We start from the raw sequence: 115,343 nt of genomic DNA, 5'->3' as shown, positions 1-115,343 counted from the left end.
TGCTGGCCGAATCTATGTCTACTTTATATGTGACAGGTGAAGAATCTTTGCAGCAGGTTGCGATGCGCGCCAAGCGTTTGGGCCTGCCAACTAACAAACTACGTACCCTGGCCGAAACAAACGTCGAAAGCATTTGCCAGCTGGCATTGCGTGAAAAGCCGGCCATTATGGTCATTGATTCAATTCAGGTGATGCACATGAGTGATGTGCAGTCCGCGCCGGGCAGTGTTTCTCAGGTGCGAGAAAGTGCCGCTTACCTGACCCGTTTTGCGAAGCAAAACCAGGTTGCCATTATTATGGTCGGCCACGTCACCAAAGATGGCTCACTGGCGGGGCCTAAGGTATTGGAGCACTGTATTGACTGCTCTATTTTGCTTGAAGGTAGCAGCGACAGTCGCTTCAGAACCTTGCGTGGTAATAAAAACCGTTTCGGTGCGGTCAATGAACTTGGGGTTTTTGCCATGACAGGGCAGGGCCTGAAAGAAGTGAGTAACCCCTCGGCGATTTTCCTCAACCGGGGTGAAGAGCAAACTCCCGGCTCTCTGGTCATGGTGATCTGGGAAGGCACCCGGCCACTGCTGGTGGAAGTTCAGGCGCTGGTGGACTACTCCCAATTGGCCAATCCACGGCGTGTTACTGTCGGTCTGGAGCAAAATCGTCTGGCCATGTTGCTTGCGGTGTTGCACCGCCACGGTGGTCTGCAGGTGGCGGATCAGGATGTGTTTGTCAACGTGGTTGGCGGCGTTAAAGTCTCTGAAACCAGTGCCGACTTAGCGTTGATCGCGGCTTTGGTGTCGAGCTTTAAAAACCATGCGCTGGAACGTCAGATGGTGGTATTTGGTGAAGTGGGCCTGGGCGGAGAGATCCGGCCGGTACCCAGTGGCCAGGAAAGACTGCGCGAAGCCGCGAAACATGGCTTCAAACGTGCTATCGTACCGATTGCGAATAAACCAAAGGACGCCATTGAGGGAATGGAGGTGGTCGCCGTTGCCAGCCTCAGTGATGCGCTCGAAGCCTTGTTTTAAAGGGAATCTATACAAATGAAAAAATCTACGATCATGCTGGCGTTAGGTGGTGTCATGTCAGCCGCTGTTGTTGGTGCACATCTATATGCAAATCAGCAGGCAGAATTGGCGGTGCAGCAGCAGATCGCGCAATTTGCAGAGCAATCTGAGCTGCTGATCGAGCACCAGGGCTCATCTTATAATCTGTTTACCAACACCGTTAAAGTTCAGTCTCTGGTGATCAAAGAAGCCACTGGGCAGCAGACGCTGCTCAACATTGGCGAGTTCAGCTTGCAGGGCTATGAAGCCGATAAAATCAGTGAGTTTACAGAGGTTAAGTTGACGAACGTCACACTCAGCCCGGTGCTGGCTGCAGAGCTTGAGCAGCAGGTCGCCACCCTGGCTGATACCAGCTATGCGCTGACCTCGTCTTTACGTTACAACCCGGACAACGGCAAGAGCCAGTTCAAATCATCTGTTGATGCGGCGGGAGTGGCAGGACTAACGTTTGATTTTGACCTGGGCAACAGCGCCGAGTTGATGGCCACTTCACTGGAGATGCAGCAGCAAGGTGGTGATTTGACGCTGGAGCAGGAATTACAGATGCAGAGCAAGCTCATTTCAGCGGTACAGACGCTACAGCCACAAAAGCTGACCTTTGCGATTGCCGGACAGCCCAAGCTGGATGCGCTGGTAACTGAGCTCCTTGCTAACAAAGGGCTGACCAAAGAGCAGTTTCAGCATATGCTGGCAATGCAACTTATGCAGGTGCCTGTCTCTGAGCAGGTCAAGCAGGGGCTTAGCGATTTTGCAACGGGTCTTAATAGCCTAGAGGTGAATGTTTCTGTCGATGAGGCAATGGATTTCAACACCTTTTCTCAGCAAGTTCAGATGCTGGCAGCCGATCCTGAGGGGCTGGAGAAGTTCCTCAATTTGAAGGTAACGGGTTCTTAACCTTAACCTCATAACGTAAAAAGCCACCTGACGGTGGCTTTTTTGTAACGCTCGAACACAGCTTAATTATTCAAAGCTAACATCAACTCACGATTACGTTCCAGCTTGGCCAGCATCTGCTGTGCCAGCGGCTTAAAGGTTGCCAGCTCTGCCGCAGGCAAAGGTTGCGACTTAGGCAGCTTGACGGTGCGTGGGTTGCGGTGCACTCCGTTAACTAAAAACTCATAGTGCAGGTGAGCACCTGTAACTCGGCCGGTCGCGCCGACAGTACCAATCTTCTGGCCCTGCTTGACCTTCTGGCCTTGTTTAACATGGCGTTTGTGCAGGTGCAGGTACTTCGTCACGTACTGGCTACCGTGCTGAATAAACACGTAATTACCATTGAGACGGTTATAGCCCGACTTGATCACTTTACCATTACCCGCTGATACTACAGGTGTACCGGTTCTGGCGGCATAATCTATTCCCCTGTGGGCAGACACACGACCGGTGACCGGGTGTAGGCGGCGTGGGTTAAAGTTAGAGCTGATATACTTAAAATCGACCGGTGCGCGCAGGAAGGCTTTCTTCATGCTGCGGCCTTCTGGAGTATAGAAGTCACCGTCAGAGTGGCGCACAGCTGTGTAACGCTCGCCCTGATTGATAAACTCAGCCGCGATGATCTTGCCTGTGCCTATCTCTTCACCGTCCACAAAATGTGATTCGTAGATAAGAGAAAACTGATCGCCCTTGCGAATATCGTTGGCAAAGTCGACATCCCAGCCAAAGATATGGGCAAAGTTCATGATCTGACGCTCAGACAGGCCCGCGGTAATACCAGCGGTCCAGAAGCTGGACTTGATCTCGCCACCGGCAGACTTTTCGACCGTCTCGATTTCTTTGCTCTCAATACGGGTGGCGTAGTTGCCTTCATCTGTGCGGCTGACCAGCAAAGTGTCGGTTTTAGACAACACATATTTGAGCTGCAGCAATTCACCTTGCGTATCACTGGCAAAACTCAGTACTTCACCAGGGTGGATCTTGGTGAGCTTGCGTGTCTCGGCGTTGGTGTTGACGAGTTTATGAAGTGTTTGTGCTGAATATCCGGCGCGTTTAAATATCACCGCCAGGCTGTCGCCATTGCGAACCTGGTGATCAACGAAGTCGTATTGGGGGGCTTCGGGCGCAAGTGGCTGTTCAACAGCAGCTGGCGCTTCGCTGAGCTCTGTCAGTTCAGGCTGTTGCTCACTGACATTCAAAGGGAGCTCGTAACGCTTGCCCACTTCGAGCGCGTCTTTGTCGTGATCTCGGGAGGCTGTTGCCTTCTCAGATGGGATGAGTGCAATAGCGACCATTGCTGACAGCAAGCCCAGGATCAGCAACTTGTGTTTTTTTGGGAGTTTGTGCACTGCATGTACCATAACGTGCCTTTTCCGCTGTCAAGAATTATTGCAAATAATAGTGCAGCATATACGTAATAATGCGCAAATACCAGTCTTTTATACATTTAAACTGCCCCGAATATAAGCTAAAATCGGGCGATTAACTGATTAAATTGTTGGAGTGAGGTTGGCGTGACAACTGTGGATATAGAAACGGCATTGGCAGAGATAAAGCGTGGTGCTGAAGAAATTCTGATTGAAGAAGATTTAAAGGAAAGGCTGAAGTCAGGTAAAAAATTGCGGATCAAGGCGGGTTTCGATCCAACAGCCCCGGATCTGCACTTGGGTCATACGGTCCTTATTAACAAGCTAAAAACTTTCCAAGACTTAGGTCACGAGGTTATTTTCCTGATCGGTGATTTCACCGGCATGATTGGCGACCCGACGGGTAAAAATGTCACTCGTAAACCACTCACCCGTGAAGACGTGTTAGCCAACGCTGAAACATATAAAGAGCAGGTATTTAAGATCCTGGATCCGGCCAAAACGACTGTCGCGTTCAATTCCGAGTGGATGGAAAAATTAGGCAGTGCGGGCATGATCAAGCTTGCAGCACGCCAAACGGTTGCGCGCATGCTAGAACGTGATGATTTCAAAAAGCGTTATGCCGGCGGCCAGTCAATTGCCATCCATGAATTCCTTTACCCACTGGTGCAGGGGTGGGACTCTGTGGCATTGCAAGCGGATGTCGAGCTCGGTGGTACCGATCAACGCTTTAACTTGTTGATGGGTAGGGAGTTACAAAAAGAAGAAGGGCAGAAGCCACAAACTGTGCTGATGATGCCGTTACTCGAAGGCACCGACGGCGTGCAGAAGATGTCTAAGTCACTGGGTAACTATATTGGTATCACAGACGCGCCAAACGATATGTTTGGTAAAGTGATGTCGATTTCAGACGAGTTGATGTGGCGTTATTACGAGCTGCTAAGTGCCAAGTCGCTGGAGGACATTGCCGGTCTTAAAGAAGAAGTAGCTGGCGGTCGTAACCCAAGAGACATCAAGATTGAATTTGCCAAAGAAATGATTGCGCGTTTCCACAGCGAAGCAGACGCAGAAGCTGCGCATCAGGACTTTATCAAGCGTTTTCAGAAAAATGCCCTGCCAGATGACATCCCTGAAGTGACCATCACTATTGAGGAACCAGCGACTTTCATTACCAATGTGTTGAAAGAGGCGGGTCTGGTTGCCAGTACCTCAGAAGCAATGCGCATGATTAAGCAAGGCGCGGTTAAACTCAATGGTGAAGAGAAAGTCACCGATTCTAAGCTGAGCGTTGAAAAAGGCTCAACTGCGATTTACCAGGTAGGTAAACGCAAGTTCGCTAAAATCAGCGTTGAGTGATCGGCTGCTTTAATCAAGTAAGCATAAACGTAAGGGGTGGCCATTTGGCCGCCCTTTTTAATGGCTGAGAATATTGACGGTAAGCCAGCACAAACACAGGGCGCACAGGAAAAACCAGCGCAAGGTTGCCAGCAGTCTGAGCATCAGGTCAATGGTCTCGGCTTCGGGTGGCGCGTCGCTGCCAATGCGCATATTGTCAAAGCGTTGCTGTTGATAAAAGCGAGGCCCCGCCAGCTGTGTATTGAGGTTAGCTGCGAACAGGCTCAGGATCCAGCCGGAGCCCGCGGGTCGGTAAAACTGACCATAATGTTTGAGATAGTGGAGAGTTTTACTCAGGTTTTGGGTCAGAGCCATTATGATGATTAAGCCTCTGACGGGCAGCCACTCCAATATACTCAAGCTTATTTGCAGAGGCTTGATAAATGACGCATCCGGTCGCATTTTGCTGCGCCAGGCATGGTCACAGAGCAGCATTAATTTATAACTCAGTGCCAGTAAAGGGCCGCCGATCAGATAAAACACAATGACCAGATAAAAATGCCGTATACCGCGCAGTGCCAGGCTATCCAGGCATGCCTTGCAAATGCCCATCACGGAAAGTTTCTCGACATCCCGGTTGACCATAGCGCCAAGTAACTGACGTGCTGCTGCTTTTTGTTGTTGTTTGAGTAAAACGGCAATACGCCTGGCACGGCGCTCGTGCTGAATATCAAGACACAGAAATAAGACAAGACCACCGAGCCACTGTGGATAGAAAGACAAATAACCGAGTGTGGCGAGCAGCAGCAGGATGACTAAAATGGGCAGCACAAATGCCAGGCTGCCGGATAGCCACTGGTAACTGCCAGGGGACTGAGGGCGATAAACCTTTTGAGCCAGGTTGGCAAACAGCAATGTCATCACTACATTGGGGTGATACAGACTGGATGTCCTGAAACCGATTGCGCTGAGCGTTGCCAGCAAAAAAATCAGCAAGCCCGTATGGGCTTGCAGTTGTTCAGCTAACACCTTAAAGCGAAACCTGATCCAGTTTTGCCAACAGGGCAGTCACCAGCTTAGAAGAATTCACCGAGGCGATTTCCAGGTAAGCTTCGAACGATTGCGGCGATTCTTTGCCGGCGATGTCTGATAACGAGCGGATCACAACAAACGGGGTATTCAGCACATGACAGGCCTGCGCGATGGCTGCACCTTCCATTTCAACGGCCAGCATCTGCGGGAAATCTTGACGTGTTTTGTCGATACGCGCCGGATCGCACATGAAAGAATCACCTGTACAAATTAAACCAACTTTAGTCTGAATGTCTGTCAGCTCACCGACACTTTGCTGAGCAGCATCGACTAAAGCCGGGTGTGCACTGAAACCTGCTGGCATTTGGGGAACCTGGCCCAGCTCATAACCAAACGCAGTAACGTCGACATCATGGTGTTTTACTTGTGATGAGATAACTACATCACCAACATTTAGTTCAGGGTCAAAACCACCGGCAGAGCCTGTATTAATTACACAATCTGGCGTGTAGTTATCGATAAGCAGCGTGGTGGCAACCGTTGCTGCTACTTTACCTATACCTGACTGAACTAACGTCACTTCATGACCACCCAGCTCGCCGTGGTAAAAGGTAAAGCCGCCTTTGGTTGCGGTTTGTGTGTTCTTCATTGCGCCACGCAGAATGGTGACTTCCTGCTCCATTGCGCCAATAATGCCTATTTTCATAATATTCTCTTATTTTTTAACTGTGTTGCTCATTATATATCAAAATGAGCTTTAGAAAATATGACGTTAGGCGAGTATGCGGTTTTGCTGTCAGCCTCTGGGGCCGACAGCGAATAGGGGGGATTAGATCTCTGCCAGCTGCGTAGAAGCGGCTTTGGCCTGAGAAGGTGACAGTACTGCAGGCTTGTAGTTACGATTACGCGGCTTGGCTTGTGGCTCCGGTTTCTTACCCAGCTTAAACAGAATGGCAGCGCGCACTTCTGCGCTCTTGTAGCCACTTTTCACTTTCATACGGATATGTGGGATCCCTGCCGACTCGAGCGCACCGCTGACAAACCAGTCTTTTTGTGCTTTGTGGCCATTTTTGTTGGCGTTGTTGACCAAGTCCACGGCAGCAACAATATTGAGCGTCTCTTTATCAACCAGCACGTAATCAAGCTGTTTGTTTTGTGCTTTGGTAATGGCTGAACGGCGTGCCTTTTTAGATAATCCAGGCTTGCACTCGATGATTTCAATGAGTTTAACCCGACTGACAACCTTAAACTTATCACCAACCGAGCGCTCCAATAGCTGTAAAAAGGAGGCTTCAACTGTGGTGAACACTGAATCCTTACGGTTAAACGGATAGGGATTACCGCCGGTATCCGTGTATTTTGAAATAACAATGGAAGCAATAACGACCAGCGCCAGAATAGATAATAATGTTAGTTCCATAAATCACTCCACGACAACAATTTGACTTTGAAATTATTAAGCAAAGAGTGTGCCTAAAGTGAGTGGAAGGAGGGAGATTATCAATTTTGCTCGGCGATCTGTACTTCGCCGAGCGGAGCTGAGAAAAGGCGGGACGCTGCTGGCTTAAGCGCGATAGCCGTCTTTCAGGCCTTTTACAGCATATGCAACTGCATCATGTGCATGTAAAGACTCATAGTGATTTATCTTTATATAGTAGTCCTGATAATTTTCTGCTTCAAACAAAGCTTTAAGCTTTCTTGCCGCATCTTCACAGAACATCAGGTTTTGTCCGTTAAGGCGGGCAAATTCTTGCTCGTCTTCGCGTTTAACTGCCGCCTGCACCGGCGTTTTTAGCTCATCTTCTACCAGATTTACCAGACCCAAAATGTCAAAGGCCTGACAGTTTTCATCTAGTTTGACTTTGATGTTAGTAACAGAGCGCTGCGAATGTGGCGTGGCTAAGATCCCTTCCGTGGTGCCCAGCCAGGCATGCACACTGGCATGGTCGAGTGACTGACCGGCAAACTTTTGCTCAAAGGCGTTTTGGATCAGCTGACGCGCCAGGGCAGCAGAGCAGGGGCAGGTCGATGAGTAAGTAACATCAACAGCCAGCTCCAGGCTAAACCGGCCGTCAGTAAGGCTGGCCGTAATGCTTACCGGGTAGTTTTTCCAACCCTGTTTGCCACTCAGTAGCGATGCACGACGCAGCGGCAACTCAAAATGAAAGGTCACTTTAGCACTGTGACTCAGCCCTTCGTGGCTGGTAATAAAGCTGTCTAATACCGAGCGAATTGCGCCTGGTGTGAGTGTTTGTTCACAAGATAAGGTATCGAGTGCCAAAAATAGCCGTGACATATGGATACCTTTGGCATCTTCCCTGTCTAGGCTGACAAATGCATCCGCTTTAGCGGTTACCGGGGTGTCATTGATGCCTTTGCTGGATAATAATAAAGGTAGCTCGATATTTCCCATTCCGACCCAGTCCAGCTTACCTTCTTGTAAGGCGTCCGCAGAATGTGCAATGTCAGGCATTGAAGTTGGCATTTGAACTCTCTTAATCACGACTATTAGGGTGGGGCATGTTACACCAAAATGTCACAACTTGCCGAGCGCGTTGGAAAATTTCTGGTAAAAAAATCGCCCAAGTGTGCAAAAATTCATACGCTGGGGTCGACTTTCTAAACACCTTCAAAAGGCAGAGAAATAGCGGGTTGCGGCGGTCATTCTGGTTTGTGCAATAGCGCTTGCGACTTTTGGTCACTCGCTTCTGCGTTTGGGTCAGGTATAATGTAAGGCGTTAACTGGGTGATTTTATTATGCTTGACTCTTCATTTGGGACCTGGGCCCGAATTTTATCTAATTTGATTAAGAATTACGGAGACCGCTGGGCAGGCGTGGTTGCCTATGCATTTGTGCTGGTGGTGTCTCTGGTGTTGGCGTGCATGTTTTACTATGTTGCGCTTGGCGAAGTCACGCTGGTCAATGTGTTGTCGGTGGTGATATTTGCCGCATTAACCTCGCCATTGCTGCTCTCCGTTGCCATCTATGCAATGCGTCAGCTGGATGCGTCAAAAGAGTATCTGGAATCTGCTACACAACAAGAAAAACTACTTAACCAGACACTCAAAGACAACATTAACCGGCTCAACAATGAGATAGATGAACGGAAAATGGCCTTGCATGCGAAGCATCGGGCGATTGCCGAACTACGCAAAGAAATAGCTGAGCGACGCAAAACTCAGCAAGAGCTGGCACAACAGAGCATGCTATTACGCAGTATTGTAGACTCCTCTCCGGATCTCTTTTACTACCGTGATGAGCGCGGGGTATTTGCCGGTTGTAATAAGAAGTTTGAACAAGTCATTGGCAAAACCAGTGAACAGCTAATTGGCCACACTGTGCAGGAAGTATTTGGTGAGCAAGACATTCCCAGAGTGTTGCAGACCGATGAGCAAGTGATAGAAACCCAACAGTCAATTAATGTCGACGTAGAATACCCGGTGGCAAACGAAAACTGCTGGTTTGAGATGCGCAAGCTGCCCTTCATTAACGATGATGGCGAATACATTGGTTTGCTGGCGTTCGGTCGTGATATTACCAGCCGTAAAGAAGCGGAGCAGGCGCTGGAAACAGCCTATAAAGACAAAGGGAAATTTATTGCCACTTTGAGCCACGAGCTGCGCACACCGCTCAATGGTATTGTCGGTTTGACGCGCATGCTGCTCGACACTGAGCTAACCAAGCAGCAGAAGAGCTGGTGTAACACAGTATTCTCCAGTGCTGAAACCCTGGGCAATATCTTTAACGACATTATCGATCTCGACAAGATAGATAGGGAGCAGCTGGATATCGCGACGGACAGTATTAATGTGTCGGACTTTATTAATGATGTGGTCAACTTTGCAGGGTTGATTGCGGAGCAAAAAGGTCTTGAGTTTAATATCAAGCGCACAGGCATGCTGGATATCTACGCCTTGCTGGACCCGACCCGACTGCGACAAGTACTTTGGAACCTAATCAACAACGCGGTGAAATTTACCCACAGAGGCGGCGTTACGCTGGAGTGTCGCCGTGAAAACCGCTCAGATGGCCCCTGGTTGTCTATCAGTGTTATCGATACGGGCGTTGGTATTCCCTCCGATCAGCAAGACCGTATTTTTGATATGTATTACAAAGCGCCTGATGCAAGTGGCAATAATGCCATCGGCTCGGGAATTGGTTTGGCGGTAACGAAAGCCCTGGTGCACGCCATGAAAGGCACGATTCATGTCAGCAGTATGCAAGGAGAGGGCAGTCGCTTTGATGTTGAGTTGCCGTTGGAGCTATGCACAGCCCCTAACGAGCAGAGCTATGCCGGTCGTAGCCTGTATATACTTTTGGTCGAAGACGTGCCGCTTAATGCCGAAATTGCCACTAACTTACTGGAGCAGCGCGGGCACGAAGTCGTGTGGGCTGAGACCGGTGAAGACGCCCTGTCGATGGTGGAAACGGAAGATGAATTGGATCTGATCCTGCTAGATATGCAGCTGCCGGATATTAATGGTGATGAAGTGGCAAGGCAGATCCGTGCCGACAGTCATTTTGATGAGCTGCCCATTGTTGCGCTGACAGCCAACGTGCGTAGTGCCGAGCAAGAGCTACAGGGGATCGATATTCAGGGCGCGCTGGCCAAACCCATCAATACGACTAAGCTGGATAAGATGCTTGCAGAGCTATTTGGTATTGAGACCAGTAAAGACAAGCAAGCCTCGCCTCAGTCTGAGCCGCTACAATTGAGTGAGCAAGAGCAAGCCCTGCTGGACGTTGAAACCATCACTGACTTTGTTTCATCCATGGGCATAGAGGCCTTCAAGCGCAGCTGTGATCTGTTTACCCGCCTTAACCCGACTTACTGCAACGAGCTTGATGAAGCAAACCAGAGTGATGATACCGAGACCTATGTGTCGGTGGCGCATAAGCTGAAAGGGGCCGCAGGCTCAGTCGGTTTGCAGAATGTACAGTTACATGCCAAAACGATGGAACTTGAAGGGGCTCAGGTGGAAACCGGGCAGCGTGCAGATTGGCTGGATGAGTTGGAAGTGAAAATAAGAGAAGGGCAGGCTGCCCTTCACTCATTAATTGCAAAACTCGCTGAAAACTCGTAACGCAAACTTATTGGCTATCGATCTTCCCGATGAAGCGGTAGCCTTCACCATGAATGGTGCTGATCAGTTCAGGAGTATTGTTGTCGGTTTCGAAGTGCTTACGAATACGACGAATAGTTACGTCTACTGTTCTATCGTTAGCACGTAGCTCACGACCAGTCATGTGCTTGATCAGTTGCTCACGGCTAAAGATACGACCAGGTGAGTCAAGCATCAGACGCAATGCACGGTATTCGCCTTTCGGCAAACGCTTTGCTTCACCCGTTGGTGAAGTCAGGCAGCGGCTATTTTCATCCAGTTCCCAACCGTTAAACGTAATGACACCATTGCTGTCAATACTTGACTCTTCCGGGCTTGAGCCGGTACGAGAGATCAGGTTGCGCACGCGGATGGTAAGCTCACGTGGATTGAAAGGCTTAGTAACATAGTCGTCGGCACCGATCTCAAGACCCAAAATACGGTCGACATCGTTGTCACGACCTGTTAGGAAAATCAGGCCGATGTTTTTCTTCTGGCGTAACTCACGAGCCAGGATAAGGCCATTTTTACCAGGCAGGTTAATATCCATGATCACACAGTTGACATCATCGTTCGATGTCAATTTTTCATGCATATCATCGCCATCAATGGCTTCAATTACCTTATAACCTTCGGCTTCAAATAAACTAACGAGGTTCAGTCGAGTTACGTCTTCATCCTCAACAATTAGAATGACTGGCGTTTGCATTATTAATTAACCTTTTCGGAATATTGTATTTACAAAAACTTCGGCGTTATATAATAAAACCGAATGTTAACGATTATAGGAGTATATTCAATTGTTAACAAGTAAAATCAGTTAGGATAAAACTTGGAGACGGCAAGCAACCGTGAAAGCACTTTAAAGTTGTGCTGAGTGACTTCTTGCTTGTTTATATAAAGCCTTATCTTACTCCCTTCCTGGACCAAGGACGCAATCCCACCCCCTTCCAAAAATTCGATACTTTCGCCCACAGTTACCATACTTAGGGCCATTGTATCGGTCCAAGCGGACAGTATATCATCTTCCAATGTTTCATCAATGTATGTGATATCACATCGTTGGGAAAGTTCCCGAAGTGACTCAGACTTTTTCACTTCGATTATTTCAATCGGCTTTAAACGTATTTTTAGGGTACGGTTACTATATAAAACAGCACCTGGTCCGCTTGTGATGTCATAAAAACAAAAACGAGTGGTTTTCTTATTTTTTTGCTCTGGAAAATCAATGAACTTTGCCATTTGATATAAAAAGGCTGAACGGATCTCTTCGGGCGATTTTGCGAAACAAAATGTAGGAAAAAACGCAAAAGAGCAAAAAATAAATAGGTACATATATCTCACTGCGAACCTCCTTTCAGAGGTAAGCTGATCACAAATTGCGTACCTGATTTATAATCTTCCTGCAGTGTGATACTGCCACCCAGCGCCTGAGTGACCAAGTTGTATACCAAATGCATGCCCAGACCACTACCACCTTCTCCCCGGCGAGTGGTAACAAATGGATCAAAGATACGCTTTTTGATGGCGTTTGGTACACCGACACCATTGTCACTGTACACAATCGTTAACTGCGATTCTTCGCGGTTCACTTTTATAGCAATTTCGTTATTTTCGTTGCTCATAAAGCCGTGTAACAGTGAATTTGAAAACAGTTGCTCAAACACCTGCTGCAGCAACCCTGATTTGCTTCTAATGGTAAGCTCTTGTGGACAGTCAATGTCAATCTGAGGTGACTTCATTTCCAGCTCTGTGCGCATCGCCCCCATGACTGCACTGAGCAATTTAGTGATGTTGACATCTGAATTGATCTCTATGTCCTGGCTGACCGCCACTTTCTTAAAGCTTGAGATCAGATCTGCGGCACGGTTGAGGTTTCGATAAATCAGATCCAGGTTTTCGATCCCTTCTTTGATAAAGCGCTCCAGCTGTTTTGAGGTCAGCGTTTTTTGCTGGAAGGCGACTTCGATATCACTGAGTTTATCGCGCAACAAGGTTGAGCCTGTTACACCCAGGCCTATGGGTGTATTAACTTCGTGTGCAACGCCTGCAACCATCTGGCCCAGTGAAGCCATTTTCTCATTTTCAACGATTTGATTTTGGTACTGATGCATGCGCTCGAGTGTATTGAGCAACTCCTGGTTTGCCTCTCTGAGCGCTATGGTGCGTTGATTGACCTTTTCTTCCAGGCTCTGGTTAAGCTGTTTGATCTCTTGTTTATCAGCCTGGTGGCGCTCAAGTTGATTTTGCGTGCGGGTAAGCATGATATTGAGGTTATTGGCGAGGATATTAATTTCTTCAATGTCACTTTTTTCCGCCCGGGTGGCGTAGTTGTGATTTTTCGACACGTCCTGCAACAGAACAGAGAGCGTTTCAATCGGGCTGGCAATGCGCTTTTGGATCCCCCGGGCAACAAACATCACCAGCACCAGCACAAACAGAGTTAACGCGATATCGACCAGGATTTTTCTGTTGATGTATTCAGCCAGATGCTCCAGACCACCGCGCAGATAAACATAGCCTTCTATATTACCTTCGTATTCAACGGGCAGGATCAGCTCTATGTAGTCCTCCGATATTTTCGGTGTTCTGAGTTCCTCTATCTGATTGACTTTGAGTGGAACCGGCGGAGTCTTGCTGGCGTTATAGCTGGTAAAGAAGACCGGCCGATTAGTCACATCATCGATCGCATAGATGTGAATGTTCTTGACCAGGTCGACTTTATCGAACGACTTGAGGCGCTTTTCTTCGGTTTTTCTGTCGTCGAAAATCAGCGTTACCTGAGCATTAAATGCAATGATCTCAGCGATCATCTCCAGCTTGTTGATGATCAGCTGCTTTTGTTTTTTAACGTCGAGATAGGTTGAAATTGAGATAGACAAGGACAAAGACAGCGCCGTTACTAGCATGACGGCACTGATCAGCACTTTTCTTATACTTGTTTTTGTTGCGTATTTACCCATTGGGAGACCACAAATCCCGCTTGCATGCTATTCACTCACTTTAGTTTAGCAGTATAGAACACAAAAAAGCTCACATTTTGCGAAACGATTCAGCGCTTTGCTGGCAGACTGTGAATTAAAGGAGGGTCAGAATGTTCTGAGTATGCCAATACAGCCAGCCCAACAGCCAAGTTGAGCTGGCCCGAGCTTAATTCAGTCGGGCCCGGTAAACGGCAAACTTGGTGTTTTTTACTTGGATATCGCAGTGCCCAAAACGCGCTTCAATCAGCGGAGGATACTTCAGGAAACTGTTTGCAACTATATGTAGTTGCGCACCTTTATTCATGTGAGCAGCCGCCCCTTGAATAAATCCTTCGGCAATGTCGTAGTCAGTTTTTATACCAGTATGAAAAGGCGGGTTACTGATAATGGCATCAAAGCGACCCTTTAGCTGTTTCAGCCCATCGCTTAGCACCAGCTCAGCCTTATGGCCGTTCAGGTTTAAGGTTTGCTCACAGGCATATAAAGCCAGAGCATTGACATCCAGGCAGCTGAAGCGAATTTTTGGAGACTGGTTCAATACAAAAGTGGCGATGATTCCGGCACCACAGCCAAAGTCGAGCATGCTGCCGTGGGCGGGCAACTCGAGATTTTCCAGCAGTAATTTGGTCCCGACATCCAGCTTACCATGATTAAATACCCCGGGGACGCTGACAGCCTCAAACTGCTGCCCGGCAACCGCGATGGTGAAGGTTTGCCGGTAGCTGGCAATATCAAAGTGGGCCTCAGGTTGCAGCTGGGCAAACTCATATAAAATACAATGCTTGGCACTGTCTAGTTTATAGTGTGCCTCGCATTTATCTTGCAGTTGCTTTTCTGCCGACTTAACGCCGCCTTTGTTTTCTCCAACCACCAGTAAGCGAGTTTTGTCAGAGCACAGCGCACGAATATTATCGAACATCATCTGCGCTTCGGGCTTAGACTTTGGGTAGTAATAAATGATCAGATCGACATCATTGAGCGCAGGCAGGCTGTGCGAAACATAGCTATTAATACCGGCAATTTTAGTCGCAGCCTGATGAGCGGCAAAATCATAGCTGAAGGCGCTAATGGTTGCCTGCACAGCCAACTGTTTTAGTTCAGATAAAAAGCCATCACGCTGGTGGTTGATCACCAAAATATGCTGGCCTGTCAGCTCTTCTTCGTTGCGCAGCAGCAATAAGCTGGGGTTGGTTAATTTTTGCATCTGAGGTCCACAAAAGACGGGGCAGGGCGCCCCGGTTGCAATGACAGGTTAGGCTGTACGTTCAAACATCAGATCCCATACACCATGACCGAGGCGGTGACCGCGCTGCTCAAATTTAGTCAGAGGGCGGAAATCCGGACGAGGTACATAGTCGCTGCTGTCAGACTGGTTAGCAAAACCAGGCGCTGACTGCATGACTTCCAGCATATGCTCTGCGTAGTTTTCCCAGTCTGTTGCCATATGGAAAACACCCCCGATACGCAACTTAGCGCGGAGCTTTTCAACAAATTCGGCCTGAACGATGCGGCGTTTATGGTGGCGTTTTTTGTGCCATGGATCCGGGAAAAACAGCTGAAGTTTTGCCAGGCTAGCGTCTGGGATACAATCTGCCAGCACTTCAACCGCATCATGCTCAAATACGCGCAGGTTAGTGACGCCCTGTTCGTCGGCTTCCATTAAACAGGCACCAACACCCGGACGGTGTACTTCAATACCAATAAAATTCTGGTCTGGCGTGTTTTTTGCCATTTCAACCAGAGATTTACCCATGCCAAAGCCAATTTCAACCACAACATCATTGTCGTTGCCGAACACCTCAGTAAAGTCCAGGCGACCCTGAGCGTGCTCCAGGCCCATCGTTGCCCAGCATTTCTCAATGGCGGCAGCTTGTCCTTTGGTCAGGCGGCCTTCACGTTTTACAAAGCTGCGTACTTTGCGAATGTACTTGCCTTCCTGCTCGGCTTGTTCCAGAGCGGTTTTACTCGATTCGTTCATGGTCTTCATCTTCGGTGTAAAAAATGGGCGCACATTATCGCTATTCGCAGCGCCAAGTACAAGAGCTTGACCTTTGAAAAAAGCTTCATACACTGGCGCGTGTATTAGCAAGTAAAAGCAGAGTCTCGCAATGACAGTAAATAATGAGCAAGCCCAGTGGTTTGCCAAGCAGGTTGTCGATTGGTATCAGTTACACGGACGTAAAACGCTGCCCTGGCAACTTGAAAAGACCCCTTATAAAGTTTGGGTGTCTGAAGTAATGTTACAGCAAACTCAGGTTGTGACTGTGATCCCGTATTTTGAGCGCTTTATGGCACGTTTCCCGACCATAATTGACCTGGCCGATGCACCCGAAGACGAAGTCTTGCATCACTGGACCGGCCTTGGCTATTACGCACGTGCGCGTAACTTACATAAAACTGCCAAAATTGTGCGCGATGAATATCAGGGCAAATTTCCGCAAACGTTAGAAGCCGTGATGGCGCTGCCTGGGATTGGCCGCTCTACGGCAGGGGCCGTGCTCTCTTTGTCTCTGGGTCAGCCTCACCCAATCCTGGATGGAAATGTAAAACGTGTGCTGGCGCGCTTTTTTATGGTGGAAGGCTGGTACGGCGTTAAAAAGGTCGAAAATGAATTGTGGGCACTTACAGATGCGCTGACACCAAAAGATCGTGTATCTGAATACAACCAGGCGATGATGGATTTAGGGGCGAGTCTGTGCAGTCGCAGTAACTTTGACTGCGAGGCTTGCCCTTTGGTCAGCCGCTGTCAGGCATATCAACAAGGCAGAGTGAAGGAATTTCCAAACTCTAAACCGAAAAAAGTTAAACCCAAAAAAGCCGCTTATCATTTAATCATTCGTGCGGATGATAAAGTACTGATGGAAAAGCGTCCCAGCAGTGGCATTTGGGGTGGCTTGTTTGGTTTCTTTGAGTTTAGTGAGTTGATAGAGCTTGAGACCTTTTTGGCGCAGCAGGGGGTTTCGGGCGCTCGGCAAACGCTGTCGCCATTTGTCCACATATTTACCCACTTTGAATTGACTATCACTCCGGTCGTTGTCGAACTAAGCGCGATCCCCGATTGTGTTCACGATAACCCTTTACTTTGGTACGCACTGGCACAGCCAGCAGAGGTAGGCTTAGCGGCACCAACTAAAAAGTTGGTTAAAGTCTTAAAGGCAATGGGGTAAACTTAATCACAACGAATTTAAAGAGGGTAAAGAGATGGCACGTACCGTATTTTGTCAAAAGTTACAAAAAGAAGCGCCCGGACTTGATTTTCAGCTGTATCCGGGAGAAGTTGGCGAACGCATCTTCAATAATATCAGTAAAGAGGCGTGGCAACAGTGGCAGCATAAGCAGACTATGCTGATCAACGAGAAGCACTTAAATATGATGGATCCTGAGCATCGTCAGCAGCTTGAAGAGCAAATGGTAGGTTTCTTGTTTGAAGGCAAAGATGTTGAGATTGAAGGTTACCGCCCAAAAGAAGGGTGATCACCCCAATTAAAAAAGGCTGCAGTTTGCAGCCTTTTTTAATGTCTGTATACAGCGTTAGTAACTGCGGTCAACCGCCAGCTTAGCCAGTGAGATCAGGGCCGTTTTGTACTCTGACTCGGGTAAGGTGCTAAGTTGCTCAATCGCTTTTTGTGACTCTTGACGGGCACGCTCCATTGTATGTTCCAGCGCTTGCGTCTGCTCAAGAGTTGCCAGGATGTCGGTCAGGTTATCAAGCCCGTTACCATTGGCGATAGCATCACGGATCTGCATGACCTGAGCTTCATTACCGTGGCGCATCGCGTAGATTAGCGGCAGGGTAGGCTTACCTTCGGCTAAATCATCACCAATATTTTTACCCAGTTGCTCCGCGTTGGCACTATAGTCGAGGACGTCATCGACCAACTGAAAGGCTGTGCCCAGGTGCATACCATAGAGTTTGAGGGCTTCTTTTGTTGCATCAGGCTTTTCCAAAACAACAGCTGGCAGCATAGTAGCGGCTTCAAATAGCTTGGCTGTTTTACTATATATTACCTGCATATAGCTTTGCTCTGTGGTGTCCGGGTCATTACAGTTCATCAGCTGTAACACCTCACCTTCAGCAATCACATTGGTTGCGTCGGCCAGGATCTGCATCACTTCCATATTTTCCAGCCCAACCATCAACTGAAAAGAGCGGGTATATATAAAGTCGCCAACCAAAACACTGGCGGCGTTACCAAACTCGGCATTAGCCGTAGGCTCACCACGACGTAAAGCTGATTCATCGACCACATCGTCATGCAACAAGGTGGCGGTGTGGATAAATTCGATGATAGTCGCCAGTGTAATGTGCTTATCGCCTTGGTAGCCCAGTGCTTTGGCAACCAAAAGTGCCAGCATAGGACGGATCCGTTTGCCGCCACTATTGACTATATATAAGCCAAGTTGATTAACCAGTGCGACGTCAGACTGCATTTGGTCGCTGATAAGTTGATTAACGGCAAGCATGTCTTGCTCAATCAATCTCTGGATCGCTTTGATATCCATAACGCTCCGAGCTAAAGCCTCATTCAGGGATGTTCGAGTCGCCAGTGTACATTAAAAATCACCACGACTCGATAACTTGCCGTGAGAGAGGTTAAAAAATCAGTGCTTTTGTTTGTTTTTTGTTCTTTAGGTCTGTTTGTGATCACAATTCCTGTGCGTAAAAAGCAAAAAAGAGCTTGGCTTATCACACCTTTTCGTTAGAATAAATGAAAATATTATTACGCCCTCAAGTTAGCTATTTTTTATTCATTTATTTGCGATCTAGGGCTTGCGCGAAGTAGCACATTAGCGTAAACTTCGCGCCCTATTGAAGAATATTAAGTTGCGTCGATTTGAGGGCGCACAGACGGAGTTAATTATGTACGCGGTTTTCCAAAGTGGTGGTAAACAGCACCGTGTGACTGAAGGTCAAACAATTCGTCTAGAGAAACTAGACGTTGAGACTGGTGCATCAATTGAATTTGATTCAGTACTTCTTGTAGCTGATGGTGAAAAAATCGAGATCGGTGCGCCGTTCGTAAACGGTGGTAAGATTACAGCTGAGGTTGTATCTCACGGTCGTGGCGAGAAAATTAAGATCGTTAAATTTAGACGTCGTAAGCATTCTCGCAAGCAGATGGGCCACCGTCAGTGGTTCACTGAAGTTAAAATCACTGGCATTAGCGCTTAATTTTTAGAGGTACAGAAAGATGGCACATAAGAAGGCAGCTGGTAGTACTCGTAACGGTCGCGATTCAGAAAGTAAACGCTTAGGTGTTAAGCGTTTCGGTGGCGAATCAGTACTTGCGGGTAACATCATTGTTCGTCAACGTGGTACTAAGTTCCACGCTGGTACTAACGCAGGTATCGGTAAAGACCACACAATCTTCGCAAAAGCAGACGGTAAAGTTGTTTTTGAGCAGAAAGGTCCTTTAAACCGTAAATACGTTAGCATCATTGCTGAGTAATCGGTAAAAAGAATACTGAAAAACCCCGCTTAGGCGGGGTTTTTTGTTTTTATAGAGCAGAGTCTGAATTTTGCTCTAACCTTATTCCTGTCAAATACGCGCCACAGACCGGTAGTTAGGCATTTGACCATGCTGATCAAGCCGCTATGAACTTGCTATAATAGCAGGTGCTGAACAACCAGTAAGAGAGTAACCATGAAGTTTGTCGATGAAGTAGAGATCCGCGCGGAAGCCGGAGACGGTGGAAGCGGTGTCGTTTCATTTCGCCGCGAAAAGTTTGTACCCGACGGTGGCCCGGATGGGGGCGACGGCGGAGACGGAGGTAGCGTCTATCTTGAAGCAGACGAAAACCTCAATACCCTGATTGACTACCAGTTTGAGCGTTTCCATCGTGCCGAGCGTGGCACTAATGGTCATGGCCGTAACATGACAGGTAAAAAAGGGACCGATCTGATCCTGAAAGTGCCGGAAGGGACACGCGTGACCGATGTCGATACGCAGGAGTGTCTGGGCGACTTGACTAAACATGGACAAAAACTACTGGTCGCTAAAGGCGGTTATCATGGCTTAGGTAATACGCGATTTAAATCGAGTACAAACCGCGCACCAAGACAGAAAACGCTGGGTACGCCTGGCGAAGTGCGAAACTTGAAGCTGGAGCTGATGTTGCTGGCCGATGTAGGTTTGCTAGGCTTGCCAAATGCAGGTAAATCAACCTTTATTCGCAGTGTATCGGCTGCCAAGCCCAAAGTGGCTGATTATCCATTCACGACTTTGGTGCCAAATTTGGGTGTAGTACGCCCTGAAGCGAACAAGTCGTTCGTGATTGCTGACATTCCAGGTTTGATTGAAGGCGCATCAGATGGTGCAGGTCTGGGGATCCGCTTCCTGAAGCACCTGGAACGTTGCCGTGTGTTGCTACACGTTGTCGATGTCATGCCTGTCGATGGAACAGACCCTGTTGATAATGCGTTCGCAATCATCAATGAGCTGCATCAGTACAGCCCTAAACTTGCCAACAAGCCACGTTGGTTGGTGCTGAACAAAATTGACTTGCTTGCAGAAGATGAGCTGGAAGAAGTATGTCAGCGCATTGCTGAAGAGCTGGATGCAGAGCATGTATATCGGATCTCTGCTGCGAATAAGTTCAATACTCAGCAGTTGTGCTACGACATTCAGGGGCTGCTGGATAGCATGCCACGCGATAAGTTCGAAGAGCAAGAACAGGAAGAAGTCGAGTTTAAGTGGGATACATACCACCGTCAGGCTACCCAGGATAACGATGATGACTGGGATGACTGGGATGACTGGGATGAAGATGACTACGACGTAGAAGTCGTTTACGAACGATAAGCGCAATCCGCATTAGAACTCACTGAAGCGGATTGGCATAAAAAGGGCCTTGGGCCCTTTTTTAGTATAAAAGTATGAGTGGAGTATGTTGTGATAATATCAATGATTGCTGCAATGGCAAATGGACGTATCATTGGCGATGATAACGCCATGCCCTGGCATTTACCGGCCGACTTGAAACATTTTAAAGCAGTTACCTTGAATAAACCTGTGATTATGGGGCGTAAAACATTTGAATCGATAGGTCGCCCGCTCCCCGGCAGGCGCAATATTGTGATCAGCCGCAACCCAGATTACAGCGCCGAGGGTATTGAAGTAGTTTCATCTCCACACGAGGCTTTGGTTTTGGTGGACGGATGTGAAGAAGTTATGATCATTGGAGGTGGAAATATTTATGAACAGTTTCTACCTTTAAGTAACAGGCTCTATTTAACATACATAGACTTGGATGTTTCAGGCGACACGCGCTTTCCGGACCATACTCAGGTGGGAGAATGGCACCAGGTTGCGTGCGAAGCTTTTGAAGCAGATGAGAAAAATTTGTATAGTTATAAGTTCGTAACTCTAAATAAAGGAATATAACTTTGTTGCTAACAATTGTATTGGTTGATACAATATTGAGCGTTTGTTCTTACGAAAAAAGTACTAGGTGATTGGTGATGAAAGTAATTCCTTTAGTTATTGGTGTGAGTCTTGGCGTTTCTGCGTTAACAGTAAGTTTTGCGAGCAAAGCGAACGATCAGTTAGCAGTGTCTTTGTGTGAGTACATTGCGGCTGACGATAAAAGACGTATCCGTAGTACACTAAAGAGCTCTCGGGTTAAAATCCGTAACGTATACGACTCAGTGCAATGTAATGGCAACAACATGCTGCGTCATGCCATCGCGAGTAATGCGGTAGATGCAGGTGAATTTATCGTCAAAAGTTTGCCTAAAAGTGCACTAGCAGACGGTGCTGATATTGCTTGGGCCGAGAGCAACGGTCACGGTGGTTCTGCTTTGATTGCAGCTATCAAGAAACGTGCTGGCCTTTAAGAGCGCATACAGACCTTAGCATCTGACAGCAATAAAATATTTCCAGAAATGCCCGACACCTTGTGTGTGCGGGCATTTTTTATTTATGTCTTTGTACGAAAGGCATGTTACTTAACTTGCACTGGCAGCTTATTCTATTAAAATAGTCTGCCACGTGAATATTCATATGGTGAGAAAATATTCCACCATCTCAATGTAATAATGGATGAACTATGAAAGCTGTAATACCCGTCGCTGGACTTGGTACGCGCATGTTACCTATGACAAAGGCTATTCCCAAGGAGATGCTGCCTTTGGTCGATAAACCTCTTATTCAGTATATAGTGAAAGAGTGTGCAGCTGCGGGCATTTCCGAAATCGTCTTAGTCACTCATTCGTCAAAAAATGCCATTGAAAACCACTTTGACACCAGTTTTGAGCTGGAAGCAACGCTGGAAATGCGCGTTAAGCGCACACTGCTTGAAGAAGTTCGCTCAATCTGTCCGGATGGCGTTACTATCATGCATGTAAGACAGGGTGAAGCGAAGGGGTTAGGCCACGCTGTTATGTGTGCTAAGCCCATAGTTGGTGATGATGACTTTGTGGTGGTTTTACCTGACGTGATCCTGGACGAGTATACGGCGGATCAGAGCAAGGAAAACCTGGCAGCTATGGTTCATCGATTTTCTGAGACTAAGCTTAGTCAGATCATGCTGGAACCCGTGCCACAGGAAGACGTCAATAAGTACGGTATTGCAGATATCCAGGGAGTAGAACTCAAGCCTGGTGAAAGTGCGCCAATCAAGCATATGGTTGAAAAGCCTCCGGTTGACCAGGCACCTTCCAACCTGGCAGTGGTGGGTCGTTATGTCTTGTCACGTAATATTTGGCCACTCCTGGAGCGCACACCGCTTGGAGCCGGTGGTGAGATCCAACTGACCGACGCAATTGATATGCTGATGGAGAGTGAAACTGTTGAAGCATTCCACATGAGTGGCCGAGCGCATGACTGCGGCGATAAGCTGGGTTATCTGAAGGCCATCGTTGAGTATGCGATGCGCGACGAGAAGCTTGGCAATGAGTTTAGTGAGTTTGTGAAGTCACTGTAGTGATGCTCACCATCTAGGTATAAACAGCCCGGCATGATGTCGGGCTTTTTTATGGCCATGATTTTTACAGCAACAGATCCGTGGGCAAATTACTAATATGGGCAAAGGTTATGCCTAGTGTCCATGACGCTCCGTAAAGCGCTGCCAGTGGATGTTGGGGTTAATGACCCTGACCTGAGTGAGGATCTGTTTGAGCTGGTGTGACTGGGGCTGAGTGAGAACCTGGCCATCATTCTTTAGCCCTAGCAAATATAGCATGGCGGCCTTGTTGCCTTGCTGGATAGCCGAGATATGGATCTGCTGTTCAAAGTTCAGCCTCAGGCTGCTGATAGCAGTTTTCATGCCTTGCTGGTCGACATTGGGCAGACCACACTTTTGTAAGTAACCCAGTCGTTCACCTTCTCCGGAAAACCAGATCCTGACTTTTTCACTGAAACGGCCTGATTTAGCGGGTAAATCAAACATCAGCCGGCTGTGGCCTTGTTGTTCTACAAAGTGCAGATAGTCCTGTAATCCAGCGTGCCATAGTGCAGGGTGAATGGGCACAAAGCGGGCCTGTAACTTACCATGAGTATGGAAGGTAAAACCGTGAACCTGCTCTTGTTTGCTGATATCTGAAAGCGTTAAATTGCCAATCTCGTCACTGTAGGCACCGGTGTAATATGCCAGCACGGGCAACCAAAAATGCCAGTGCTTCGGCTGTTCACGCTTTTGTTTTTCATCACCATAAATGTAGCCGTTAAACAGGGTGTACAGCTCCATATTGGAAAATGCGCGTCGGCCTAAATGAGATTTCATAAGATAGCGCTATACCTTGTGCCTAAATAGTTCACACAATTCAAAGGATTACTAAGAATGAGTAAAGATAAGTTTATCGGCTTTTAGCAATAAGCAAAAGCCTAATATCAATGTAGTAGCCAGATACTACCTACTTAGCTGCGACTACGCGTATGATCGGCCAGGTAGGTTAAGCAGGTGATCCGCAACAAAGAGGCAAGGTTTTTTACTTCGCCCTGACGTTCAAGTACTTCCTGATACAGAGTTGAGACAAATTCAGCTACGCTGAGCTGCTCTGCGGTTGCTATCTCCTGTAGCAGGTCCCAGATCTGGCGCTCCAGTGCCAGGCTGGTTACGGCCCCCTGGATACGCATCGAGCGGCGTATCACCTCATAGCTGGCTGGATTGGCCGAGGCATATAATTCACACATAAGAGGACTCCTTGATGGCAAAACTCATTCACAGCATGGTTAGGGTAATGGACTTGCAAAAATCCCTGACATTTTATCACGATGTATTAGCGTTGGGCGAGCGCAGGCGTATTGAGTTTGATGATTTTAGCCTGGTCTACCTGGGTAACCAGGAGGCTGACTTTGAACTGGAATTGACCTGGAACCATGGCACTGAGCAGCCCTATGAGCTAGGTAACGGCTATGGTCATATTGCTGTGGTGGTAGATGAGTTAGCGCCAGTGCATGCAAAGGCACTGGCACTGGGTTATCAGCCCAAAGAAATTAAGTCGTTTTACAACGGCGATACGCTGGTAGCACGCTTTTTCTTTATTGCCGATCCCGACGGCTATCAGATTGAAGTCATTGAACGCTCAGAGATGTTTAAATAAGCCATGGCTAATCCGTGACTAAGCCATGGCAAATTCACTGCGGTTGGGCAGCCAGCGCTGGATCAGCGGCTCAACTGCCTGAGGATGCTGTTGCAGCAGAGTGAAGGCAAGACTGCGCACCTGAGGCAGTAGTACTTTGTCGCGGCTCAGATCGGCAATCTTCAGCTCGGCCAGGCCGGTCTGGCGAGTGCCCAGTACTTCACCTGGGCCACGGATCTCCAGATCCCGTTCGGCAATAACAAAGCCATCATTACTGTCGCGCAGCACGCCCAGCCGTTTTTGTGCCGTTGCTGACAAAGGCGCATGATAAAGCAGCAGGCAATGCGACGCGATGTCGCCACGGCCAACCCGGCCACGCAACTGGTGTAGCTGTGCCAGGCCCAGGCGTTCCGGGTTTTCTATAATGATCAGGCTGGCATTGGGCACATCGACGCCTACCTCTATGACAGTCGTTGCAACCAGTACATGACTTTGCGCCTGCTTAAAGTCCTGCATGATCTGCTGTTTTTCCTGCGCTTTCATACGGCCATGAACTAGGGCTATATTCAGCTCCGGCAGGGCTTTGGTGAGCTGCTCTGCGGTGTCTTCGGCTGCCTGACATTGCAAGGCTTCTGATTCATCAACCAAAGTACAGACCCAGTACACCTGTCGCTGTTGCTCAATACAGGCGCGTCGTACTCGCTCAATCACTTCTTCGCGGCGGGTATCCGGAACTGCAACGGTTGTGATAGGAGTGCGCCCTGGTGGCAGCTCATCGATCACCGAGGTTTCCAGATCGGCATAGGCAGTCATGGCCAGTGTCCGTGGGATTGGCGTGGCCGTCATAACCAGCTGATGCGGATAGCAGTCGTTAAACTTGCCCTTTTCACGCAAGGACAGGCGCTGATGAACGCCAAAGCGGTGTTGTTCATCAATGATGATCAGGGCCAGATTGCTAAACTGCACCTGCTCCTGAAACAGCGCATGGGTCCCCACGACCATTTGCGCCTGACCTGAGCTGATGCGCTCCAGTACTCGCTCGCGCTCTTTCCCTTTGGTTTTTCCTGCCAGCCAGACCACTTCAATACCCAGTGTCGCAAACCAGTTCTGGAAATTAATGTTGTGCTGCTCGGATAAAATTTCCGTTGGTGCCATCAATGCCACCTGGTAGCCCTTGGCAATGGCGGTCAGCGCACTGAGTGCTGCGACCAGGGTTTTACCTGAGCCAACATCACCCTGTACCAGACGCATCATAGGGTAGGGCTGTTGTAAGTCGCCTTTGATCTCGGCTACCACCCGGCTTTGGGCCGCGGTAGGCTTAAAGGGCAGCTGAGCCAGAAATTCGGTTTCTAACAGATTATTGGGCGGCAGTGATACCGCCTTGACGGCCTGGCCTTGCTGCCTGAGTTGCAGCAGGCTAAGGTTTTGTGCCAGTAATTCTTCAAACGCCAGGCGTTGTTGTGCCGGGTGTTGTCCCAACTCCAGCTGGTCCAGTGCTACGTTCTGAGGTGGCTGGTGGAGCGTCAGCAGGGCCTCTTTTAAGCTCAGCTGATTGGGGCGGAACTGCTGCGGCAAATGATCGTCAATGTCGTATTTGTGCAGCAAAGCAACGGCCTGCTCGGCAATGGCACGAATGCTCAGTTGTTTAAGCCCTTCCGTGGTCGGGTAAACCGGCGTGAGGGTATCGGCACCTTGCGATGTATCACTCAGTTCATCGCGAATACTGTATTCTGGGTGGGCCATTTCCAGGCCGACCCGGCCACGGCGCACTTCACCAAAACAGCGCATGATTTTACCGCTTTGCATGGCGTTTTTTTGCGCTGCACTGAAGTTGAAAAAGCGCAGGGTAATACGGCCGGTGCCATCGTTTATCTGGCACACCAGCATACGGCGTTTGCCGAAGGTGATATTAGCCTGCTCAATTTCGCCCTCCACACTTACATGAAGGTGTGGCATCAGCTCGGCGATACGATAAGTTCTGGCTCTGTCTTCATAGCGCAATGGCAGGTGAAACAACATGTCCTGCACACTGCGGATTCCCAATTTGGCCAGCCGCTCTGCGGCCTTAGGGCCGACTCCCTTGAGGTCGGTGATGGCGTACTGGGCTAAATTGGGGTGCGACATAATTATCCTTTTTGACTGAACTTCAGTGTGTTCCAGAAAGCCTCGTCGGCAACGATCTCCCCAACTTCATCCAGTGCCGGGTAGGGCAGGCCTTTTTCTACGCAGCGATTGGCAATGATTGGGTGACAGCCTTCAAACAATAACTTATGTTTGATTGCCGGGTCGAGCATATCGTTGCGCTGATACAGCCCTGCCTCTTCACGCTGGCGCTGTGCTTCATATAAGATCAAGGCCGCAGCCACCGAGACATTTAATGACTGTACCATACCAGCCATTGGGATCACGATATGCTGATCGGCATGTTCCAGTGCCCGGTCTGAGATCCCTAAACGTTCCTGTCCAACAATGACGGCGGTTGGCTTAGTATAATCAATCTCGCGAAAATCTACGGCGGTATCACTGAGGTTAGTCGCTAGCAGTTGAATACCCGGGTTTTGCGCACGGATTGCGGCAACGGCCTGATCTATGTCGTCGTGCATATGGGTTTCTACCCAGTTTTTGCTGCCACCTGAGGTGTTATTGGTCAGGCGTCTTTGTTCCTGCGGCCATACCGCATGCACATGATGGCAGCCGACCGCATCGGCTGTACGCACTATGGCCGACAGATTATGGTGTTTGTGGACTTCGTCCAGGCACACGGTTAAATCAGTCTGGCGTTGATCCAAAATGCGCTTCACGCGCTGAAAACGGTTTTCTTCCATCAATTACAGCTCTTAACTACAAAATTGCCGCGATTATAACAAAAAGCGCCTCCCTAAGGCATTACTTCACGCATGATTGGTGCCTGCAAGGAGATTAGGGTCTCGGTTGACTGAATTGCTTCTATGGTTTGGATCTTGTTGATCAGCACATCCTGAAGGTGATCGATAGAGCGCGCCATCACTTTGATAAAAATGCTGTAATTGCCTGTGGTGTAATAAGCTTCAACGACTTCTTCAAACCCTTCCAGTTGTTCAATAGTAGCGGGGTAATCCCGCGCATGTTTGAGGTTTACGCCGATAAAACAGCAGACATCATAGCCTAGCTGTTTGGCATCTATGCTGACCCGGGTGCCGACGATAATACCGGCTTGTTTCATCTTCTCGACCCGCACATGAATGGTCCCTGCACTGACGGCAAAGCGTTTGGCCAGTTCAGCATAGGGAGTTCTGGCATTGTCCATTAAGGCATGAAGGATAGAACGGTCGAGATTATCGATTTGATAATTTTCCATGGATATTTTGCACGCTAATTATTGATTCAATAATTATTAAAGCGAATTTTTAACGAAAAAAATAGTGTAAAGGTGTTTTTGTTATGGAGTATTGAATCTTTGCTCGTTTTTGTTGAGGATAGATTTAACGCAGCAAGCCTGCACCGTTATTCAACACCATTGGGAATGAGGAAACCGATATGTTGCAACAGTATCTGCAAACACAACAGCAAATAGCCCGTGCAAAAGCACTTTTTTCACAACAACTGACTGACAAGCTAGGTCTGATTGAAGTCCAGGCACCTATCCTGGCAAAAGTAGGAGACGGGATCCAGGATAACCTCAGCGGCACCGAAAAAGCCGTTAAGGTGAAGGTGAAAACGTTGAGTGACAGCGACTTTGAGGTCGTGCATTCACTGGCAAAGTGGAAGCGTAAAACACTTGGCGATTATGGCTTTGGCGCAGGGCAGGGGCTCTATACGCATATGAAAGCGTTACGCCCGGACGAAGACAAGCTGTCGCCCATCCACTCTGTGTACGTTGATCAGTGGGACTGGGAGCAGGTGATCTGTGCGCAGTCAGAGCGCTCTTTGGATAAACTCAAAGAAACGGTTCAAACTCTGTACGGCGCTATTCGTGAAACCGAGCAGCAACTGGCCTCTGAGTACGGGTTGACTCCGTTTTTGCCGCAGCACATCACCTTTGTACACAGTGAAGAGCTGCGTCGCATGTATCCGGATTTTACGCCCAAACAAAGAGAAAAAGCGATTGCTCAGGAGTATGGTGCGGTATTTCTGATTGGGATTGGCGGCGAGCTGGGTGATGGCAAAATCCATGACGTCAGAGCGCCGGACTACGATGACTGGTCGACGCCCACATGCGATCAGTACCAGGGCCTCAACGGTGATATTCTGGTCTGGAACCCGGTTCTTGAAGATGCGTTTGAAATTTCGTCCATGGGGATCCGGGTGTGTCCGGACAGTCTGCAGCGTCAGCTGAGCCTGACTCAGGATGAGCAAAGACTGGAGCAGGACTGGCATCAGAGCCTGCTGGCGGGAGCGTTGCCACAAACCATTGGCGGCGGCATTGGCCAGTCTCGTCTGGTGATGCTGTTACTGCAAAAACAACATATTGGTCAGGTCCAGGTTGGTGTGTGGCCTGAGCACATTAAAACTGAAGTTTCTGGGTTACTTTAGACGCGATGGCGACACACGGTAAGGGAGCCCGGTTGGGCTCCCTTACATCTTAAATTCAATCTCGATTTTGCCTTCAATCAGTCTGGCACTGCACGGGGGGTAGCTGCGGGTGGTTTTATACACTTTGTCGAAAATATGGATCTCGACGCCCGAGTGCAAAGAGGTATTGACGACCAGCTGGGTGTTATCGAGCAAGTCGTGCAGGGTATGATCTAGTTCCGACAGCTGATGTTCCAGTGCCTCGGCCTGTTTGCAGTAATGTTGTTGTGTCGCGCCGATTTTTGCCAGCAAGGTTTTTTTCTTTTCGGCATCTTTTACATGGTCGGCTTTTTCGACCGCCTTTTGCAGGTTATTGATCTGCTCATCGGTCTGGCTCAGCTCTTTGAGACACAGATCGGTGCGTTCAGTGATCTCCATGCCACTGCGTGCCAGGTAAATCGCCATGGTTGCACCTGAGCTGCTGCCAACTTCGCCCGCCACCAGCATCTTAGCATCAAAAATAGTGCCGCCAATGAGCTTACCTTTGGGCGATTCATCCAGACCAACCTGCAACAGGTTACGTGCTTTGATATCACAGTGATTACTTTGCTTTTGGATAAAGACATTCTGACCTTCGAGGTAGGTGTACTGACCGTGGGTGATCTGAACATCGCCTTTGGCTATCAGGCGACAGGTCAGCCCCTGATCGTCGTTGCTGTGATCCAAATGGCCAATCACACCACCGCGCACTTCGATGTTGCCATCCGAAATGAGTTCGCCCGATTCTACGGTGCCCATTACAGTGATATCGCCATGGGCTTTTATTTTCATGCCCGGATCGACATTGCGGGTAACCAGCACACTGCCGCTAAATTCAATATGGCCACTGCGCACATTAACATCAGCAATGGTAAAGATATCATCTACCCGCATGCCATTGGGAATATCGGACGGGCAGCCCGCAATGGTCGAGACCAGCTGCAACGGGTTGGTCGGGGAGATCTCGGTGCCTTCACCGGCCATCAGCTGAAAGCTGTCTCCGGGCTTAGGGGCTATACTGTCTCCGGTAACGGTAAAACCTTCTTTACCTGGGGTTGCCGGCCTTTGCGTAACCAACAAGGTGCCGGGCGCAACGCTTGCCAGAGCGCCAAAGTCGCGCATATCGACTGTGCCGTCTTCACGCAATTTAGGTTGTTTCAGGCGTTCTTTCAATGTTTGTACATGCGGCATGAGCTTGGCCGGGGTGCCATTTTCAGGTGGCCGCCCTTGGGCGACAATACCGGTGACTTCACTACCCGGCGGGGATTCCAGCTGCTGCTTGAGCAAGTTTTCCAGGTAGACTTGTTTATAGCCTCGGGTGACGCCCACCTTAACGATGGCGCGTTTGGCATCTTCAAGGCTGATCATCTTGCCACCCTGAGCTGTGGTAAGTCTGGCGATGGCCTGCATTTTGTCTTCGCTGAGTGCCACTTCTATGTGTGCATCTTTTTGTTGCCCCACAATCAGCTGCGCAGCGGGGGTATCTTGCTTAAAGTAAGCTGCAATGGACTCGTGATCGATTGCGCAGTCAGCATAAGGTGAGCGCTCGAGTGCTTCAACCACAAACGCTGCACTGGGGGGCGACGCGGAAGCGACGTCCATCAATATATTGCCATTTTTTGCGAGTTTAAACACAGGCTTATCCTTATTGCTTATCACTTACTACGATGCCAAATACCTCAAATTGCCAAAAAGTGCGGCCATTTCAGAGTCGCACAACGCGCTCTGCATATCACCAGATTGCTAAATTAATAGTATGCGGTCAAGTGTTTAAGATCAAAGTTAAGATGATGAAATTTCGGCGCTCTGATAAGCAAAAGCCCGCATAAAGCGGGCTTGGTAGTTGTATAACCTGGGTACGGGTATTAATTGGTTGAAGGCAGCTCCATGATGCCGTCAATCTCAATTTGTACGCCCTTAGGCAGCTCTTTAACACCTATGGCAGCACGCGCCGGGTAAGGCGTTTTAAAGTGCTGGCTCATGATTTCATTCACAGTGGCAAAGTTGCTCAGATCGGTCAGGAAGATGTTTACCTTAACCATATCCTGTAGCTGGCCGCCGGCTTCTTCACATACGGCCGTGAGGTTTTTAAATACCTGTTGTGTTTGCTCTGCGAAATCTTCAGAGATTACTTCCATTGTTTCAGGCACCAAAGGGATCTGCCCCGAAAGGTAAACCGCCGTACCGACTTTAACTGCCTGACTGTAGGTGCCGATTGCCGCCGGCGCCTGATCGGTTGAAATAATGGCTTTATTCATAGTCTTTCCTTTATCGCTTCCTGGTTACACGTTGTACATCTGGCATCACCCGGATCCGGCGCATAATGTTCGCCACATGGATCCTGTCTTTAACGGTGACACCCAGGTCTATCACGTACAGGTTGCTCTCTTTTTCTTCGGTTGCTATCTCCACAATATTGGCTTGTGTACTAGCAACCACATTGGTTAATTTGGCCAACGCACCCTGGTGGTTGATTATCTCAACCCGCAGTGCTGCGATGTATTCTTTCTCGGGGTTATCTTCCCACTTTACCACAAAGTACTTGGCGCGTTCATTACGCCAGCCTTTGATGTTTTTACATTCCTGGCGGTGGACCATTAAGCCCTTACCCTGGCTGACATAAGCGGTAATGTCGTCACCCGGAACCGGGCGGCAACATTTGGCATAAGTCACCAGCATGCCTTCGGTACCAATGATGGGTGCTTTGGCTTTTTGTGCCAGGCTCTCAATGGCATCATCGGCTTGCAATAGGCGTTTAGCCACCAGCATACTCATGATATTGCCGTTGCCAATTTCTACCAGTAGCTCCAGGACGGTATTGAGCTCATGCTCTTCCAGTACTCTGTCTATCTGTTCGGTGGGAATATCGTCCAGCTTATGTTCACCCAGTGCGGAGTCAAGTAAGCGTCGGCCCAGCAGGATGGATTCTTCCTGATGCTGACTCTTAAGGTAGTTGCGTACGCCCAGGCGCGCTTTACCCGTGACGATAAAGTTGAGCCAGGTGGCATTAGGGTGTGCGCCCGAACTGGTAATGATCTCAACAGTCTGGCCGGTATCCAGCGCTTTACTCAGTGGGTAAGGCTTGCGGTTAACCCGTGCGCCAACACAGGTGTTTCCTACGTCGGTGTGAACGGCATAGGCAAAGTCGACCGCCGTGGCGCCCATAGGTAATTCAATGATCCGCCCATCCGGCGTAAAGACATAAATCTCTTCGGGGAACAGCTCAGTTTTAACGTTTTCAACAAACTCAAACGACGAGCCGGCACTTTGCTGCAGCTCAAGCAGGCTTTGCATCCATTGTCTGGCGCGTTGCTGTGCGGTGTGGCCCGAACTGTCACCGGCTTTTTTATACATCCAGTGTGCTGCGACTCCTTTGTCGGCCATATGATCCATATCGTGGGTACGAATTTGGATCTCCACCGGAATACCGTGCGGCCCCACCAAGGAGGTATGCAAAGACTGGTAACCATTGGTTTTGGGTACCGCGATATAATCTTTAAAGCGGGTTTCGATGGGTTTATACAGGTTGTGCGCCACACCCAACACCCGATAGCAGGTATCTATGCTGTTGACGTTGATACGAAAAGCATAAATGTCCATCACTTCGTTGAACAGCAGCTCTTTGTTGAGCATTTTTTTGTAAATGCTGTAGAGGTGTTTTTCGCGGCCACTGACCGAGGCATCAATCCCAGCTTCTTCCAGGCGCGATTCAATCTCAGACTGAATATTGCTGATCACTTCTTTACGGTTGCCGCGTGCTTTCGCAACTTCTGATTTAAGTGCTCTGTGACGCATTGGATATAAAGCCGCAAAGCCCAGATCTTCCAGCTCGTTCTTAATATCGTGAATACCAAGGCGGTTGGCGATGGGAGCAAAGATCTCCAGGGTTTCGCGGGCTATCCGGCGGCGCTTTTCCGGGCGCAGAAAGCCCAGAGTCCGCATATTGTGCGTGCGGTCAGCCAGCTTGATCAGGATAACCCGAATATCCTGGGTCATGGCCATGATCATTTTGCGGTAGTTTTCGGCCTGGAACTCTTTTTTGTCTTTAAAGTCGAGTTTATCCAGCTTACTGACGCCGGCCACCAGCTCGGCAACGGTATCGCCGAAGATCTCGGCCAGGTCTTTTTGGCTGAAATCGGTGTCTTCAATCACATCATGCATCAGGGCCGCCATCAGCGTTTCATGGTCCAGCTTCATACTGGCCAGGATCTGCGTGACTTCAACCGGGTGGGTAATATAAGGCTCGCCGCTGGAGCGGGTTTGCCCTTCATGCGCTTCGCGGGCAACCACGTAGGCTTTTTGCACCAGTTCCACATCTTCGGGTGGCAGATACTCTGATATTTTTTTCTTTAAGCCTTCAAACAGATACATTCACACTCCAATGTTCCAGCGAAGTTACACCAATGACGCAATAGCATATCCTGCGCTCAGGCTATGTTGCTTGATTGGTATTAATAATAAGTTAAGTACTGAATATACGATGAATTGACTTCGAAGCCAATCGACTAACCAATTTATTAGTCTGAAAATGAGGTGTTCAGCGGCCTGTGGCGCAGAAACAATAACGCCAGCTAAAAAAGCTGGCGTTATTGTTATACAGGTCGCAGTGGATTAGCGATTGCCACCCACAATTGCAGCAACAGCAGCAAGCTCAGCAGCTTCCTGAGTTTGTTGCTCTTCGCGATCGATCATGTCCAGTGAATCGCTGGTGACCATGCCTTTTTCGATCTCGCGCAATGCGATTACGGTTGGCTTGTCATTTTCAGCTTCAACCATAGGGTCTTTACCACCGACTGCAATCTGACGAGCGCGACGCGCTGCAACAAGAATTAGGTCGAAACGGTTACCAATTTTATCTACTGCGTCTTCTACTGTTACGCGAGCCATCGAAGCACTCCAAAAAATTCAATACATTTAGCAAAGGGCTAGTCTACTAAAAAGCACCGGATTCGCCAAGTATATGGTTAAAAAATATCGGCCATCAGGGTCTGGGGTTGCCGTGCGGGCAGGCCTCAGACCTAAACTCGATACAGGGCACGATGAAAGCGGGTTATTTCAATAACTCAGCGATCAACGCGTGCTGGCTCAGCTGCTGCTTTTTCAGCTCCAGTCGTGCTGCTACCACAATATGCTCTAGTTCATTCAGCGCGGTAGCAAAATCATCGTTAACCAGCAGGTAGTCAAACTCATTGTAGTGTGAGCATTCAGATTTAGCTTGCTCCATGCGCGAGGCAATGACTTCCTGAGAGTCCTGACCCCGACTATTAAGACGCTCTTCCAGAGCCTGTTTGGAAGGTGGCAGGATAAAAATGGTTTTTACTTCAGGCATCAGCTCGCGCACCTGACGGGCACCTTGCCAGTCAATGTCGAGAAACACGTCGATACCGGCAGCTAACTGGGCTTCAATTGCCTGCTTAGAGGTGCCATAGTAGTTGTCGAATACCTGTGCCCACTCAAAAAAGTCATTCTGGTTGATTAGCGTCTTAAACTCATCGACCGAGACAAAGTGATAGTGCTCGCCGTTATTCTCACCCGGACGAGGCGCACGGGTTGTATGAGACACCGAGACCCGGACCTTATCTTGTCTTTCCAGCAGGGCTTTAATCAAACTTGACTTTCCGGCACCGGAAGGCGCCGAAAGAATAAACAAATTACCGCGATTTTGATGTGGCATACGTCAGACCTATCAGGTTGCAATGCAGCGATGTGCGCATAAGCACAGCGCTGGTTGTCCAAAAGCGTTATTTTAATGCCATATCGTTTAACTTACCAGCACCGGGGTACTCAATCCGTGCGTTGCAGCACAAACATCTGATAGCCGAACTCGCCAAGATACTGCTCATAGATGGCAATTTCCCGGGCCATATCCTGCAGTGCCAAAGAGTTGGGCTGGTGGCTGAGGCGGCGTGTGACTTCGGTTTTGAGCGGCTCATAGTAATCAGCCCAGGCCTGCTGACTCAGCGTAAAGTGCGCCAGTACCTCGAAGCCTGCTTGTTCAATCTGTGCCAGCCGTATCGCAATGGCTTGCATATCCGGGTACTCCTGTTGCCAGAATATACGTGCTTGTTCTGAGGGTGTATCGTTTAGCCACACCAGATCGCTGATCATTAAACAACCGGCTGAACTCAGAAACGGGCGCCAGGCATTCAGCGCCGCCGCAAAGCCCATGATATAAGCCGAACTTTCGGCCCAGAGCAGATCAAAGCTGCCAGGCGCAAAGGGCAGTGCGGTCATACTGGCACACAGCGGCGTTACGCGTTTATCCAGCCCTTTATGTTGTAGTCGCCGCACCAGACTCTGGATTGCCTCAGCTTCATTATCTACCGCTGTGATCCGCGCCTGCGTTTCACGGGCGAGCAACTCGCTGGCAAAGCCTTTTCCGCAGCCGATATCCAGCACATTTTGTGGTGCAAAGGGAATATGCGCTAACGCCTTGTGCGTATCGGCATCATTGCCAGGTCCCCAGCGTTCTAACTGATGAAAGACCGCCATAAAGTCGGCCATATAAGTATCGTGTTCGTTCATGTCTTTTGATAACCATTTTAAGTAAAGGCTTTGCTGTTCATCAAAGCCTTGTTGTTCAAGCCAGTTTCGATGTGCATCGGGTGCCAGTTTGTTGGCCTGTGTATGCCAGTTGCGCAGCGAGCCACGGCCAAGCAGCGCCGACAACAAACTGTGCGCCTGTTGCTTGTGTGCTATCTCGGCTTCCAGCTCGGCGAGCCTTCGGCTCAGTACCGTGCGGTCTAGTTTGGCCTCCAGCGCTTGTTTGCACTCACTCAGCGTCAGCCCGCCAGCCTGTAACTGTTGTAGCAGTCGCACCTTTTGCAGGTCCTGCTCGCCATATAGCCGATAACCATTACTGGCGCGACGGCCACAGAGCAGTCCGCGCTTTTCGTAATACAATAAAGTAGAACGCGACAAACCCAGCTGCGCTGCCAGCTCAGAAATTCGATACATCAAATCCGGCTCCTCCTGTCTGCCTGACTTTGTAAAACCCTGTCAGGCGGTAACGAATGAAAACGATAAACTATGAAGTTATAGACAGGTCAATGGCCGGGAGCAAAATTTAACTGCAGATAAAGTGTGTGATGTGAGTTTAAGCACAGCAAGCTGAGGGAGTATCACAAGCAGCACTATCGAATGGGCTTATAAAAGTATTCATAAAGGGTTTGTGTTAGTGTTAACTTTGTTTCTAAAATGCTGCTATTTGTGGTTTTGCTTGCTAGGTTAGCTGCAGGAATAAATAGGGAGATGCATGCGCGTGAAAAACAGTCCTGATAAGCGCAATCACAAAGTGGAGAATTTCAGGCGCTATGTGCAGCGCTCAATCCGCCAGTTAAGACACCATAGAGGCTGGTCTCAGCAAGAGCTGGCTAGGCGGCTGGGTGTCGACCAGGCCACCATAAGCAATTACGAATCCGGCAAAACCGATATGAGTTACGCTCAGATGTTCGAACTGTTTCTGGTTTTTGGTAAAGACCTGACCGGCGTACTGAAGTTAACCGACCTTGAAGAACAAAGTCCTTCAACAGATGAAAAGCCGGAAAAGGAGTAGGTTATGAAGGAATTTATTTTGATAGCGGAATATTTGCCACTGGCTATGATTTTCGTCGCACTTATATTCAGTTGGCGGGTGGTGACTGCGCGCTGGTTTCTCTTAGCTTTTATGGCTATTGAACTGGTTGATATTGCATTGAGACCTATAATCTGGGAGTGGAAAACGCACTACTATATTGTTGATATCATAGTGACATTTGTTTTCATAATGCCCATTGTTTATAGGAGAAATGTGGCGCTAAAGTTGTTTAATCTAACTGGTCATGTGTACTTCAGTAAAGTTTATGAATTGCAAAGGTTAACATCTCAGGAGTGCTTAATACTGATACTTTTGGCTATCGGCTGTTTGACAAACCTCATAGCATGGTTAGAAGTTCTGGCTTACAAGTACTACTTCATCGATACCGCGCCATTCAAGTTATATTTCCGAGACAACATCATGCTTGTACTGCATGTTTTGTATAGCATGGCGTTACTAACTTACACGGTCAAGGCAGAGCAAAGAGAGGATTACGTAAGAAATGAAAATACTACTAAGTAAAGAGAGCATTCAAATTGTGAAAGGTGGATGGTGGGTCGGAAGTCCAAGTCTGCCGCGGAGAGTTCAATTTGCCAAATCATCTTCGAAAGGACAATGGACTCCCCATGTAAACACGACAGTTGAACAAAGGTAGTTATAGAAGGCTGTGGGTTTTTATAGTGCAGGAGGCTTTGAGTTACCTGACAGATTCCAGATAGTTTATTCGACTTAAAGCCAGCTTAATTGCTAAAACAAAAAGCGCGTTCAGCGCTTTTTTTATGAAGATATACATAATCGCACCTGGATCTAAGATAAGTGCTAGACAATCAGCTAATAACCTGTTTTATAGACCGTTTATGAACGATTAGAAATACTTTCAGTAGTAGGCTACAAAGCAGCCCCGGCAGGTTTTGAGCAAATACGCTGGGATGAGTGAAGTATGCTAACCATCACCAATTTATCTAAGTACTATGGCACCCACTGTGCGCTCAGGCAGGTGTCTTTTTCAGTAGAGCCGGGTACGGTATTAACCATTTTAGGCCCCAATGGCGCGGGCAAAACCACCTTGTTTAAAATACTGGCAGGCTTATCTCACGACTATCAGGGCAGTGTGTGTTTTGGCCCGGACAAAAAGTTGCAGGCGCATGATATCGGGTTTGTATTTGACTCCTCCAGGGCGTTTTACCCCAAATTGACGGCATTTGAAAATCTTCGCTATTTTGGCGTTGTAAAAGGGTTATCACGGCAGGTTGCAAAAGACACAGCGCTGCAACTTCTTCAGACGTTTAGCTTATCAGATAAAGCAGAGCAGCAGGTGCAACTGCTATCCAGAGGCATGCAACAGCGCCTCGCATTGTGCCTTTCACTGATCTCCAACCCAAAGGTCTTACTGCTTGATGAGCCTACTCTGGGGTTGGATATTGAGAGTCAGAAAGAGTTTGAACTATGTATTGAACAAGTCAAAGAGACAGGCACCATTGTCCTGATAGCGACGCACCAGATGGATACGGCGCAGCGACTTGGTAATTATTCATTACTGCTTAATAAAGGGGAAGCGGTGCGCTTTGGCAATACACAAACCTTACTGGCTAACACTTGCGGTGAGCAGTACACCATTACAACACAACACCCGCTTCCTGAGGTGCTCCCTATGCAGTGTGAGCGATTGTCTGAACAGTCAATCAGGTTTGACACCTCCGTGAGCAGTCTAAATGAGATGCTGGCATTGCTCACGCGATTTAATATTGTCACCGTTGAAAAACATCAGGCCAGTCTGGAAGGGTTGATCCGCAGGGAGTTAGACTTATCATGAATTTTATTACCTTGCTCGGACTGGAGCTGCACCGAAAGTGGGTGACCGCAAAGCGATATCCGCTGAACTTTTATGCCAGTATTGTTTTTGCTGCTGTCATTCTCATCCTGGTTATTTCGGGCGCCTCTTACCTGTCTGGCGGGGCATTATCATTGCAGCGGATGGAGTCTTTGGTATTGGGGTATTACCTGTGGACACTGACGGTTGGTATTTCATCTGCCGCCGCTGAAGAGGTTGTTGAAGACGCCAAGCTGGGCACGCTGCCACATATTTTAACGTCAGCGACAAGCTTATTTAGTGTATTGCTGGCACGCAAAGTGGTGCTGGTGCTGTATCAGTTGCTGGTTGTGGGAGTTGGGTTTGTATTTATCAATTGGTATTTTGACCTGCAAATACGCTTTCATCCTATGATGCTGTGGGTCTTTTTGCAGATAGTTGTAGCAGGGTTTGCGGTGTCTTACCTGTTAGGTGCCATTGCCCTGGTAAATAAACAGATGAGTACCTTTATTGCTTTTGTTCAGCTGCTCCTGATCATGGTGTTTTTGGTGCCAATAGAAAGTGAACTAAGCCTTTATATCCCTGTCAGTGGATCTATGTATTTACTCAGATCTTTGGCCAGTGGCATCCCTGTTGAAGCAAGCCAGATGGTGCTCGCAAGCCTGCCCAGTGTCATTTTATTTATGCTGAGTTCGCTGTTTTTCCACTTTATGTATAAACAGGCCAGGCGCCGGGATGTGGTCACTCAGCTGTAACGGGTAAAGCCTGCACATCTTCGTTTTGTACGCGCAAATAGATGTCCTCAACCGTAATGGTAAAGTCAATGGAGTCAAAGTGGACCTCTGCGCCTTAAATAATGTGGCATCGACTAATGTAGATGCCGCAGCTATTAATTCCAGTTGAGCAGAGCGATATTGGCGTTACCTTCGTAACGGAAGGTTAGATTTACTTTGGCACCGGTTTCTCGCATAGAATATAAATGGTCACAGTCCACATATTCGGTGCAGCTGAAGGGTTTACCCAGGAAACGATAGCCTTGTTCTTTGTCATCATAAACCAGCGTATCTTGCTGTAAATTTACATCTGACAGAATGTATTCAGTCCCAATACTATCCTCTTTTACCGAGCTAATGGCTTTGAGTTGCACCTTTTTGGTTGAAGCGTCGGCAGGCGCATTATTGACCTCAGACTCTGTCACCTCTAGTTGGTATTGGTGGCCCCATTGATATTCAAACCCTTCAATCAAGCCATAATGCAATGAATAGCTTTCCTCATCAGAGGGTTTGACCCTGAGACATAATTGTTGTGCCACTCCGGTACAATGTTGAGCGTAAGCATCAATGTTCCAAACTTGTGTTTTTGTTTCTGCACGCTCATTTTTATTCTGTAACGATGGTGCAGCGCTGGAGTCTGATGAGCCGCACCCTGCGAGATAAAGCACCGCTACGCTGGAGATGAGAGCTTGCCTGCTGAGTAATGTCATTTTTGTCATGTCCATATTCCTTGTTTATTTGACTACACGATGATGTTAACTGTACCCAGGTTGTGTTTCAATTGGTGTGACCACCTAAATCGAATAAAAAATCAGCATGTAAAGCTGTCACTTCCTGCCAGGCCGGGATGACCCTTAGTCATTCTGCAGGCACACGTTATTTTGAACTCCACCAGGTGGAGCAGATGATATCTGAACTTCTACCTTAGTATGGCAAAGATAGTCGAGAGAGGGAGCTATGGGGTTGTGCGCTTTTACTTCTGAGCCGATAGGCAACTTCAGGCATAAAGTTTGCTAACTTGTTCAATAGAGTGGGCGACACCGAAAAAGGATTTACAGAATGAAGGTTCAAGGTCAGGTAAGTGTACAAAGCCTGTATCAGGCACAATCGATTCAAAGTGATGAAAAAGCAGGCAAGACTTTGCCGCTATCTGAGATGACAGCAGGCAATAAGGATCATGATAAATTTGATTTTACCAGCATGACGTTGAAAGAGCTGTCTGATGCATCAAAAACTTTGTATGACGAAGGCGTACTTACTTTGGGGCAGCACGCCTCTTTGTCATTACACTATACTGCGACAAAAACAGGGCTAAATCAGGGAGACGGACAAGTTTCCCTGAGTGCATTATCCAAAGCAGAAAACAACAAAGTCGATGTGATTGCCATACAAAAAGCACGTGTTGCTACGGCAAAAGCCAGTGGTGCCTCTGCGACTGAAATTCAATTCTCGCAAAACTTGCTCGATACGCTGCAAGCCTATCAATTTGGCGGTGCAGGGCGGTTTTACTCCCTGGCCTGATAGCGATATGTTTGACATATGGCAGCAATAAAATAATGAGTAAAGGATGATGAAAACTGGTCGTAATGACCCTTGCCTCTGCGGCAGTGGAAAAAAGTACAAACGGTGTTGTATGAATAACACTGCCAAGCAGCATGGCGAAGTGTCTAACGATGTTGACGCCTTACTAGCCATGAATCCCGATTTGACGATTGATGAGCTTAATGTCGCATTGCAGCACAAAAACAATGAGCGGAATAATCAACCTCTTTCGGATTTTTGTGGTTTATCGCCCACACAAATGCAGAACTGGCTCTATGCGCCGTTCGATGAATTGCAAAGGGTGAAAATCTGTACGCCAGAAGACGTGTCTGCCAGTCCTGTAATGCGCTATTTAACCTTGATCCTTGACGAAGCCATGCAAAATGATGGCGCGTTTAAAGCGACCAGTAAAGGCAACTTACCGATAAAGCTGGTCAAGCAGGCCAGTGACTTAAGAGATGAATTTACTGTAGGACAAGCGCCCTATGTAAAAAATATCAGCATCTGCGAGTTTGCAGGTAGCAATGAGGATAAATTCAATGCGCTGCACTACACCCGCATTCTGGCTGAAATTGCTGGTATTATTTATCGTCGCAGCGGCAAATACCATGTGAAAAAGACGGCGCAAAAGGACTATCAAAAACACGGTATTCAGGCATTTTTTAAACCTATGCTGGAAGCCGCTGTTAGTCGCTACAATTGGGCTTATCTCGATGCCTTTGATACAGATTTTGATTTACGCACCTTCTGGCTGTTTATGTTATGGCGTCTGCAAAGCCATGCAAATGTCGGGCGGCTGATTGACGAGTTGAATACAGCGTTCCCCGATTTGCTCCTGTCAATGCCTGTTGATCGCTACTTATCACCACCAGAGTACTTACGCATTGTGACTGAATCGCGCTTTATCGAGCGGTTTTTACAGTTCTGGGGCTTCGCTGCTTTAGAACCAAAACGGAGTTTCTCTGAAAAGAGTGAGCCCAGAAAAGTCAATCTATTGCCGCTGTTGGCAGATACCTTCCGATTCTCAATAGAATAAAAAAAAGCCCCAACAGCTGGGGCTTTTCAATGGGTTTTGAGGGGTATTTATCACAGTTCGGGGCAATTTGTGTGCTGTCAAAAGTTCGCACTCGTATTGAGTGTGTCTGATACTCTTTTTCTGTTACTTTCAATTGTCATACTTCGATATTTGGTATGTCTGGTGCCTGTGATTTCAGATGCTGCGCTCTTATCAAAATATGCGCTCTCACCTTTGTGATGTAACTTTTATCGTCTTCGGTAAAATGAGGCGCTTGAGTAATTGCCTCGACAAATTGCTGTTGTGTTAGAGCTTCGATGACTTTATCTGCCAAATAGACTAACAAGGTATATTCTGCTGCCATAGTCTTCATATCCATTCATCATTACTGACCGGGAGACTATCATCTTGCGCTGTAGATAGAGGGGAAAGCGACGGTGACGTGAGTTTGATACCTAGTCCGTGTAGAACTGCAAACACAGCAGCAAGGGTGCAATTGTCATTGCCATTCTCAATGCGCGACAAGGTGTTGACCCCCACATTGCAAAGCGCAGCACAGTCAACGAGTTTCATGTTCATTGCCGTACGCTTTGCTTTAATCAGTTGCCCTAATATATTCGCGTTCTCAATAAATTCTGTCTCAGGCATTTCTGAGATAGTCACCTTCTTTGCCATCGCTTTGCATCAATATTCATCAATACCAGTGATTTTAGGTTAGTGTGAATTCATAACAAGTTTGTTCACCGTTAATGGTGATTTTATGTGTTGATGTTAGTTGTAATTCTATAATTCACCGTTACCGGTGAATTATAGAGTGCAATGTCATGATTTGTGACAGCTCGCCGGCAAAGCTACGGCTGGGTTGAACTTACATTGCTTGGAAGCCATTGAAATAATCGCATATTCAATACGCGCCTCTCTGAGGTGCGGAAAATGGCTCTGAAACTTCTTACTTTTCTTATTCTTAAAGTTAGCACGGAGAGCAACATGGACAGCCACCTCAAACTGGCGTGAAGGCTTTTAGGCAGGTTCGACTTTGAGACTGCCCACAATTAGTCTGTGAGTTTATCAGTGGGTGTCAGCTAAAAATCCAGAGAAAAACCACGGGAGACTTGGCGGAGTTTATTGTTATGCCTTGTTGCGTTAGGCTAGCCGACAGATTAATCGGGCATATTTAAAAAAGGCACTAATGTGTATGACTTGCAGAAATTATTCAGTCACTTGAAAAAATTAATCTTAAATAGAAATACTCAATCTGAGCAGGTAGCGACCATTGAAGAGCTCATTAAATTGAGTCAGGATTATGACGGTCACAAACGAGAAAACGCCGTTTTAAGGCTAGGTATGATGGGGGATCCGGTGGCTATTCCCTGTCTAATTATCCGGGTGAATGATTGGGTGCCTCAAGTTAGAGATGCGGCAGTAAAAGCGTTGAGCAAGTTGATGGTAGACGAAAATGTTGAGGCCTTTATTCAGTGTCTTCCTCAAGTATATCATCTACAGGGCTGCCACAGAGCCAATCATCAAGATGTTATTCGGCAAGTAGAGACTTTGCTGTTAACAGAAACAAACCGAGGCCATTTGTTGGCAGCTGTGCAAAGCGCAAACATTTATGTAGCCAGGCTCTGCTTGAATTTAGTCATTGAACATCAGGTTGTTGATGCCCAAATGCTGTTACCTATGGCCTTTGCGAGTAAAGATGCCTTAGTCAGAGCCCATGCTTTTCGCTGGTCTGGCGTTCACTATCCGCAAGTGTTGGAGAAGTACTACCTAAGCCTATTAAATGATAAGTTTATGCCAATCCGCAAAGCCTCATTGAAGCACCTGCTAATGGCCAACTACAGTGCTCAGGTAGCTGAAAAAGGGCTAGTTGATCGCCATTCGTCGGTACGTGAGCTGGCTGTAAAGCACTGCCAGGCAAATGGTAATGATGTTGTGGCATTTTACAGGGAGCATCTTACTAAAGATTCAAGTACTAAGGCAGCTATCTGGGGGCTTGGCTATCTTAAGTGTGTTGATGCACTAGACAAGATAAAATTCTTTTATCAGCATGGAACACCCTCTGTCAGAAAACAGGCGCTAAACAGTTTATTGAAGTTAGACTCCCGCAATAGTAAGGCTTATCTGTTGAACGGGCTAAAAGATCCCTCCCCTTCAGTATGTAAGGAGGCAGCAAGACTGATTGTAAAAACACAGGTCTACCTGAATGCGAAAGCGTTGATGGATATCATTTGTGGCTCAGACCATCCGTATACCGCACGAGCATGTGTCGCGCTGTCTCATCAAATCAATAAGTGGGAAAGAGTGGTATTTTTACTGATGCTAATGTCAAACGAACAGGTCGTTTCTATGTTTAATGAAGGCCAGATTAAATCAGAGCTGGCGAATTGGGGGGATGGCTATAACCGTTCATTTATCCAGCCTACACAAGCGCAAATTTATGAGATCAGCGTGTTGATGGCGGGAGTGCCCGCAACCAGGCTTAGTGAACACTTCCGCAGCTTTGCGCACGCCCTTAAAACGTTGAGCATTCATTAAAGAGTATACTAATCATTTTGTTATATCTGCATGAGGGGCGACAGAGGCAATGAAATGCGGGGTGTTGAACTAAAAAGCCCCAACAGCTGGGGCCTTTCAACGAGTTTAGTTTTAATCACTCAATATTCTGGATCTGCTCGCGCATTTGCTCAATCAGTACCTTGAGTTCAACGGCGGCGTTGGTGATCTCGGTATTGATGGATTTAGACGCCAGAGTGTTAGACTCGCGGTTGAACTCTTGCATCATAAAGTCCAGGCGTCGGCCACATGCGCCGCCTTTTTTCAGGATCTTATGGGTTTCTTTAACGTGTGACTTGAGGCGATCGAGTTCTTCTGCCACGTCCTGTTTTTGCGCCAGGTAGATAAGTTCCTGCTCCAGGCGGTTCTCGTCGATTTCGGCTTTCAGGTCTTCCAGCTTAGCGGTGAGTTTCTCACGCTGCCATTTAGCGACTTCCGGCATATGGCCTTCAACAACGGCAACCTGCTCCAGAATACTGTCCAGGCGAGTGGTGATCATGGTTTCCAGGTTGTTACCTTCACTGGCGCGCGCGGCTTTAAAATCCTCAACCAGGGCGTCAAAGCCTTTTAACAACTCGCTGTTTACTGTGTCGAGATCCACTTCTTCGGCTTCCATGACGCCTGGCCAGCGCAGGATGTCTGTTGGATTGATCTCGCCACCGCTGTGCGACTGCACCCATTTGGCGTTTTCAATCAGCTGCTTGCTCAGGGTTTCGTTGATCGACAGCTGACCTACGTGAGCCGGGTTGGCGGTGAACTTTAAAAATACTTCCACTTTACCGCGCTGTAAGTGTTTGCGCAGGCGCTCGCGAATAACCGGCTCCAGGCCTCGGAATTGCTCCGGTGCGCGGATAAAGGTTTCAAGATAGCGTTGGTTTACGGAGCGGATCTCCCACACACCGGTGCCCCAGTCGCCCTTGATCTCTTTACGGGCATAAGCGGTCATACTATGGATCATATAAGTTCCTAATCTAATTTAAGGTTGTGGCGTGTCTGCATGTGGTGACCTAAGGGTCAGCGCTGTCGTTGCTGAACACACACATCGCCATGAACGAAACACCGCCATTATAGCTGAAACATCGGTCAGCTCTAGTGGCTGGGTGTGAATTATTCGCGATCCGCATGGCATAGCGCCTGGGAACCCTTTATAATATCGCGAAACTTTGATGATAGGGGAAGGTGGATGCGTCCAAGCGAAAGAACTGCAAATCAAATCAGACCGGTAACTTTTACACGTAACTATACTATGCATGCCGAGGGCTCGGTGCTGGTAGAGTTCGGCAACACTAAGGTGTTGTGTACTGCCACTGTTGAAGCGGGTGTACCGCGTTTTATGAAAGGCCAGGGCAAAGGCTGGATCACTGCAGAATACGGGATGCTTCCGCGTTCTACTCATACGCGTAATGGCCGTGAAGCGGCAAAAGGCAAGCAGGGCGGCCGTACCATGGAGATCCAACGTCTGATCGCCCGTGCATTGCGTGCTGCGGTTGATTTGAGCGCGCTGGGTGAAAACACCATTACTATCGACTGTGATGTCCTACAAGCCGACGGTGGTACACGTACTGCGTCTATCAGCGGCGCTTGTGTTGCTTTGGTTGATGCACTGACTCATATGCGTGCCAAGGGCATGATCAACGCGAACCCACTGAAGTTTATGATTGCGGCTATTTCTGTCGGCGTTTACAACGGCGAAGCGATTACCGATCTGGAATATCTGGAAGACTCAGAAGCCGAAACCGACATGAACGTGATCATGACCGAAACCGGCAAACTGATTGAAGTACAAGGCACAGCCGAGGGCGAACCTTTCTCATTTGAAGAGCTGGATGAGCTGCTGGCACTGGCTAAGCATTCAATCCGTGAGATCATTGACCTGCAAAAACAGGCGCTGGCATAAGCATTCGAAAATAAGAAGGTATCGTATGAAACAGTATCAAAAAGACTTTATTGAATTTGCCCTGCAAAAGCAGGTGCTGAAGTTTGGTGAATTTACGCTTAAATCTGGCCGTACCAGCCCTTATTTCTTCAATGCGGGCCTGTTTAACACCGGTCGCGACCTGGCGCGTTTAGGACGTTTTTATGCCGCTGCACTGGAAGATGCTGGCATTGCGTACGATGTGCTATTTGGCCCGGCGTACAAAGGTATTCCGATTGCAACGACGACTGCAGTGGCTCTGGCGGATCATTACGATAAAGACGTGCCTTACTGCTTTAACCGTAAAGAGAAAAAGCAGCACGGTGAAGGTGGCAACCTGGTAGGCTCTGAGCTGGCTGGTCGTATCATGCTGGTGGATGATGTGATCACGGCGGGCACGGCTATCCGTGAGTCGATGGAGATCATTGCAGCCAATGAAGCCGATCTGGCCGGTGTGTTGATCGCCCTTGACCGCCAGGAAAAAGGCAAAGGTGAGTTGTCTGCCATTCAGGAAGTTGAGCGCGACTTTAACACCGCTGTGGTATCTATCGTGAAACTGGCTGACCTAATCACTTACCTTGAGCAGCAAGGTGATATGGCCGAGCACCTAGAAGCGGTTAAAGCGTATCGTGACCAGTACGGTGTTGCTTAATTAAGTAGCCCGTTAAAATTGTATTTAAAAACCGGCTTAGGTGATGCACTTAAGCCGGTTTTTTTATGCCTGCTGTGGCGACTTTGTACCAGCTGCAAAAGTGTTTTGTAGAGATCCGCTCACAAAACCAGCCAAGGTTCAGACGAGTATGATAACCTAAGCGGGTTAGTCAGCTAATTAGTTAATTAAATCATGCATATTCACATTCTTGGGATCTGCGGCACCTTTATGGGTGGCATTGCGGCCATTGCGAAGTCGCTGGGCCACAAGGTAACGGGATCCGATCAAAACGTTTATCCACCTATGAGCACTCAGCTGGAGTCGCTTGGCATTGAATTAACCCAGGGCTATGATCCGGCTCAGCTGGACCCGGCACCCGATATGGTGGTGATTGGCAATGCCATGAGCCGGGGGAACGCCTGTGTGGAATATGTGCTGGAGCGCGGCTTGCCTTATACCTCAGGCCCCGAGTGGCTAAAACATCACGTGCTGCAAAACAGCTGGGTACTGGCGGTAGCTGGTACGCATGGTAAAACCACCACCGCCAGTATGCTGGCCTGGTTGCTGGAATATGCAGGGCTGCGGCCAGGCTTTCTGATCGGTGGCATAGTGCAAAACTTTGGCGTGTCGGCACGCACCAGTGATACCCCGTTTTTTGTTATTGAGGCCGATGAGTACGACACGGCGTTTTTTGATAAGCGCAGTAAGTTTGTTCATTACCTGCCGCGCACCTTGATCATGAATAACCTGGAATTCGATCACGCCGATATTTTTGCCGATCTGGCCGCCATTCAGACCCAGTTTCACCATTTGCTTCGTACCTTACCTGCGCAGGGTAAAGCGATTTACCCGGCAGCGGATAAACCCCTGTGCGAAGTGATAGACAAAGGCTTCTGGAGCCAGCAAGAAACCCTGGGTGGCGACTGGGATTACCGCCTGTGTAAAGCCGATGGCAGCGAGTTTGAGGTGTTACTGAACAACCAAAGCCAGGGCACAGTGAGCTGGCAGGCCATTGGCGAGCATAACGTCAAAAATGCCGTGATGGCTATTTCGGCTGCGCGTCATGTGGGTATTCCCGTTGCTGTCAGCATTGAGGCGCTCGGTGAATTTATCTCGCCTAAGCGACGTATGGAGTTGCTGGGAGAGGTAAACGGCGTGTGTGTGTATGACGATTTTGCACATCATCCCACGGCCATTGAAACCACTTTGGCGGGATTGCGCGCCAAAGTGGGCGATGCCCGCATTACTGCGATTTTGGAGCCGCGCTCTAACACCATGAAAATGGGTGTTCATCAGCAAACCCTGATGGACTCGCTGGCGGCAGCCGATGAGGTGATGCTGTTTGAGCCGCCCAATCTGAGCTGGTCACTGCAAGAGGCTGCTAAGCAGGCAGGCTATGGCTGTTATCACAACACCGATGACATAGTCGCGGCGGTGGCGGCCAAGGCAAAGCCGGGTGAGCATGTCTTGATCATGAGCAACGGTGGGTTTAATGGGATCCACACCGCAGTGTTAAGTGCACTGCGCGAAAAGAGGTCATAAAGTTATGTCACAATTTAAGCCAGCCATTACGCTGGCATTCAGCGGCGCATCGGGCGCGCCATATGGGCTGCGTTTACTCGAAGTGCTGGTGGCACTGGATTATCAGGTTTATGTGCTGATCTCCAGTGCTGCCCGAGTGGTGCTGGACACCGAATCTAACATCAAACTGTCTGGTAACGAAGACAAGGCCACAGCGCAGCTCAGTGAGCTCTATCAGGCCAAGGCTGGGCAAGTTCAGGTGTTTGGTAAAGACAACTGGTTCAGTCCGGTGGCGTCGGGCTCTGCGGCGCCGAAGAAAATGGTGGTCTGCCCGTGCAGCGCGGGTAGCGTGTCGGCGATTGCCATGGGGGCATCCGACAACCTGCTAGAGCGCGCGGCAGATGTGGTGATCAAAGAGCGCGGCGAGCTTATTCTGGTGCCCAGAGAAACGCCGTTCAGTGCTATTCATCTGGAAAATATGCTCAAACTAAGCCGCCTTGGGGTCACTATTATGCCCGCGGCGCCCGGGTTTTATCACCAGCCACAAAGTATCGAGGATCTCGTCGATTTTATGGTAGCGCGCATTCTAGACCACTTAGGCATAGAGCATCAGCTGGCGAAACGCTGGGGCTATGGCGACTGAAGCTAAGCCGTGAAGCTGCTCGGTTATACAGCGTATTGATACAAACAAGTGAAAACAACAACATGGGGATGTGAGGAAAAACAATAAGATGACAAAGGCATTAAATATATCTGGCCTGCGTAAGGTCTACAGCAACGGCGTTGAAGCCGTTAAAGGAATTGATTTACAGGTTGAGCAGGGCGACTTTTTCGCGTTGCTGGGCCCAAATGGTGCGGGTAAGTCGACTACCATAGGGGTTATTTCTTCGTTGGTGAACAAAACGGCGGGTCAGGTTGAAGTATTTGGCCAGAGCATAGATACCGACCTGGAAGCGGCCAAGTCTCACCTTGGCCTGGTGCCGCAGGAGTTCAACTTTAATCAGTTTGAAACCCTCAATCAGATTTTGGTCAATCAGGCCGGCTATTATGGTGTGCCGCGGGCGCTGGCCCATGAGCGCGCTGAAAAATACCTGAAGCAACTGGGCTTACTGGATAAAAAAGACAAGCAGGCCCGCACCTTATCGGGCGGTATGAAGCGTCGTCTGATGATTGCCCGTGCTTTAATGCATGAGCCAAAGCTGCTGATTTTGGATGAACCCACAGCCGGAGTAGATATCGAGCTGCGCCGCTCTATGTGGGGCTTCCTGCGTGAGATCAACGCGCAGGGGATCACCATTATTCTCACCACCCATTATCTGGAAGAAGCTGAGCTGCTGTGTCGCAATATCGCCATTATCGATCAGGGCAAAATCGTCGAACACACCACCATTAAAGCCTTGCTGGCGAAGCTGGATAAAGAAACCTTTGTGCTGGACCTTAAAGCACCCATCAACCCGGTAACACTAGAGGGCTATGAGTATACGCTGACAGATGACCACACTCTGGAAGTCGAAGTGGCTAAGTCTCAGGGTCTGAATGGGGTGTTTACCCAGCTCAATGAGCAGGGCAATACGGTGCTGAGTATGCGAAATAAGGCAAACCGCCTGGAAGAATTGTTTGTCGGATTACTGGAACAGGGGCGCAGCGAATGAAAATCTTAAACTATGGCGTAGCACTGAAAAGTATCTGGATCAAAGAATGTATCCGTTTCCTACGCATTTGGGTGCAAACCCTGGTGCCACCGGCCATCACCATGACCTTATACTTTGTGATCTTTGGCTCTCTGATCGGCTCACGCATTGGTGAAATGGGTGGATTTAGCTACATGGAGTTCATTGTGCCGGGTCTTATTATGATGTCGGTGATCACCAACTCTTATTCCAATGTGGCATCGAGCTTCTATTCCACTAAGTTCCAGAAAAGCATCGAAGAGTTGTTAGTGGCCCCGGTGCCTAACTACATTATCGTGCTGGGTTATATGGGCGGCGGTATGGCCCGTGGCATGCTGGTAGGTTTGATAGTTACTTTGGTTAGTTTGCTGTTTGTGGATATTCAAATTCATAATCTGGCGGTGATAGTACTAACGGTATTGCTGACCTCGGCAGTCTTTGCGCTGGGTGGTCTGATCAATGCGGTCTTTGCTAATAGCTTTGATGACATCAGTATCATTCCAACCTTTGTGCTGACACCTCTCACTTATCTGGGCGGGGTGTTTTATTCTATCACTTTACTGCCGGAGTTCTGGCAGGGCGTGTCTCAGGTCAACCCGATTATCTACATGGTGAATGCCTTCCGCTATGGCTTCCTGGGTGTGTCTGATGTCAATATCACGCTGGCCTTTGGCGTGCTGATTGGTTTTATCACTGTGTTATTTGCAATAGCACTGAACCTGATCAAGCGAGGCGTTGGTTTACGTCATTGATCTGAAAGGTGGCAGAGTTTGCTCTGCCACACCGCTTACTTAATCGGGCTGACTGAGATAAAATAGCACCATTATTTTTTCAGACTATGAGCATTGATACGCTGTTATGTCAGACGCAAACTCCAGAAGCATTACCAGTAATCAGGCTGGGCTCCACGAAAAGTTAGACGAAGTGGTTCAGAAACACCTCAACACACCATTCAAAAAGCCCATTGCGGCCCATACTCAACAGGCTTTTGAGCAGGTGAATGAAAAAGTGCAGGCATACGATGGCCCCATTATTCTGGACTCCTGCTGTGGGGTAGGTGAAAGCACAGCAAACCTGGCAAAACTGCATCCGGATGCCCTGGTTATAGGTATTGATAAGTCAGAGCACCGCCTTGAAAAGCATGATATTGAATACAAACAGACGGAGTCTGGTCAGTATATTCTGGTGCAGGCGGACTTGAATGACTTCTGGCGCCTGGCTTGTGAGGCCAACTGGCAGCCTACGCACCATTATTTGCTCTATCCCAACCCCTGGCCTAAAGCCAAACACCTGCAAAGGCGCTGGCATGGTGCGGCGGTCTTCCCTTATATCGTGGAGCTGGGTGGCCGACTGGAATTACGCAGTAACTGGTCAATTTACGTTGAGGAGTTTGCCCGCAGCCTTGAGTTGGCCGGTAAAAAGGCCGAGATCAGTGCCTATGAAAGCGATACAGCCATGACCCCGTTTGAGCGTAAATACTGGGCCAGTGGGCAACACAGCACCCGTTTGATTGCTCAGTTATAGGCCTGGTATCACCGGTGCGCAGTCAGGCGATACCGCACCGGTGTTCAGGCGCTGGCCTGTAAATCTTTGTCTATATTGCCCTGGCTGATGTTGATATGTGGTCCGGGTGTGCCGATAAGACTTCCTTCAACCAGCTTCACGTTACAATCCTGTAATTGCTCCAGTTGATATTTACTTTGTACACCGTCGACCAGCAGTGCAATTTGCCGCTCATGGCACAGCCTTGCAATGTGTTCAATGTATTCGTGTAATTCGGTATCTTCACCAAGCTGCTCAATCACGCTGGAGGTCAGTTTAACGCTGTCTATGGTGAGCTTGAGTACCCGACTGATGGTCAGTAAGCCGCTGTTACTCGATGCCACCATAATATTCACGCCCTTGCTTTTTAGTACATTGATATACACCCGCATGTCGGCAAAGTGCTCAATCACTTCCTGCTCTTCAAGCTCAAAGGTAATTTTGGCCGGTTGCGGGTAGCGTCTCAGCTGGGCAAAAATAAATTCCATCATTTGTGGATCGGCCAGGTCCTGCCAGCTCAATTGCATGCTCCAGGCATGGTGCGATTTACGAAAATGTGCAGTACACAACTCCAGCATCACTTTGGTCAGTTGTGAGCTCAGTCTGGAATGACGGATCACGTCAGAAAAAGACTCAGGACGTAAGATCAGTCCCTGCTCAGTGAGCACTCGGGGAGTGCAATGATATTGTTCTATGGCTTTGCTCTCGATGCCCATGCGTGGTGTAAAATAGGGCAGAATCCGGTGTTGTTCAAAGGCGCTTTGCACGGTTTTGGCAATCGCAATATGCGATTCCTGAATGGTTTTTATCTGCGCTGGATCTTGTCCATACATGCACACGCGCTGTTGTTTTTGCTGTGCCTGGCGGCAGGCAATAAACGCATTTTCCAGTAGCAGACGTTTATTACCGCTGGCGATCCCCGCAGTGAGCTGGACGTATAAATGTGGCTGCTGCAAGATAGGCGTTGTGGTCGGGAATTCATTGATCAGGCTGCTGAGGTAATGCTCTCCCTTGGTGGCGTCGCTCAACAACACCAGTTTGGCTGTCGCGAGGCGGTAGACTTTAAAGGGCACCGTAAATTCACTGAAATGGCTCATCACCCGGCGGATGATCTCATCGCCGACATCTGTGCCATAAAAGCTGACAATTTCTTCCAGCTCATTAATGGCAACAATTGCCAGGCTGAGGTGCTGGTTGGGGTTTTTGGCCAGATCCTGCTCTAATGCGAGGCGATTGGGGAAGCCGGTACGGGCGTCCGTGGTCAGGGTTTTCCTCAATATCAGTAAGTACATCCCGGCTACCAGCAAGGCAATGGCAAAAAAGAAACAAGCGGTGAACAGTGCCTCTTTAACACTTTTGGCCAGTTCGCTCTGAATGTGTGACGTTTTGATGTCTGCGCCAGTCAAATAAACCCGGCCGTCGCGTGTTACATGGGGAATAAAAATGGTTTTAAAATGGCCCCATTTGTCTTCAGAGATTTCAAACAAGGGCTGTGTTGAGCGAAAGGCGCTTTTGTTGATGGCAGTGGCCTCAGGGTACAAATCCAGCAAGCGAGTTACTTTGTCCTGCAGTACATCATTTTGGGTGTAACTGGAGGCGCTAAAGCGCACATAAGGGGCGTCGTAGACCATAGCATAAACGTATTCTACACCCAGGTGTTGGGCCAGTTGCGACAGTTGCCTGCTTTTGTGACGATACTCATCGTCGTTAATTTCACCGAGCCTGTCATGATAATCATCACCCAGTATTAATTGAGTGCTGCGTGCGGCCATCTGAAGTTTCTGGTCTATCCCATTAACTATGGTGCTGCGGGTTTGGTGGTAGGTATACAGTACATAGGCCGACAAAGACGCGATAAAGACCACAAAGCCGATAACTATCCAGGTCAGCGATAAAGCCTTCAGCGCAAAATTCCGTTTATTCATGTCAGTTTCCGTTTGAGTCTCAAGTCTGATGGGAAAGATTGTTCCTAATACTATCCATTTCTGGCAATGCTGACAAAATATTTAACGAAATTGCCTTATTTGTGAACCCCAGACCTTACAAGTGTCGTACTAAATACTGGGTTTAACGCGTAATGCGGTGTCATCAGAGGTTCATCAAATTATCAAGCAGAGTTCATTTTTTTTGACTGCATTGCAGACTTTCCCATCGCTTTACAGTAAAGTTAGTCATTTCGTATCAACTTGGCAAGGTAACTCCCAATATCAGTTACCCACGCATGATTAGGTATTAAAATGGGTCCAAAGCGTTGTGCAGTCGCTTCTGAAGAAAGCTTAATGCGTATTTTCACCGTTCCAGAAGCACCCAGCTCCACGTTAAGTGTAATAGAGCAGGAAATTTCCAGTAATCTGGCGGGCTTTCTGAATGAAAATATCGCAGCAATTGAAAAGCCATTGCATGAGATAGAAAAAGACTTTCAGTCGGCGATGATCCCGGAAGAACCAATGTTTGTCTCTGACTATGCTCAGGATATTATGGAGCAGCTGGTTGCGCACTCTGTGCACACCGCCTCGCCAAGTTTTATCGGGCATATGACCTCAGCGCTGCCGCATTTTGTTCTGCCACTGTCTAAGCTGATGGTCGGGCTAAACCAGAACCTGGTAAAAATAGAAACTTCAAAAGCATTCACGCCTTTGGAGCGCCAGGTGCTGGGCATGATGCATCATCTTGCCTATGGTGAAAACGACGCCTTCTATGAAAAGTGGATGCACAGCGCGAAGACCGCGCTCGGTGCGTTCTGCTCTGGCGGCACCATTGCCAATATTTCGGCCTTATGGATTGCGCGCAACCGTTTGCTGGGTCCGGATGGCGATTTTAAAGGGCTCGCCAGTGAAGGGATCATGGCTGCCATGCTGCACTATGGCTATAAAGGCCTGGCTGTGCTGGTTTCTGAGCGCGGCCACTACTCACTGGGCAAAGCCGCCGATGTACTGGGCATTGGACGCAGCAACTTTGTTGCGGTAAAAACCGATGACAATAACAAGGTAAGTGTGGAGGCGATGCGTGCCAAAGCACAGGAACTGAGTGAGCGTGGGATCAAGGTCATGGCCATTGTTGGCGTTGCGGGCACCACAGAGACCGGCAACATTGACCCCTTGCCAGAAATGGCGGCCCTTGCACAGGAACTGGGTTGCCATTTCCATGTCGATGCAGCCTGGGGCGGTGCGACTTTGCTGTCTGACAACTACCGTCACTTGCTCAAGGGCATTGAGCTGGCAGATTCCATCACCATAGATGCGCACAAGCAGATGTATGTGCCAATGGGCGCAGGTATAGTGCTGTTTAAAGACCCTACCGCAACGGATGCCATTGAACACCACGCGGAGTATATTCTGCGTAAAGGTTCTAAAGACCTGGGCAGTCATACGCTGGAAGGCAGTCGTCCGGGCATGGCCATGTTAGTGCATGCGTGCTTGCGGGTGATTGGCCGTAAAGGCTATGAAATGCTGATCGACAAAGGCATTGAAAAAGCCCAGTATTTTGCAGATCTTATCCACGCAGACGAGGACTTTGAACTGGTTTCAGAGCCGGAGCTATGTCTGCTGACCTATCGCTACGTGCCAAAGCAGATCCGTCAGGCGATTGACCGCGCAGAGGAGCAGGAACGCATCGATATTTATGCCGCACTCAATCGCTTTACCGCCAGTATGCAAAAACGTCAGCGTGAGTCGGGGCGCTCTTTTGTTTCGCGGACGCGTTTAACTCCCGCTCAGTATCAGCATCAGCCAACGGTGGTATTCAGAGTGGTGTTAGCCAATCCGCTCACCTCAAAGCAGATGTTAAACGAAATCCTGTCAGAACAAAAAGGCCTGGCGCAGAGCGATCCGGTGTTTAAAAAGTATCTGGCAAAGTATATGGCCTAATGTGGCGTAGCCTGCGTTGAGCGCGTAATGCGCAAAGAAAACAGTGCATTTTGGCGAAGGCGAGATATTATTAGTGTATAACAAGGGCATGGCATCGTACTAAAACGATGCCCCATTTCACCCGTTTTGCGACTTGGTAGTAACTTTGAATCGATTAACTCAGAGCACGCAAAAATTGCGGCGGATCAGCTCGCAAGAAGTCGATGTTTCCGGCGAGCATCAGAGCTTTCTGCACGATATTATTTTTGAAGCAAAATCTTTGCTTCAGGTTGATCGTGTCTCGGTGTGGTTATTTGACGACATGCACCAGCCTACTAAGCTGCTCAACTATGCCAATACCGACTGGCTGGATGTGCCAGCCCAGCTGCCCGTGCTGAGCATTGATGACTTTCCTGTCTATTTTGCCACTATCATTACAGGCCAGTCGATAGCTGCAGACAATGCCAGCCTGGATCCCCGTACCAGCGAATTTACCGACATTTACCTTAAGCCCAATGATATTGCCACTATGCTGGATACCGCGATTTTTAAAAATGGTATTGCATTGGGGGTGGTGTGTTGTGAAGGGCGCACAGATGTGCGCCAGTGGCAGGAATGGGAAGTGGCCATCACAGAAATGGTCGCAGACTGTTGCAGCCGGCGCTTACTGGTCCATGAGTTGTATCAGATGCAGCAAAAGCTCACCAAAATGGCGTTTCAGGATATGCTCACGGGTTTGAACAATCGTCGCTTCTTGATGGAGCATGCCAAGCGTGAAATGAGTCGTCATCAGCGTACAGAGCGACCAATGAGCCTGATCATGATGGATCTGGACCGCTTTAAGCGGATCAATGATGATTTTGGCCATGATGCTGGTGATAAAGTGCTGCAGAAGTTTGCCCAGTGTTGCCTGGACGTGGTGCGCGTGGAAGACTGCTTTTGTCGCTTAGGGGGCGAAGAATTTGTGGTCTTGCTACCAGAAACCTCGGTCAGTGACGCGCATATGGTGGCCAGTCGGTTATGTTCTGCCACTCGGGATATGGAGGTGCGCCAGGAAAATGCCCTAATCAGAGTGACGGCCAGTTTTGGAGTGAGCGAAGTAAACCCCAGCATGCCGTTCAGCCACGCACTGAAGATGGCCGATCAGGCGGTTTACCGTGCAAAGGCCAATGGTCGCGACCAGATCCAGCTCGCCTGTTAATCCTATTCTGTGCTCAGGCGTTGTGGCTGAGCAGCGCTTTTAGCTTGGCAGGTTTTAGCGGCTTACTGAGATAGTGGATCCGGGCCTGTTTTGCTTGCAGTTTCAAAGGCTCGTCACGTACCGCTGTGATCAGGACCGCCGGTACTTCTGCATGCCAGCATTGTCTTAACTCTGTGATCAGGTTAACCCCGTTTTCATCATTATCGAGCTGATAATCCATCAGGATAAAATCGGGTGCCGGGTTGTTAGCGGCATATTGCCGGGCTTTGTCTGCCCTTTCAAACATTTGATAACTAAATTGCCACTTATCGAGCAGGCTTGCCATGGCAGCCAGATTCTTAGGGTCGTCGTCAACCACAAGCAGGTTCAAACTGGCTTTGGCACTTGGTTTTTGCTCCGTTTGGGCGGCTTTTTGCTGTACCTGCTTTAATTCTCCGAGTGGTACTTCGACACAGAAGCGGCTTCCTTTGCCGGGAATTGACTGCATTTCCAGGGGCATGCTGAGTAGCTCACACAATCGCTTCACAACACCGAGCCCCAGTCCCACACCTTTATTATCACCACTTTGGATGCGATAAAAGTCATTGAATATCTTTTGTTGCTCATGCTCAGAGATGCCTGGGCCGGTATCCCAGACCTCTATACGTACGCTGTGGCTGCGACGGCGGCAGGCCAGCAGCACGCGACCTTGGTCGGTGTATTTCACCGCATTGGATACCAGGTTTTGCACAATGCGGCGCAGGTAAGTAATGTCGCTATGGATCACCTTATGGCTGGTACGTACACGCAGTGCCAGGCCTTTTTCCTGGCATAAAATGGCATATTCGTTGGCCAGCGGCGACATAATATCGTCAATATCAAAATGGCGGGGGGTCGGTTTCATTGCGCCTTGTTCCAGCTTGGCGATGTCCAGCAGTGCCGACATCAGATGCACGGTAGAATCCAGGCTGGCACCGAGTTTTTCGAGGTTACTGCGGTCATTATCCGGTAATTTATCTTCATTGATCGCTGCCAGGTAAAGACGCGCGGCATTCAGCGGCTGCAATATATCGTGGCTGGCCAGCGCAAGAAACCGGGTCTTACTGTCGTTGGCGCGCTCAGCCTCTTTTTTTGCAGCAACCAGCGCCTGCTCGGTTTCTTCCCGGCTGGCGATTTGAGCTTTGAGATCCTGGTTGATCAGACGGACCTCCTGAGTACGCGCCTCGATGCGGTTTTCGAGATCCATGTTGATCTCTTCCAGCGCGTTTTGTGTGTCAATGTGGCTGGTGATATCTGAGAAACTGGTGACAAAGCCGCCTTCCGGTAGCGGGTTACCCGTCATTTCGAATACCTGACCATCGCTGCGGTGGCGAATAAAGTGATGCGGCGTGCCGTTTTTCAGATGCTGTACACGCTTATCAACCAGTTTTTCCAGCTCGCCGGGACCACATTCACCGCGCTCTGCATTAAAGCGGATCACTTCTTCAATGCTCTGACCTACCTGTAAAAAACCATCCGGGTATTGGAACATTTCATGATAACGACGATTCCAGGCAACCAGTTTGAGGTCTTTATCTACTACGGAAATACCATGGCTGAGATTTTCCAGCGAGGTAAACAACAGGTTTTGGTTGAATTGTAATGCCTGGGTAGTCTCATCAAAAAAGTTGACCACTTCTTCAAAGGCGAGTTGTTTACCCGAAGAAACCGCATGGATCAGCGCACGCGCCGAGGAGGCACCCAGCACACCGGTCAGTGCACGCTCGCAAAAGGCGATAAAGTCGGCACTGGGATAGGCATTGCTGTCTTCAATATCGTGGTTAATGGCATAGTGGCTGAGTAACTGCTGACTGCGCTGTATTCCCAAAAAGGTTTGCAGTAGCACGGTAAAGTCATACACAGTGGCTTTCACGTCTTTATTCAGGCGTTTGGCTGCACTGGCCTGCTCCCAGGGGCTGACAAACGCGGCTGCCTGGATTTTATCTATCAGACGCTCATATGCGCCCAGCGAGAAGCTGATATAACAGCTGATATTGGCCAGCAGCGCCAGCAAAGTACCGCGCGTAATGATGGTCTGGCGGGTTTCAAAGTCCAGGCTGCTGCCTGCTTCTATCACCGGAAACATCAGAAATAACATCCAGCATAAAAAGCCGGCCAGTAATCCGGCATACACACCATAGGCATGGCCTTTGCGCCAGTACAGTCCGCCGACTATGGCGGGTAACAACTGCGTGACCAGAGAAAAGGCGACCAGGCCCATGTTGGCAAGTGCCTCACCATGGCCAAACCATTGCTGGTAGAGGAACGCCAGTACCAAAATCGCGGCAATGATAAAGCGGCGGATCAGCAGGATACGGGCTTTATAATTGCTGGTCAGGCGGTTTTTCTTAAACTTACGCTTTAACAGCAGGGGCAGTACAACGTCGTTAGAGAGCATGGTACTGAGCGTTAGAGTTGCCACTACTATCATGGCCGTTGCGGCGGATAAGCCCCCGATAAACACAAAGGTGGTGATCAGCGGATGGCCCTGCATCATTGGTAGCGCCAGTACAAAGCTATCTGCTGCCATGCCCTGGCCTATATTAGGGTGAATGGCGGCACTGGCAATGGGTAAGATCATCGCGGCAATCAGGATCAGATACAGCGGAAATGCCCAGCGAGCGGTGCGCAGATGGCGGCGGTCCTGGTTGTCGACCACAGTTACGTGAAACTGGCGGGGTAAGCAGATGATGGCGGCGGCGGCCATCAGCGTCTGACCGATAAAGTTGAAATTGGTAAAGTCAAAACCCTGCCAGTGAGTCAAGTTTACTGCCGTGAGGCTGTTTTGCGTTAACAGGGCTTGCACAGCAATAACGGCTACGGCCATCAGTGCCAGTAATTTGATCAGAGACTCAAACGCGATGGCGAGCATGAGGCCGGAGCGATATTCGGTGACATCGACTTTGCGGGTACCAAAAAAAATCGCAAACAGGGCCATCAGCAAAGTGCCCGTCATGGCCAACATGCCGCCAGAGATTGGGGTGCCCTGTTGTAACAGCAAAAAGCTGCTGCTCAGCGCTTTGAGTTGCAGCGCTATGTAAGGAATGGTGGCCAGCAAAGCTATCATAGTGACCATGACCGCGGTGGTCTGACGTTTACCATAACGCGCTGAAATAAAGTCGGCGATGGTGGTGATGTTTTGCTTTTTACTGACCAGGATCAGCTTGCGTAAAAACCCCTGACCAAACACAAAGAGCAGCGCCGGGCCAAGTAAAATGGGCAGGTAGTGCCAGCTGCTGGTGGCGGCGGTTCCCACTGAACCATAATAGGTCCAGGAGGTACAATAAATGCCCAGGGCCAGGGCGTACACAAAAGGGTGATGGCTGATCCGGGTGGCCACGGGGGTGGTCTTATCTCCCCAGTTGGCGAGCCAGAATAGTAAGCCGATATAGGCGATGGCAACGAGGATCAGTGCAGCCGTCATGATGAGCCCTTGCGTTAATGCTTGTTATTGTCTTTGTGCCTTTAAAGTAGCATCACTTGCGGATAATCCAAAGTGACATAATCATCTGATTTTAAAAAATTATTCGATTTTTATTGAGTTAATTAGACTAATGTCTTATCTCCCGCACAGGTGTTCCTGGAACCACTCATTTTTCAGCATTATTTTTCTAACTATTTGAATTTAAATTATTTAATGGTGGTTGAAAAATCTTTATTCGGCAGTTTACGTAAACGTAACCTTGTTGTTACGACTAAGGTCTCAATTTCTTATTGACGGGCCATTGCTACAGTCAAAAGGTCATTAACACCAGCACATCGGCGACAGGTGTGCGAAAGGGGACTTATCATGGCTTTTAAAAGTGAAGAACAAGCAAAAGCATATTGGTCAGAAAATCTAGCCTTAATGTTTAAGCTATTAGTAGTGTGGTTTGTGGTGTCTTTTGGATGCGGCATTCTGCTGGTTGATGTACTCAACGAGGTCCGTTTCTTCGGCTTTAAGTTGGGTTTTTGGTTTTCGCAGCAGGGCGCAATTTATACCTTCGTTGCTTTGATTTTTGTCTATGTATTCAAAATGGATGCGCTTGACAAAAAATACGGCGTGGATGAATAAGGAGCGCTATGATGGATGTTCAAACTCTCACCTTTATAATTGTGGGGCTCAGTTTTGCCCTTTACATCGGCATTGCCATTTGGGCCCGTGCCGGTTCGACCAATGAATTCTATGTGGCCGGTGGCGGTGTACCGCCTGTGGCAAACGGCATGGCAACGGCCGCGGACTGGATGAGTGCTGCGTCGTTTATCTCCATGGCGGGGATCATCTCATTCGCCGGTTACGATGGCGGTGTGTATCTGATGGGCTGGACCGGTGGTTACGTGTTGCTGGCACTGTGCCTGGCACCTTATCTGCGTAAGTTTGGTAAATTCACTGTGCCCGATTTTATCGGCGACCGTTATTACTCGCAGGTGGCACGAGTTGTGGCCATTCTGTGTGCTATTTTTATCTGCTTCACTTACATCGCCGGACAAATGCGTGGTGTGGGCGTGGTATTCTCCCGTTTCCTCGAAGTTGACATCGAAACCGGTGTGTATATCGGTATGGTTATTGTGTTCTTCTACGCCGTACTTGGTGGCATGAAAGGCATTACCTACACTCAGGTTGCACAATACTGTGTGCTGGTTTTCGCCTACCTGGTTCCAGCTATCTTTATCTCTTTGATGATGACTGGTCACTTACTGCCGCAAACTGGTTTTGGTGGCACCCTGGCGGATGGCTCCGGGACCTACTTACTGGATAAACTCGACGGGCTCAGTACCGAACTCGGCTTTGCCCAATACACCGAAGGCTCCAAGAGTATGATTGACGTGTTTGCTATCACAGCGGCGCTGATGGTCGGTACTGCTGGTCTGCCACATGTTATCGTGCGTTTCTTCACCGTACCCAGAGTAAAAGACACCCGTATTTCAGCGGCCTGGACTCTAGTGTTCATTGCGATTGTGTACACCACAGCCCCGGCTGTTGCATCCTTTGCCCGGGTGAATATGATTGATACGATCAATGGTAAAGATGGCAGTGGTACGGCCTATGCCGAGGCGCCACAGTGGGTGAAAAACTGGGAAAGAACGGGCCTTATCGTATTCAATGATAAGAATGGCGACGGCAAAATGTTCTACTCAGCAGGTAAAATTGACGACCCGGCGAGCCGCAATGAAGTGAAAATTGACCGTGACATCATGGTACTGGCGAACCCGGAAATTGCCGACTTACCAGCCTGGGTGATCGCACTGGTCGCGGCAGGTGGTATCGCAGCGGCACTGTCGACAACCGCGGGTCTGCTACTGGTTATCTCGACCTCCGTTTCCCATGACTTACTCAAACGGACACTCAAACCGAATATCAGCGACAAGCAGGAACTGCTGGCGGCACGTTTGTCGGCGATGGTGGCCATTGCAATCTCAGCTTACTTTGGTATTAACCCGCCCGGATTTGTGGCGTCGGTGGTGGCCTTTGCCTTTGGTCTGGCGGCGGCAAGCTTCTTCCCGGCGATCATCATGGGGATCTTCTCCAAGCGCATGAATAAAGAAGGTGCCATCAGTGGCATGGTATGTGGTATTGGTTTCACAGCGGCTTACATTATTTACTTTAAGTTTGTCAGCCCGGAACTGAATACACCTGCTAACTGGTTATTTGGTATCTCGCCGGAGGGGATTGGTATTATCGGTATGCTAGTTAACTTTGGTATTGCAGCCATTGTGATGAAGCTGACTGCGGAAACACCACTTGAAGTAAAACAAATGGTGGATGGGATCCGTAACCCGAAGGGGTCATCTGCTGCACACGCACATTAATACTGATTACCTCGGATTGTGACTCGGTCCGATGACAAAGAAACCAACTACTCCATGGCGCAAGCTATGGAGTAGTTGTCATTTTTGGAGGGGTTATGACGGCTCAAGTACAGGACGTGCTGACCTTTGTGCAGCAACAGGCGCCATTTGATCAGCTAACCCACAGCGCGACGGATTATTTTGTTGAACACTTAGAGATCATCTATGTCAGCGGACAAAATCAGGCGCAGTGGTTTAGAAGCGAACAGCCACAGCTGTATCTGGTGCGTTCCGGTCATTTTGATTTGCGCTCCGAGCGTGGCGAGCTTGTCGCCCGGCTGGCCGAAAGCGATTATTTTGGTTATCCCTCGTTACTGACGGGCGAGCCGATCAGCAATCAGCTGGAAGTCGTGCAGGCGGGGCTGGTCTATGTGTTGCCGCAAGATGCGTTTGATTATCTGCGCCGTGAGTACAAACCATTTGAGCAGTATTTTGTCCGTGCCCACGCTAAACGTTTGTTGTCCAGCCACTATAAAGAATCGGCAAGCGGCTGGTCCGAACGCCCGGTCAGCGAACTGATGAACCGGGCTGCGGTAACCCTGCAACCCCAGGCCAGTATTCAGGAAGCGGCCAAAGTCATGAAGAAGCATCGGGTTTCATCGATCATGGTCATTGAAAACGATCAGTTAACCGGTGTGGTAACGGATCGCGATCTGCGTAATCGGGTACTGGCCGAGGGCTTAGATCCCGCACGGGCGATCCGCGAGATCATGACGGTCAGGCCGAAATACATCTTTGAGAATAACCGGATCTTTTCGGCACTGCATCTGATGCTGAAACACAACATTCATCACTTGCCGGTGCTTAACGAAGATCGCACCCCCATGGGGATGATCACCAGTACCGATCTGTTGCGTCAGCAAAAAAGCGATCCGGTGCAGCTGATCGGACGGATCTACAAAGCGCGCAGTTATGGAGAAGTACAGCAGCTTGCCAAAGAGATCCCCGATCTGTTGAGTGATTTTGCCAATAAGATAGAAGACATTTCTTTGATAGGTCAGCTGCTGAGTGGCCTCAGTGACGCGCTGACGGGACGTTTGATCGACTTATACCAGCAGCAGCATGGCACTGCGCCCACGCCCTTTGCCTGGATCTGTTTTGGCTCACAGGCCCGTGAAGAGCAAACCCTGCACTCCGATCAGGACAATGGTTTGCTGTTGCCCGAGGGCGTTACGGATGAGCAACGAGATTACTTTGCACAGCTCGGTGCGTTTGTTTGTCAGCAGCTGGATGAGTGCGGGATCCGAACCTGTCCGGGAAATATCATGGCCAGCAACCCGGCGTGTCGGGGCACGCTCAGTGAATGGTGCGACCGGTTCACCACCTGGATCCACGCACCGACGCCGCATGCCATGCTTAACTGTAAAATTTATTTTGATCTGCGTTTTATCACCGGATCCGATGTTTTGTTCGGGCAATTTTTACATCACCTCAATGAGATCCCGAAAAATGAATTGTTCTATGCCGCGATGGCGGCCGATATCAACGTCAATACCGTGCCTATTGGCTTGTTCCAGCAGTTTAAGTTGCAACAGGACAAGCACAAACACAAATATCTGGATCTCAAAAAGCGCGGCGTGGTGATCATCAACGACGTAGTGCGCTTGTATGCTCTGCAAGCGGGGATCAGCAAAGCCAATACGTTGCAGCGCTTGCGGGCGCTCAAAAGCCACCAGGTACTTAGCGGCGAGGACATTGCTAATTTGCAAGACTGCTGGCGCTTTTTAACTCAGCTGCGTTTACGAACGCAGATAGACCGCGAAGGGCTGCCAGAGAACTGTATAAACCCGGAACATTTAAGCTCACTGGAGCGTCATCAGCTTAAAGAGGCGTTTCAGTTGGTTAAGCAGGCCCAGCAAGCATGTGCTTTCAAATTTGCCAGAGGCAGCCTGTGAGCTGGTTAACCCAGTTGCGCAGCTGGCATGCCGACCGTCACCTGAGGCTAGTGGATGTCAATCTGGTGGTGTTGGATCTGGAATTGACCGGGCTGGATCCTAAGCGGGATGAAATCGTCTCGGCCGCCTGGGTCGAAGTTCGCCGGGGCCGTATCGTCCTCAGCACGGCCCGCCATGTCGTCAACAAAGAAGTACGTCAGCTGGGGCAAAGCCCGGTGATCCATGGGGTCGATGACGACGCACTGGCGCAGGGCTTAAGTTTGCGCACCTTATTACAACAACTGACTGGCGTGCTGGAGCAAGGCGTTTTAGTCTGTCATAACGCCATCCTCGACTGGGGGTTTCTCAAGCGAGCCTTTATAGAGCACGAGATGACGGTGCGCCCTTTGCGGATCCTCGATACCATGCAGATAGAGAGAAACCGCTTGCTCAGGCAGGGGCAAACGCTTAGCGCAGATTGCCTGACATTGTCGGCCTGCCGTCAGCGTTATGCTTTACCGTCAGCTTATGAGCATAATGCGCTCAGTGACGCACTGAGTACCGCCGAACTGTTATTGGCACAAAATAGTCAGCTTGGCGGGGCACAGGGAGCGTTACTCAGGCAACTGACATAATTATTTTTGCATATCTCTTACACATTTGTGCTTGGTCGATTACAATAGCGCCATCTTAATACGGAAAGCTTGGGAAATTTATTCGCACGCGGCCTATGCACCGGGTGTGTGGCACAATTGAGCCCAATTTTTCATAACGTGGTGGATCCTCACTTTAATGACTATCAAACTGGCAATAAATGGTTTTGGTCGTATTGGTCGCAACATAGTGCGAGCTTTGTATGAATCTGGTCGCCAGCGAGACATTCAGATCGTCGCGATAAATGAACTTGCCGATCCGCAGGGCATTGCGCATTTGCTGAAATACGATACCTCACATGGGCGTTTTTCTTTTCCCGTCCACCTTGAAGCACCTTATCTGACAGTAGGTGATGATAAAATCCAGCTGTTTAGCGAAGCCGATCCCAGTCATTTACCCTGGCATGCCCTGGATGTTGACGTTGTTTTAGAATGTACCGGTGTATTTCATTCCCGTTTTCATGCTCAGGCGCACTTACGCGCAGGCGCTAAGAAAGTGCTGTTTTCACATCCTGCCGACGCGGATGTCGATGCCACCATAGTGTACGGCATTAATGACCAAGAGCTGCGCGGCGAGCACACCATAGTGTCTAATGGCTCCTGTACCACAAACTGTATTGTCCCTGTCATAAATGTATTGGATGATGCTTTTGGGATTGGCTCCGGCACCATTACAACGATCCACGCGTCTATGCATGATCAACAGGTGATCGATGCGTATCACCCGGATCTGCGTCGCACCCGGGCTGCAAGTCAGTCTATTATTCCTGTGGATACGAAACTGGCTCGTGGCATCGAGCGAATTTTGCCAAAGTTTCATGGCTGTTTTGAAGCCATTGCGGTGCGAGTGCCGACCATCAACGTAACGGCCATGGACCTGAGCGTGACTTTGAACAGTGATGTCACCATAGAGCAGGTGAATAATGCGTTACAACAGGCCGCCTGTGGTCCGTTACGTGGGATACTGGACTACACTGAAGAGCCGCTGGTCTCAGTGGATTTTAATCATGATCCACATTCCAGTATCATAGATGGTACCCAAACACGCGTCAGCCAGAAACGGTTGGCGAAATTGCTGGTGTGGTGCGACAACGAGTGGGGATTTGCGAATCGCATGCTCGATACCGCAGCAGCAATGACACAAGTTAATTAACAACCAAGTATCGTTCTTGAAGGAGATGTCAATGTCAGTCATTAAGATGGCGGATTTAGATTTAAACGGCAAACGCGTTCTGATCCGTGAAGATCTTAACGTACCGGTGAAAGAAGGTAAGGTCACATCAGATGCCCGCATCAGAGCGTCTTTACCGACCATCAAGCTTGCCCTTGAAAAAGGTGCCAAGGTCATGGTGATGTCTCACCTGGGTCGCCCAACGGAAGGGGAATACGATGCGCAGTATTCACTACAGCCGGTTGTAGATTACCTGAATGACGCGTTAGAGCAAAACGTGCGTCTGGTTGATAACTACCTGGATGGCGTTGATATCGCAGACAACGAAGTAGTGGTATTCGAAAACGTGCGTTTCAATGTCGGTGAGAAAAAGAACGATGAAGCGTTGTCGAAAAAGCTGGCTGCATTATGTGATGTGTATGTCATGGATGCATTTGGTACGGCGCACCGTGCGCAGGCATCGACGCATGGCGTAGGTTTATTTGCTGAAGTTGCATGTGCCGGTCCACTGCTGGCGGCCGAGCTTGAAGCGCTGGGCAAAGCCCTTGATAATCCGGCACGTCCTTTAGTTGCCATTGTAGGTGGCTCTAAAGTATCGACTAAACTCACCGTGCTTGATTCACTGTCTAAAGTGGTTGATCAGCTGGTCACCGGTGGTGGTATCGCGAACACTTTTATCGCTGCTGCGGGTAACCCGGTCGGTAAGTCTTTGTACGAACCAGACCTGATTGACGAAGCAAATAAACTCAGCGAAGCGGCCCGTGAAAATGACGGTGATATCCCTGTTCCAACCGATGTGGTTGTGGGTGACGAGTTCTCTGAGTCTGCTGTTGCCGAGATTAAAGATGTGGCTGAAGTGCGCGACACTGACATGATCTTCGATATTGGTCCTGATACTGCGAACACGTTAGCAAAGATCATTGCCAACGCAGGCACTGTGGTTTGGAATGGCCCTGTTGGTGTGTTTGAATTTGACCAGTTCGGTAATGGTACTGAAGCAATTGCCAATGCTATTGCCAAATCTAACGCGTTTTCAATCGCGGGTGGGGGTGACACCCTGGCAGCCATCGATAAATATGGCGTAGCCGATGAAATTTCATATATCTCGACTGGCGGTGGTGCGTTTTTAGAATTCCTTGAGGGGAAAAAACTGCCAGCAGTCGCTATGCTTGAACAAAGAGCGAAAGCGTAATTCAGGCACGATGCTGCGCAATACGTCGCAGCATCACATTTTTGGGCCGACAAGTTCGGTCCGGTTTTGAGACTCTCTCACATTTATTCTCAAAACAAATTGAGTGTGTAGCACTTAAAATTTATCCCGTTCAAATCGATGAGTACGAGTGCTGATCTTGGAAATATCAGCTTCACTCATCAACAATTGGAGAAAGCACAATGGCTTTAATCAGTATGCGTCAATTGCTGGATCATGCCGCAGAGCATGGTTACGGCGTTCCTGCCTTTAACGTAAATAACCAAGAGCAAATGCGCGCGATTATGGAAGCGGCAGATAAAACCAACAGTCCGGTGATTGTTCAGGGTTCGGCAGGCGCACGTAAGTACGCAGGGGCACCGTTTATTCGCCATATGATTTTGGCCGCAGTTGAAGAGTGGCCACATATTCCGGTTGTTATGCACCAGGATCATGGTACGTCTCCGGGTGTATGTCAGCGTTCAATCCAGCTTGGCTTTTCATCTGTTATGATGGATGGCTCGCTTATGGAAGATGGTAAAACGCCTTCAAGCTACGAATACAACGTTGACGTGACACGTCGCACTGTAGAAATGGCACATGCTTGTGGTGTGTCGGTTGAGGGTGAGCTGGGCGTTTTAGGTTCACTGGAAACGGGCGAAGCAGGCGAAGAAGATGGCATCGGCGCTGTTGGTAAGCTGTCACACGACCAGCTGCTGACTGATCCGGAAGAAGCGGCTGACTTCGTTAAGAAAACCGGCGTTGATGCGCTGGCAATCGCGTGTGGTACATCGCACGGTGCGTACAAGTTTACGCGTCCACCAACAGGCGACATCCTGGCAATCAACCGCATTAAAGAGATCCACGCACGTATTCCGAATACCCACCTGGTAATGCATGGCTCATCTTCTGTACCTCAGGAGTGGCTGGCGGTGATCAACGAATTTGGCGGTGAGATCCCAGAGACCTATGGTGTGCCTGTTGAGCAGATCGTTGAAGGCATTAAGCACGGCGTGCGTAAAGTTAACATCGACACAGACCTACGTCTGGCTGCCACTGGCGCTATCCGTCGTCACCTGGCACATAACCCTGCCAACTTCGATCCTCGTAAGTATCTTGCTGAAGCGACCAAAGCGATGACAGAGATCTGTGTTGCACGTTATGAAGCATTTGGCACCGCTGGTCAGGCGGGTCGCATTCAGCCTATCTCATTGGATGACATGCACCTGAAATATCTGACTGGTGAGTTGGATCCTCAGATCAAATAAATACTAACCCGGTAAAATAGGGTCAATGAGACATGCCGCAGCTTTGATACTGCGGCATTTTTGTATCTGTGTTTGATCTGTATGGGATCAGATTTTTACCTACCTGCGAGCGCCGGGATCAGATCTTGACTAACTGCCAGCAGAGCAGAAGCGTTTGGGATCGAGATCTTACTAAGTCAGGCCCTGGATCTGACCATAGTGCTGTGTGGAATCGATCTAAAATCAATAAGTTAGTCCAATCTATTCGCAGCGCGCGTGAATTCAGCGTACGATCGTTAGTAAAAATATGATCCTGGCAGGATCCCTTGGTATAAATTTGATCTCAGGCAACTCAACTTAGAAAAACTTTGATCCGGCGGTTTGTCACTTGATCTCTCAAACAGAGCGTCTAGCTTTAAAGAGTACTCTATTCTGCTCACATTGGTTTTTATTAAGGTCAAGGTATGAAGAAATGCTTTTTGGCTGCCCTTTTTGGGGGCTCTGTGCTGGCTGGTGTGCAAGTGCAGGCCGAAGAACTCAAAGTTTACGGACGCGCGCACCTGGGTGTCGAAAACAGTGATACGGGAAGTGGTTCGGATACCTCAGTAGAAAGCTACGCCTCACGAATGGGGATCAAGGGCGCGGCTGACTTGGACACCGGGATCTCTGCCTTTTACAAGTTGGAATTTCAGGTTGAAATGTCTGAAAACGACAACGATGGTAAATCTGAGGAAAACATCACAGCACGCTCTCAGTATGTGGGGATCAAAGGCCGTTTTGGCCAGCTGCTGGTGGGCCGCGATGACACTGCAATGAAAAAGTCGCAGGGCAAAGTGGATCTGATGAACGATTTCAGCGCCGATATTAAGAATTTCTTCGTTGGCGAAAACCGCCTCGGTGATACTTTGCAATACACGACGCCTTCACTTAACCACCTCAAGTTTACAGTCAGTTATATTGCCGAAGACAACAGTAAGCAAAATGGCGAGAGTGGCTTGTCTATGGCAGCCAGCTACGGCGATAGTAAACTGAAAAAAACGGCTGTTTACGCCAGTGTGGCGCGCGATGAAGAGGTTGCTGGTCAGGACATTACCCGCGTGACTGTGCAGGGCAAGATAGCTCAGGTGACCTTAGGCGCCAGTTACCAGCAAAGTGAAGCGGTTGGCAGCAATGATACAGTAGACAGCTATATGGCCAGCGTCGCGCTGAAGCTAGACAATGGGTATAAGCTGCTGGCGCAATATCAAAACTCCGATGGGGCCTCGGGCAAGCTCAAAGACTCAGGGGACGCAACGTCTATTGGAGTCGAAAAGAGCTTATCTAAGCAAGCAAGAATGTACCTGTGGTATACCAAGACAGACCTCGATAACGACCCGGATCAGGATCATATGGCGCTGACATTGCGCTATGATTTTTAGTGTCTTTGCTTTATTGCGCAGGTGTTGCGATACCTGCGTGATAGGTCGGCAGTGTGAGCGCAACTGAGCAGCACAGCGCACGGGGCAAAGTCTGATCTCCGGACGTTGCTGTGCTGTTTATTGCCCTTTGACCTGGCGGATTTGTAAATGAACTTAAATGGCTTGTATGTCTGACCTTACGCCTTTTTACAGCGGCGATAGCAGGTTGTTTGTTAACCCTGGCGCAAAACAAACCTGACGAAACAAGGATTTACCCCGAGTTTGTGCCGGGTTATCGTTGCTTTTCAGCGAAACCTTCGCTTTTTCAGTACCATAGCCTTACATTAAGTTGGCCCTATTTTTTTCCCAATTGTCATCTTTTATCACTTGGCATTTCATAAAACTGTCATACTTAGTCATAATAATGAAACCCACTTCGGTAACGTAAGAGATAAATGGGAATGTCACGTAAAGTACTGGTAGTTGATGACGAAGCGCCGATCAGAGAAATGTTGGTGTTTGTGTTGGAACAAAATGGTTTTCAGGCCATTGAAGCTGAAGACTATGATTCTGCAATTGCAGCTATGGTTGAGCCTTATCCTGATATGGTGCTATTGGATTGGATGTTGCCAGGCGGCAGCGGTATCCAGATTGCCAAGAAATTTAAACAAAGCGAATACACCAGACAAATCCCCATTATTATGCTGACAGCACGTGGTGAGGAAGAAGATAAGGTCAAGGGATTGGAAGTGGGTGCTGACGACTACGTTACTAAACCTTTCTCTCCTAAAGAATTGATGGCGCGCATTAAAGCGGTTATGCGTCGGGTTTCTCCGACGTCATTAGAAGAAGCCATTGAAGTACATGGGTTACGCCTTGACCCAATTTCACACCGAGTGACCTCAGCGGGTAACGAGCTGGAAATGGGTCCAACGGAATTCAGATTACTTCACTTCTTTATGACGCACCCGGAGCGGGTCTACAGCCGTGAACAGCTGCTGGATCATGTGTGGGGCACCAATGTGTATGTTGAAGATCGTACTGTTGATGTTCATATCCGTCGTCTGCGTAAAGCGATTGCACCGCTCGGTCACGATCGCCTGGTACAAACAGTACGTGGTGCTGGTTATCGCTTCTCAAGCAAGCTGTAAAGCATCTGGCGCTGTGGTAGGCTAGCCATGGCGCATTCTCTTTAGGATCATTTTGTATGTATAGGGTGATTGATAAACAGGCGTTATTAAAACGCCTGTTTTTGTATTTTCTGCCATTAACCCTGATTGGGATCTTGCTTGGCGCACCATTTGTCTTGCTTTTTATCGGTGCCATGGTTTTGCTGATCTGGCATTACCAACAGTTGTACCGCTTAAGTGATTGGTTGATCAATCAGCGCAGTTTTAACCCGCCGGAAGGATCGGGTGCCTGGGAGCAGATCTTTGAAGGGATCTATCAGTTACAGCATCGCAATCGCAAGAAGCGCAATGAGCTGGCTGAATTGATCCGACGTTTTCGTGAAGGGGCCGAAGCCGTGCCCGATGCCGTGATAGTGATGCAGCAGGATCTTAGCATCGTCTGGTGTAACCAGCTTGCTTTAAAGGTACTGGGTTTGCAGTGGCCAACCGATCATGGCCAGCGTCTTGATAATCTCATTCGCGATCCTAAGTTCGTTAAATATATGCAGGCTCATGACTTTCATGATCCCCTGGAGATGGAATCGGGGCATGGCGGAGAGCGCGTATTAGAGTTCCGTGTGATGCCTTATGCCGAGCAGCTTATGATGGTGGTGCGAGACATTTCCAGGCTGAAGCAGCTGGAGCAAATGCGCAAAGACTTTGTCGCCAACGTGTCTCATGAATTGCGTACCCCACTCACTGTGGTCACCGGTTATCTGGAGATGATGGAAGGCGACCAGATACCGCCCCCAGCAATGTGGAATAAAGCGCATCACACCATGATAGAGCAGTGCAAGCGAATGGACAGCCTGGTTAATCAGCTGCTCTCCTTATCGCGCATTGAAGGACAACGTAATCAGGACAACGACAAGGCCGTGAATGTGCCTGCAATGCTGAAGCTCATCCAGACCGAAGCCAATTCGCTGAATCAGGAAAAAGATCACGAAATTGCATTTAACGTCGACCCGGACCTGGATATTAAAGGGTGTGTGGATGAGTTACGCAGTGCCTTTTCTAATCTGGTGTTTAATGCCATTCATTATACTAAACCTGGCGGAAACATTACCGTGAACTGGTTTATAGACGGCGAGCGACCGCGCTTTTCTGTGATTGATAATGGCGATGGGATTGCTCCTGAGCACATTAATCGGCTGACTGAACGATTCTACCGGGTTGATAAGGCACGCAGCCGTAAAACCGGTGGTTCCGGGCTCGGTCTGGCCATCACCAAGCACGTGTTGTCGCGCCATGATTCGCATCTGGAAATCGACAGTACACTGGGCAAAGGCTCGTGTTTCTCATTTGCCTTCGAAAAAGAAAAACGTATTTTTATGACAAATACTGAAAGTCATAAAAGTGTCATTTGAGAGTAATTTTATTGTCATTTGTTTTCTGCACAATGTGCTCAGAAATTAAATGGGAAGAACATTTGGAGTGACCCCAATGAAATTTAAAAGCTTAGTTGCCGCAATGGGTGTGGCTGTAACAACACTGGTATCTGCTCAAGCCTCTGCACTTGATAAGAATCTACCTGAGTACAACAAAACCAGCGGTATCTCTGGTAACTTTTCATCTGTGGGCTCTGACACGCTGGCTAACATGATGACGTTCTGGGCAGAAGAATACAAACGTATTTACCCTAACGTAAACATTCAAATCCAGGCTGCGGGTTCTTCTACAGCGCCACCGGCTCTGACAGAAGCAACGGCAAACTTCGGCCCTATGAGCCGTAAGATGAAGTCGAAAGAAATCGAAGCGTTTGAAAAGCGCTATGGTTACAAGCCGACTGAAGTACGGGTTGCTATCGATGCACTGGCTGTATTTGTACACAAAGATAACCCAATCCAGGGTCTGCGTATCGACCAGGTAGATGCTATCTTCTCATCAACACGTAAATGTGGTGCGTCTGAGCAGGTTGAGCGCTGGAGCGACTTAGGTCTGTCTGGTGACTGGGGTAGCAAAGATATCCAGTTGTACGGACGTAACTCGGTATCTGGTACTTACGGTTACTTTAAGAAAAAAGCCCTGTGTAAAGGCGACTTCCGTAACAACGTAAACGAACAGCCTGGTTCTGCTTCTGTGGTTCAGTCAATCTCTTCTTCTGTGAACGCGATTGGTTACTCAGGTATTGGTTATAAGACATCAGGTGTACGTACAGTACCTCTGGCGAAGAAAGGCGATAACTTTGTTGATGCAACACTGGATAATGTTGCTAAGGGCAAATACCCGCTGTCTCGCTTCTTGTACCTATACGTGAACAAGCACCCGAACAAGCCGTTGTCGCCAATCGAAGCGGAATTCCTGAAAATGGTGCTGTCGAAAGAAGGTCAAAAGATTGTAGAGAAAGATGGTTATGTACCACTTTCTAGCCAGCTTGCAAGCAAAGAGCTTAAAAAGCTGGGTCTGCTATAAGCATTGCATGGAAAGAAAAAACCGCTCACTGAGCGGTTTTTTTATGTCTGTTTTTTAAAACGCGTATTTTAAAAAAGTACATTAATACAAGGAACTGTTGCGAGACTGCTGCGTGAGCTGTTCAGCCTGCGCTTTGCACTGGTTAAAGGACTCGATGCACTGATCACTGCATACTTGCATGGCCAGTGACTGCGGGTTAGCCCGTTGCTCACAGCTTTGCTCACACTGATAATTTTGCTGTGCGCACTGGTTCAGCTCCGGAGAGTTGGTATTGCTGCAGCCTGCTGCCAGTAGCAAGGCGATAATCGATATCTGTGGTTTCATAAGACAGTCCCTGCAAGAGAGTAAATAAGGTGAGGATCCCATCGCGCTTTTTTGCCAAGCGGCGGGATCCTTTACATTGTTATGCGTCGGAGAGGATCTGGATATTGTCGATTAGTCTCACCTTTTCCAGGTAAGCGGCAGCCAGGATCACAAACTCGCTGTCTTCCAGTGTAGCAGGTTTTAGGTTCTGTCTTTGTGCAATCGAGAAGTAATCGGGTTTGAGGCCTGCGGCTTCTAGCCTGGACTTTGCTGTCTGCTCCAGCACTGCAAAATCGCGCGCGCCATCCTGGAGCTGCTGCGCCGTGTCACTCAATACCTGATAGAGTACTTTCGCCGTGTCTTTTTGTTGCTCTGACAAGTAGCCGTTACGTGAGCTCATTGCCAGTCCGGAAATTTCCCGCTGCGTAGGGACACCAATGATTTCAATCGGCATCGACAAGTCCTGCACCATGGTCTTGATAACCTGAAGCTGCTGATAGTCTTTTTCACCAAAGCAGGCAAAGTCGGGCTGCACCAGGTTAAATAACTTAGTGACGACCGTTGCAACGCCTCTGAAGTGGCCGCTACGGCTGCCGCCGCAATAGCCTTCGGATACACCTGGTACATCGACATAGCTCTGTGTGTCGAGGCCGTTTGGATAGATAGCCTCGACGCTTGGGGTAAAGACGATGTCTGTGTCCAGCTCGGCCAGCCCCTGTTTGTCCTGAGTGAGCGTACGCGGATAGTTATCCAGATCTTCGTTGGCACCAAATTGCATCGGATTGACGAAAATACTGACCACCACTTTGTCTGCCAGGGTTTTGGCCCTTTCAACCAGTGAAAAATGCCCCTGGTGCAAATTGCCCATGGTCGGCACAAAGGCAATACTTTGTCCTTGTTGCCGCCAGGCTTTAATTTGGCTACGCAGAGATTTTATTTCTGTAATTGATTGCATTAGTTAAACTCGTGTTCCTGAGAGGGAAATGCACCACTTTTAACATCGGTGCAGAACTTTTCGACCGCTGCTGGCATATTGCCAGTCTCGGCGAGGAAGTTTTTCGAAAACTTAGGAATATAGCCTGCCGAGATACCAACCAGGTCATGCATCACCAGGATCTGGCCATCGGTGTCTTTACCCGCACCGATCCCAATGACCGGAATGCTCAGCGCTTCGCTGATCCGTTTTGCTAGTGCAGAAGGAATACACTCTACCACTAACAGCTGGGCGCCCGCTTGTTCCAGCGCAATGGCGTCGGCGATCATTTTTTCTGCCTGTGCATCTTCACGGCCCTGAATTTTAAATCCGCCAAAGACATTGACTGATTGCGGGGTCAGGCCTAAATGGCCGCATACCGGAATACCTTGCTGCGTCAGCATGCGAATAGAATCAAGCAGCCATTCGCCGCCTTCCAGTTTGACCATGTTGGCCCCTGAGCGCATCAAAGTCGCGGCGTTTTCGCACGCTTGCGCCGGGTTGGCATAGCTCATAAAGGGCATATCGGCTATCACAAACAGCTCTTTACTACCGGCACGAACACAACGGGTATGATAAGCGATATCTGTGGTGGTAACCGCCAGCGTATCTTCACCACCTTGTAATACCATGCCCAGAGAGTCGCCTACCAGGATAATATCAACACCATTGTCGTAAAACAGTTTGGCAAAGCTGGCATCATATGCGGTCAGTGCCGTGATTTTTGTTCCTTCACGTTTTTTCTTGGCCAATGTTGAAACGGTTACTTTAGCCATATTTCCCCCTTTGTGATCAATTCAATACTGAGCACACTGTGTCGCTCAGGTTTTGCTATGCAAGCGATGCGGCTTCGTCGTACTGACTAATGGCAGTCAGTCCGTTATGTGGTAAAGACGCCGCGATGTCTGCCAGTGCCTGTCCGCCTGGTAAAGTGAGTTTGGGGGCAATCTCCAAAAGAGGGAAGACCACAAATTCACGTTCACATAATCCATAATGTGGCACGGTTAATCGTTGCGTTGCTATTTGTGCATCGTTGTACAGCAGAATATCTAAGTCTAAGGTGCGAGGACCCCAACGTTCGGCTTTGCGCACTCGGCCATGTTGCAGCTCAATTTGCTGGAGCAAGTCGAGTACGTCAATGGCGGATAATTGCGTCGTGAGCTTTGCCACAGCGTTGACATAGTCGGGCTGGTCCTGCGGACCCATAGGTTTTGAAGCATAAAAGCTGGAGACCTGCGCCAGCGTGAGTTCCTGCGATTTACTCAGGGCGTCAAGCGCATTACGTAGCTGTGCCTCAGGGGCGTTGAGATTCGCCCCCAGTCCAATATAAACGGTGTTCATGATTCCGGATTAGGTTTTCTGCGTGGTTTGTTTCTGGGACGGCGTCTGCGTCTTTCCGAGCCGCCTGAGCGCTGGCCGAGGTTTTTCACCATCTCTTTTTGTCCAGACACGTCTTGTTGTAAATAATCGGTCCACCAGTTTGCTAACTCTTGCTGGTCCGTTTCACCACTTTCTACCCGCAGCAGCAAGAAGTCGTAACCCGCTTTAAATCTGGGTTGCAAGCTGAGGCGATAGGCTCGCTGACCGCCGCGTTTGTCGAGTCGTTGCTGAATATGCCAGATATCGCGCGCGCCCAGTGTAAAGCGTTTTGGTACGGCGATATGGCGGGCATTTTCGGCCAGAATCTGGCTGATTGCCTGCATAAAGGCGTCGTATTCATTCATGCCTTCAGCGGTGAGCGTGTTGCAACGGTCGCGCAACGGGAACCACAACAGTGCGGCATAAATAAAGGCTGGCGTGACCTTCTTATCGGCATTGATACGCTCATCCGTATTGGCAAACATTTTGCGGATAAAGGTCGTTTCAAATTCGCTCTGCGGGTTATCTAAAATCGCATCTAAGGCTGGAAACAGCTGTTTAAACAAGCCGTATTTTCTCAGCATCAAAAAGTTGGCTTCGGCCTTGCCGCCCAAAAAGAGTTTCAGGGTTTCTTCAAACAGGCGCGCCGCAGGAATGTTACCCAGCAAAGGCGCTAATTCAGCAATAGGCGCTTCAGTCGGACCGGCAATGGTCATATCCAGCTTAGTGGCAAAGCGCACAGCACGCAGCATCCGCACGGGGTCTTCGCGGTATCGGGTTTCAGGGTCGCCGATCAGTTCGATTTTACGATGCTCAATGGCCGCAATACCACCGGCAAAGTCCCGAATGCTGAAGTCGTTAATTGAGTAGTAAAGTGCATTAATTGAAAAGTCGCGACGTTGTGCATCTTCTTCAATGGTGCCATACACGTTATCGCGCAGCAGCTGACCTTGATCGCTAGACTGACTGGTCGGATCCGGATTGTCCTGAGCCTGGTGGTGCCCACGCATGGTCGCTACTTCGATGATCTCACGGCCGAAAACAATGTGCGCAAGGCGAAAGCGGCGGCCGATCAAGCGACAGTTACGAAACAGCTTTTTAACTTGTTCAGGTGTTGCGTTGGTCACTACGTCGAAATCTTTGGGCTCAATCCCTAACAAAATATCACGAATACAACCACCGACCAGGTAGGCATCATAGCCTCCGTCTTTCAGTCGGTATAATACTTTGATTGCATTGGGGCTAAATTGTTTGCGCGAGATAGCATGCTCACTGCGTGGAATTAACACAGGTGTAGTGCTGCATGTCACGGTTCCTACCGGATCTTTGCCTTTAACTATCTGACGGCAAAGCTTAATAATTTTGGAAATAATAACCACTCTCCTAACGACCCTGAACAATCAATAATGCGTGTAAAAATGCCTGCAATCATGCATGCACACTCGCCATACGGCCATAGAACTTATTTTAGTTTGTATAGTGTAGGCGAATTAACGAGGCCCGCTATCATATACTCAAATGGGGTCAAATTGAAGGAGCGGGGGCGGATTCATGCTTAAAAATCCAACATAGTAGTGAACCTTCAGGTTTGGCCCAAATCAGCCCGCTGGGCTCAGGCCGTTAACCCGGTAAAATCATAGTGGCCGTCTTGGTGCAAAGAGACCTGGATCTCGCGATGACGCGGCAAAGCCTGTAGTGAAAAATGCTGCTGCGCCCAGCTTAAGATCTGTGCTACTGAGTGCTGTTGTAAATCCGCCGGGACAGGTAAGCCCAGAAACCCTAAAGCGGCGCACAACGCTGGCTGTGGCTGGGTATTATCGATTGCGGGTGCATGATTTTGCTTAGATAATTTAAAGCCAGGCTGAGCCACCGCAAGCGAGACATGGGCATAGTCTGGGGCTGCACCACTAAGCTGCCTGAACAGGCCGATTTGGCGCGCGGTGGGCTCTAACAAGTCGGCACCGCGCACAACCCGGGTGATCTGCTGGTCAATGTCATCGACCACCACCACTAACTGATAGGCAAACAGGCCATCGCGGCGTTTTACAATATAATCTTCTTCGGCCAGTGCTCTATTTAGCTCGACTTCGCTCTGAAGGAGGTCGGTAAATGCATAAACCGGCTGGGTTTGAATAAGCCGCAGTGCATTGCCTTGTGCCGTTAACTGACGATCCCGACAGTGGTTGTCATAAGTACCGCCACGTTGCTTAAGCACCTTGCGAGTACAGCTGCATGGATAGGTGAGATCTGCTTTACTGAGCTGTGCCAGCACATCCTGGTATAAGTCGTGACGCTGACTTTGATATACCACCTCGCCATCCCAGTGCAGGCCATAGGCTTCAAGAGTCCTGAGAATGTCATCGGCAGCACCGGCAACCACGCGAGGCGTGTCGATGTCTTCCATGCGAACCAACCATTGGCCCTGATTGACTTTGGCATCCAGGAAACTTGCAAGGGCGGCTATCAGAGAGCCGAAGTGCAGTGCACCGGAGGGAGAGGGAGCAAATCGACCTCGATAGCTCCCGGACAGATAATCGCTATTAAACTGGGGTAGCATAGCTAAGACAAACGTACGTTAGCCTCGGCCCTGTTGTTTTTCTTTTATTTCTGCAATTGATTTACAGTCTACGCACAGGTCCGCTGTCGGGCGGGCCTCAAGGCGACGAATGCCAATTTCAATGCCACATGAATCACAATAACCGAAGTCGTCGTCTTCGATCAGTTGCAGTGTTTTTTCAATTTTCTTGATCAGCTTACGTTCGCGGTCACGTGTACGCAGTTCCAGCGAGAACTCTTCTTCCTGTGCCGCACGATCGACTGGATCAGGGAAGTTTGCCGCTTCATCTTGCATATGCGTTTTGGTGCGGTCAACTTCGTTACGAAGATCGCTACGCCACGCTTCCAGTAATTTTTTGAAATGCGCACGTTGTGCGTCATTCATATATTCTTCACCCGGCTTTTCCTGATAAGGTTCTAAACCGGCTTGAGCCAACAACCCTAGTTTTTTCTGGTCTGGCATAGCATTCTCCTAAATCCTTAATAAACAACCCCAGCTAACGCCGGCGGCTATAGATAGCAAAATCTTTACCCCTTGGCAAACACTTTTTGCTTGTTAGACCACTCCCGGTTTGAAGGCATGATCGGAATCACAAAAGCGCGACTGATGGGGGTCACACTGACATTTGCAGCTATATGGAGGCAATTTTTTCACTTTCAAGCTTAATACTCATTATACTGCACAATTTATGCCGCCAGATCACTGCCTGGCATGGCACTCGCTTAACGTATTGCGAAGGGGAGTGCTTCGCTCAGTGTGATGTCTTGCGTTGATACCTGAGCCCGGTAGGCATAAATCTCGACGCCCTGCGCCTGTGCTTCCTCAATCAGCGTGGCATATTGGCTGTCAATGTGCGCTGCTGGCTTCACACTGCTGATGCCGTTGTGCATGACAACAAACAATAGCACGGCGCGCATCCCTTGTTGTCGGATCTGCATAAGTTCGCGCAGATGCTTTTGACCGCGCAGTGTCTGGGCATCCGGAAAATAGCCTTGCCCTTGTTCAAGCAAAGTGACGGATTTTACTTCTATATAGCAATCGGGTTTGTCTTCGTCCTGGAGCAGGATATCGATGCGACTATTCTCCGTGCCATATTTTACCTCGCTGCGCTGGGTTTGGTAGCCGCTAAGCTGTGGGATCACATCCTGCGTAATGGCTTCAATGGCGACCTTATTGGCCAGAGCGGTGTTGACACAAATAAGTTCACCCGCTTGATTTTCAGTGAGCTCCAGTGAGTGAGGATATTTGCGTTTTGGGTTGTCACTGGTGGAATAATACGCTGTGAATCCCGAGTCGGCACAGCCCGTCATCTTACCGGTGTTAGCGCAGTGCACGGTGAATTCCTGTTGGGTGTCACTGCGTAAATCAACCAAAAAGCGTTTATACCGTTTTAGCAGGGTGGCTTTAGCCAGGGGGGCGTGAAACTTCATAGATTAATCGCATTCATTTGGGGCATTTTGCTCGCTAGTGTACACTGCAAATTACTAATAAGCGCAAGAGTGAAATCATATATGGCTGATAAATTTATTGTTCGACTGACGGATCAGGCCCCGGCGGCACACTGGGGCGGCAATGCGACTATATCCTACGATCAGGACGGTGCACTGGTACACCTGAGTGAGCAGGAGACACTGAAGACCATTCAAAAAGCAGGCCGTAGTGTGGCACAGCAAGGGATCCTGGCGGTTGAGCTGCAAGGGGATGCCTGGTGCACTGAATCTCAGTGGGCATTTTATCAGGGCTTTGTCAGCCCGAAGCTGCTAGATGGCGTGACTTTCTGTGACAATGCCCAGTCTGACCTGGCTGAGTTACAAGCGTTGAAAACGGCTGCTATCTGGACGCGCCAGATGATCAATGGCACGGCAGAAGACATTTATCCGGAAAGCCTGGCCGGTAAAGCGGCTGAGTTTATTCAATCTCTGGCACCAGAGAATGTGAGCTATCAAATCATCAAAGGCAAAGCGCTGCTTGAGCATCAGTGGATTGGGATCCATGAAGTGGGTCGTGGCAGTGAGCGCCCGCCTGTGTTACTGGAACTGGATTTCAACCCAACCGGCGATGAAGACGCTCCGGTTGCGGCTGCGCTGGTTGGTAAAGGGATCACCTTTGACTCGGGTGGTTACTCAATCAAGCCAAGCGAAGGCATGTTGACCATGAAATGCGACATGGGCGGTGCCGCGACGGTCACTGCGGGTCTGGCGATCGCCATTCAGCGTGGCATCGACAAGCGCATTAAACTGTGCCTGTGTTGTGCTGAAAACCTGATCTCAGGTCATGCGTACAAGTTGGGGGACATCCTGACCTATAAAAACGGTACAACGGTTGAAATCGTCAATACTGATGCTGAAGGGCGTCTGGTTCTGGCCGATGGTCTGATGGCGGCTGGCGAAACCGGCGCGCCTTTGATCATTGATGCGGCAACCCTGACTGGCGCGGCATTGATGGCGGTAGGCCAGGAATACAATGCCTTGTTCGGTCTGGACAAAGAGCTGGTCGGTGATGTGCAGCAATATGCGCAGGAAGAGTTTGAAGCGGCCTGGCCGTTGCCACTGGAAAAATGGCATCAGAACAACTGTCCATCTGCCTATGCGGACACCGCGAACAGCCGTGCACAAAAAGGCGGCGGTTATGGTGGTGCTTCGAATGCGGCTGGTTTCTTGTCTCGCTTTGTACCAAACGAAGGGCAAGGCTGGGTGCACATCGACCTGGCGGCCTCGTTCCAGAACAATGCCGGCTCTCAGTGGGCTGCGGGTGCAACAACCTTAGGTATGCGTACCGTTGCGCGCACACTGCAAGCGAAAGCCTGATAGCCAGTTAGCGCTATGAAAAAGCCCCGCCACGGGGCTTTTTTATGACAGTAAGGCCGCGGCCAGACGAACAAAGTCTGAAGAGGTCAGAATGCCCAGCAACTTGCCATCCTCGTCTGTGACCGGCATACAGCCATGGCGGTTATCAACAAAAAAGCGTACCACTTCTTGCAGGCTCTGGTGTGGCCGTACACTGGCAAAGTCGGTGGCCATCACTTCGGCAACCTTTTGTTGTTTTTCTTTGCGTTCCAGTGCGTTGGTGCCATAGGTGGCAATGATCCCCATCACTTTCGCAATCATGATCTTTTGTGTCAGCATACCAACCAGCATGCCATCGTCGTCAATCACGGGAATATGGCGAATGTTCTTTTCGCGCATCAGGTTATGCGCATCGTTGAGGTTATTGGTTTTACTGACTGCCAGTGGATCTGGGGTCATTAAATCGGCAACTGTGGTTAACATAAGCACTTCCTTAAAACGAACATGAAATCTGTATTAAGTCTAGCCGACGCAGGCGGCACATGAGTGGTGCCAGATCAATTTTGGCTGATTTTATACCAATTTGCTTAATTAAGGGTTCTATTTTGAGGCGAGAAAATAGGGTCGATAACTAGGCAAAAATTTTGATGTTTAGTCGTTCTAAATAAGAAATTTTTAACACCGTTAGCGTCACATTTGCTCCTTCAAATTGAACAGGTATTAAGTGAAATTGGTATTATTCCGAGGTTTGGGATGTGTGCTTGACGGCTGCTAATTGGATGTACTTGTGTTCAACCAGCTGTGACAGCGGAACCAGTTCAATGCCTTCGCTGGCCAGCTCGCTCAGTGCCGTGGCAAGAAACGCCCGGGTTTGTGGGTAGGGGTGTGCTATCCCGATGGCATAGCCCTGCTGATGGGCCAAAGCTTTAAGCTGATCAAACTGCTTGCGCAGCGCATCCGGATGGGTTTGATTGTCTAAAAACACATGGCGGGCGACGTTGGCAACGCCATACAGGTTTGCCACATGCTGAGCCTGGCTGAGCTCGGTGGTGCGGCTATCAAGAAAGTACAGCCCGCGTTTTTTCAGCAGCTCCATAGTCCATTTCATCGGCTCAATGTATTGGGTCAATGCCGAGCCCATATGATTGTTGACTCCCTTTACCTGAGGCAGGGTGGCCAGTGCGTGTCCCAGGGTGGTTTGCAGCTGCCATTTACGCATATCCAGCGTCAGGCCGCCTGGCCCCAACGTTTTGTCTTCGAGGGCTTGCATGGGAATGTGTAACAGTAATTCGCGGCGTTTGTGGCTCGCCTGATAGGCAAAGCGCTGCGAAAAAGGGGTATGGGGTAAAATGGCGTAGCTAAGTTGGCCGGGCAAATCCAGCAGTTCTAAGTCACGTTCGTGATATCCAATGTCATCGATGACGATGGCAACCTGGTTGCCATAGCTTGGTGCCGCGCAGAGAAAAAGCACCAAAAAGCTCGTTATAAGTAAGCGCACTATCCTGAATTATTGTTGTAAATTATGATTTTGTAATAGCTTTTCCGCTTTTTGCCAATGTTTATCTAGGTTGGCAATAAAGGTTTTTCTGACCTTTTTTTCACCAGCCATTATAGCGTCTTTATCCAGTTCTAAAAGCACTTGTTTACTAAAAACCACATCGGGCTGGATCCCGGTTCCTTCAATGGACTGCCCCGAGGGGGTAAAGTAGCGAGCGGTGGTCAGTTTAAGTGCCGTGGTGCCGTTGCCTATAGGGATGAGCGATTGCACAGAGCCCTTGCCATAGGAGCGGTTGCCGAGGATCAGCGCACGACTGTTGTCTTGCAGTGCGCCTGCCAGGATTTCGGCTGCCGATGCGGATTGCTCATTGATCAGTACCAGCATGGGCGCGCCGTTGAGTATATCGCCCTGGGCGGCAAAAAAGCGTTGATTGGCATCATAAAAGCGGCCGCGGGTGGACACTATGGTGCCGCCCTGAAGAAACAGATCTGAGATAGCCACCGCACTGTTGAGTGTGCCGCCCGGGTTGTCTCTTAAATCAATGATCAGTCCTTTAAGTGGCTGGCCCAAATGGCTGTTGAGCATGCTGATATGGCGGGCAATGTCGTGATAACTGTGATTGTTGAAGCTGCTCAGCAGCACGTAACCTATCCCGCCGGGCAAGAGCTGGCTGGAAACACTGCGCAGCGTGATTTGCTGCCGTCTGAGGGCAAGGGTCACTTCCGCATTAGCACGCTCAACGGTCAGCTGAATGGTCGAGAACTGGGCTTCACGTAGCAGTTTAGACACTTCTGCAATGGTCTTTCTTTTTACATCATGGGTATTGATGGCGACCAGTTTATCACCGCCTTCGATACCGGCTGCTTCCGCCGGAGAGCCTGGCAAAGTATCAACAATGACCACGCCATCCTCAACTTCTTCGACTTCAATACCCAGTCCGGTGTAGCGGCCATTGGCGGCGCTGAACAGGGCTTCCAGCTCATGTTCGTCCAGGTACTTTGAATAGTCATCAAGCTGAGTGAGTAACTCGCCAAAGTTGTCTTTCCTGACATGGCTCAGTGGCAGATCTTCCACGTAATAGGTATGAATATGGTAGAGGATCTCATCGATTTGCTCGCTGGAAAGCTGTCTGGCACTCAGTGGCAGACACACTAGACTGAGCACTAGGCCAAATAAAAATAGCCAGTGCCACAGGCGGTCTTTAATAGGTTGAACACATGGAGTCATCATATGCTGCTCCTCACTGGGGGGCAGCATCGGTTAGTCAGTTAACTGGATCTGCACCATTTTACTGGATCAACAGCGCTTCCCTTATGCCGTATTTCGAAGTATAGACCAGGATCGGTTTGTCCGCCGCTTTGTCCTACCAGGGCAATGGGTTCGCCCGGCATCACCTGATCGCCCACATCTTTAAGCAGGGTCTGGGCATGACCATACAGGCTCATAAAGCCCTCCCCGTGATCTAATACGATGACCCAGCCAAAACCGTTCAACCAGTCGGCATAGACCACCTGACCCGGCGCCACACTGTTGACCGGTGTGCCATTGCTACCTCGGATCACCACGCCTTTCCAGTTCATGCCAACGTGCTTACGCTGACCAAATTTGTGTTTCAGGCGGCCATCCAGCGGCCAGGCAAGCTTGCCCTTTAATCTTTGCAGCCCTTGCAGTTGTGCCACATATTGCTCGGGGCTGGCGGCCTGCTCGGCGGCTAAGGACTCCAGGGTCGAAATTAAGGTTTGCTCGTTTTCTTCCAGATAGGCAATCGCGGCTTTGGCCTGACTGAGTTTATCGTTGAGCTTTGCCAGGTGGGTCTTGCGTGCGTTTTGCGCCAGCAGCAATTCGTCCTGACGGGCTTTTTGCTGACCTTGTAACGCTTGTAGTTGCTTCTTTTTACGCTCCAGCTGTGCACTGTTTTCCGCAAGTTTGGCAAATACAGTCTTAAGCGCTTCAAGCTGAGCAATGCGGGCCTGGTTAAAGTAGTCATAGTAGCTGATGGTGCGTTCCAGCGCCGCAGCATGCTGTTGGTTCAGCAGCATCTTGGAATAATCGTGACTGCCCGTGACATAGGCACTTTTAAGTTGCGCAGCAAGCAGGCGCTGGAGGCGTTTTTTTTGCTGCTCGAGCTGCTTGGCTTCGCGTTGCAGCGTGTATTGCTGCTGTTTGTTTTCGCTGATCCCTTGTTCGGTCAGTGCCAGTGCTTTCGCACTTTTGGCAATTTCCAGCTCAAAGGATTGCAGGGTGCTCTGTAGCGCACTAAAGCTGGCCTGTTGTTGCTGATAAGCGGCCTGGCTCTTTTTTAGCTCGGCCTGCACCGCCGCCAGATCGGCTTTGGTGCGGGTTTCGTTTGTCTGCCCGGTGAAGGGCAGCAACAAACAGACCGAGAGTACAGCAAGCGTACGGCGCATAGATTACTTCAGCCGCATGACAGGTGAGCCAGTCATTTCCTCGGGTTGTGGCATACCCAGCAGGTGCAACATGGTCGGGGCGACATCGCTCAGCGTTTTACCCGTTTGTGGCTCAGCATCGCGGCCAACATAGATGAACGGCACCGGCTCGCTGGTATGCGCAGTATGGGCCTGACCGGTTTTGTTGTTGACCATCTGCTCTGCGTTACCGTGATCTGCAGTGATCAGGGCTTCGCCGCCGACTTCTTCCAGTGCAGCTACAACACGGCCAATACAGGCATCAACGGCTTCACAGGCTTTCACGGCGGCCTCAAACACCCCAGAGTGGCCAACCATGTCGCCATTTGGATAGTTACAGATGATCACATCGTGCTCACCACTGTGAATGGCTTCGACCAGCTTATCGGTCAGCAGGGCAGAGTTCATTTCAGGCTGCAGGTCGTACGTGGCGACCTGAGGCGACGGGATCAGTTCGCGTTTTTCGCCGTCGAACAGTTCTTCACGACCACCGCTGAAGAAGAAGGTCACATGGGCGTACTTTTCGGTCTCGGAAATACGCAGCTGCGTTTTGTTGTGTTTTGCCAGCCATTCGCCCAGTACATTGGTGAGTTTTTCCGGGGCAAAGGCGATGGGCGCGTTAATATCGGCCGCGTATTCCGTCATCATCACAAAACCACTTAACGCCGGAGCTTTTTGTTTGCTGAAACCGTTAAAGTCGGTATCCACAAACGCGCGGGTCATCTGGCGGGCGCGGTCAGCACGGAAGTTGAGGAAGATCAGCGTATCGCCATCATTAATGGTGGCTGCTTCCTGCGCTTGGGCGGCAATCACGGTGGCCTTCACAAATTCATCGTTTTCGTCGCGCTCATACGCTGCATTCAGGGCACTGACCCCATCAGCATAACGATATTCAGCCTGACCGCAAACCATCAGGTTGTAAGCCGCTTCTACGCGCTCCCAGCGGTTATCACGGTCCATCGCGAAGTAACGACCGACGATTGACGCCAGGCGGCCACACTTGAGTTCTGCGAACTTTGCTTCAATACGTTCAATTGAAGCCTGAGCACTGCGTGGTGGTGTGTCACGACCATCGAGGAAGGCGTGGAAGTAAACTGCTTTGGCACCGCGCTTGGCGGCAAGCTCAATGGCTGCAACAATATGGTCTTCATGGCTGTGTACACCACCTGGGCTCAACAGTCCCATCAGGTGGACGGCTTTACCAGCGGCTACGGCTTTGTCGATGTTCTCAACCAGTGCCGGGTTGTGCTCAAACTCACCGTCATCAATGGCTTTGGTAATACGTGTAAAGTCTTGATAAACAATACGGCCAGCACCAAGGTTGACGTGGCCGACTTCAGAGTTACCCATCTGACCGTCCGGTAGTCCTACATCTAAACCTGAACCAGAGATCAGCGTACGTGGACGCGTTTGCCAAAGTTCATCCAATACCGGGGTGTTGGCCGCCAGAATTGCATTGCTGTCAGCGTCTTCGCGGTATCCCCAGCCATCTAGGATCATTAATACCAGAGGTTTTTTCTTTGCAGTCATTTGGGCTCCTGAAACGTGCACGAAATCTGGCCATAGGATACCTTGTTTTATATGAATATTCAGCCCTCTGGGCGTGATTTATCCTCAACCACTTTAAAATTCATATCAGCCACGGGGGACGCTAAGCTGAGCTACATGGCTTGCTGTGAGCGAGCGCGTGCTATGCCTTGCTGGGGAGACATTACATCACAGATGTTTGTACCAGCGCCCGTAAGAAAGTATACTCGCGAGCAATTTCATTTTCCTGGTTGGTAAAGACAATATGGAACAATACATCGAGTTTTTAGGTAGAAATCCCATTCTCAGCATTATCTGGCTGGTTTTGGCGGCTATGTTGGTTTCAAGCTGGTTAAAAGGCATGTTTTCCAAGATCCTTCAGATCAATCCACAGCAGCTGACTATTTTGGTAAACCGTCAGGGTGGCCAGGTGTTTGACATGCGCGCGCAAAAAGAGTTTAACAACTCACGCATTGCGGGCAGTGAGCACATGAATGTGGAAAAAGCCAAACAAAATGATTTTGCAGGACTTGAAAAGTTCAAAACTAAGCCCATTATACTGGTGTGTAACACTGGCATGACCGCATCTGGCATTGCCAGCAACATGTATAAAGCCGGCTTTGAGCAAGTATATGTCTTGTCGGGTGGCTTTGGCGCCTGGCAAACAGCAGGCCTGCCAACCGCGTCGGGTAAATAGGAGTAAATATGAACCAAGTTGTTATTTATACAAAGGATTATTGTCCTTACTGTCACCGTGCTAAGGCGCTGTTGGATAGCAAAGGTGTCACATATACCGAGTATGATATCGGCGCTCAACCCGAGCTGCGTGAAGAGATGATCAACAAAGCCAACGGTGGCCACACGGTGCCGCAGATCTTCATCAAAGAGCAGCACATCGGCGGTTGCGATGACATGGTGGCGCTTGAAGCGCAAGGTAAGCTGGACGCATTACTGAAGTAATTTTTAGCACTGCGGGTACGGGCCCGCAGTGCTGCCCCACATTAAATAAAGACGAATAATTAGGAAGAACAATGACAGAGCAAAACAACGCAGCTGCTGCAGAAGAACAACAAGGTCCACAATTTAACATTCAACGCATCTACACCAAAGATGTGTCTTTCGAAACGCCGAATTCTCCGGCTATCTTCCAAAAAGAGTGGACGCCTGAAGTGAAGCTGGACATGGATACACGTTCTGCCAAGCTGGACGAAGGTGTATACGAAGTTGTTTTGGCACTGACTGTGACTGCGTCATTAGGCGAAGAGACCGCATTCCTGTGCGAAATTCAGCAAGCGGGTATTTTCTCAATCGGTGAACTGGAAGAGCTGCAAATGGCGCACATGTTAGGTGCATTCTGCCCGAACATTCTGTTCCCATACGCTCGTGAAGCCGTTGCTAGCCTGGTTAACCGTGGTACTTTCCCACAACTGAACCTGGCACCGGTTAACTTTGACGCGCTATTTGCTCAGTACATGCAGCAACGTGCCGCGCAAGAGCAACCTGCTGACGCATAAGTGATGAATACAGCACAATCAGCTGTGACCGTATTGGGGGCGGGGTCGTATGGCACCGCCCTTGCTATTTGTTTTGCCCGCAACGGTCATCAGGTTACTCTTTGGGGGCGCGACAGTGCTGCTATCGAGCAGTTAGCCAGCTCGCGTCAGAATGCCCGTTATTTACCGGATATTGACTTCCCTGAGTCACTGCAATTGGAAGCCGACCTGACTCAAGCCGTTCAGGCCAGCAAGTTGGTGTTAGTGGTGGTGCCCAGTCATGCGTTCGCACAGACTCTGGCGGCCATTAAGCCTCATTTACTGCCTGGTACAAAAGTCGCCTGGGCGACAAAAGGGCTGGAGCCGGATACCGGTCGTTTACTTCAGGATGTGGCGCTGGACGTACTGGGTGAGCAGGTGCCACTAGCCGTGTTGTCCGGGCCGACCTTTGCTAAAGAAATGGCCGCGGGGTTACCGACGGCAATTTCAGTGTCGTCTCGCTGCGAAGCATTTCGGGCTGAACTGGCCAAGTTGCTGCATTGTGGCCGCTCGTTCAGGGTTTACAGCAATGATGACTTCATTGGTATTCAGCTTGGCGGTGCGGTGAAGAATGTGATTGCCATTGGTGCAGGTATGTCCGATGGTTTCGGTTTTGGCGCGAATGCCAGAACTGCCTTGATCACCCGCGGCTTGGCGGAGTTATGCCGACTCGGATTGTCGCTTGGTGCACGCTCTGAAACCTTTATGGGTATGGCGGGGCTTGGCGATCTGATCCTTACTTGTACCGACAATCAGTCTCGCAACCGTCGTTTTGGTCTGGCACTGGGCCAGGGCAAAAATGTCGAAGAAGCGATGCAGAGCATAGGTCAGGTGGTGGAAGGGTATCGCAATACCAAAGAAGTGTACTTACTGGCAAAACGCACAGGCATCGAGATGCCGATCACGGAGCAGATCTATCAGGTGCTGTATCAACAAAAAGACGTCAAAGAAGCCGCGATGGCCCTGCTTGGCAGAGAGCAAAAGTCGGAATAAACGGATGTCTGAGAATAAAAAACCGAGCCTGTGTGCTCGGTTTTTTATTGGTTCCAAATCGGTATTATTAAGCGATCTGCTTCTCCGCCAGAGTCAGCTCCATGGTAGCCTTGAGCAGGCGATAGAGATTAATCGACGCGTCTATCTCTTCTTTACGGTTGGTCAGGCTCTCTATGTTCAGCCCCAGCGGAACATCCAGGTGGGCACAGCTACGCAAAATTGAATCCAGATTCTCGCGGCAAATACGGATCGACTCGCTCAGCGTGTTGTCCGCATCCAGCATACGCCACTTGGTTGCCTCGGGCACTGAGATCCCCAGCCACTCCATAAATTGCAGCGTTTTCTCACCCCCGCACGGGGTAAAGGTCAGGATCAATCGCTTTGGCTCAATGCCTTGCTGTTTGCAGGTTCGGGCATAGCTGGTGATCAAATCTATGGTCGCCTGAGCATTGTAAACTGCCTGAGAAATAAAGAACTCACAGCCCTGCGTGGTTTTTTCAATCAGGCGTTCATGTTCATTACGTTTTGAAGCATGGCGCTCCGCAATGGTGACGCCGCCGAGGAAAAAGTTTTCTTCATGCTGAGCGAGTGCCTGATAGGCCTCTGGTAATGGTAAGTTGATTTTACCTTGTGAAGACGGCGAGCCAACCAGCACCAGGTTGTTCAGGCCAAACTCCTGCTTGGTGGTGCTAAGCCACTGGGTAAATTCAGCGCTGTCACGCTGTGCCACGCTTTTGTAGGTGATCACATCCAGCTGCGACAACGACTTAACCAGACGGCTGTATTCACACGGGTCGACGGTTTCCTTAAACGGAAAAGGGCGTGGCACATTAGTGCGACTGCTTTCATCCTGAATGTCGTAAACCACCACACCGTCGTATTCAATTTCGTGTAAGCGGTCGAGCAGCTTAGTGGCAATACGCTTAACTTTTTCCTGCTCCGTACCAGATTTGGGCGGAGTCGTACCAATCAAATATACCCCTTGGTTTGGGTCTAAGATTTTCTCTTGTAGTGATAACGCCATGGTCTTGGTTCCGGCAAAAATTCAGTGTCTGAGATCTAATATAGCAGCCATTTAGACGTCTAGATAGATTTTTTTCTTGAAACTAATTCAATGGCGATGAAATTCTTTCATAGTGTTTTCACTACAAGGAAACAAACCTTTGTTTTGCAGATGAGTTTAGCGAGCGTCATGCAGTTCATATTTTTTTACATAAATTGGGCGCGTAAAGATGAATTAAGGCGGGATTGCGGCATAATTGGCAACCATGGGCCGCTAAATACAGGGGCCAATAATAAGAATCACTGCAAATTTTAGGGAAGCATATGAAATTTAAATTACTGGCAACCAGCCTGGCTGTGTCACTGGCACTGGCTGGCTGCGCAGCCACGTCGCAATCAACTCAGCAGGCGCCAACCAGCGTCGAGGCTCAGGCTAACAACAAAGTATTCGCTCAGGACTATGTGCTCGAAGAGCTGGACAATGGTCTGCGCGTGATGGTGGTAAAAACCGATTATCCGGATGTGGTTTCGCTTCAGATCCCGGTATCTGTTGGTTCGCGTAACGAAGTGGAGCCTGGCCGCACTGGCTTTGCGCACTTCTTTGAGCATATGATGTTTAAGGGCTCTGAGAAGTTCCCACAGGATGTCTATGCCGACATTCTGAAAAACTCCGGGGTGGATAACCGCGCATACACCACCAACGATTATACTAACTATCATTTGAATTTCTCTAAAGAGCATCTGGATAAGGTGCTGGAGATCAAAGCCGATATCTTCCAGAACCTCAGTTACAGCGAGTCTCAGTTCCGCACTGAAGCGTTGACCGTGAAAGGCGAGTACCTGAAGAACAACGCCAGCCCGATCCGCAAGTTATTGAGTGCGGTGCGCAAAGAAGCCTTTGACAAGCACACCTACAAGCACACCACCATGGGCTTTTTCGAAGACATTGAAGCCATGCCGGATCAAATGGAATATGGTCAGATCTTTTTTGAGCGCTTCTATAAGCCTGAGTACGTCTCTATCGTGATTGTGGGTGATGTGGATCCGCAAAAAACCATGGAGATGGTGAAAAAACACTGGGGCGGCTGGCAGCGCGGCAACTATGTTGCTGATATTCCGGTTGAACCCAAACAACAGCAAGCCAGATATGTGCATGAACACTATGACGGCCTGCCGGGTCACTGGTTACTGGTCTCTTATAAAGGCGCTGCATGGGAGCCTGAGAAGAAAGACCGTGCGGCATTGGATCTGATCTCGCAACTGTACTTCTCAGAAAACTCCGAGCTATATCAGGAGCTGGTGGTCGACAAGCAAATTGCCAGTCAGATGTTTACCTACAATGCTGAGACCAAAGATCCTAGTCTATTGCATGTTTTCGTGAAGGTCAATGAAGAAAGTGACCTGGCCGTAGTACGTGACGCCATCAACCGCACTTATGCTACAGCACGCACTGAGCTGGTCGACAGCGACAAACTGGCGGCGCTGAAGTCCAATCTCAAGTACAGCTTTGCCAATGATTTAGACTCGTCACAGGCGATCGCCAGTATGCTGGCGCAGTACATGCACTTTGAGCGCGACCCTGAAGTGATCAACACCTTATATGCGACCAGCGACTCTGTGACCGCAGAAGACATTCGCGATGTTGCCAACCGCTATTTTGTCGACAGTGGCCGCACAACGGTGACTATGTCAGACTTGCCTGAAGTGGCAGGGTTTGACAAAGAAGTGGCGCTGGATGAGCTGGTTGCTGAGCTCAGTGAGCCTAAACAACGTCATTTCTCCGTTCTGGATAACACCAATGCATCGCCCCTGGTGGATGTGAACTTGTTGTTCTACACCGGGGCTGCGGCCGATCCACAAGGCAAAAAAGGCGTGGCAGCGCTGACAGCGGCTATGATTGCCAATGGTGGCTCGCAGAGCAAATCCTATAAAGAAATCCAAAAAGCCCTGTATCCGATTGCCGGCAGCTTCGATTATCAGATTGATAAAGAAATGCTGTCTCTGCGTGGTCGGGTGCACAAGGACAATGCCGCTCAGTGGTATGCCTTAGTCAGTGAGCAGTTACTTAACCCGGGCTTCCGTGAAGATGACTTCAAACGCCTGAAAAAAGAGCTGATCGACAACATTAAGGCAGGCCTTAAGGCGTCTAACGATGAAGAGCTGGGCAAAGAGGTGCTATACCACAAGCTGTATCAGGGCCATCCGTATGAGAGCTATAACCTGGGCGATTTGTCTGATCTCGAAGCGCTGACGCTCGATGATGTCAAAGCCTTCTACCGCAGTCAGTTGACTCAGGCAAAGCTGAATGTGGGGATCACCGGGGCGCTGGATGAGCAACTGAAAGCACGTATGCTGAGCGATCTGGCCCAGCTGCCAAAAGGCGAAGAAGCGCGCCTGACTATTCCGGATGCGCCGGCACTGACGGGTCGTCATGCCACCATCATTGAGAAAAGTGCGAAATCGACGGCCGTATCGTTTGGCTTCCCAATCGATACCATCCGCAGCAGCAAAGACTGGACTGCCTTATGGCTGGTGCGCTCTTACTTTGGTGAGCACCGTAACTCAAACGCTTACCTGTTCCAGCGTATTCGTCAGGTGCGTGGTATGAACTATGGTGATTATGCTTACATTGAGTATTTCCCGCGCGGTATGTTCCAGACCAAACCGGATGCCAACCTGGGCCGCTCTGAGCAAATTTTCCAGGTATGGTTACGTCCGCTGCGTTCTAATAACGACGCTCACTTTGCAACGCGGGTTGCACAGTTTGAGCTGGATAAGCTGATCAAAGAGGGCATGACGGAAGGCGATTTCGAGGCGACTCGCAACTTCCTGAGCAACTTTGTGCCGCAGATGGTGGCCAGTCAGGACCGTCAGCTGGGTTATGCGCTGGACAGCCAGTTCTATAACACGGATGAGTTTGTGACCTATGTGCGTGACCAGCTGGCATCGTTGAGCGTGGAAGACGTCAATCGCGTGATCCGTGAAAATCTGCAAAGTGACAACATTCACTATGTCTTTGTGACCGGCGATGCGGCTGATATGAAAGCGCGTCTGGTCAATCAGACTGAATCTCCGATGCATTACAATGCAGAAAAACCGCAAGCGCTTATCGATGAAGATAAGCAAATTGCCAACTACAAACTGGCTATTCCGGCTGCTAACATCGAGGTGATGAACGCAGCAGCGGTCTTTAAGTAACGCCCCATCAGAGCCCTCTACCGGGCTCTGAGTTTGTCAGGCGGGTCTGGTATCCGCCTGGTTTCCCATCCTCTGTTCGCTATTTCGGGTTATAATTAATAACAAATTGATGCAATAAGCATTTGACTATCACTGCTAATTTACCGCGTTGCAGGGTAAGATAGACAAAGGCTTTGGAATAATTTAAATAGTGCAGTTTATGAGACACGAGATCTGGCAAAAGCTTCGTCAGGAAGCGACCGAATTAGTAGACCGCGAGCCGCTGCTCGCCAGCCATGTTTACTCAAGTATTTTAAATCATGAATGCCTCGGTGCGGCATTGAGCTTTATCGTGGCGAACAAGCTGGCAGACGCCGTAGTATCTGCGTTCACCATTCGTGAATTATTCGACCAGGCGTTTGTAGATTGCGACCGCATGCTGACCCATGTCGCCCATGATATAAAAGCGGTTAAAGATCGTGACCCGGCTGCCGATAGCTATCTTAACGTTATTTCAAACCTTAAGGGCTTTCATGCAATACAAGCACACCGACTCGCCCATTGCTTATGGCGGCAAGACAGAAAAGAGCTCGCACGTTTTATCCAGAGCCGTACATCCGAAGTATTTGGTGTTGATATCCATCCTGCTTGTAAAGTCGGCCATGGCATTATGTTTGACCATGCGACTGGTATAGTCATTGGTGAAACCGCAGTAATCGAAAATAATGTCTCTATTTTACAATCGGTGACCTTAGGCGGTACGGGTAACGAACAAGGGGATCGTCACCCGAAAATACGCGCAGGCGTATTGATCGGCGCAGGTGCAAAAGTACTGGGTAATATTGAAGTGGGCGAGGGTGCACGTATCGGCGCCGGCTCCGTGGTACTCAAAGCCGTTGAACCACACACCACTGTGGTAGGGGTACCGGCAAAAGTGGTAGGCAAACCGCCATGTGCCTGCCCGGCCGAATCGATGGATCAGAACTTCCTCGATGAGGACCTGATCGCCCGTAACGAATCTCATACCAGCGCTATGCTGTAGCATCGAACACATCACAGGCGGTGCAGATGGATAACCTGGGCCAAAAGATCGGTTACATGCTATTGGGTGCAGCCGTTGCTGCACCGCTGACCTGGTGGCTGGTTTCAGCACAGCCTGTCAGCTCGTCAGCGTCAGTCATGGAGACGCATCCCGACAAGCCGCTGCCTCCCGCTAACCCGGCAAATGACGCCGTTGAGGCCACTGTACCGACAACAACAGACACGCTTGCAGAGCTCACAGCGTTGCGCCAGCAGGTGCAACAATTGCAGGGGGAGCTGGCACAGACACAGGCCGCAGCAAGGCCCGAGCCGCCAAGTGAGCCACCGCATTCAACTGCATCCGGCAACATCAATCGTCAGCTGGCAGATATCTTTCAAACTGAATCGCGCGACCCGCTGTGGGCCGATGAGCTGGAATTACAGCTCGGAGATTTTCTCTATACCAGTGATCTCAGCCATTACTTTGCTTATGCCAGTTATGGCTGCAAGCGTCACGTCTGTCAGCTGAGTTTTGTACCGCGTAGTCAGGGCGTCGATGCCATGCAGTGGCAGCGCCTTAACGACCGCCTTTTTAACACCCCCTGGATCCAGCACTTCAAGGTCAGTGCTGCGCAGCAAACCGCGCAGGGAATGCAAGTGCACCTGAGCACTAAAAGCATTCGGGAACTGAGTACTGAATACTAATCACAGTCCGTCGCGCGTTCGTTGTCTGGTGAATGTGGCGCGACCTCCAGCACTTGCGTTTGCAGGCGGCCATCGTGCAATTCAGTGGTTAACACATCGCCCACTGCCACGTCCTGCGTTGATTTAACGACTTTCTGCGCTGATTTGGTAATGCTATAGCCTCGTGCCAAAACGGCCAACGGACTGACACTGTCGAGCCTGGCCGCCAGTAACGCCAGTTGTTGCTGGTGCTGTTGTTGCGAGGTCTGCATCGCGCGAATGAGCTTATCCCTCAGGCTGTCGAGATGCGCTCTGGCATAGCGCAGTTTCTGCTCTGGATGAAACTGCGCCAGGCGTTGCTGCGCCAGTGCAACACGGCTTTGTGCCCGATGTTGCTGGTGGTTCATTGCCCGGTGTAAGCGGCTGCTGAGCTCATCCACTTTTTGTGCCTGCTGCATCAGCTGAGTTTGTGGATGTTGCAGTAACAGGCGTTGGTGTACATTGTGCAGTTGTTGCCCTTGTTGGGATACATAACGCTGCATGGCCCCCGCCAGACGCTGTTTTTGCTGGCGTAACTGAGCCAGAATTTCCGCGCCATCGGGGCTGACCAGCTCCGCTGCGGCAGAAGGCGTTGGCGCGCGCAGGTCGGCGACATAGTCACTGATGGTGGTATCTATCTCGTGGCCGACAGCGCTGATCACCGGCAGCTGACTGGCAAACAGGGCTCTGGCCACGGCTTCTTCGTTAAAGCACCACAGATCTTCCAGAGAACCACCACCACGGCCAACAATCAGCACATCTACTTCATTGCGACTGTTTGCCAGAGCAATTTGCGCTGCAATCTGGTGGTGGGCTTCCTGACCTTGCACCTGAGTTGGGTAGATCACTACCTCCAGTTGCGGTGCCCGGCGTTTCAGGACCGACAGAATGTCTCTGATCGCCGCGCCGGTCGGGGAGGTGACAACGCCCACCCGATTGATGCGCGCAGGCAGGGGTTGTTTATGCTGGCTGCTGAACAAGCCTTCGCCCGCCAGGCGCAGCTTGAGTGCTTCGAACTGTTGTTTTAACAGGCCTTCGCCTGCCGGTGCCATCTGCTCGACAATCAGCTGGTAGTCACCGCGCGGTTCATATACCGATACCCGGGCCTGAACCAGCACCTGCTCGCCATTTTGTGGCCGGTACCGGCAGTAGCGGTTGTTGCCACGCCACATGGCGGCTTTTACCTGGGCTTTGTCATCTTTAAGAGAAAAATACCAGTGCCCGGACGCCGGGGCGACAAAGTTGGAGATCTCGCCGGTCAGCTGCAAAGAAGCGAACCCCTGTTCCAGCAAACTGCGGATCTCACGATTGAGGCGCGAGACCGAATAAACTTTTTCTTGTTGTGGCAACGACATACTCAGCTCCATAAAAAATTCACGAATACTCTAGCATATTTTTGCTAAATTTTATTTACTCGCATAAGGAACGCTGATAAAATGCGCTCGCAATTCCTTATACTCAGTTTCACTTGAGAGATGCCGCACACATGTTAAGAATTGCAAAAGAAGCCCTTACCTTTGACGACGTACTTTTAGTACCCGCTCATTCGACTGTTCTACCACACACTGCGAACCTAAAAACCCGCCTGACTCGTGGTATTGAACTTAATTTGCCATTAGTTTCTGCCTCTATGGATACAGTCACTGAAGCACGCCTTGCAATTGCACTTGCACAGGAAGGCGGCCTTGGATTCATCCATAAGAACATGACCATTGAAGAACAAGCGCGCAATGTACGCAAAGTAAAAGCGTACGAAGCGGGGATTGTGTCTTTCCCGGTTACCGTCACCGCAGACAAAACCATTGCCGATACTTTGGCGCTGGCTGAAGAAAACGGCTTCTCAGGCTTCCCGGTCGTGGGTGAGAACAACCTGCTTGAAGGTATTATCACCAGCCGTGATATGCGTTTTGAAACCAAACTGGATAAGCCTGTGTCTTCGGTGATGACGCAAAAGTCTGATCTGGTGACGGTAAAAGAAGGCGCATCACGCGAAGAGATCTTGGGTCTGATGCACGAGCACCGCATTGAAAAAATCCTGGTGGTCGACGACGCTTTCAAACTTAAAGGCATGATCACCGTTAAGGATTACCAAAAAGCACAGGAAAAACCAAATGCGTGTAAAGATGAGCAAGGCCGTCTGCGCGTAGGTGCTGCGGTTGGTGTGGGTGCCGGTACCGACGAGCGTATCGCTGCGCTGGTTGCTGCGGGTGTTGACGTATTGCTTATCGATACTTCACACGGTCACTCTCAGGGCGTGATTGACAGAGTTAAAGCAACTCGTGAAGCGTACCCGGACTTGCAAATTGTTGCGGGTAACGTGGCGACGGCTGAAGGTGCGGTTGCACTGGCAGACGCCGGTGTTGATGCGGTTAAAGTGGGTATTGGCCCTGGCTCTATCTGTACCACACGTATCGTAACCGGTTGTGGTGTGCCTCAAATTACCGCAATTTCAGATGCTGTAGATGGCCTGAAAGGTCGTGACATTCCAGTCATTGCTGACGGCGGTATTCGTTTCTCTGGTGACATAGTTAAAGCTCTGGTTGCTGGTGCATCTTGCGTTATGGTGGGCTCTATGCTGGCAGGTACTGAAGAAGCTCCGGGTGAAGTTGAGCTGTATCAGGGTCGTTACTACAAGTCATACCGTGGTATGGGCTCACTGGGCGCGATGAACCAAAAAGAAGGTTCGTCAGATCGTTACTTCCAAAAGAGCAACGCTGCTGAAAAACTGGTTCCGGAAGGCATTGAAGGCCGCGTGGCTTACAAAGGCCCAATCGCCACCATCATTCACCAACAAGTGGGCGGGATCCGCAGTGCCATGGGCCTGACTGGATGTGGCACCATTTTGGAGCTGAACACTAAACCTCAGTTTGTCCGCGTGACCTCTGCTGGTATGGGTGAGTCGCACGTCCATGACGTACAGATCACCAAAGAGGCTCCTAACTACCGCATGGGCTAATCCCGGCGGGTAAAAATGGGCTGGCGGTTGCCGGCCCTTCTTAATTTTAGTGTCTGCCTTCAGGCAAGGTGGAGACAAACAATATGCGTTGGGCAGGCAAACTTGCCCGGTCATTTAGGTAAAGTTCAGTTGTTCTGCTTTACTAGTTTTATCGCTTCCTAACAAACGAGATTATCAATGAGCAAAGACATCCATGATTCCCGTATTTTGATCTTAGATTTTGGTTCTCAATACACTCAATTGATCGCCCGCCGGATCCGTGAGATCGGCGTTTACTGTGAGCTATGGGCCTGGGATGTAACCGAGGAGCAGATCCGCGAATTTAATCCGCAGGGTATCATTCTGTCAGGTGGCCCGGAGTCTACGACTTTAGAAGGCAGTCCGCGCGCGCCTGAATATGTGTTCAATGCCGGTGTGCCTGTGCTTGGTATTTGTTACGGCATGCAAACCATGGCGTCGCAGCTGGGTGGTAAAGTACACAGCTCGGATAAGAAAGAGTTTGGTTACGCGAAAGTTGAAAAAGTGGGTAACTGTGCCCTGTTTGAAGCGATTGAAGATCACATCGAAGACGGCATCGGCAAACTGGATGTGTGGATGAGCCACGGCGACAAGGTCATCGAGATCCCTGAGCAGTTTATCACTTCTGCAAAAACAGAAACCTGTCCGCATGCAGCAATGTCTTGGGAAGAGAAACGTTTCTACGGCGTGCAGTTCCACCCGGAAGTAACGCACACGCAACAAGGTCTACGTCTGCTAGAGCGCTTTGCGACGGATATCTGTGGCTGTGAGAAACTGTGGACACCGAGCCAGATTATTGAAGATGCGGTGGCACGTATTAAAGAGCAGGTAGGTGACGATGAAGTGATCCTGGGCCTGTCTGGCGGTGTTGATTCATCTGTAGTGGCTATGCTGATCAACCGTGCCATCGGCGACAAACTGACATGTGTATTCGTGGACAATGGTCTGCTACGTCTTAACGAAGGCCAGCAGGTAATGGATATGTTCGGCGATAAGTTTGGCCTGAACATCATTAAAGTCGATGCGGAAGACCGCTTCCTGAATGCCCTGAAAGGCATTGATGACCCGGAAGATAAGCGTAAAGCGATTGGCCATACCTTCATTGAAGTATTCGACGAAGAAGCGGGCAAGCGTGTTAACGCGAAATGGCTGGCACAAGGCACCATCTACCCGGACGTGATCGAATCTGCGGCGTCAGCCACAGGTAAAGCGCACGTGATCAAGTCTCACCACAACGTAGGTGGCTTGCCGGAAGATATGGAGCTTGGCCTGGTAGAGCCGCTGCGCGAGCTGTTTAAAGACGAAGTACGTAAAATTGGTCTGGAACTGGGCCTGCCGTACGACATGCTATACCGCCACCCATTCCCGGGTCCTGGTCTGGGTGTACGTGTTCTGGGCGAAATCAAGAAAGAGTACTGCGACCTGCTGCGTCGTGCCGACGCTATCTTCATTGAAGAGCTGCACAAGGCTGACTTGTACCACAAAGTGTCTCAGGCCTTCACTGTATTCCTGCCAGTACGCTCAGTAGGTGTGATGGGTGATGCACGTAAGTATGACTGGGTTGTGTCGCTGCGCTGTGTAGAAACCATCGACTTTATGACAGCACGCTGGTCTCACCTGCCGTATGAGTTCCTGGGTCAGGTGTCAAACCGCATCATCAACGAAATCGACGGCATTTCTCGCGTGGTGTACGACATCTCAGGTAAACCGCCTGCGACGATTGAGTGGGAATAAATACTCATCAGATAACCTGATGTAGGTTAAGAAAAGGGCGAATGGGGTAACTATTCGCCCTTTTTGCTGATAAAATCAGCAAACGATCCAAAAGTTGATATTTTCTCTTTACCTTTTCAAATTGCTCATTATAATGCGTCGACATTGCAGGGGCGTAGTTCCAATTGGTAGAACAGCGGTCTCCAAAACCGATGGTTGCGGGTTCGAGTCCTGCCGCCCCTGCCACTTCCTTTCTTATTTCCTGATTATTACCGTATTTAATACAATTCAGATTGCAGTCATTGCACGCATATTCTAGAATCCCCAGCATTTAATTTTTCCGGTGTTTTTGCATGCACGCAGCTCAGGCTCAGTTACTTGGTATAATGCCACTTAAACTCAAATCTGCTTTTGATCCTAACCCGCAGCCCACGGCGTCTGCACCTCAGCCAGTTGAACCCACAGCGGTGGCGCTAACGTTGAGCGCGCAGTTACAACAGGATCTTTGCCTGGCTGCCAATGTCAGCGAACTCAGCGTTGCTGCTGGTGAGCCTCTGAGCTGGACACGGCGCGCGCAGCAGGCACATCTGGTTATACCGGAAGCATCACTGAGCGCGACGCAAAAGCGTGCCTTGTGGCAACAGATCTGGCGTGGACAATCATGACGGTCTCTATTCATGCGGATCATCTGGCAAGCTTGCCATTGCAACAGCTGATGGAAATTGAGCAGGCCTGTCATACGCATCCCTGGACCAGCAAGACCATGCAATCCTGTTTAGGCGGACGTTACTTTAATGCCGCGCTGTATCAGGACGAGCAATTGGTTGGCTTTTATGTCGGTGAGCGGGCAGGCCCGGACTTTACCCTGATGGACATTTGCATTGCGCCTGCGTGTCAGGGGCAGGGCCTGGCCTGGCAGTTGCTGGGGCACTTTAAGGCAAGGTGTGAGCAAGACAAGGCCGAAAATATCTTTCTAGAGGTGCGGGTAAGCAATGAGGCGGCCATAGGTTTATACCGTAAGGCGGGCTTCACAGAGATGGGCGTACGTAAGAGTTACTACCCCACAGCACAGGGGAAAGAAGATGCTCTGTTAATGGGCAAAGTGTTGCTTGATCCCGAACTGAGCGGTGACTGAAAGCGCTGAACGTATTTCTGTTGCCCAAGCCCGGTTATTCAAGGTTGGCATGTTCCTGCTCAAGAGTGTATCTGATGGCCTGTGTCAGGCTTAACATGGCATATTCCCATTTGCTTGGGTTATCTTCGCGCAGACAGGTTTCTAAGTCGCCGGCCGCGCTGTGAATGTTGCTAAAGCCAAAACATCCGGCACTGCCCTTGAGGCTATGCGCCAGCGCTCTGAGTGACTCCCATTCCTGATCGGTAAAGAACTGTTCCAGCTGGGTGAGCTGATCGGGGAGTTTTTCTACGTAGTTGCGGCTGATCTGCAAATACTTTTCACTTTGCAGCAGTGAGTTCCATTGCGAACTCTTGTCTTCTTCCAACTGTAAATACTTCAGCAATACGGCGCCAAGCTTTTCACGATCAATGGGTTTAGCGAGTGTGGCGTCACAACCTGCCGCCAGGTAGGTATCTATGTCATGCTTCATCACATTGGCAGTCAGGGCAATGATAGGGCCGTCGAAAGCGGCGTGACGAAGCATTTCAGTCGCTTCCAGGCCGCCCATGACCGGCATTTGCATATCCATCAGGATCAGGTCGTAGTCGTTAACCAGTGCCATCTCCACGGCTTGCGCGCCATTTTTGGCAATATCGGGTTTCAGTCCCCAGGCACCGAGTAATAAGGTCAGTAGCTCCTGGTTGTCGGGGTTGTCTTCAGCAAGCAGAATATCGGCTTCAAGCTGAGTTTGATCCAGTTGTTGCGTGGATACCACATGATCGTGTGCCAGCTGGGTTTCGTCCTCAATCCAGGCAAATTCTGCTGCCGGGTGATTCGCTGCGACGCTAATAGTGAAGCGGCTGCCAACTCCCTGAGCACTCTCTACACTGACATCACCTCCCAGTAACTGGGCGAGGTTTTTGGAGATACATAAGCCCAGGCCAGTGCCGCCGAAACGTCGGGTGGTGGTTGAGTCTGCCTGCTCGAAGGGTTTAAACACCCGCGACATTTCGCCTTGTGACATGCCAATACCACTGTCTTTGACTTCAAATTCGAACCTGGCAGTGTCTGCGCGATAACGGGCGCTGATCTCAATGCTGCCTGTTTCAGTAAATTTAACCGCGTTGGTAGCGATGTTAAGGAGGATCTGTTTAAGCCGGGTTTCATCGCTATAGAGTTGCTGAGGCAGTGGCAAGGCATAGTGCACGGTGAAGCCGAGCTGCTTTTGCTCTGCCATAGGGGCAATGATCGACTCCACGTCTTTGAGTAAATGAAGCAGTTCAATGGGGTCTTGTTCAACAGCCAGCTTTTCGGCCTCAATTTTAGATAGATCCAGAATGTTATTGATCAATTCCAGCAGGTGCCTGGAGTTACGTAAAATAGTATCTAAGTGCAGGGCTGAATTGGTGGCAGTGGGAGAATGCAGCATCTGCTCAGTAAATCCCATAATGGCGGTCAGCGGTGTGCGGATCTCGTGGCTCATATTGGCCAGGAAGCGGCTCTTAAGCTGGCTGGCTTGTTCGGCTTCGGCAATGGCCACTTCCAGCTGGCGATTCATTTCTTCCAGCGCCCGGGTACGGTTTTCGACTTTCTCTTCGAGGTGTAATTTGTAGTCTTCCAGCTCCCCCTGGAAATCCCGGATCTGTTTGATCATGTGATTAAAATCATCAAACAAGATACCTACTTCGTCATCATCGTGTGCTGGTAATGCAACCGACAAATCACCATCGCCAACCCGGTGGCTGGCTTCGCCCAGTAGCTCGATTGGGGTTAATAGTAAGTTTCTGACCACAATGAAAATCAGGATTGGGAGCGTGATCACAGATAAAATCACGATCAATGCGGTGGTTAAACTGATGGCTTTGCCCGACTGATATAAAATGGTCTTCGGAATGGTTGAGATATAATAATAACCGCCACTGAGCTGTGCGCTATAGGTCATACGCCTGAGATTATCAATGGACGGCAAGACCAGAGAGTCCAGTTTACCTCTATCTGCCAGTGCATTGACCAGTGCCATTTCCTCTACGCTCAGGAAGCTTTGGTTAAAATGGCTGTCGGAGCTGAATAGGACTTCACCTGATGCCGACACCAGCAGATTTAAGGTGTTGTCATAGGGCGCTTCAAGAATACTGCTACTGATAAGCGAGGGGGCAACCTGAACAATAATGTAGCCCTCGCGCTGAGGCCGGTTGAGGTTGAAATCCACGCCATAGATCTGCTGGACAAAATAAAGTTGCGTGCCGCCGTCTTGTGACGCCTGCATAAACTGCTGCTGGCGCAGGTTGCTTTGCCTGACCTGGGCAAAAAAGGGATAAGACTGAGGCGCCCGATTGAGGTTGCTGGCATAGAATGCATGGCTCTGACCATGTTCATTTACCAGGTTAATGCTCAGGATATCCGGATAGGCTTCGCTGTAGCTGGCAAATACATCCATGAGTGCCCCTAAGCGCTGGGTTTTTTCAAGGCTTTCTTGATCGGGTAAGCTCAAATAGTCACTGAGGACCGGAGAGGTCGACAGCAATTTAGTGGTGGATTGGTAGATTTCCATGTAGTTGAACATTTTTTGCTGTTGTTGTTCAACAAAGCGACTGACAATGAGTTTTGCCTGCTTCTGGGTCGAGCTGGTGACATTGGTCAGTGTAAAGCCGCCGAGCAATAACAATGGCAGTATCACCAGAGGGGTGATATACCATAACAGCCTGATACTCAGCTTACTTGTTTTCATCCGTGTTCAATTCCATCTATCAACTTGGTGGTGAAACACCCCAGTATGACCACAAACGTGTCCGATTAATGTGTTATTGTGGCTTATATTACCGATTTTTGTGCAAAACGGCTATGCTATCTCATAAATTGGTTGACTCTGTTTACCCAAATTAGGTGCCCATCAGTTTATACCTTGAGCACCAAGCACTTACCTGTCTATGACTTAATTGTCTGTGACTTAACTGTCTGCACGGCTCATAAACTTAGATTCCGCAGTGTTGATTTTAATTTTATCACCGCTGGAAATGTGTTCAGGTACCTGTACCACTAACCCGGTTGTTAAGGTTGCCGGCTTAGTACGAGCACTCGCTGAAGCGCCTTTGATAGAAGGGGCCGTTTCTTCGATAACCAGCTCAACACTTGAAGGCAAATCTAGTGAAACCGGTGTACCTTCTACAACTACAATCAGCAGACCTTTGGTTTCTTCATTGATGAACAGCACCTGCTCAGCAATGGAATCTTTGTGAATATGATAAGGAGTATAGTCTTCCTCATCCATGAATACATACTCTTCGCCATCGATGTAAGACAGCATCGCAGGGCGACGCGTTAGGTCTGCCAGTTGCAGCATTTCTTCGGCTTTAAAGGTTTCATCAACTTTACCGCCATTCACGACATCGTACATACGCATACGGTATAAACTGCCGCCAGCACGGCCTTGCGGTACTGAGCGCTCAATGTCTCGGACGATCATGACGCGACCATTGTAATCAATCGCGGCGTGTTTTTTTATTTCACTGGCTTTAGGCATAAGATGCTTCCTGTTAGTCTAAACTGTGCGAGAAGTTAGCATGAAGTAGGTATCTCGCCAAGTATTGTGTTCCCAATCTGCCAGCTCAGCACAATCATCTCTGATGGAGTAGGGGAGTGTATGCAGTGAAAATGACAAGGTATATCAAATTAACAACAGGAGTCAGGTATGGTTGAAGGGATGAAACTGGGGTGCCGGTGCGGTCAGGTGCGTGGGCGTATTGCTGCGCACCCGCATTGGCAAGGAAACCGTCTGACATGTTATTGCAAGGATTGCCGGGCTTATTTACAGCACCTGGAACGCGCGGACTGTCTTAATGAATTTGGTGGTACCGATATTTATCAGGTGCCTCCGGCGCATATCACTATTTCTCAGGGACAGGCCCAGCTGGCCTGTTTGCAACTAACCCAACGAGGCGTTTATCGCTTTTATACCCAATGCTGTAACACCCCGGTGGGTAATTGTTTTAGTGCCTTTTGGCCTATGGTCGGGATAGTGCACAGCTTTGTGCTGGAGTCACTGGACGAACAGGTCGGCCCGACCACCGGCAGTGTCTATTGTCGTGATGCACTCGCACGGGTGCCAGATGAACTCAAGGGCGCGCGCTCACACAAGGTGATGGTATTGCGCCTGATGGCTAAGTTACTGGCCTGGAAGCTGTGCGGTAAAAACTCGCCGTCCGTGTTTTTTGTCAGCGGCGAGCCATGCGTGGCGCCACAACAGCTTGCGCCCGGCAGCGCTGTTGATAAAGGCTAAAGCGAGTAAAGGCTCGACATAGCCTGATAACTTAAGCCAAAGTGCTGATTGAACCAGTTGTTAACGTACTCGTGATGTGGTGCAAGCTTGGCGCAGCGTAATACATGCTCGCCACTGGCCGCCCCGAGTTTGTCTTCACAGTAGGTTTGTTGCCAGACGCTATCAAGATCGGCTTTAAACTGCGCTCGCAGCTCAGACAGCTGTTTGTCCAGGCGCGTGTTGACGTCCAAAAAGTGCGCTTTTTGTGGCGCCAGGTCTAATTGCACAAAGTCTGCATAATGGCTTTGCGTATAATGCACCTGACTATCGTCGACCTTGTGCTCTATCTGCTGTGGACCCAGGCGACCCTGGTACATGATGTCCAGGCTGAAGTATTCCGTAAACTCTGTCACTGGATATTGGTAGGTTTTTGTCACCTCGACTTCCATCAACGAACCCGGCTCGGCCGGGTTAGGCTGCGCCTGTTCCAGTGTGTAGTGCTTCTGGCGGTTTACCAGTTTTGCATCGCGGGTATGTTTAAAAGTCGCATGAACGTTGAGCGCAAATTCCTTCTCCCCTTGTGGGTGATACCACAGGCTGTCCCGAAAGGCTTCATTTAGCTGCGACAAAACGGTTTGCAGGCGTTGTTTTTGGGTGCTGGTATCGTGCAGTTGTACGGTCAGTTTGGGTGCTATGCGGATCCCGGAATAAAGTGCTCTGTCACTCACCTGAGAGGCTGCTGAGTTGGTGATGTTCCAGGCCTGACAGTATTTGCGGTAAAAGCGCTGTAAAAAGAGCCGATCCTGGCCCTGCGACGCTTTGAGCTTGTGGCACTGGCGCTCGGCATTTTCCTGTAACTGGCCCTGATACTGGGCGAAGGTGTTGCCCAGTCTGGCATTGGCAATCAAAAAGGCATAGCGCATTTCAAAGTAACGAAATGGATCAGGAAAAGCGGAGCGCGACAGCGACAAAGCTTCTTGTTGCAGCCAGCGGGTGGCGTAGCGCAATTCTTCGTTTTGAGTTTCGGCCATCGGCCCGACGGGTTCAATATGCCAGCTCACCTGATTACGTAATAACGCCTCCAGTTTGAGGGCTGCACCGGTGTAGTTGCCAGACAAACGCAACATACGCACATCAATCAGTCCACGGTCGATGATTTTGTTTCGCGCTAAGGTGAGCCTTTGGCGTGCTTCAACGTCCTGCGGGTCTTCGGCCAGTGCCTGTTCATAGAACTCAGCAGACTGATCGTACATCCCTGCTTCGTATAACTTATTGCCCTTCTGGACTAAGCTTTTACAGCCTGACACTAGCAATGCGCTTGCGATAACCAGTGCACACAATTTCGGTGTATTCATGACGCCTTCCTTGTTCAGTTTGAAAGTGATACCAACCGCATAATAAATGCAGGGCTTTGAGAAGAGAAAATCTCATGATGTCCGGGCAAAAGTGTGTCTGTGCTTCGTTCTGAAGACAACACTGTTAACCCGGCTGGCGGCAGATTTAATCCCTCATCAATGCTACCCGTTAGAGCGGACAGCTTCTGTATATCATGCGTCATATCACCCTAATATGACAACCGGCGCGGATGTTTATTTTTTAGGGCCAAGCACTCGTCGCTCAGCAATTTGCTTTGGCTTGGCCGGGGCTTCGGTGAGCACCCATACTGGGCGGGTGACGAACAGGTTGTTGGGATAAACCACTTTGTGTCCGTCGACATGCCGTAACACCACATTCATCAACCCCATTTCTACAATGCAGCCTTCAATGAAGTTAGCGCCGTCTATGATCCTCACCCAGTTGCCAAGACGATAGTCATTTTGTACAAACATGATCAAAAAGGCAGTCAGGTTACTGAGTAAAGACCAGGCGGCAAACATGGCTACGCCCAGCATGGCAAACAGCGAAGACCCAAGTACCAGTAAGCCGCGCAATTCAATGCCCCAGAACACCAACAGCAGGCACAGTAACACCGCGCCAACCAGACCTTTTAACAACAGCTCGGCGCGTTGCTGACGGTGCAGATCGATTTTCCCCCGGGTGATCTTATGCAGCACTTTAATTGCCAGTTTAAGTAGCAAAGGAAACAGGAAAATAAAAAGCAGGGTGACGATCAGTTTGTACTCAGCGAGTAAAAAGGTCGTAAGCGTTTCGGGCATGTGGCCTATCCGTTGGGATGCAATTAAAACGGCATGATATCAGGGAAATTTGATGGGTTAAAAGCGGTTTTTAACCGTGAATAACCATTGCACTGAGTCGATGTTGTCGGGGCCATCAAGTGGTGTAGCAACATCCAGGTGCAACACCAAACCGGAGTTTGCCCTGCTCGGTGCAAGCCGTAATCCCAGACCGATGTTTTTTAAAAACTGGCCCTGGATCTGGTTGGTTAGCGCATATTGCTGCTCCGGAGTGAGTGAATGAGGATCGTCGAGTGCACCAGCTAACGGAGGCGCTAAGGGACGACCATCAACCCGGCCAATATCAAAGTAGGCGGCACCACCGACTTTAAACAGCTGCAATAAATCGTACTCCCAGTAATAGCGTTTCTCCAGATTAAGTAAAATCCGCCGGTTGCCCTGCAGGTAATTGCTCGGATAGCCTCTTAGGCCGGTTTCACCGCCCAGGGTGATCTGTTGGTCGGCACTCAGATGTTTGCCGTATTGCACCTCAAGCTGGGCATACCAGGACTGACGCAAGCTGGTATTGAGGTAATACTGTACCCGCGAGCTGAGCAACAGGTTTTCCGCTTCGCTCTGGCGCTTGTTCCAGTATCCGTGCAGATTGAAGGCAAAGCGCAGCAAACTGTTTTGAGAGGTGAAATGTGCCTTATTGGCATTAAATGACATAACCCAGCGGCTGTCGTCATCACTGAGCTCTTTGTCGGAGTAGCCCAGCAGGGCGTTAATATTCCAGCCCAGGTTCAAATCTTCGGTGCGATAGATGGAATCAAAATTACGTACTTTAATGTAGGCATCTTCAAACCACTGTGCCTGAATATAGGGGTAGCGCAGTGTACGATCTTCAGCGATGGGCAAGGTGGTGTCTCGCAGTCGGGCAAACTCTTGCTTTTCATCTCGATAGCCCAGCAGCAGTCGGCGTGTCCAGTCGTTATTGAGTGCAAAAGAGCGGCCAATGTAGAGGTTGGAGACTTCACTCAGTTGCTCGTATTCCGAGATTTCCTCTCCCAAATTGTAAAACGACTCAACCCGGCGATTACTTAAATTACTGACGCCATAGCTGTAGGGCGTCGCTATCGAAAAAAACGGGTATTCAACGCCAACGTAGTGGACTTTTCCGTCATCGTTATCGGCGTATTCCAGACGCCCCTGATAACGGCTTGATAGTATTTGCGGGTCGTCATAGACAAACAGGTAACCACTGCGGTCTGGGTCAGAAATATGGGTAAGCGACAGGCGTTTCCCATAGCCCAGCAGGTTAGACTCGCGAAAACCAAGGCGGCTTGAGTTATCACCTCCACTACGGCTAAAGCTAATATCCGGAAGCAAAGTCCAGAGATCGCGGGTTACAACGGTGACAGCGACTTCTCCATCACAGGTTTGCTCGGCAAATATCCTGGCATCATAGATATAGGGTTGCTGGCGCAGCAGTCGCTCAGACTCTCGCAGCAGTTTTGGGTCATATTCGCCGCCTTGGGTAAACAGCAGCAAATTACGGATCACTTCGGGTTTGGTCGTGATATGGGCGCGGTTAGCAAAGCGAAACACCGCATTGTCTTCCTCCGGTAAAGAGGTATCAAAGACATTGAGTTGTTTAAGCTCAATACTGACCACGGATGCATTTTGTAATTCCGGCAGGGTATCTTCGCTGTCGAGCTGACGATGAAGGTTGTTGTCTTCTGGTGCATTGGCGCGGTTGTTGCCGCACTGCTCAGACGCACTCACTGGCGTGCTTGCGACAGCGAACCCAGAGGTGGCAGCGAGTGATGTGAATATTGTCAGTATTGAAGCGCGAACAACCCAACCCATAGAACAGCCTGTCGTTAGTTAACGTACTTTTTATTATGGCCTATGTTAGCCACAGCTGCTCAACTAAGTCTATATTATTGTTGTAAATTTAACCGTAATAATGTTACCAGGTTCGGCAAATGTTCAGTTGCACCAAGGCCTTCCGGCGCGATCCAGATACTCTCGCTGTAGTGTTCAAAATTGAGATTATAGGGGTGACCTGCACAGGTAAATCGCCACTGATGGCGGTCGGCGCCCTGGTGAAACTCCAGTAAAGAGAGGCCATCCAGGTGCAAGAAAATTTGCCCCCACAGTTCAAATTCATCCGCGTCAGGCAGTGCTGAGGGCGTGATCAGGATAGTGTCCGGATCTGCCAGGTGATCAATGTGCGTTGTCACTGTGACTCCACTTGGTATATCGGGTTAATCGGTGTCGAGGTAATTGCGGATCAGCTGCATAAAGGGCGCACCATATTTACTGAGCTTGGTAAAGCCAACCCCAGAGACTTTCAGGAACTCGCTGTCGTTGGTCGGGAGCAGCTGCGCCATTTCTGCCAGGGTTTTATCACTGAATACCACATAGGGCGGTACATCGTCCTGATCAGCCAGTTCTTTGCGCAGGCTACGCAGCTTGGCAAACAGCTTTTTATCGTAATTGAACTGTGCCAGTTTATCCTGATAAACGTGCTTGGCTTCCAGTCGCGGTTGTGCCAGTTGCAGCGCATATTCACCACGCAGTACCGAGCGGGCTCCTTCAGTCAGGCGCAGTGCCGCGCCCTGGGTGATATCCTGTGCGACCAGTCCGTGATGGATCAGTTGTCGCAAGATACTCAACCAGTATTCGTTACTGTGTTCTTTGCCTATGCCATAGGTGCTCAGTGTGTGATGTTGATTGTCCCGGATCCGGGCGGTGTTGGCACCGCGCAGGACATCGACAATGTAGCCCAATCCAAAGCGCTGCTCTGCCCGATAGATACAGGATAATGCTTGCTGAGCGACCAAAGTGCCGTCAAAGCGCTTTGGTGGGTTCAGGCAAATGTCGCAGTTACCGCACGGTTCGCGCTGATATTCGCTGAAATAGTTGAGCAGGATCTGGCGGCGACAGGTTTGTGCCGAGGCAAAGCTGGCCATTGAGTTAAAGCGCTGCTCTTCAACTCTGCGGCGGTGTTCGTCCTCAATGTCTTCAAAAAAGCGTTTTACCCGGCCAATGTCGGCGGGGTCGAAATACATGATGGCTTCCGCTGCCAGGCCGTCACGTCCGGCGCGCCCGGTTTCCTGGTAATACGCTTCAATACTTTTGGGAATATCGTAATGCAGTACATAACGCACGTTCGATTTATTAATCCCCATACCAAACGCCACGGTCGCCACAACAATTTGAATGTCATCGCGGGCAAAGGCATTTTGCACGAACTGGCGTTGCTCGTTGGTCATGCCGGCATGATATGCCGCAGCGTTAAAGCCGGCCTCAACCAGCTTTTCTGATATATCGTCAACGCGTTTACGGCTGGAGCAATAGACAATGCCACTTTGCCCTTTTTGCGTACGCAGGTAGCGCATCAATTGTGACAGGGGTTTGAACTTTTCTTCGATGGTGTAACGAATATTCGGTCTGTCAAAACTCCCGGTATGGATAAACGGGGTGTGCAAGCCGAGCTGGGTGACAATGTCACTGCGGGTGGCTAAATCGGCTGTCGCCGTCAGCGCCATCATTGGTACTGTAGCAAAGCGCTGTTTTAACTCATGCAGACGGCAGTAGTGGGGCCGGAAGTCGTGTCCCCAGTGCGATACGCAGTGGGCTTCGTCGATGGCAAATAAACCCAGCTTCAGATGGCTCAGGCGTTCTATAAACTCACTCTGCAAGACTTTCTCTGGTGCGACATACAATAGCTTGATCTCGCCCTGATGCAGACGCTGATAAATGGCTTGCTGCTGTGCCCGGTCAATGCTGTTATTGATGAACTCCGCGCTGACCCCTAACGCCTTGAGTTGGGCAACCTGATCCTGCATCAAAGAGATAAGCGGAGACACCACAATACAGGTGCCGGGTAAGAGTAAAGCGGGTACCTGATAACACAAAGATTTGCCACCGCCTGTCGGCAGCAACACTAAGCTGTCGCGCCCGTCCAGGCACGCCTGAATGACGTCGAGTTGCCCGTCACGGAAGTCACTGTAGCCAAAAACTTCTTTCAGTACGCCGTGCGGTGTGTCGATTGAGTGAGTTGCAAGATTTTCCATCGAGCGCATTTTAGTGGGTTTTACGTCAGATGTCTTTTGTTTTTGATCACAGGAAAATCATACTGGCGGGTACAGTTTGCGGTATACTGCGCGCTTGGCATCTGTGGGAACAATCAGAAGGCCAATTTATGTTGTGCTTGGGAGAAATGAATGGGAACGAGTAGTGAAACGAAGCAGGGGTATACCTTTGCCGTTTTAGCGTTTTTGATGTGGGGACTGGCCCCCATCTATTTTAAATCACTGGATCAGGTCGATGCGCTTGAAATTCTTATCCATCGGGTTGTCTGGTCAGTGCTCTTTATTGCCTTGATCATCGCGGTTAAGCTGAACTGGCATAAAGTCATTGCGGTACTGCGCCAGCCTAAATTGATGCTGATGCTGACGGTTACGGCTTTATTGCTGGGATTTAACTGGGGTTTGTTTATCTGGTCTGTGAATAATGGCCATATGCTGGATGCCAGCCTGGGCTACTATATCAATCCCTTACTCAATGTGCTGTTAGGCATGCTGTTTCTACACGAGCGCTTGCGGCCTCGCCAGCAGTTTGCGGTTGCGCTGGCCCTTGTCGGGGTGGTGCTGCAACTAGTGAGCTTTGGTTCGTTTCCAGTGATCGCCTTTTCTTTAGCCGGGTCATTCGCAATTTATGGATTGCTGCGCAAGACCATGGCGGTGGAGTCCTTACCCGGTTTGCTGATTGAAGCCGTTATTCTGCTGCCCATTGCATTAGGTTACTGGTGGTGGCTAACACCCAGCGACACCAGCAATATGATGCTGAATGACTGGCTCACCAACCTGCTGTTGATCAGCGCCGGTGTGGTGACGACCTTGCCATTATTATGCTTTACCGCGGCTGCAAAACGCATCCCTTATTCTACTTTGGGATTCTTTCAGTACATTGGCCCCAGTCTGATGTTTATGCTGGCTGTGGTGTTTTATGGCGAAGAGTTTAGTGCAGAGCGGGTGTTAACGTTCGCGTTTATCTGGTCAGCGTTAGCGCTATTTAGCTTTGACTCTTACCGGACGGGTAAGGCGCAACGCCGCCTTGCTACGGCATGATAAAGGAGGGAGCACAGGCACTGCCTGTGCTCCTTGTGATGTTTTACAGATCGTCGTCTGCCTCTGTGGCCACCGCTTCGACTTCTTCTTTATTTGCATTGACCTTAGAGCGGCCAAACAAAGTATGAAACTTGGTTTTGCAGGTTGTCAGTTTAAGGTATTTGGCCCAGGTCTTTTCCATGGCATTTTCCGGGCTTCCTAATCCCCCCATTACCTCCACAAAGTGTTGCTGAAATTCATTTTGCGGATCACAGGCTTTAGTGTATAAGCTCTTAAGTAACGCACCATGGTTTTCCAGAATATCAGACTCTTGCAGGGTAAAGTGTCCGCTTCGTGAAAACCCCCGGGGAAAGTTAATATCATCATAGAAATGTTTTGTTGTAGCAAAAGCTTCTTTCAGGGTCGCTATATTTTGACTCATGGTGAAATCCTCAGCATTGTTTGGCAGGAGTATGGACCATAGTGCGGAAATAATTAAACGAGTTTTTTTTATCGTAAGGGGGCTATGTGGACCTAGATCTATTAAAAACATTTGTCGAAGTAGTAAAGACCCGTCACTTTGGTCGTGCAGCCGAGAATTTATACATTACTCAATCCGCTGTGAGCTTCCGGATCCGCCAATTAGAACAAAGCCTTGGCGTGAATTTGTTTATCCGTCAGCGCAATAATATTCAGCTGACTGCACCGGGCGAGCGTTTGTTACCCCATGCCAATATGATCTTAACCGGGATGCAGCGAGCCAAAGTCGATGTGGCACTGGCTAATAACATGCATAAACAGCTGTCCCTGGCGGGTACCCCGAACATTTGGGACGCGTTTTTACAGTTTGGGATTAACCATATCGTGGCCGCCATGCCTGGGGTATCGCTGGTGGCCGAGGTCAAAGCCCAGCAAGAAAGTACGCGCCTGTTGCTGGAGCGCACGCTCGATATTGCCGTATTGTTTGATCCGCCCAAGGTAGATGAGCTGGTGGTGAAACAAATTAAGCACCTGGCCATCATCCCGGTCAGTACAATGGCGCAAACGACAAGCGAAGATTTTTTTGACAAGCAATATGTTTACGTAGACTGGGGAACGGCCTTTTCATTGTGGCATGCAAAACAGTTTACCGGCAGCACACCGCCTTATTTCAGAACCAGTACCGGTCGTATTGCGCTGGACCTTATCATGCAGTGTGGAGGCTCAGCATTTATCCCCCGTGCGCTGGCGGTTGAATCAATAGAGAAGAAACAGCTATTCCATATTGAATCGGTAGAGCAGAATGCGCGGGAGATTTATGTTGCTTATCACAAGGACAATGATCAACTGGAGCAGATAGAAACGATTGCCAGCCTGTTGGCGTCTTTACCTGATTAGGTTACAGATTATTGAATTATTTATGATGGTCAGCTGACAATTTAATGTCAGTTTTATTTTGTGTGTAATATTTCTGTCACTTATCACTGGCAGACTGCGCCTGTCTAAAAAATTACGTGTTGTGATACTTGAGGAAATACACATGAAATTATCTAAATCAGCATTATTTGTTTCTCTTTTCGGTGCTTTATCTGCAAGCGCTTACGCTGATGTTGATGTATATGGTAAAGCGAATTTGTCTGTACAGAGTTCAGACGAAGGTGAAGGCTCGTTCACTGAAGTGAAAAGCAACGCATCACGCTTTGGTTTAAAAGGATCAGAGAAGCTAGATTCTGGTCTTGAAGTTATCTACAAATTAGAGTTCCAGGTTGACGTATCTGATGCCGACTCAAAAGGCGATGATGACAACATTACGGCACGTAACCAGTATGTAGGTCTGAAAGGCGGTTTTGGTGAGGTCGTGATTGGCCGTAACGATACGGCTTTCAAACAGTCACAAGGTAAACTGGACTTGTTCAATGACCTGGAAGCGGATATCAAGAACCTGTTTAAAGGTGAAAACCGTCTTGGTGATTCTATCTCTTACAAGTCAGCCAGCTTCAGCGGGTTTAAAGTGCTTGGTACTTTTATCGCTGAAGACAGCACAGATGGCGAAAACGGTTATTCAGCAGCGCTTACTTATGGCGATGCAAAATTGAAGAGCACTAACTTCTATGCTGCGGTTGCGACTGACAGCGAAGTAAAAGGCTATGATGCAGTACGTTTCTCAGTACAGGGTAAAGTAGCTGACTTTAAACTGGGCGCAATGTACCAGATGCAAGAGAAAGTTGATGGCTCTGATGAGGCAGACGGTTACATGGTAAACGCGGCATACGGTTTCGGCGCAAATACCCTGAAACTACAATATCAGGTTATCGACTTTGATAAGGGCGATAAGGTTGATGGTATTTCTGTGGGTATCGACCACAAGCTGAGCAAAGCTGCAAAGCTTTATGCCTTCTACTCAAGTGTTGATGAAGACAATGGTGTAGAAGAAGACTACCTGGGTGCAGGTATCGAATACAAGTTCTAAGTCTATAAACGACCTAAAACCAGATTGATAAAGGCCAGTCGGAACGCTCTGACTGGCCTTTTTGCGTTTTATGGACCTGAAATCAGGCCGGTTTAGCGACGTTTTATGTCAAAAAACACCTGTTTCGTACAATTAATGTCCGAACGCGCCGTTTTTCTCACTTTTCTTCAAAAAAGGGGTTGCGCTGAGTTTCGATTTCCCTATAATGCGCATCCACCGACACGGGGCACAACGCTGAAAAGCAACGAGCCAAGTGAAGTGAAAGCCAAACGGAAAGCTTA

Annotated in this window: 108 protein-coding genes and 1 tRNA gene (1 of these 109 running past the window's edge); 58 read left to right on the top strand and 51 right to left on the bottom strand. The window is 49.4% G+C overall.

All coding sequences use genetic code 11. The annotated features are described in order from the left end of the window. On the top strand, nt 1–1,025 hold the 3' portion of the coding sequence (radA, locus tag TW77_RS17440; protein WP_046006249.1) for a DNA repair protein RadA. It extends 346 nt beyond the left edge of the window; the window shows 1,025 of its 1,371 coding nt (coding positions 347–1,371); the start codon falls outside the window, past its left edge; it ends in the stop codon at nt 1,023–1,025. Nucleotides 1,026–1,040: 15 nt separating this feature from the next. Beyond that, complete coding sequence (locus TW77_RS24415; RefSeq protein ID WP_052713246.1) at nt 1,041–1,958, top strand: hypothetical protein; 918 nt, start codon at nt 1,041–1,043, stop codon at nt 1,956–1,958. 62 nt (nt 1,959–2,020) lie between these two features. Here the strand turns inward: TW77_RS24415 and TW77_RS17430 are convergent, their stop codons facing one another. Beyond that, a complete protein-coding gene (locus tag TW77_RS17430; protein WP_046006248.1) occupies nt 2,021–3,358 on the bottom strand; it encodes a peptidoglycan DD-metalloendopeptidase family protein in 1,338 nt (445 codons plus the stop codon). A gap of 162 nt (nt 3,359–3,520) precedes the next feature. Here TW77_RS17430 and tyrS point away from each other — a divergent pair, with 162 nt between their 5' ends. After that, nucleotides 3,521–4,720, top strand: a complete 1,200-nt coding sequence (gene tyrS, locus TW77_RS17425) for a tyrosine--tRNA ligase (protein ID WP_046006278.1) — start codon at nt 3,521–3,523, stop codon at nt 4,718–4,720. Between the two features lie 57 nt (nt 4,721–4,777). Here tyrS and TW77_RS17420 read toward each other — a convergent pair whose 3' ends face one another. The 4 genes from TW77_RS17420 to folE2 all read right to left on the bottom strand — a co-directional run bounded on the left by TW77_RS17420 (nt 4,778) and on the right by folE2 (nt 8,216). Next, on the bottom strand, nt 4,778–5,728 hold the full coding sequence (locus tag TW77_RS17420; protein WP_046006247.1) for a cobalamin biosynthesis protein: 951 nt from the start codon (nt 5,726–5,728) through the stop codon (nt 4,778–4,780). Between the two features lies 1 nt (nt 5,729). Next, nucleotides 5,730–6,437 (bottom strand): 5'-methylthioadenosine/S-adenosylhomocysteine nucleosidase, encoded by a 708-nt coding sequence (gene mtnN, locus TW77_RS17415; RefSeq protein WP_046006246.1) that lies wholly within the window; start codon nt 6,435–6,437, stop codon nt 5,730–5,732. A 123-nt stretch (nt 6,438–6,560) separates the two neighbouring features. After that, nucleotides 6,561–7,151, bottom strand: coding sequence for a DUF2726 domain-containing protein (locus TW77_RS17410; protein ID WP_046006245.1), 591 nt, complete (start codon nt 7,149–7,151; stop codon nt 6,561–6,563). A 144-nt stretch (nt 7,152–7,295) separates the two neighbouring features. Next, a complete protein-coding gene (gene folE2 / locus TW77_RS17405) occupies nt 7,296–8,216 on the bottom strand; it encodes a GTP cyclohydrolase FolE2 (RefSeq protein ID WP_046006244.1) in 921 nt (306 codons plus the stop codon). Nucleotides 8,217–8,488: 272 nt separating this feature from the next. Here folE2 and arcB point away from each other — a divergent pair, with 272 nt between their 5' ends. Beyond that, complete coding sequence (gene arcB / locus TW77_RS17400) at nt 8,489–10,816, top strand: aerobic respiration two-component sensor histidine kinase ArcB (protein ID WP_046006243.1); 2,328 nt, start codon at nt 8,489–8,491, stop codon at nt 10,814–10,816. Between the two features lie 7 nt (nt 10,817–10,823). On the opposite strand, the gene arcA is transcribed toward arcB, so the two are convergent. The 5 genes from arcA to trmB (TW77_RS17375) all read right to left on the bottom strand — a co-directional run bounded on the left by arcA (nt 10,824) and on the right by trmB (TW77_RS17375) (nt 15,796). Next, nucleotides 10,824–11,543, bottom strand: a complete 720-nt coding sequence (gene arcA, locus TW77_RS17395; RefSeq protein ID WP_046006242.1) for a two-component system response regulator ArcA — start codon at nt 11,541–11,543, stop codon at nt 10,824–10,826. 107 nt (nt 11,544–11,650) lie between these two features. Further along, the gene (locus TW77_RS17390; protein ID WP_046006277.1) at nt 11,651–12,169 is read right to left on the bottom strand and encodes a YfiR family protein; all 519 of its coding nucleotides are present in this window, start codon (nt 12,167–12,169) and stop codon (nt 11,651–11,653) included. A gap of 5 nt (nt 12,170–12,174) precedes the next feature. After that, nucleotides 12,175–13,797, bottom strand: coding sequence for an ATP-binding protein (locus TW77_RS17385; RefSeq protein ID WP_046006241.1), 1,623 nt, complete (start codon nt 13,795–13,797; stop codon nt 12,175–12,177). A 187-nt stretch (nt 13,798–13,984) separates the two neighbouring features. Next, nucleotides 13,985–15,022, bottom strand: coding sequence for a methyltransferase (locus TW77_RS17380; RefSeq protein ID WP_046006240.1), 1,038 nt, complete (start codon nt 15,020–15,022; stop codon nt 13,985–13,987). A 48-nt stretch (nt 15,023–15,070) separates the two neighbouring features. After that, complete coding sequence (gene trmB / locus TW77_RS17375; protein ID WP_046006239.1) at nt 15,071–15,796, bottom strand: tRNA (guanosine(46)-N7)-methyltransferase TrmB; 726 nt, start codon at nt 15,794–15,796, stop codon at nt 15,071–15,073. 130 nt (nt 15,797–15,926) lie between these two features. Between trmB (TW77_RS17375) and mutY the strand changes: the two genes are divergently transcribed. Together mutY and TW77_RS17365 are read left to right on the top strand one after the other, a co-directional pair. Then, entirely contained in the window at nt 15,927–16,985 is a 1,059-nt protein-coding gene (mutY, locus tag TW77_RS17370; protein WP_046006238.1) for an A/G-specific adenine glycosylase, read from the top strand. Between the two features lie 34 nt (nt 16,986–17,019). Next, the gene (locus TW77_RS17365; RefSeq protein ID WP_046006237.1) at nt 17,020–17,292 is read left to right on the top strand and encodes an oxidative damage protection protein; all 273 of its coding nucleotides are present in this window, start codon (nt 17,020–17,022) and stop codon (nt 17,290–17,292) included. Between the two features lie 57 nt (nt 17,293–17,349). Here the strand turns inward: TW77_RS17365 and ispB are convergent, their stop codons facing one another. Further along, nucleotides 17,350–18,321, bottom strand: a complete 972-nt coding sequence (gene ispB, locus TW77_RS17360; protein ID WP_046006236.1) for an octaprenyl diphosphate synthase — start codon at nt 18,319–18,321, stop codon at nt 17,350–17,352. Between the two features lie 358 nt (nt 18,322–18,679). Between ispB and rplU the strand changes: the two genes are divergently transcribed. The 6 genes from rplU to galU all read left to right on the top strand — a co-directional run bounded on the left by rplU (nt 18,680) and on the right by galU (nt 22,743). Beyond that, a complete protein-coding gene (gene rplU / locus TW77_RS17355) occupies nt 18,680–18,991 on the top strand; it encodes a 50S ribosomal protein L21 (protein ID WP_010383520.1) in 312 nt (103 codons plus the stop codon). 19 nt (nt 18,992–19,010) lie between these two features. Then, nucleotides 19,011–19,268, top strand: coding sequence for a 50S ribosomal protein L27 (rpmA, locus tag TW77_RS17350; protein WP_010383519.1), 258 nt, complete (start codon nt 19,011–19,013; stop codon nt 19,266–19,268). A gap of 195 nt (nt 19,269–19,463) precedes the next feature. Beyond that, nucleotides 19,464–20,621 carry an Obg family GTPase CgtA gene (gene cgtA, locus TW77_RS17345; protein WP_046006235.1) on the top strand — a complete coding sequence of 386 codons (1,158 nt, stop codon included), beginning with the start codon at nt 19,464–19,466 and terminating at the stop codon, nt 20,619–20,621. 90 nt (nt 20,622–20,711) lie between these two features. After that, nucleotides 20,712–21,203: a type 3 dihydrofolate reductase gene (gene folA / locus TW77_RS17340; RefSeq protein WP_071211953.1), complete on the top strand. Its 492-nt coding sequence runs from the start codon at nt 20,712–20,714 to the stop codon at nt 21,201–21,203. A gap of 77 nt (nt 21,204–21,280) precedes the next feature. After that, the gene (locus tag TW77_RS17335) at nt 21,281–21,655 is read left to right on the top strand and encodes a DUF3718 domain-containing protein (RefSeq protein ID WP_046006233.1); all 375 of its coding nucleotides are present in this window, start codon (nt 21,281–21,283) and stop codon (nt 21,653–21,655) included. 212 nt (nt 21,656–21,867) lie between these two features. After that, complete coding sequence (gene galU, locus TW77_RS17330) at nt 21,868–22,743, top strand: UTP--glucose-1-phosphate uridylyltransferase GalU (RefSeq protein WP_046006232.1); 876 nt, start codon at nt 21,868–21,870, stop codon at nt 22,741–22,743. A gap of 114 nt (nt 22,744–22,857) precedes the next feature. Here galU and TW77_RS17325 read toward each other — a convergent pair whose 3' ends face one another. Together TW77_RS17325 and TW77_RS17320 are read right to left on the bottom strand one after the other, a co-directional pair. Beyond that, nucleotides 22,858–23,541: a hypothetical protein gene (locus tag TW77_RS17325; RefSeq protein WP_205623884.1), complete on the bottom strand. Its 684-nt coding sequence runs from the start codon at nt 23,539–23,541 to the stop codon at nt 22,858–22,860. 134 nt (nt 23,542–23,675) lie between these two features. Further along, complete coding sequence (locus tag TW77_RS17320; RefSeq protein ID WP_046006231.1) at nt 23,676–23,951, bottom strand: ribbon-helix-helix domain-containing protein; 276 nt, start codon at nt 23,949–23,951, stop codon at nt 23,676–23,678. Between the two features lie 14 nt (nt 23,952–23,965). Here TW77_RS17320 and TW77_RS17315 point away from each other — a divergent pair, with 14 nt between their 5' ends. Then, the gene (locus tag TW77_RS17315; RefSeq protein WP_046006230.1) at nt 23,966–24,361 is read left to right on the top strand and encodes a VOC family protein; all 396 of its coding nucleotides are present in this window, start codon (nt 23,966–23,968) and stop codon (nt 24,359–24,361) included. A gap of 18 nt (nt 24,362–24,379) precedes the next feature. Here TW77_RS17315 and recG read toward each other — a convergent pair whose 3' ends face one another. Genes recG through asnC form a run of 3 tightly spaced genes read right to left on the bottom strand, consistent with a single transcriptional unit; the run spans nt 24,380 to nt 27,677 of the window. Beyond that, on the bottom strand, nt 24,380–26,464 hold the full coding sequence (gene recG / locus TW77_RS17310) for an ATP-dependent DNA helicase RecG (protein ID WP_046006229.1): 2,085 nt from the start codon (nt 26,462–26,464) through the stop codon (nt 24,380–24,382). 2 nt (nt 26,465–26,466) lie between these two features. Beyond that, entirely contained in the window at nt 26,467–27,165 is a 699-nt protein-coding gene (gene trmH / locus TW77_RS17305; RefSeq protein ID WP_046006228.1) for a tRNA (guanosine(18)-2'-O)-methyltransferase TrmH, read from the bottom strand. Between the two features lie 53 nt (nt 27,166–27,218). Further along, nucleotides 27,219–27,677, bottom strand: a complete 459-nt coding sequence (gene asnC, locus TW77_RS17300; protein WP_010383506.1) for a transcriptional regulator AsnC — start codon at nt 27,675–27,677, stop codon at nt 27,219–27,221. Between the two features lie 179 nt (nt 27,678–27,856). On the opposite strand from asnC, the gene asnA reads away from it, so the two are divergent. Further along, nucleotides 27,857–28,852 (top strand): aspartate--ammonia ligase, encoded by a 996-nt coding sequence (gene asnA / locus TW77_RS17295; protein ID WP_046006227.1) that lies wholly within the window; start codon nt 27,857–27,859, stop codon nt 28,850–28,852. Nucleotides 28,853–28,894: 42 nt separating this feature from the next. Here the strand turns inward: asnA and TW77_RS17290 are convergent, their stop codons facing one another. From TW77_RS17290 to TW77_RS17265, 6 genes are all read right to left on the bottom strand, one after another. Then, a complete protein-coding gene (locus TW77_RS17290) occupies nt 28,895–30,505 on the bottom strand; it encodes a DUF342 domain-containing protein (protein WP_046006226.1) in 1,611 nt (536 codons plus the stop codon). Between the two features lie 230 nt (nt 30,506–30,735). Next, entirely contained in the window at nt 30,736–31,128 is a 393-nt protein-coding gene (locus tag TW77_RS17285) for a RidA family protein (RefSeq protein WP_010383501.1), read from the bottom strand. A gap of 10 nt (nt 31,129–31,138) precedes the next feature. Continuing rightward, a complete protein-coding gene (gene spoT, locus TW77_RS17280; protein ID WP_046006225.1) occupies nt 31,139–33,241 on the bottom strand; it encodes a bifunctional GTP diphosphokinase/guanosine-3',5'-bis pyrophosphate 3'-pyrophosphohydrolase in 2,103 nt (700 codons plus the stop codon). A 240-nt stretch (nt 33,242–33,481) separates the two neighbouring features. Then, on the bottom strand, nt 33,482–33,757 hold the full coding sequence (rpoZ, locus tag TW77_RS17275) for a DNA-directed RNA polymerase subunit omega (protein WP_046006224.1): 276 nt from the start codon (nt 33,755–33,757) through the stop codon (nt 33,482–33,484). A 163-nt stretch (nt 33,758–33,920) separates the two neighbouring features. Next, a complete protein-coding gene (gene gmk, locus TW77_RS17270; RefSeq protein WP_046006223.1) occupies nt 33,921–34,544 on the bottom strand; it encodes a guanylate kinase in 624 nt (207 codons plus the stop codon). Nucleotides 34,545–34,654: 110 nt separating this feature from the next. Next, entirely contained in the window at nt 34,655–35,827 is a 1,173-nt protein-coding gene (locus TW77_RS17265) for a MerR family transcriptional regulator (protein WP_046006222.1), read from the bottom strand. A 304-nt stretch (nt 35,828–36,131) separates the two neighbouring features. Between TW77_RS17265 and TW77_RS17260 the strand changes: the two genes are divergently transcribed. The 4 genes from TW77_RS17260 (at nt 36,132) to TW77_RS17245 (ending at nt 39,011) form a co-directional block, all read left to right on the top strand. Beyond that, nucleotides 36,132–36,425: a helix-turn-helix transcriptional regulator gene (locus TW77_RS17260; protein WP_046006275.1), complete on the top strand. Its 294-nt coding sequence runs from the start codon at nt 36,132–36,134 to the stop codon at nt 36,423–36,425. A 3-nt stretch (nt 36,426–36,428) separates the two neighbouring features. Beyond that, nucleotides 36,429–36,968: a hypothetical protein gene (locus tag TW77_RS17255; protein WP_046006221.1), complete on the top strand. Its 540-nt coding sequence runs from the start codon at nt 36,429–36,431 to the stop codon at nt 36,966–36,968. A gap of 418 nt (nt 36,969–37,386) precedes the next feature. Beyond that, nucleotides 37,387–38,259 carry an ABC transporter ATP-binding protein gene (locus TW77_RS17250; protein ID WP_046006220.1) on the top strand — a complete coding sequence of 291 codons (873 nt, stop codon included), beginning with the start codon at nt 37,387–37,389 and terminating at the stop codon, nt 38,257–38,259. After that, nucleotides 38,256–39,011, top strand: coding sequence for a hypothetical protein (locus tag TW77_RS17245; protein ID WP_046006219.1), 756 nt, complete (start codon nt 38,256–38,258; stop codon nt 39,009–39,011). Before TW77_RS17250 ends, TW77_RS17245 begins: the two co-directional genes overlap by 4 nt. A 134-nt stretch (nt 39,012–39,145) precedes the next feature. Here the strand turns inward: TW77_RS17245 and TW77_RS24410 are convergent, their stop codons facing one another. Beyond that, nucleotides 39,146–39,748, bottom strand: a complete 603-nt coding sequence (locus TW77_RS24410) for a DUF4377 domain-containing protein (RefSeq protein ID WP_052713245.1) — start codon at nt 39,746–39,748, stop codon at nt 39,146–39,148. A gap of 340 nt (nt 39,749–40,088) precedes the next feature. On the opposite strand from TW77_RS24410, the gene TW77_RS17235 reads away from it, so the two are divergent. Both TW77_RS17235 and TW77_RS17230 read left to right on the top strand, forming a co-directional pair. Next, on the top strand, nt 40,089–40,550 hold the full coding sequence (locus TW77_RS17235) for a hypothetical protein (RefSeq protein ID WP_046006218.1): 462 nt from the start codon (nt 40,089–40,091) through the stop codon (nt 40,548–40,550). 49 nt (nt 40,551–40,599) lie between these two features. Next, nucleotides 40,600–41,607 (top strand): YecA family protein, encoded by a 1,008-nt coding sequence (locus TW77_RS17230; RefSeq protein ID WP_046006273.1) that lies wholly within the window; start codon nt 40,600–40,602, stop codon nt 41,605–41,607. Nucleotides 41,608–41,743: 136 nt separating this feature from the next. Here TW77_RS17230 and TW77_RS17225 read toward each other — a convergent pair whose 3' ends face one another. Further along, complete coding sequence (locus TW77_RS17225; protein ID WP_156158700.1) at nt 41,744–41,950, bottom strand: hypothetical protein; 207 nt, start codon at nt 41,948–41,950, stop codon at nt 41,744–41,746. Between the two features lie 5 nt (nt 41,951–41,955). After that, nucleotides 41,956–42,261: a helix-turn-helix domain-containing protein gene (locus TW77_RS17220; RefSeq protein ID WP_046006216.1), complete on the bottom strand. Its 306-nt coding sequence runs from the start codon at nt 42,259–42,261 to the stop codon at nt 41,956–41,958. A 546-nt stretch (nt 42,262–42,807) separates the two neighbouring features. On the opposite strand from TW77_RS17220, the gene TW77_RS17215 reads away from it, so the two are divergent. After that, a complete protein-coding gene (locus TW77_RS17215; RefSeq protein WP_162197969.1) occupies nt 42,808–44,124 on the top strand; it encodes a HEAT repeat domain-containing protein in 1,317 nt (438 codons plus the stop codon). A gap of 115 nt (nt 44,125–44,239) precedes the next feature. Here the strand turns inward: TW77_RS17215 and TW77_RS17210 are convergent, their stop codons facing one another. Further along, nucleotides 44,240–45,100, bottom strand: a complete 861-nt coding sequence (locus tag TW77_RS17210) for a YicC/YloC family endoribonuclease (RefSeq protein WP_046006214.1) — start codon at nt 45,098–45,100, stop codon at nt 44,240–44,242. A 225-nt stretch (nt 45,101–45,325) separates the two neighbouring features. On the opposite strand from TW77_RS17210, the gene rph reads away from it, so the two are divergent. The 7 genes from rph to trmB (TW77_RS17175) all read left to right on the top strand — a co-directional run bounded on the left by rph (nt 45,326) and on the right by trmB (TW77_RS17175) (nt 51,424). Then, nucleotides 45,326–46,039, top strand: coding sequence for a ribonuclease PH (rph, locus tag TW77_RS17205; RefSeq protein WP_010383487.1), 714 nt, complete (start codon nt 45,326–45,328; stop codon nt 46,037–46,039). 25 nt (nt 46,040–46,064) lie between these two features. Continuing rightward, nucleotides 46,065–46,709, top strand: coding sequence for an orotate phosphoribosyltransferase (pyrE, locus tag TW77_RS17200; RefSeq protein WP_046006213.1), 645 nt, complete (start codon nt 46,065–46,067; stop codon nt 46,707–46,709). Between the two features lie 192 nt (nt 46,710–46,901). Beyond that, nucleotides 46,902–48,251, top strand: coding sequence for a UDP-N-acetylmuramate:L-alanyl-gamma-D-glutamyl-meso-diaminopimelate ligase (gene mpl / locus TW77_RS17195; RefSeq protein WP_046006212.1), 1,350 nt, complete (start codon nt 46,902–46,904; stop codon nt 48,249–48,251). 4 nt (nt 48,252–48,255) lie between these two features. Further along, nucleotides 48,256–48,873 carry a flavin prenyltransferase UbiX gene (locus TW77_RS17190; protein WP_046006211.1) on the top strand — a complete coding sequence of 206 codons (618 nt, stop codon included), beginning with the start codon at nt 48,256–48,258 and terminating at the stop codon, nt 48,871–48,873. An 88-nt stretch (nt 48,874–48,961) separates the two neighbouring features. Then, nucleotides 48,962–49,882, top strand: coding sequence for an ABC transporter ATP-binding protein (locus TW77_RS17185; protein ID WP_046006210.1), 921 nt, complete (start codon nt 48,962–48,964; stop codon nt 49,880–49,882). A gap of 2 nt (nt 49,883–49,884) precedes the next feature. Then, nucleotides 49,885–50,652 (top strand): ABC transporter permease, encoded by a 768-nt coding sequence (locus TW77_RS17180; protein WP_156158702.1) that lies wholly within the window; start codon nt 49,885–49,887, stop codon nt 50,650–50,652. A gap of 106 nt (nt 50,653–50,758) precedes the next feature. After that, complete coding sequence (gene trmB / locus TW77_RS17175) at nt 50,759–51,424, top strand: tRNA (guanine(46)-N(7))-methyltransferase TrmB (RefSeq protein WP_046006208.1); 666 nt, start codon at nt 50,759–50,761, stop codon at nt 51,422–51,424. A gap of 44 nt (nt 51,425–51,468) precedes the next feature. Here the strand turns inward: trmB (TW77_RS17175) and TW77_RS17170 are convergent, their stop codons facing one another. After that, nucleotides 51,469–53,367 (bottom strand): EAL domain-containing protein, encoded by a 1,899-nt coding sequence (locus TW77_RS17170; protein WP_052713244.1) that lies wholly within the window; start codon nt 53,365–53,367, stop codon nt 51,469–51,471. Nucleotides 53,368–53,679: 312 nt separating this feature from the next. Between TW77_RS17170 and panP the strand changes: the two genes are divergently transcribed. Beyond that, nucleotides 53,680–55,308 (top strand): pyridoxal-dependent aspartate 1-decarboxylase PanP, encoded by a 1,629-nt coding sequence (panP, locus tag TW77_RS17165; protein WP_046006206.1) that lies wholly within the window; start codon nt 53,680–53,682, stop codon nt 55,306–55,308. 145 nt (nt 55,309–55,453) lie between these two features. Continuing rightward, the gene (locus TW77_RS17160; RefSeq protein WP_046006205.1) at nt 55,454–56,488 is read left to right on the top strand and encodes a sensor domain-containing diguanylate cyclase; all 1,035 of its coding nucleotides are present in this window, start codon (nt 55,454–55,456) and stop codon (nt 56,486–56,488) included. A 13-nt stretch (nt 56,489–56,501) separates the two neighbouring features. Here the strand turns inward: TW77_RS17160 and TW77_RS17155 are convergent, their stop codons facing one another. Continuing rightward, the gene (locus TW77_RS17155) at nt 56,502–59,930 is read right to left on the bottom strand and encodes a PAS domain-containing hybrid sensor histidine kinase/response regulator (RefSeq protein ID WP_046006204.1); all 3,429 of its coding nucleotides are present in this window, start codon (nt 59,928–59,930) and stop codon (nt 56,502–56,504) included. 366 nt (nt 59,931–60,296) lie between these two features. Here TW77_RS17155 and TW77_RS17150 point away from each other — a divergent pair, with 366 nt between their 5' ends. The 11 genes from TW77_RS17150 to TW77_RS17100 all read left to right on the top strand — a co-directional run bounded on the left by TW77_RS17150 (nt 60,297) and on the right by TW77_RS17100 (nt 73,447). Next, on the top strand, nt 60,297–60,560 hold the full coding sequence (locus TW77_RS17150) for a DUF4212 domain-containing protein (RefSeq protein ID WP_010383473.1): 264 nt from the start codon (nt 60,297–60,299) through the stop codon (nt 60,558–60,560). Between the two features lie 11 nt (nt 60,561–60,571). Beyond that, nucleotides 60,572–62,296, top strand: a complete 1,725-nt coding sequence (locus TW77_RS17145) for a sodium:solute symporter family protein (protein WP_046006203.1) — start codon at nt 60,572–60,574, stop codon at nt 62,294–62,296. Nucleotides 62,297–62,391: 95 nt separating this feature from the next. Then, complete coding sequence (locus TW77_RS17140) at nt 62,392–64,230, top strand: DUF294 nucleotidyltransferase-like domain-containing protein (RefSeq protein WP_046006202.1); 1,839 nt, start codon at nt 62,392–62,394, stop codon at nt 64,228–64,230. Then, nucleotides 64,227–64,844 (top strand): 3'-5' exonuclease, encoded by a 618-nt coding sequence (locus TW77_RS17135; RefSeq protein ID WP_052713243.1) that lies wholly within the window; start codon nt 64,227–64,229, stop codon nt 64,842–64,844. The genes TW77_RS17140 and TW77_RS17135 overlap by 4 nt, the downstream gene beginning before the upstream one ends. A 157-nt stretch (nt 64,845–65,001) precedes the next feature. Continuing rightward, a complete protein-coding gene (epd, locus tag TW77_RS17130) occupies nt 65,002–66,015 on the top strand; it encodes an erythrose-4-phosphate dehydrogenase (RefSeq protein ID WP_046006201.1) in 1,014 nt (337 codons plus the stop codon). A 31-nt stretch (nt 66,016–66,046) separates the two neighbouring features. Continuing rightward, on the top strand, nt 66,047–67,225 hold the full coding sequence (locus TW77_RS17125; RefSeq protein WP_046006200.1) for a phosphoglycerate kinase: 1,179 nt from the start codon (nt 66,047–66,049) through the stop codon (nt 67,223–67,225). A gap of 200 nt (nt 67,226–67,425) precedes the next feature. After that, nucleotides 67,426–68,490: a class II fructose-bisphosphate aldolase gene (fba, locus tag TW77_RS17120; protein ID WP_046006199.1), complete on the top strand. Its 1,065-nt coding sequence runs from the start codon at nt 67,426–67,428 to the stop codon at nt 68,488–68,490. A gap of 443 nt (nt 68,491–68,933) precedes the next feature. Further along, complete coding sequence (locus TW77_RS17115; RefSeq protein WP_046006198.1) at nt 68,934–69,887, top strand: porin; 954 nt, start codon at nt 68,934–68,936, stop codon at nt 69,885–69,887. Nucleotides 69,888–70,327: 440 nt separating this feature from the next. Next, nucleotides 70,328–71,017 (top strand): phosphate regulon transcriptional regulator PhoB, encoded by a 690-nt coding sequence (phoB, locus tag TW77_RS17110; RefSeq protein WP_010383464.1) that lies wholly within the window; start codon nt 70,328–70,330, stop codon nt 71,015–71,017. A gap of 56 nt (nt 71,018–71,073) precedes the next feature. Continuing rightward, nucleotides 71,074–72,402, top strand: coding sequence for a phosphate regulon sensor histidine kinase PhoR (gene phoR, locus TW77_RS17105; protein WP_046006197.1), 1,329 nt, complete (start codon nt 71,074–71,076; stop codon nt 72,400–72,402). Between the two features lie 76 nt (nt 72,403–72,478). After that, nucleotides 72,479–73,447, top strand: coding sequence for a PstS family phosphate ABC transporter substrate-binding protein (locus tag TW77_RS17100; protein WP_046006196.1), 969 nt, complete (start codon nt 72,479–72,481; stop codon nt 73,445–73,447). An 81-nt stretch (nt 73,448–73,528) separates the two neighbouring features. On the opposite strand, the gene TW77_RS17095 is transcribed toward TW77_RS17100, so the two are convergent. The 8 genes from TW77_RS17095 to sfsA form a co-directional block, all read right to left on the bottom strand. After that, entirely contained in the window at nt 73,529–73,771 is a 243-nt protein-coding gene (locus TW77_RS17095) for a hypothetical protein (RefSeq protein ID WP_046006195.1), read from the bottom strand. 79 nt (nt 73,772–73,850) lie between these two features. Next, a complete protein-coding gene (gene panC, locus TW77_RS17090) occupies nt 73,851–74,705 on the bottom strand; it encodes a pantoate--beta-alanine ligase (RefSeq protein WP_046006194.1) in 855 nt (284 codons plus the stop codon). Next, on the bottom strand, nt 74,705–75,499 hold the full coding sequence (panB, locus tag TW77_RS17085) for a 3-methyl-2-oxobutanoate hydroxymethyltransferase (RefSeq protein WP_046006193.1): 795 nt from the start codon (nt 75,497–75,499) through the stop codon (nt 74,705–74,707). The genes panC and panB overlap by 1 nt, the downstream gene beginning before the upstream one ends. Before the next feature lie 55 nt (nt 75,500–75,554). Beyond that, entirely contained in the window at nt 75,555–76,064 is a 510-nt protein-coding gene (gene folK, locus TW77_RS17080; protein WP_046006192.1) for a 2-amino-4-hydroxy-6-hydroxymethyldihydropteridine diphosphokinase, read from the bottom strand. Beyond that, nucleotides 76,061–77,422, bottom strand: a complete 1,362-nt coding sequence (gene pcnB, locus TW77_RS17075; RefSeq protein ID WP_240479513.1) for a polynucleotide adenylyltransferase PcnB — start codon at nt 77,420–77,422, stop codon at nt 76,061–76,063. Before pcnB ends, folK begins: the two co-directional genes overlap by 4 nt. Nucleotides 77,423–77,694: 272 nt before the next feature. Further along, nucleotides 77,695–78,639: a tRNA glutamyl-Q(34) synthetase GluQRS gene (gene gluQRS / locus TW77_RS17070; protein WP_046006191.1), complete on the bottom strand. Its 945-nt coding sequence runs from the start codon at nt 78,637–78,639 to the stop codon at nt 77,695–77,697. Between the two features lie 18 nt (nt 78,640–78,657). Then, nucleotides 78,658–79,101, bottom strand: a complete 444-nt coding sequence (gene dksA, locus TW77_RS17065; RefSeq protein WP_046006190.1) for an RNA polymerase-binding protein DksA — start codon at nt 79,099–79,101, stop codon at nt 78,658–78,660. A 260-nt stretch (nt 79,102–79,361) separates the two neighbouring features. Then, complete coding sequence (sfsA, locus tag TW77_RS17060) at nt 79,362–80,069, bottom strand: DNA/RNA nuclease SfsA (protein WP_046006189.1); 708 nt, start codon at nt 80,067–80,069, stop codon at nt 79,362–79,364. Nucleotides 80,070–80,150: 81 nt separating this feature from the next. On the opposite strand from sfsA, the gene pepB reads away from it, so the two are divergent. After that, nucleotides 80,151–81,446 (top strand): aminopeptidase PepB, encoded by a 1,296-nt coding sequence (gene pepB / locus TW77_RS17055; RefSeq protein ID WP_046006188.1) that lies wholly within the window; start codon nt 80,151–80,153, stop codon nt 81,444–81,446. Between the two features lie 42 nt (nt 81,447–81,488). Here pepB and TW77_RS17050 read toward each other — a convergent pair whose 3' ends face one another. From TW77_RS17050 to gpmM, 5 genes are all read right to left on the bottom strand, one after another. Next, a complete protein-coding gene (locus TW77_RS17050; protein ID WP_046006187.1) occupies nt 81,489–81,908 on the bottom strand; it encodes a CBS domain-containing protein in 420 nt (139 codons plus the stop codon). A gap of 253 nt (nt 81,909–82,161) precedes the next feature. Further along, nucleotides 82,162–82,896, bottom strand: coding sequence for a divergent polysaccharide deacetylase family protein (locus TW77_RS17045; protein WP_046006186.1), 735 nt, complete (start codon nt 82,894–82,896; stop codon nt 82,162–82,164). A 36-nt stretch (nt 82,897–82,932) separates the two neighbouring features. Beyond that, nucleotides 82,933–84,153, bottom strand: a complete 1,221-nt coding sequence (locus TW77_RS17040) for a S41 family peptidase (RefSeq protein WP_052713248.1) — start codon at nt 84,151–84,153, stop codon at nt 82,933–82,935. A gap of 38 nt (nt 84,154–84,191) precedes the next feature. Then, nucleotides 84,192–85,331 (bottom strand): murein hydrolase activator EnvC family protein, encoded by a 1,140-nt coding sequence (locus TW77_RS17035; protein ID WP_046006185.1) that lies wholly within the window; start codon nt 85,329–85,331, stop codon nt 84,192–84,194. A 3-nt stretch (nt 85,332–85,334) separates the two neighbouring features. Next, nucleotides 85,335–86,879: a 2,3-bisphosphoglycerate-independent phosphoglycerate mutase gene (gene gpmM, locus TW77_RS17030; RefSeq protein WP_046006184.1), complete on the bottom strand. Its 1,545-nt coding sequence runs from the start codon at nt 86,877–86,879 to the stop codon at nt 85,335–85,337. A 262-nt stretch (nt 86,880–87,141) separates the two neighbouring features. Here gpmM and TW77_RS17025 point away from each other — a divergent pair, with 262 nt between their 5' ends. From TW77_RS17025 to gpsA, 4 genes are all read left to right on the top strand, one after another. Further along, nucleotides 87,142–87,573, top strand: coding sequence for a rhodanese-like domain-containing protein (locus TW77_RS17025; RefSeq protein ID WP_046006183.1), 432 nt, complete (start codon nt 87,142–87,144; stop codon nt 87,571–87,573). An 8-nt stretch (nt 87,574–87,581) separates the two neighbouring features. Further along, nucleotides 87,582–87,836 carry a glutaredoxin 3 gene (grxC, locus tag TW77_RS17020; RefSeq protein WP_046006182.1) on the top strand — a complete coding sequence of 85 codons (255 nt, stop codon included), beginning with the start codon at nt 87,582–87,584 and terminating at the stop codon, nt 87,834–87,836. Between the two features lie 71 nt (nt 87,837–87,907). Then, complete coding sequence (gene secB / locus TW77_RS17015) at nt 87,908–88,390, top strand: protein-export chaperone SecB (protein WP_046006181.1); 483 nt, start codon at nt 87,908–87,910, stop codon at nt 88,388–88,390. 3 nt (nt 88,391–88,393) lie between these two features. Then, nucleotides 88,394–89,401: an NAD(P)H-dependent glycerol-3-phosphate dehydrogenase gene (gene gpsA / locus TW77_RS17010; protein WP_046006180.1), complete on the top strand. Its 1,008-nt coding sequence runs from the start codon at nt 88,394–88,396 to the stop codon at nt 89,399–89,401. A 67-nt stretch (nt 89,402–89,468) separates the two neighbouring features. Here gpsA and TW77_RS17005 read toward each other — a convergent pair whose 3' ends face one another. Further along, nucleotides 89,469–90,425, bottom strand: coding sequence for a methylenetetrahydrofolate reductase (locus tag TW77_RS17005; RefSeq protein ID WP_046006179.1), 957 nt, complete (start codon nt 90,423–90,425; stop codon nt 89,469–89,471). Between the two features lie 302 nt (nt 90,426–90,727). Between TW77_RS17005 and TW77_RS17000 the strand changes: the two genes are divergently transcribed. The 3 genes from TW77_RS17000 to TW77_RS16990 all read left to right on the top strand — a co-directional run bounded on the left by TW77_RS17000 (nt 90,728) and on the right by TW77_RS16990 (nt 95,305). Beyond that, complete coding sequence (locus tag TW77_RS17000) at nt 90,728–93,601, top strand: M16 family metallopeptidase (RefSeq protein ID WP_046006178.1); 2,874 nt, start codon at nt 90,728–90,730, stop codon at nt 93,599–93,601. Nucleotides 93,602–93,800: 199 nt separating this feature from the next. Further along, nucleotides 93,801–94,622, top strand: a complete 822-nt coding sequence (gene cysE, locus TW77_RS16995) for a serine O-acetyltransferase (protein WP_046006177.1) — start codon at nt 93,801–93,803, stop codon at nt 94,620–94,622. Between the two features lie 26 nt (nt 94,623–94,648). Continuing rightward, the gene (locus tag TW77_RS16990) at nt 94,649–95,305 is read left to right on the top strand and encodes a hypothetical protein (RefSeq protein WP_046006176.1); all 657 of its coding nucleotides are present in this window, start codon (nt 94,649–94,651) and stop codon (nt 95,303–95,305) included. On the opposite strand, the gene xseA is transcribed toward TW77_RS16990, so the two are convergent. Beyond that, nucleotides 95,302–96,678, bottom strand: coding sequence for an exodeoxyribonuclease VII large subunit (gene xseA, locus TW77_RS16985; protein WP_046006175.1), 1,377 nt, complete (start codon nt 96,676–96,678; stop codon nt 95,302–95,304). The genes TW77_RS16990 and xseA overlap by 4 nt on opposite strands. 131 nt (nt 96,679–96,809) lie before the next feature. Here xseA and guaB point away from each other — a divergent pair, with 131 nt between their 5' ends. The 5 genes from guaB to rimI all read left to right on the top strand — a co-directional run bounded on the left by guaB (nt 96,810) and on the right by rimI (nt 101,145). Further along, nucleotides 96,810–98,279: an IMP dehydrogenase gene (gene guaB / locus TW77_RS16980; RefSeq protein ID WP_046006174.1), complete on the top strand. Its 1,470-nt coding sequence runs from the start codon at nt 96,810–96,812 to the stop codon at nt 98,277–98,279. Nucleotides 98,280–98,456: 177 nt separating this feature from the next. Beyond that, nucleotides 98,457–100,031: a glutamine-hydrolyzing GMP synthase gene (guaA, locus tag TW77_RS16975; protein ID WP_046006173.1), complete on the top strand. Its 1,575-nt coding sequence runs from the start codon at nt 98,457–98,459 to the stop codon at nt 100,029–100,031. A gap of 148 nt (nt 100,032–100,179) precedes the next feature. Then, nucleotides 100,180–100,256, top strand: a tRNA-Trp gene (locus TW77_RS16970). A 107-nt stretch (nt 100,257–100,363) separates the two neighbouring features. Further along, nucleotides 100,364–100,675, top strand: a complete 312-nt coding sequence (locus TW77_RS16965; protein ID WP_046006172.1) for a hypothetical protein — start codon at nt 100,364–100,366, stop codon at nt 100,673–100,675. Further along, nucleotides 100,672–101,145: a ribosomal protein S18-alanine N-acetyltransferase gene (gene rimI, locus TW77_RS16960; RefSeq protein ID WP_082078958.1), complete on the top strand. Its 474-nt coding sequence runs from the start codon at nt 100,672–100,674 to the stop codon at nt 101,143–101,145. The genes TW77_RS16965 and rimI overlap by 4 nt, the downstream gene beginning before the upstream one ends. Nucleotides 101,146–101,179: 34 nt before the next feature. Here the strand turns inward: rimI and TW77_RS16955 are convergent, their stop codons facing one another. Together TW77_RS16955 and efpL are read right to left on the bottom strand one after the other, a co-directional pair. Then, nucleotides 101,180–103,852, bottom strand: coding sequence for an ATP-binding protein (locus tag TW77_RS16955; RefSeq protein ID WP_046006171.1), 2,673 nt, complete (start codon nt 103,850–103,852; stop codon nt 101,180–101,182). Between the two features lie 219 nt (nt 103,853–104,071). Continuing rightward, a complete protein-coding gene (gene efpL, locus TW77_RS16950; RefSeq protein ID WP_046006170.1) occupies nt 104,072–104,644 on the bottom strand; it encodes an elongation factor P-like protein EfpL in 573 nt (190 codons plus the stop codon). A 168-nt stretch (nt 104,645–104,812) separates the two neighbouring features. On the opposite strand from efpL, the gene TW77_RS16945 reads away from it, so the two are divergent. Next, nucleotides 104,813–105,400 (top strand): DUF6151 family protein, encoded by a 588-nt coding sequence (locus TW77_RS16945; protein ID WP_046006169.1) that lies wholly within the window; start codon nt 104,813–104,815, stop codon nt 105,398–105,400. Here the strand turns inward: TW77_RS16945 and TW77_RS16940 are convergent. The 5 genes from TW77_RS16940 to recQ form a co-directional block, all read right to left on the bottom strand. Continuing rightward, nucleotides 105,397–106,734, bottom strand: a complete 1,338-nt coding sequence (locus TW77_RS16940) for a hypothetical protein (protein WP_046006168.1) — start codon at nt 106,732–106,734, stop codon at nt 105,397–105,399. The genes TW77_RS16945 and TW77_RS16940 overlap by 4 nt on opposite strands. Nucleotides 106,735–106,968: 234 nt before the next feature. Continuing rightward, nucleotides 106,969–107,535 carry a mechanosensitive ion channel domain-containing protein gene (locus TW77_RS16935; RefSeq protein WP_046006167.1) on the bottom strand — a complete coding sequence of 189 codons (567 nt, stop codon included), beginning with the start codon at nt 107,533–107,535 and terminating at the stop codon, nt 106,969–106,971. 57 nt (nt 107,536–107,592) lie between these two features. Further along, on the bottom strand, nt 107,593–109,362 hold the full coding sequence (locus tag TW77_RS16930; RefSeq protein ID WP_052713242.1) for a ShlB/FhaC/HecB family hemolysin secretion/activation protein: 1,770 nt from the start codon (nt 109,360–109,362) through the stop codon (nt 107,593–107,595). A 74-nt stretch (nt 109,363–109,436) separates the two neighbouring features. Beyond that, complete coding sequence (locus tag TW77_RS16925) at nt 109,437–109,739, bottom strand: DUF3630 family protein (protein ID WP_082078957.1); 303 nt, start codon at nt 109,737–109,739, stop codon at nt 109,437–109,439. Between the two features lie 24 nt (nt 109,740–109,763). Then, entirely contained in the window at nt 109,764–111,578 is a 1,815-nt protein-coding gene (gene recQ / locus TW77_RS16920) for a DNA helicase RecQ (protein WP_130246411.1), read from the bottom strand. A gap of 150 nt (nt 111,579–111,728) precedes the next feature. On the opposite strand from recQ, the gene rarD reads away from it, so the two are divergent. Next, nucleotides 111,729–112,634: an EamA family transporter RarD gene (rarD, locus tag TW77_RS16915; RefSeq protein WP_046006165.1), complete on the top strand. Its 906-nt coding sequence runs from the start codon at nt 111,729–111,731 to the stop codon at nt 112,632–112,634. A 43-nt stretch (nt 112,635–112,677) separates the two neighbouring features. Here the strand turns inward: rarD and TW77_RS16910 are convergent, their stop codons facing one another. After that, on the bottom strand, nt 112,678–113,055 hold the full coding sequence (locus tag TW77_RS16910) for a DUF413 domain-containing protein (RefSeq protein ID WP_046006164.1): 378 nt from the start codon (nt 113,053–113,055) through the stop codon (nt 112,678–112,680). Nucleotides 113,056–113,141: 86 nt separating this feature from the next. Here TW77_RS16910 and TW77_RS16905 point away from each other — a divergent pair, with 86 nt between their 5' ends. Further along, a complete protein-coding gene (locus tag TW77_RS16905) occupies nt 113,142–113,990 on the top strand; it encodes a LysR family transcriptional regulator (protein WP_046006163.1) in 849 nt (282 codons plus the stop codon). A gap of 142 nt (nt 113,991–114,132) precedes the next feature. Then, a complete protein-coding gene (locus TW77_RS16900; protein WP_046006162.1) occupies nt 114,133–115,062 on the top strand; it encodes a porin in 930 nt (309 codons plus the stop codon). Nucleotides 115,063–115,343 lie beyond the last annotated feature (281 nt).

The organism is Pseudoalteromonas rubra, assembly GCF_000967655.1.
GTDB lineage: Bacteria > Pseudomonadota > Gammaproteobacteria > Enterobacterales > Alteromonadaceae > Pseudoalteromonas > Pseudoalteromonas rubra_A.
The sequence above is the reverse complement of the archived record's forward strand: the minus strand, read 5'-3'. Positions and strand labels throughout refer to the sequence as shown.

Excerpts from the sequence above, each read along its gene's own strand:
- TW77_RS24415 (WP_052713246.1), top strand. The coding sequence starts at position 1,041 with ATGAAAAAATCTACGATCATGCTGGCGTTAGGTGGTGTCATGTCAGCC.
- TW77_RS17430 (WP_046006248.1), bottom strand. The coding sequence starts at position 3,358 with ATGGTACATGCAGTGCACAAACTCCCAAAAAAACACAAGTTGCTGATC.
- mtnN (WP_046006246.1), bottom strand. The coding sequence starts at position 6,437 with ATGAAAATAGGCATTATTGGCGCAATGGAGCAGGAAGTCACCATTCTG.
- TW77_RS17410 (WP_046006245.1), bottom strand. The coding sequence starts at position 7,151 with ATGGAACTAACATTATTATCTATTCTGGCGCTGGTCGTTATTGCTTCC.
- folE2 (WP_046006244.1), bottom strand. The coding sequence starts at position 8,216 with ATGCCAACTTCAATGCCTGACATTGCACATTCTGCGGACGCCTTACAA.
- arcB (WP_046006243.1), top strand. The coding sequence starts at position 8,489 with ATGCTTGACTCTTCATTTGGGACCTGGGCCCGAATTTTATCTAATTTG.
- arcA (WP_046006242.1), bottom strand. The coding sequence starts at position 11,543 with ATGCAAACGCCAGTCATTCTAATTGTTGAGGATGAAGACGTAACTCGA.
- TW77_RS17390 (WP_046006277.1), bottom strand. The coding sequence starts at position 12,169 with ATGTACCTATTTATTTTTTGCTCTTTTGCGTTTTTTCCTACATTTTGT.
- TW77_RS17385 (WP_046006241.1), bottom strand. The coding sequence starts at position 13,797 with ATGGGTAAATACGCAACAAAAACAAGTATAAGAAAAGTGCTGATCAGT.
- TW77_RS17380 (WP_046006240.1), bottom strand. The coding sequence starts at position 15,022 with ATGCAAAAATTAACCAACCCCAGCTTATTGCTGCTGCGCAACGAAGAA.
- trmB (WP_046006239.1), bottom strand. The coding sequence starts at position 15,796 with ATGAACGAATCGAGTAAAACCGCTCTGGAACAAGCCGAGCAGGAAGGC.
- mutY (WP_046006238.1), top strand. The coding sequence starts at position 15,927 with ATGACAGTAAATAATGAGCAAGCCCAGTGGTTTGCCAAGCAGGTTGTC.
- TW77_RS17365 (WP_046006237.1), top strand. The coding sequence starts at position 17,020 with ATGGCACGTACCGTATTTTGTCAAAAGTTACAAAAAGAAGCGCCCGGA.
- ispB (WP_046006236.1), bottom strand. The coding sequence starts at position 18,321 with ATGGATATCAAAGCGATCCAGAGATTGATTGAGCAAGACATGCTTGCC.
- rplU (WP_010383520.1), top strand. The coding sequence starts at position 18,680 with ATGTACGCGGTTTTCCAAAGTGGTGGTAAACAGCACCGTGTGACTGAA.
- rpmA (WP_010383519.1), top strand. The coding sequence starts at position 19,011 with ATGGCACATAAGAAGGCAGCTGGTAGTACTCGTAACGGTCGCGATTCA.
- cgtA (WP_046006235.1), top strand. The coding sequence starts at position 19,464 with ATGAAGTTTGTCGATGAAGTAGAGATCCGCGCGGAAGCCGGAGACGGT.
- TW77_RS17335 (WP_046006233.1), top strand. The coding sequence starts at position 21,281 with ATGAAAGTAATTCCTTTAGTTATTGGTGTGAGTCTTGGCGTTTCTGCG.
- galU (WP_046006232.1), top strand. The coding sequence starts at position 21,868 with ATGAAAGCTGTAATACCCGTCGCTGGACTTGGTACGCGCATGTTACCT.
- TW77_RS17325 (WP_205623884.1), bottom strand. The coding sequence starts at position 23,541 with ATGAAATCTCATTTAGGCCGACGCGCATTTTCCAATATGGAGCTGTAC.
- TW77_RS17320 (WP_046006231.1), bottom strand. The coding sequence starts at position 23,951 with ATGTGTGAATTATATGCCTCGGCCAATCCAGCCAGCTATGAGGTGATA.
- TW77_RS17315 (WP_046006230.1), top strand. The coding sequence starts at position 23,966 with ATGGCAAAACTCATTCACAGCATGGTTAGGGTAATGGACTTGCAAAAA.
- recG (WP_046006229.1), bottom strand. The coding sequence starts at position 26,464 with ATGTCGCACCCCAATTTAGCCCAGTACGCCATCACCGACCTCAAGGGA.
- trmH (WP_046006228.1), bottom strand. The coding sequence starts at position 27,165 with ATGGAAGAAAACCGTTTTCAGCGCGTGAAGCGCATTTTGGATCAACGC.
- asnC (WP_010383506.1), bottom strand. The coding sequence starts at position 27,677 with ATGGAAAATTATCAAATCGATAATCTCGACCGTTCTATCCTTCATGCC.
- asnA (WP_046006227.1), top strand. The coding sequence starts at position 27,857 with ATGTTGCAACAGTATCTGCAAACACAACAGCAAATAGCCCGTGCAAAA.
- TW77_RS17285 (WP_010383501.1), bottom strand. The coding sequence starts at position 31,128 with ATGAATAAAGCCATTATTTCAACCGATCAGGCGCCGGCGGCAATCGGC.
- spoT (WP_046006225.1), bottom strand. The coding sequence starts at position 33,241 with ATGTATCTGTTTGAAGGCTTAAAGAAAAAAATATCAGAGTATCTGCCA.
- rpoZ (WP_046006224.1), bottom strand. The coding sequence starts at position 33,757 with ATGGCTCGCGTAACAGTAGAAGACGCAGTAGATAAAATTGGTAACCGT.
- gmk (WP_046006223.1), bottom strand. The coding sequence starts at position 34,544 with ATGCCACATCAAAATCGCGGTAATTTGTTTATTCTTTCGGCGCCTTCC.
- TW77_RS17265 (WP_046006222.1), bottom strand. The coding sequence starts at position 35,827 with ATGTATCGAATTTCTGAGCTGGCAGCGCAGCTGGGTTTGTCGCGTTCT.
- TW77_RS17255 (WP_046006221.1), top strand. The coding sequence starts at position 36,429 with ATGAAGGAATTTATTTTGATAGCGGAATATTTGCCACTGGCTATGATT.
- TW77_RS17250 (WP_046006220.1), top strand. The coding sequence starts at position 37,387 with ATGCTAACCATCACCAATTTATCTAAGTACTATGGCACCCACTGTGCG.
- TW77_RS17245 (WP_046006219.1), top strand. The coding sequence starts at position 38,256 with ATGAATTTTATTACCTTGCTCGGACTGGAGCTGCACCGAAAGTGGGTG.
- TW77_RS24410 (WP_052713245.1), bottom strand. The coding sequence starts at position 39,748 with ATGACAAAAATGACATTACTCAGCAGGCAAGCTCTCATCTCCAGCGTA.
- TW77_RS17235 (WP_046006218.1), top strand. The coding sequence starts at position 40,089 with ATGAAGGTTCAAGGTCAGGTAAGTGTACAAAGCCTGTATCAGGCACAA.
- TW77_RS17230 (WP_046006273.1), top strand. The coding sequence starts at position 40,600 with ATGAAAACTGGTCGTAATGACCCTTGCCTCTGCGGCAGTGGAAAAAAG.
- TW77_RS17225 (WP_156158700.1), bottom strand. The coding sequence starts at position 41,950 with ATGGCAGCAGAATATACCTTGTTAGTCTATTTGGCAGATAAAGTCATC.
- TW77_RS17220 (WP_046006216.1), bottom strand. The coding sequence starts at position 42,261 with ATGGCAAAGAAGGTGACTATCTCAGAAATGCCTGAGACAGAATTTATT.
- TW77_RS17210 (WP_046006214.1), bottom strand. The coding sequence starts at position 45,100 with ATGATCCATAGTATGACCGCTTATGCCCGTAAAGAGATCAAGGGCGAC.
- rph (WP_010383487.1), top strand. The coding sequence starts at position 45,326 with ATGCGTCCAAGCGAAAGAACTGCAAATCAAATCAGACCGGTAACTTTT.
- pyrE (WP_046006213.1), top strand. The coding sequence starts at position 46,065 with ATGAAACAGTATCAAAAAGACTTTATTGAATTTGCCCTGCAAAAGCAG.
- mpl (WP_046006212.1), top strand. The coding sequence starts at position 46,902 with ATGCATATTCACATTCTTGGGATCTGCGGCACCTTTATGGGTGGCATT.
- TW77_RS17190 (WP_046006211.1), top strand. The coding sequence starts at position 48,256 with ATGTCACAATTTAAGCCAGCCATTACGCTGGCATTCAGCGGCGCATCG.
- TW77_RS17185 (WP_046006210.1), top strand. The coding sequence starts at position 48,962 with ATGACAAAGGCATTAAATATATCTGGCCTGCGTAAGGTCTACAGCAAC.
- trmB (WP_046006208.1), top strand. The coding sequence starts at position 50,759 with ATGTCAGACGCAAACTCCAGAAGCATTACCAGTAATCAGGCTGGGCTC.
- TW77_RS17170 (WP_052713244.1), bottom strand. The coding sequence starts at position 53,367 with ATGAATAAACGGAATTTTGCGCTGAAGGCTTTATCGCTGACCTGGATA.
- panP (WP_046006206.1), top strand. The coding sequence starts at position 53,680 with ATGGGTCCAAAGCGTTGTGCAGTCGCTTCTGAAGAAAGCTTAATGCGT.
- TW77_RS17155 (WP_046006204.1), bottom strand. The coding sequence starts at position 59,930 with ATGACGGCTGCACTGATCCTCGTTGCCATCGCCTATATCGGCTTACTA.
- TW77_RS17150 (WP_010383473.1), top strand. The coding sequence starts at position 60,297 with ATGGCTTTTAAAAGTGAAGAACAAGCAAAAGCATATTGGTCAGAAAAT.
- TW77_RS17145 (WP_046006203.1), top strand. The coding sequence starts at position 60,572 with ATGGATGTTCAAACTCTCACCTTTATAATTGTGGGGCTCAGTTTTGCC.
- TW77_RS17140 (WP_046006202.1), top strand. The coding sequence starts at position 62,392 with ATGACGGCTCAAGTACAGGACGTGCTGACCTTTGTGCAGCAACAGGCG.
- epd (WP_046006201.1), top strand. The coding sequence starts at position 65,002 with ATGACTATCAAACTGGCAATAAATGGTTTTGGTCGTATTGGTCGCAAC.
- TW77_RS17125 (WP_046006200.1), top strand. The coding sequence starts at position 66,047 with ATGTCAGTCATTAAGATGGCGGATTTAGATTTAAACGGCAAACGCGTT.
- fba (WP_046006199.1), top strand. The coding sequence starts at position 67,426 with ATGGCTTTAATCAGTATGCGTCAATTGCTGGATCATGCCGCAGAGCAT.
- TW77_RS17115 (WP_046006198.1), top strand. The coding sequence starts at position 68,934 with ATGAAGAAATGCTTTTTGGCTGCCCTTTTTGGGGGCTCTGTGCTGGCT.
- phoB (WP_010383464.1), top strand. The coding sequence starts at position 70,328 with ATGTCACGTAAAGTACTGGTAGTTGATGACGAAGCGCCGATCAGAGAA.
- phoR (WP_046006197.1), top strand. The coding sequence starts at position 71,074 with ATGTATAGGGTGATTGATAAACAGGCGTTATTAAAACGCCTGTTTTTG.
- TW77_RS17100 (WP_046006196.1), top strand. The coding sequence starts at position 72,479 with ATGAAATTTAAAAGCTTAGTTGCCGCAATGGGTGTGGCTGTAACAACA.
- TW77_RS17095 (WP_046006195.1), bottom strand. The coding sequence starts at position 73,771 with ATGAAACCACAGATATCGATTATCGCCTTGCTACTGGCAGCAGGCTGC.
- panC (WP_046006194.1), bottom strand. The coding sequence starts at position 74,705 with ATGCAATCAATTACAGAAATAAAATCTCTGCGTAGCCAAATTAAAGCC.
- panB (WP_046006193.1), bottom strand. The coding sequence starts at position 75,499 with ATGGCTAAAGTAACCGTTTCAACATTGGCCAAGAAAAAACGTGAAGGA.
- folK (WP_046006192.1), bottom strand. The coding sequence starts at position 76,064 with ATGAACACCGTTTATATTGGACTGGGGGCGAATCTCAACGCCCCTGAG.
- gluQRS (WP_046006191.1), bottom strand. The coding sequence starts at position 78,639 with ATGCTACCCCAGTTTAATAGCGATTATCTGTCCGGGAGCTATCGAGGT.
- dksA (WP_046006190.1), bottom strand. The coding sequence starts at position 79,101 with ATGCCAGACCAGAAAAAACTAGGGTTGTTGGCTCAAGCCGGTTTAGAA.
- sfsA (WP_046006189.1), bottom strand. The coding sequence starts at position 80,069 with ATGAAGTTTCACGCCCCCCTGGCTAAAGCCACCCTGCTAAAACGGTAT.
- pepB (WP_046006188.1), top strand. The coding sequence starts at position 80,151 with ATGGCTGATAAATTTATTGTTCGACTGACGGATCAGGCCCCGGCGGCA.
- TW77_RS17050 (WP_046006187.1), bottom strand. The coding sequence starts at position 81,908 with ATGTTAACCACAGTTGCCGATTTAATGACCCCAGATCCACTGGCAGTC.
- TW77_RS17040 (WP_052713248.1), bottom strand. The coding sequence starts at position 84,153 with ATGATGACTCCATGTGTTCAACCTATTAAAGACCGCCTGTGGCACTGG.
- TW77_RS17035 (WP_046006185.1), bottom strand. The coding sequence starts at position 85,331 with ATGCGCCGTACGCTTGCTGTACTCTCGGTCTGTTTGTTGCTGCCCTTC.
- gpmM (WP_046006184.1), bottom strand. The coding sequence starts at position 86,879 with ATGACTGCAAAGAAAAAACCTCTGGTATTAATGATCCTAGATGGCTGG.
- TW77_RS17025 (WP_046006183.1), top strand. The coding sequence starts at position 87,142 with ATGGAACAATACATCGAGTTTTTAGGTAGAAATCCCATTCTCAGCATT.
- grxC (WP_046006182.1), top strand. The coding sequence starts at position 87,582 with ATGAACCAAGTTGTTATTTATACAAAGGATTATTGTCCTTACTGTCAC.
- secB (WP_046006181.1), top strand. The coding sequence starts at position 87,908 with ATGACAGAGCAAAACAACGCAGCTGCTGCAGAAGAACAACAAGGTCCA.
- gpsA (WP_046006180.1), top strand. The coding sequence starts at position 88,394 with ATGAATACAGCACAATCAGCTGTGACCGTATTGGGGGCGGGGTCGTAT.
- TW77_RS17005 (WP_046006179.1), bottom strand. The coding sequence starts at position 90,425 with ATGGCGTTATCACTACAAGAGAAAATCTTAGACCCAAACCAAGGGGTA.
- TW77_RS17000 (WP_046006178.1), top strand. The coding sequence starts at position 90,728 with ATGAAATTTAAATTACTGGCAACCAGCCTGGCTGTGTCACTGGCACTG.
- cysE (WP_046006177.1), top strand. The coding sequence starts at position 93,801 with ATGAGACACGAGATCTGGCAAAAGCTTCGTCAGGAAGCGACCGAATTA.
- TW77_RS16990 (WP_046006176.1), top strand. The coding sequence starts at position 94,649 with ATGGATAACCTGGGCCAAAAGATCGGTTACATGCTATTGGGTGCAGCC.
- xseA (WP_046006175.1), bottom strand. The coding sequence starts at position 96,678 with ATGTCGTTGCCACAACAAGAAAAAGTTTATTCGGTCTCGCGCCTCAAT.
- guaB (WP_046006174.1), top strand. The coding sequence starts at position 96,810 with ATGTTAAGAATTGCAAAAGAAGCCCTTACCTTTGACGACGTACTTTTA.
- guaA (WP_046006173.1), top strand. The coding sequence starts at position 98,457 with ATGAGCAAAGACATCCATGATTCCCGTATTTTGATCTTAGATTTTGGT.
- TW77_RS16965 (WP_046006172.1), top strand. The coding sequence starts at position 100,364 with ATGCACGCAGCTCAGGCTCAGTTACTTGGTATAATGCCACTTAAACTC.
- rimI (WP_082078958.1), top strand. The coding sequence starts at position 100,672 with ATGACGGTCTCTATTCATGCGGATCATCTGGCAAGCTTGCCATTGCAA.
- TW77_RS16955 (WP_046006171.1), bottom strand. The coding sequence starts at position 103,852 with ATGAAAACAAGTAAGCTGAGTATCAGGCTGTTATGGTATATCACCCCT.
- efpL (WP_046006170.1), bottom strand. The coding sequence starts at position 104,644 with ATGCCTAAAGCCAGTGAAATAAAAAAACACGCCGCGATTGATTACAAT.
- TW77_RS16945 (WP_046006169.1), top strand. The coding sequence starts at position 104,813 with ATGGTTGAAGGGATGAAACTGGGGTGCCGGTGCGGTCAGGTGCGTGGG.
- TW77_RS16940 (WP_046006168.1), bottom strand. The coding sequence starts at position 106,734 with ATGAATACACCGAAATTGTGTGCACTGGTTATCGCAAGCGCATTGCTA.
- TW77_RS16935 (WP_046006167.1), bottom strand. The coding sequence starts at position 107,535 with ATGCCCGAAACGCTTACGACCTTTTTACTCGCTGAGTACAAACTGATC.
- TW77_RS16930 (WP_052713242.1), bottom strand. The coding sequence starts at position 109,362 with ATGGGTTGGGTTGTTCGCGCTTCAATACTGACAATATTCACATCACTC.
- recQ (WP_130246411.1), bottom strand. The coding sequence starts at position 111,578 with ATGGAAAATCTTGCAACTCACTCAATCGACACACCGCACGGCGTACTG.
- rarD (WP_046006165.1), top strand. The coding sequence starts at position 111,729 with ATGGGAACGAGTAGTGAAACGAAGCAGGGGTATACCTTTGCCGTTTTA.
- TW77_RS16910 (WP_046006164.1), bottom strand. The coding sequence starts at position 113,055 with ATGAGTCAAAATATAGCGACCCTGAAAGAAGCTTTTGCTACAACAAAA.
- TW77_RS16900 (WP_046006162.1), top strand. The coding sequence starts at position 114,133 with ATGAAATTATCTAAATCAGCATTATTTGTTTCTCTTTTCGGTGCTTTA.